Consider the following 91,192-nt stretch of genomic DNA (forward strand, 5'->3'; position numbering starts at 1 on the left):
CTAAAGCATTTAGCGAGTAGCCATTATTGACCGACTTGTAAGCACAGACTTGACTTTTTTTGTTCGTTTTTGTGTCAAGACAAAAATGAACGTAATAAAATAAAGAACTACTAATCCTCTTAATATATCCAATTTCTCTTTAGGCTCTTATCTCGCTGTCATTCTGAGCTTGTCTCAGAATCGCATCCTTTATAAATCCCCCGATATAGACAAGTTTTAAAAAATACATTAATAAATGAAAAAAATTAACACTAATCATTTTATGAAGATCATTTATACTCTTTGTGTTGTCTTCGGGGGATAGAGTGTGAATCTGTTTACTCTTTCATAATTTTACATAGTTTTTTAATTCAACATTAGTTTTAAAATCCACTCCTTTTCCTGTACATCGCGCCAACTTTGTTTTAGGAAAGGGGTTTTTTGTTATGTTTTACGTGATACGCTTAACGTTTTACGTTTTTTTTCTTATTAATATTCAAATCCTTTTTTAACAACGAATTTTAGAGTTGACATACGATTTGCAGACGAGCTTCAATCCATTGAAACAAGCGTAAAAAAGATTAGTGAGCGTATGCGAATCATTTAATCTTTTTAGTGCGTGAGATGAGAATTGAACGTCGAAAATCGCAGTCTTGTAATGCTTTGCATTCATGAATACCTTAAAAATAATAATAAATCATATGAATAACTTTTGATTACTTTTTGATCAAGCAAAAAAGTAATAAATAAAGAACTACTAATTATTCTCTTGTTCACGTAATTATGTTCAAAACATCATCTTTTTGTCTATCTCAACTCATCTCAGAACCTCATCCTTAATCTGAATACATTTTACTTTATACTTTATACATCACAACTACTACATTTTACAATTCTAAAATCTCAATACTAATATCTAAAATCTAATATATACATCTTACAATTCTAACTGAATCGAATAACCATCTGTGCATTTCTATTATAAGAAATACATATTTAGAGAGCGTACTTTACTTGATTTGTAGAGGAATAAAACCAAGCATATTATATGAAGTTCGATGCGATTGTGATGGAAGAAAACGACCAAAAACAAGAAAGGCATGGAACTCATCTTAAAGCATTAGAGGTACTGGTATACCGAGCAACAATAAGAGAGCCCACGCCTAGGTCGTGAGCAAATTTACTTATTTTCTCGTTGCTACAAAAATTACCAGTTTTCAAAAGCGAGATAAAAGTATTTTACTTTATTTTTTAACTATCTGTAAACAAATATAATAAAAATATTTTAATTGCGCATTATCGACCGCAATATTTTTATTTACTACTACTAATTTGCTATCATGGATAGTTCTAATAGACGTATATGTAAATTCATATATAATAACTGGATAACAAAATCTGAATCACAAAGAAAGTTTGCTGACGAACATAATATTGAAGAAAGCGTTGTCAGAAAAATAAAAAAAGCTTCTCAAGATGATAATTATATTGAATATAATATGCCAATATCCACACTTGAAAGAATTTGTGAAGCTAGAGAAATCAAGTTATACGAATTCTTTAAGCTGGTTAATATATAAAAAAGCTCCATTAGGAGCCTTATTTTTTATTCGTTTATATCTTTTATTTTAATGTTTCTACCTGGATTTCCTACAACTGTGGCACCATCCGGAATATCTTTTATAATAACAGCACCTGCACCAATTGTACACCAATTACCTATTTTTATTCCTTGAATAACAGATGCGCCAATCCCAATATGTGTACCTTCACCTACCTCAACATTTCCTGCTAAAGCAGCATTTGGAGATATATGCACATAATCACTAATTATACATTCGTGGTCAATAGAAGCATTGGTATTAATGATACAATGTTTTCCTATATTGACTTCTGAATTCACCGAGACACCTGACATTACAACAGTACCTTCTTCTATTTTTGCTCTTTTTGAAACAGATGTTTTAGGGTGAATTAGTGTAGGATAATTCTCTACTTTTAATTTATCAACTAGTTTTTTCCTAATTTCATTATCTCCAATCGAAATTATTAAATTAGAACTCATTGTAAATTCGTGAATTACCGAATAATTGAAAAGTGATGTAATAGACAAATCATCATCATATACATTTATAATCTTATATTTTATTTCTTCTAATAATTCAACAATAACTTTTGCATGACCTTTCGCTCCATAAATATCTATCTTCATTTTTCAGCAAAAAATAATTTATCAATGAAATTTAATTGGTTTTGCAGGTATCCCAACTGCTGTACAGTTAGCTGGTAATGATTTGGAAACAACTGCTCCTGCTCCTAGAATTGTATTTTCTCCAATTTCTAATAAATTGATAATTTTAGCACCAGTTCCTACATAAACTCCTTTATGAATATGTACTTCTCCTGAAATATTGACCGAAGGCATGAACGCACAATAATCATCAATTATAGTATCATGCCCTACTGTACACATTAAATTTAAAATAACAAAGTCTCCTATGACTATATTACAAGTAATAATATTTCCTTCACAAATAATACAACCTTTTCCTATCTTCACATCATCTTTAGATATTGAAGCATTAGGATGCACAATAGAAGGATAGTGAATATTAGGATTAGTAATTTTATTTAATATAATTTGTTTAATTTTTGGGTCACCAATGGAAATTACCAAACACAACTCTTCATTTACTTCGTTCAACTCTTCAATTCCTCCTAAAACAGGATATCCATTCACAATAGAGTCTTTTTCTTTACCATCATCATAAAACCCTATAAAATCGTATGTATTGGGATTGACAATGTTAATCTTATCAATTATAGTCTTCACTTCTCGACCAAAACCGCCAGCACCAAAAATTGCAATTTTTTTCATATTATTTTTTAATTTTTACCATTAAACGCTTCCGCAGTTGCCTGCCCCACTTGAGATATTCCCTCCGATTTAAACACTTTTTTGAAGGTTGTTAAAAATACCTTTACATCCATCAAGAAAGATAAATTATCGACGTATTCTACATCCAATTCAAATTTCTTTGACCATGAAATCGTATTTCGTCCGTTGACTTGTGCCCAACCGGTGATACCCGGGCGAACATTATGCCTGCGCTTCTGTGTTTCATTGTATAAAGGTAGATATTGCGGTAACAACGGTCGTGGTCCTATCAAACTCATATCTCCTTTCAACACATTAATGAGTTGCGGGATTTCATCTAATGATGTTTTGCGGACAAATGCACCAATCGGCGTTAAGCGTTCCGCATCTGGTAAAAGATTTCCATTAGAATCCTTTTTATCATTCATGGTTTTGAATTTGATGATGTTGAAAATCTTTTCATTCAACCCTGGACGAGCTTGAAAGAAAAATGGTTTTCCCTCATTGGCTAAGTATAAGCCTACCATTACGAATAGAAATATTGGCAAAAGAATAATCAACCCTATCAAAGCAATGATAAAGTCAAAAAGGCGTTTGAAAAAGTGTTTATACATTAATTTAGAGATTAGATATTGGGGATTAGAAATTAGGGACTAGAGTTTTGATTTACGATATTTTATTAATCCATTTAACATTTTACCTATTTCTTCAATTTTTGCTTGTAAAATTATATAATCAGAATCTGATATAAAATTAATATTTTTTGAAATTAATAATTGAGTATCTAATTCCATTAAACTACCTAAGGCTATGTATAAAAAATGAATAAACTCTTTATCAGAATTACGTGCAGCTCCTTCTGCTATATTTGAAGATATAGAAACTGCTGATCTTCTAATTTGATTGGTCAAACCATATATTTCTTCTTTTGGAAAAGATTGTGTTTCTTTATAAATAATCGTAACAAAATCAACCGATTTCTTCCAAACATCTAAGTCCTTATGCGTTTTCATATCTTTTATTTTAGGGACTAGGAACTAGAATTAGAAAGACTAGTTTCTGATCACTGATTTCTAGTTTCTAATATCTAATTCTTGATATCCAGTTTTTTAATCAATATATTATATTCATCTAACAAAGCGTTCCACACTACTTGTTGTTCATAACGTGATTGTATCATTGGGCGAGCATTATTCTTTAAACTTAAGTAATAGTCTTTATCTTCCATCAACTTTTGCATAGCTACTGTAATTGCTTCTGCATTTTTTACAGGAATAATCGTACCATTTTCTCCTTCAACTATAATTTCGTTACACCCATTAATATTGCTTACAATACTTGGTAATTCCATTGCTCCTGCCTGCATTACTACATTCGGGAATCCTTCACGATAACTTGGAAATACTAACGCATTCGAAATTGCGAAATAAGGACGAACATCTTTTTGAAAACCAACCGAAATGATATTTTTATTTAGCTCTATTTCTTTTAACGTTTCCTCCTTTAAAGGATCAAGTTCTGTTTCTAATGGACCTACTAATAAGAGTTTAGGGATTCGGGATTGGGAATTAGAGATTGGAGACTGGAGACTGGAGATTTGGTGTTCGGAACTAATTCCTAATTTCAGATCTCTAATTTCTAGTTTCTGAAACGCTTCAACTAATTCATTGATTCCTTTATCTCCAACCAAACGACCAACGAAAATGAAAATAAAATCACTTTCAGAAATATTGAGTTTTTCTTTTAATTGTACTTGTTTTTCTTCTGAAATATTATTTTTAGAAAAATAGTTCAAATCAATTCCGTTCACATTACCATTTGCAATTACTTTAAGAGGTTTAGACGTAATTTTATAAGAAATTAAATCATTCTTTACGCCGTTACCTTCAGGATAAATATTTGTTGCTGACCAACAAAGCAATTGATCCATTTTAATCAATAGTTGTTGCATCTTACCTGTTTTAGTTGGAAAAATGAGTCCTGTAAAGGTATGCATTCGTATAGGTACACCAGCCATTTTACCTGCTAACATCGTTAACAAGCCTGCTTTGGGTGTAATAGAATGAATAATAGTCGGTTTTTCTTTTCGAAATTGACTATAAAGTTTAAAAAGTGAAATTAAATCTTTAAACGGGCTAATACCACGTTCCATATCGACAGAAATCGTTTTTATCTCTTCTCTTTTACCTACTTCGATTAAATCATTTCCTTGAGATGAAAGTCCAATAATTTCAAATTTTTTTGACAAAAATTTTAATTGTCCTTTTAGTAATATATTTAGTGACAATGGTATGGTAGAAGTACGTACTATTTTTTGCATTCTGATTGGTATAAATCTAATAAACTATTCACCATGTTTGTAACATCATATTCAAGTGATTTTTCATAACATTTATTAGAAATTAATTTATAATGATTAATATCTTCTAAAGAAATAATTTGTCTTTTTAGATCAGTAGAATTTCCTTTTTCAAAGAGTAAACCTCCATTATTAACAACTTGCGCTAAACCTCCAACATTTGAAGCAATTGTTGGTTTACCACAGGCCATTGCCTCTGCTGCAGCTAAACCAAACCCTTCCCAATGTGAACTTAAAATAGCAATATCTGACATTTTTATTAAACGATAAACATCTGTTCTTATTCCTAGAAAATTCACTCTATTTTGCAAATTTAATTCTTGAACAAGTGATTGCAGATTTTCTCTTCTGATCCCATCGCCTACTAATATCAATTTATAATTAGAAGGTAACATAGATAATGATTTTATAACTGTATCTTGATCTTTTTGTTCCCTAAATCCTGCGACCATTATGAGTAATTTCTCACACTCACTATATCCAAAATTAATTCTATTTTCTGGAATAGCATTTGAAATTTCTTGAATATTAATTCCGTTGTTAATCACAAAAAGCTTGTCCTTATTAAGTTTAAGTTTGTTTATTAAAGAATTTTTGACTTCTTGCGTAATACATACTATTTTACTAAATCCTTTATAAATAAATCGTTCTAACGATCTAAATCTTGGATTATCCATTCTTGAATTTCCTGTATTATGTTCTGTAAAAATCAATTTTATTTTAGAAAATGACAATATTTTTGCTATTACTGTATAATATTGAGCAGGGAAAAGATGTACATGAATTATATCGTAATCTCTAAAATATTTAATTATTTTAAAAATATAAATTGGATTGTAATATGATCTACCAAGTGAATAAATTTTACAACAATTTTTGCTTGACAACTCATTATAAAAAGCTGTATGTTCTCCGTTCAATAATAAAACATTCACAGTATTCCCTTTTTTAACCATTAAAGGAATTGTGTCAACTATTAGTTTTTCTGCTCCACCAACATGTAAACTGTCTATAATTTGCAAGATTCTCATTATTTATCTTTCACTAAAAAAATTAAACTTAAAGGGAGTCCTATTAAAGACAATAGTGGATTGGTATTACTCCACTTGTTGTAAAATTTCTTTTCAGAAAACTTTGCAAATCTCCAGTAATTAATATTAGCCTTAACTTTCTGTATAAACGGAATAGGCATTTCCTGAAGTTCCTTGTAAAATAGGATTGTAGAATCCGGAGATTTTTTTCTAATCTTAAAAATATTATCGGTGAGCCCTCCTTCTAAATATTCTCCGATATAAATAATATCCGGTAACCACAAAAATTTATATTTTAATCCAATACGGTTCCATATTAGGCTTTCCGGGCAAAATCGCTCTTCATTTATCTTAGGAAATGGGAATTCTTTTAATACTGATGTTTTAACAACTTCTGCCATATCTCCCTGAATATTGTGTTTATATCTAAATGTAAACACATCAGTTATCATAAAATTTGAAAAGTTATCTGATCCGATAGCCTGATTAATATTGTAACCACGACGGGCGGACAAACCTCCTACTGATGGGGCATCCTTTATTTCCTGGTATTGATTAACAATAAAATCGACTGCATGTTGCAATATATAATCATCGCTATCTACAATAAAAAACAACTCGCCCCGAGCCATCTCTACTCCTTTATTAATGGCAATATGTTTTCCAGAGTTCTTTTGTTTATAATAATTAATCTGTATTTTTTGCTCAGAGATGAACTTTTTCACAACCTCTGAAGTATTATCTATAGAACCATCATCAACTATTACCCATTCAAAATTTTGATTGGTTTGCTTAACAAGACTATCATAAAGTCTAGATAATAATTCAGCCCGGTTATATGTTGGAGTAAAAATAGAAACGAGAATTTTCATTGCAAAATTACACTTGGGTTTTAATTTAATTTTAATTTATAAAATACTATACCGAAAATAAAGCAGACCAGTAATAGTGTAAATTTATTAAACACTTTGGGTTTTATGCTTGAATATTCAAAAAACGGAGCTATAAGCAAAGGGATTAACATCCATGATAATACTCCATAACGATCGCTGTAGCCTGAGTTAAACATTATAAAAAAGAAACCACTCAGATATAAATACATATTATATACTAAGTTATAATCTTTAGATTCTTTGGAACTGTCTTTTAATATATATCTAGTATAGTAATATCCAACAATCGCAAAAAAGAGATTAAAAATAAAAAAATCAATTCTAAACCCAATTTTGTAATCGGAAGCACTTACAGTACTATATAATTGAAATTTATCATTAACAAGTGAGTTTATACCTGGTATTACCGACAGCCACGAATAGATGGGGATATTAGTAATAGATAATATCGTCCCTAAAATAAAACTTATAATAGCATACTTATTTTTGTCAAAAAATTTTGAAATCAAAAATGCTACCAAAGCTATGGCTAATGAAATATGAAAGGTGAATGCAATAACAAAAAGTAGATATTTAATGTAATTCTTTTTAAAAGTAAGACCTACCAGGAAGATGGAACACGCTAATCCTTGTCTGATCGTATTAATTCCCATTGATTTAAAAAAGAATAAGCTTACCCAACAAAAGAAAATCAGGAAAATATTATTAAACTGTTTCCTTTTTAAAAATACATATATAAGGGCAAGGTATATGAATGCAATTGAAAGTATAAAGAATCGGTCTGAAGCACCTAATTTGAACAATAACGTATTATATAAGTTAAACCCCTTCTCATTATATAAATCACTTTTACCTAGGCTGTATACACTTTTATACATCATAGTATCCACCCCCACATCATAATCACGTAATCCAAACATTAAGATAAAAATGACACTAAAGCATATCACTAAAATATTCTGTAAAGTGGTTACTTTATTTTTCTTAAAATAAACCTCTATTATTATTATTCCCGCAAAAAAAGCTAATGATAAATAAATTAGAAAAAACCAATTATTAAAAATAGTTTCAGCAGATTCAATCATCTTTCAAAATTTTATTTAATTTATCATTATATATATCGAAAGTGCACGAAGCTAATACTCTATTTCTTGCATTCGTACCTTGAAGAATAAGGATATTTGGGTTATCTATATACTCCATAAACATTTTTGATAAAGTTAAAAAATCAGTTTGCTCAATCAGCCACCCACCATTACCATGTTCAACAGCATCAGAAATTCCACCTGTTTTGGTTCCAATAGCAGGAATACCACATGACTGTGCTTCTAAAAACACCAGGCCAAATCCTTCAACCTCAGTTGAAGATGGAGATTCTTTGGTACAGAGAACAAAAATGTTGTTCTTATTGTAAAACTCTGTTAGATGCTCATCTTTAATAAATCCTAAAAAATTAACATTTTTTCCGATGTTCAGTCTTTTAATTAATTCTTTAAGTTCAGGTAAATAGGGTCCTGTACCCCCTATATTCCATTCTACTTTATTTTTATATTCTTCAGGCAGACTGGCAATAGCATTTGCAATGGTATCATATCCTTTAAATTCCAAAATACGGGCAAGAGTTGCTATTCTAATTTTATTATCGTTTGTATTGTTTTTCGGTTGAGGATGAAAAAATTGATAGTCAACAGCTAAAGGGAGTACTTTAGTCGGTGCCTTAGAATCAATATTTTTAATCAGACCTTCTGTATAGTGGCTATTGGTAATTATTTTTTTTACTTTCTTCAAAATAAGTTTACAATACGTGTTGATCCAAATATGTTTTCTGAATACACTTTTTGCATATAAAAATTCTGTACCATGCCCTAATACATAAATATTTTTATGGCCTGCCAGTAAAGCTAAGCCTGCTTCGGGATGCCAAACACCACACAAAATATCAACCTCTGAAGAATTATAATTCTTCAGATATTTTATAATTGCCAACTCTAACCGACCTCTTTTTTCAGAAAATCGTTTAATATCAAAATTTTTAGGCTTAAAATCTGTATTAGGGCCAACTATATCTCTTGTTATCACTTCAACTGAAGAATAATAGGAATGCATCCCTGATGCTATTTCACGACATAACCTTGCGATCCCGCCATTACCAGGCGGAAAGTCATAGGTTAATATTATTAATTTTTTTTTATAAGACATAATTATTTCCCAATTAACAATCTGATAACCTTCTTTATTTTTTCTGCTTTCTTTTTATTATAAAACTTCTTCAAAGCCTTTTCTATTTCCTCTTTTGTGAAAAAATCAGAATATTTACTATATAAATATCTGTTCAGTTTATCATTATCTGAAAACATGTGTGCGACTTGGTTTACAACCCAGCTGGCCAATAGTTGCCTATTCACTAAAAGCTTTCCATCTATCTCTGTGGTTAACCATACTATGTATTGTTCTATTGCTGTTAGTTTCTTTTCTATTACATCCTTGTTGGAGTTATCACTGGATATATTTTTACCTGAGTATCTCCAATGAACAAAATCAGGTATAATATCTATCCCATTATTCTTTAATGAGTATTTAATCCATGTGGCATCGTCTGAAGACCAAGCCAAAGGAAAATCAACAAACCGGTTTTCTAAAAAGATTTTTCTATCAAAAATATATTCTACTATATAACTTCTAAACCGGTCGTATCCTAATCTACGATCTAAGAATTGTTGAGGTAAGATGCGGTCCTTCTCATTATTTGTTTTATCAAAATATAATTTAATTTCATTCCCGTTTTCATCAATCATCTTAGTGAAAAACTTAAACAGAGAAGAATCCGGTTTTAATTTTTGATATTTATAAAAAGAATCTACAGCTGTTGGATCCATAATATCATCATCAGAAAAAAGCCAAATAAATTTTTCTTCTGATAATTCAACACAACGCTCCCACTGTTTTGTTAAAGACGTTCCTCCTAAATTATCTTCAAATTTATGATAAACAATATCAATTGAACCATTAAATTTATCTACAATATGCTTCAACTCATACGGGCTCGCATCATCACCAATATAAACTGTAAAATTTTTATTGGTTTGATTATTAATTGAGATCAAAGTCTTTTCTATATAATCCGGTTTATATGCTGGTATGATTATCGCTAATTGCTTCATTATTTTTATTTGTATTTTTTATAAACTTATGTAAGATTACTTTCTTATTTCTTTTAATAAAAAAAATTAATATTTGTCTTTAAGTTTATCTATTTCATTCAAAACATCCTCATTAAGTTCCTGATAAAACAGATTTTGATTATCCTTAATCTTATCTATACTAATTTTTGAAAGCGATATTTTTTTCCTCTTCTCAATTAAAGATTCAGAAATACGCCATTTAATAAATTTTGCTGGATTTCCACCAACAATGCTGTAAGGTTTTACATCTTTTGTAACTATACTTCCCGCTGCAATAATTGCTCCCTGTCCTATTGTTACTCCAGACATAATAATACTATTCTGCCCTATCCATACCTCGTCTTCAACATTTATAGGTCCTTTAGTTCTTGCATCCAAGGGAGAATATTTCTCGAAAAAAAAAGCCTTCAAAGGAAATGTAGTAAAAGCAGACATTTGGTGATTTCCACCTAATATAAAGTAAACATTTGGTGCAATACTAACAAAATTACCTATTATCAGTTTTTCTGCATCATTTTCAAATGATTCAATATTAAGTGTTCCATATGACTTATTTCCTACCTGAACTATTTTAGTATTTTTAACATTTCTGGATAAAGTAGTATAATTATGTGGGTTTTGCATTCTCCAAACCACTTTTTGCATGCTTCTTTTATAAAAAAACAATAGATCAGCACGAAATAAGTTCAATAGTTTTAAATACTTTATCATAGCTTCTGATAAATTGATAATAAATCATTCATGTGTTCGGATGACTTCTTAGTTCCTTTAATATTGTTAACAACTCTATTATAGAAAGAGTATATCTCTTCACTATTTAAAAAGTTTATTACATTTACAAGTTCCTCATCATTATTTGAGAAAAGAATACCATTATCATCATTAATGAAATCTGGCAAACCACCCATTCTAGTTCCTAAAATAGGAATTCCTGAATTTAAAAACTCAAATACGACTTGTGGCGCATTATCTTCCCAAATTGGTAATACTAATCCAATATCAACATTACTTAAAATATTTTTAAGATCACTATGCTGATATTTTCCATGATATGTTACATTAGGTAGTTGTTCAACCAACTCCATTAAATGTGCATCAATTCCTCCATAAATATGGAAATTATGATGACTTTTACTTGCTATTTTAAAAAATAAATCAGAGCCTTTATGGTAATTCAAATTTCCAATAAAGCCAAAATTAAATTTCTCATCTTTATTCTTAAGTTCTCTTTTACCAAAGGATAATCTAAAATCATCTTCTGCTGTATAGTTTCCAATATGATTCACATAAAAATTACTATTTTCGAATCCATTTCTTATATAAATTTCCTTTACTCTATTGGATACTGCAATCAATGCATTAACATTTGAAAACATTTTTTTTCCAAATTCAAATCTCTCTTTATGACCCGAAGAATCTTTTATTTTGTCAATTCCTAATATTTTCCCAGACTTCCTAATGATACTTCCAAGTTTGCTATCAATTGTTTCCTCCCAGGATATACAACTATTACATTTAAGATTACCATTGGAAGATTCGCATAATTTACCTTCGCGATCAAGCAGTATTATTCTATTACAAACATATGAATAATCATGAAGTGAAATAACCACCTTAGCATAGTTCATAAACATCTCTAAAACACCAACTGGTAAATCAATCATCATATGAACATGGATAATATCTGGACGTAATTCTGATACTATCTTTTCAATATTTTCTATATCTGAATTACTAATAACACTACTCAAATGGAAGGGTCTCAGTATAGAATTATAATTTATCAAATTATATTCATATTCTTTAACTTCACCATTATTCTGCGAATAAAGAACATATACTTCATTGCCAAATGAAGATAAAGTTGAAGAAATATTTCTTACATAATTGGTTATTCCTCCATTAAAAGAAATATCATATCCTGTACTTATCTGTAATATTTTCTTTTTTTTATTTTTTTTATTTTTTACGAAATGAGACCAAAATCATTTTTTTCATGTTATGAAATCGAAAATTATTAATGTCGAATGGATGAACACCTTTTCGTCTTAAAGCAAAATACATTAATAATGTTACAAAGCATTCTATAATTAAACAATTCCATGCCGTTCCGATATATCCCCATGTTTTACTCATAAAAATATTAAGAATAATTCCAAACATACTTGCAATGAAGGTTGTTTTGAAAAACAACTTGTCTAATCCCATATTAAGCATTAATTGTATTCCAAAAATATTAGACATCCCAACTATAAATGGTATAAAGGAGATAATCCGTAAGGCTGGTATAGACTGATCAAATTTATGGCCATAAAATAGCTTTATTACAATAGGGGCAAAAATTAATAAACAAACGGAGGCTGCTAGAGTTAAATAAAAAACAATAGGCATAATCCTCTTTATTGTATTAATACCATTTTCTTTAGAAACAGCAAATGATTTTCCTATAAAGGGAAAAAGGGCCATAGATAATGGCATTGCAATAATTGAGTTAACAATATTCAGAAAACTTTGGCTTGTGGTATAATATCCTATTTCTTTATTTTCAGCAAAAAATCCTAACACAATAGTATTGGTGGAAGTATATAAACTAATAACTACCGTAGAAAAAAAAATCATCCTTTCATTAAAGATAATTCTTAATGATTTATGTATTGAAATAAGCTTTACAGATAATTTAAATTTAAAGATAACATAAACAAATAAAAACACATTTATTGAAATAATGAAAAATGTATTCAGTACCGCTAAAAAAATATAATCGTCACTTTTTTTTATCAGAGTAAAAATCAAAATAACATTTAAAACGCCCCTTACAAAATTAAGCTTGGCAAAAATTGAAAGCTCCTGTAATCCCTGAAAAATATACTGAGGTGAAATTACTGTACCCAAACATCCTATGAATAAAACAGATACAGTGAGCACATCTTTTTGAATAGGTTCAAAAAAATATAATGCAATGACAAATAAAGATACGGAAAGAAGAAATAATAATATTCTTGCACTCAATACTTCCGAAATAACATTATTAATGATGTTCTTATTTCCATTTGCTTTAGCTATTTTTCGAGTTCCCGTTAAATCAAATCCATAAGCTATTAAAAGGGTGAAATATCCAATAAAGGCTGTTGAATAATTAAATATGCCATATCCTTCCGGACCTATTATTCGGGAAACATATGGAATAGTGATCAACGGGAAAACAAAATTAACCGCTTGAACGAGGCTAAGGAAAAGTGCGTTTTTTATAAGTTTAGAAGAACTCATTTTAATTAATGTTCAAATTATTTATGTCTTATAAGAATATCAGATATTATATTCCAAAAATATCTCTAGCCTTTTTAAGCGCAGAACCAATTACCTGGTGCATATCATAGTATTTGTATTCAGCCAGTCTGCCACCAAAAATAACGTTCTCTTCTCCGTCTGCTAATTTCTTATATTTTCTATACAATTCATTATTTTCATCATCATTGATAGGATAATAAGGTTCAGTATTGCTGCTTGCTTCTAAGGAATATTCTTTAGTAACAACCGTTTTACTTTGTGTCCCAAATTCAAAATGCTTATGCTCGATAATTCTTGTATAAGGTTCATTTTTGCTTGTGTAGTTTACTACAGCATTCCCTTGGTAATTTTCATGGTCTAATACTTCAGTCTCAAAACGTAAACTTCTATAAGAAAGTTTACCATACTGGAAGCCATAGTATTCATCAATTTTGCCTGTAAAAACAATGTTCTCTGCAAGAGAATCGAAATATTCCCTATTACCGAAATAATCTGTATCTAACTGAACTTCTATTCCCTCTAATAGCCCATCTATTAACTTATTATAGCCTCCAATCGGGATACCTTGGTATTTATCATTAAAGTAATTGTTATCGTAAGTGAATCTAACAGGGAGCCTTTTGATAATAAATGCAGGAAGATCCTTACAGTCTCTTCCCCACTGCTTTTCAGTGTATTCTTTAATCAGTTTATTAAAAATATCTGTTCCAACTAATGATAAAGCCTGTTCTTCCAGATTTGAAGGATTAGAAATATTGAGTTCCTTAATCTGGTTTTTGATATATACCTGAGCTTCTTTTGGCGTAATAACTCCCCAAAGCTTATTAAAAGTATTCATATTGAACGGTAGATTATAAATCTCTCCGTTATAATTGGCAACAGGTGAATTTGTATATCGATTAAACTCAACAAAGCTGTTTACAAAATCCCATATAGATTTATCATTAGTATGAAAAATATGAGCTCCGTATTTGTGTACATTTATTCCCTCAACATTTTCACAGTAAATATTACCTCCTTTATGATCTCTTTTATCAATTACCAAACAACTTTTGCCTGCTAATTTTGCTTTATGCGCAAACACTGCTCCAAATAAGCCCGACCCAACTATTAAATAATCATATTTTTTCATCTTTAAATAACCAGTATTTTTATGTTAATTTTTTATCGGATAAATTTTCATAAATATCCTTCACTTTCTGAGCTTTTTCCTTTTTCAGTATTAAAATTGCATCATCAGTAGCAACTAAAATACTTTTTTTGAATCCTAAAAACTCTGTATGAATATTTGTTCCAATGACCATGTTCCCGTATTCATCTGTGGTATGCCCGTTTTTCTTTAAATAATTATATAAAGACTCAAAAGATCCCATATCAGACCATTTAAATCTACCTATTACTGCTTGTAATTTTTCTGTTTTTTCCATTACTGCATAATCAACAGAAATAGAAGGTATCAATAAACTCTCTTCTAAAGGAAGTATATTATCCTTTGATAATTCAAATGCATTTAATGAGCTTTCATAAACATCAGGCTCATGTATTTTTAACTCATTCAAGAATGTCTTTGCTTGAAAACAAAACATTCCTGAATTCCAATAGAAATCACCTGATTTTAGAAATTCTTGAGCAGTATCTAAATTAGGTTTTTCTCTAAAACCTAAAACATCACCGTTTTTAATTTGAATATATCCATAACCAGTTTCTGGTTTTGTTGGTTGTAATCCAAAAGTTACAATACTCCCTTTTTTTGCAAGTTCAATTGCTTCCTGAATTGCTGAATTATATATATCAAGATCTTCAATTAAATGATCAGAAGGTGAAACCAATAAAATATCCTCAGGTTGAGCCTTGAAAGCTGCAAAAGCAATCGCTGCTGCAGTATTTCTTGGAGTAGCCTCTATTACTTCATGAAATTTTTCAATTTTCAAATCTTCTAGAGCTTTTCTTGATAGATGATAATTATCAACGTTACCTACAACAATAAGCTCATCGCAAATATCTTTGTTTCGAATTATTGTTTGTTGAAATAAAGATTTACCTTCAAATAAGTCAATATATTGCTTCGGTTTATCTTTCCTAGACAATGGCCAAAGTCGACTACCAACACCTCCTGTTAAAATTACATTGATAATTTTCATGCGCGATTGTAGTCGTCTTCAATTCTTACAATATCATCTTCTCCAAAATAAGTTCCATATTGCACTTCTACAAATACAACAGGTTCATTTGTTTTATTCTCAATACGATGATGAGCTCCTTGAGGTATTTGAGCTACCTCTCCAGTTTTATAGTCTTTTATCTCATCATTAATTGTAATTGTCCCGATTCCTGAAACTATTGTCCAAACTTCACCTCTTTTAAAATGATATTGCAAAGACAATCTCCCGCCCGGATTTACTTGAATTCTTTTTACTTTATGCGTATCGCTATCTTCTAATACCCAATATTCTCCCCATGGTCTAATATCATGTTCCATTTTATAGTAATAGTTTATTTGTTGATCTTCATCAAATATTCGCCATACCCACTTTTTTTCAGTGGTTCTGCAATATTCATTAATTCTTCTTTTGTAATGTACCCCATGCGATACGCCACTTCTTCTATGGCACCAATTTTCATTCCTTGACGTTCTTCGATCACTTGAACAAATTGACCAGCTTGCATCAATGAATTGATTGTTCCAGTATCTAACCAAGCTGTACCACGATCGAAAACACCTACTTTCAGTTTTCCTCTTTTCAAATATTCTGCATTAATATCTGTAATTTCTAATTCTCCACGCGGAGAAGGTTTTATATTTTTTGCAATTTCAACCACATCATTATCATAAAAATACAATCCTGGAACGGCATAATTTGATTTTGGTTCTTTAGGTTTTTCTTCAATCGAAACGACTTCATTCTTCTCATTAAACTCAACTACACCATATCTTTCAGGATCGCTCACTTGATACGCAAAAACTACTCCTCCATCTGGATCTGCAGAATCTTGCAATAATTTTGACATTCCTGAAGCATAGAAAATATTGTCACCTAATATCAATGCTACTTTATCATCTCCAATAAATTCCTCTCCTAGAATAAACGCTTGGGCTAAACCATCAGGACTTGGTTGTTCTTTGTACGAAAATTTACATCCAATCTGAGACCCGTCTCCTAATAATTTCTCAAAATGAGGTAAATCATGAGGTGTTGAAATAATTAAAATTTCATTAATCCCTGCCAACATCAACGTTGATAATGGGTAATATATCATTGGTTTATCATATACTGGCATCAATTGCTTACTCACCGCTAATGTTAAAGGGTGTAATCGCGTTCCTGAGCCTCCTGCTAATATTATTCCTTTCATGTTTTTTTTTGTTGTTAAAACGGTTATATGGTTAGATGGTTAAAGGGTGAACTTGTGAACTTGTAAACGTGTGAACTTGTTAGCTTCTTCACTTCTTCACTTGTTAACTTCTTCACTTGTTAACCTCTTCACTTCTTCACTTCTTCACTTCTTCACTTGTTAACTTGTTAACTCTTTCACTTCTTCACTCCTTCACTTGTTCACTTGTTAACTCCTTCACTCCTTCACTTGTTAACTTCTTCACTACTTCACTTGTTCACTTGTTAACCTCTTCACTTGTTAACTCCTTCACTTGTTAACCTCTTCACTTGTTAACCTCTTCACTTGTTAACTCCTTCACTTCTTCACTTCTTCACTTGTTAACTTCTTCACTTGTCAAATTGTGAACTTGTGAACTTGTAAACGTGTGAACTTGTTAGCTTCTTCACTTCTTCACTTGTTAACTTCTTCACTTGTTAATTTCTTCACTTGTTAACTCCTTCACCTCTTCACTTGTTAACTTCTTCACTTGTTAACTCCTTCACTTGTTAACCTCTTCACTTGTTAACTCCTTCACCTCTTCACTTGTTAACTTCTTCACTTGTTAACTCCTTCACTTGTTAACCTCTTCACCTCTTTACTTCTTCACCTCTTTACTTCTTCACTTGTTAACTCCTTCACTTGTTAACTCCTTCACTTGTTAATTTCTTCACTTGTTAACTCCTTCACTTGTTCACTTGTTAACCTTCTTCAATATCCCTTTTCAATGATTCGATTAATTTTAAGAGCATTCTTTTGATGTGTAAAAATTGTGTATCAAAATCATCTAAATTACTTATATAATTTAATCTTTTAGATATTTCTAATTGTGTTTCAATTTCATTCAATGAGCCTAAAGCGATGTACAAAAAATGAATAAATTCTTTTTTACTTTTTCTTCCAGCTCCTTCCGCAATATTAGAAGGGACAGATACTGATGCTCTTCTTAATTGGTTTGTCAAACCAAATTGCTCTTCTTTTGGGAAGCAATCTGTAATAGAATAGATATTTGTGACCAGATCTAATGATTTCTGATATACTAATAAATCCTTATGGCTCTTCATCTATTATATTTTATGTGATTTTGTTAACGTGTGATCATGTAAACTTGTGAACGTGTAAACTTGTTAACTCCTTCACTTGTTCACTTCTTCACTTTTTCACTTGTTTACTTGTTTACTTGTTCACTTGTTCACTTCTTCACTTGTTAACTCTTTCACTTCTTCACTTGTTAACTTCTTCACTTGTTAACCTTAAACTCTCCAAACGATTGTGCTTCTTGATCTTTCTCCGAAATAATCATTTTATCAGAAGGGATTCCCCAGTCAATTCCAATTTCTTCGTCTAACGGATAAACACCATCTTCTGATGTTTTATTGTATCCATTATCACATTTATAAAAGAAAGTCGCTTTATCTGTAATCACCGAAAAGCCGTGTAAAAATCCTCTCGGAATAAACAATTGACGTTTGTTATCTGCTGATAACTCTACCGAAACAGACTGTCCATAGGTTTCAGAACCTGGACGAACATCAACCGCAACATCGATTACAGCACCTTCTACCACACGAACTAACTTTGCTTGCGCATGTTCACCTGCTTGCATATGTAAACCACGAATCACTCCATAAGAAGAATTTGATTGATTATCTTGAACAAAAGTTGGTTTATAACCCAAAATTTCTTCCATTTTATTTTCATTGTATGATTCAAAAAAATAGCCTCTCGAATCTTCAAATACAGTTGGTTCTAAAATAAAACAACCTTTTAATTTCGTTTCTATCGCTTTCATTTAATTGTCAATATTGTTTTATAATGTTAATAAAGTTGATAAAGTTATAAAAGGTTGATAAGGTTAGATAGATATAAAAAGGTTAATCTATTCTCAATGATTTAATTAATTTAGAAAGCATACTTTTTATATAATTTATACTCTTTTGAAATTGTATTAAATTACCAATAAATCCTAATCGAAAAGCTATTTCCAATTGCGTTTCAAGCTCACTTACTGAACCTAGCGCAATATAAAGAAAACGTATAAACTCAGCTTGACTTTGTCGACCTGCTCCTTCTGCAATATTACTTGGGATAGAGACCGCACTCCGTTTCATTTGACTTGTCAATCCGTAAAGTTCTTCTTTAGGGAAAATTTTTACAGTTTCATAAATACAGACGACTAAATCCATAGATTCTTGCCAAACTTTTAATTCTTTATGACTAGCCATATTTTTTAAAGTTTTATATGTGTGGTGGTAAAAAAGGCTTAAGTTGAAATGAGAAAATAGAGAAATGGGGAGAACTAACTTTCTTAACTTTCTTAACTTTCTTAACTTTCTTAACTTTCTTAACTTTCTTAACTTTCTTAACCTTCTTAACTTTCTTAACCTTATTAACTATTAATTATACTGTTTTTCGTAATATTTTTGGTAATCGCCAGAGGTTACATTGTCTAGCCATTCTTTGTTGGATAAAAACCAATCAATTGTTAGACTCAAACCTTGCTCAAACGTCACACTTGGTTTCCAGCCTAATTCTTCGTTGATTTTTGTTGCATCGATGGCATAACGTAAATCGTGTCCTGGTCGATCTTTCACAAATGTGATTAATTGTTCTGAAGTTCCTGCTTCTTTCCCTAATTTTTCGTCCATTTGTTTGCACAATTCTTTTACCAAATCGATGTTTTTCCATTCGTTGAAACCTCCTACATTGTAAGATGCTCCATTTTTTCCTTCATGGAAAACTAAATCAATCGCTTTTGCATGATCGATCACAAATAACCAATCGCGTGTATATTTTCCATCTCCGTAAATTGGAAGTGGATTTCCGTTCAAAATATTATGAATACATAACGGAATCAATTTTTCTGGAAAATGATTTGGTCCATAATTGTTTGAGCAATTTGTCATCACAATTGGTAAACCATAGGTATCATGATAAGCTCTTACAAAATGATCTGAAGATGCTTTGGATGCCGAATAAGGTGAATGTGGATCATACGATGTTTCTTCCGTAAAAAAACCTTCATCACCTAAAGCGCCAAAAACCTCATCTGTCGAAACATGATGGAAACGTTTTCCTTCAAAATTATCTTTCCAAATCGTTTTTGCAGCATTCAATAAGTTTACTGTTCCAATCACATTCGTCATCACAAACTCTAACGGATTGGTAATAGAACGATCAACGTGAGATTCGGCAGCTAAATGGATGACACCATCTGGCTGATGTTTTTCAAAAACCTCTAAAATATGTTTTGCGTCAGTAATATCAGCTTTTACGAATTCGTAATTTGACTTACTTTCGATATCTTTTAAATTCTCTAAATTTCCTGCATATGTCAACGCATCAAGGTTGATAATTTTCGTTTCAGGATATTTTAAGACAAATTCTCTTACAACGTGAGAACCGATAAATCCAGCTCCACCTGTAATTAAAATAGTTTTCATAGTATTTTATAGTCGTTTATCAACTTCTTCTTTAGGCAAAGCCCCTTTTACATCATAAATCACTCCATTTTCTTTTAAATAATCCGTTAACTGAAGATTTAAAAACTCATTGTGTGATACTGTTAGAATAATGGCGTCGAATTGGTGAACTTGTGAATTGGTGAACTGGAAAACTTGATCCAATGTATTACAAAAAGTTATTCCGTATTCATGGTTTACCTCATCTGGGTTAGCCCAAGGGTCTAACGTTGTCACCTCTATTCCATATTCTTCTAAAGCATGAATCACATCAATTGCTTTCGAATTACGAATATCAGGGCAATTTTCTTTAAAGGTAATTCCTAAATTTAGAACTCTTGCTCCTTTTACTTTAATATCGTTACTTATTAACAATTTAACAACCTGAGAAGCTACAAAGGCTCCCATCGAGTCATTCAATCGTCTTGCTGCTAAAATTAATTCAGAATAATATCCAATTTCTTGAGCTTTTTGAGCCAAATAAAATGGATCAACACCGATACAATGTCCTCCAACCAAACCTGGTTTGAATGGTAAAAAATTCCATTTTGTTCCAGCTGCTTCTAAAACGTCATTGGTATCAATATCCATCAATGAAAAAATCTTTGATAATTCGTTAATAAAAGCAATATTGATATCACGTTGCGAATTTTCGATGACTTTCGATGCTTCTGCAACCTTGATTGTCGGTGCTAAATGCGTCCCTGCGACAATTACGGATTGATATAAATCGTCAACAATTTTTCCAATTTCTGGCGTTGAACCTGAAGTTACTTTTAAAATTTTCTCAACCGTGTGTTTTTTATCGCCTGGATTAATTCGCTCTGGAGAATATCCCGCATAAAAATCTTGGTTAAACTTCAATCCCGAAGAATGTTCCAATACTGGAATACATTCTTCTTCTGTAACACCTGGATAAACCGTAGATTCATAAATAACAATATCATTTGGTTTCAACACTTTACCTACCGTTTCCGAAGCTTTTTTCAAAGGAGTCAAGTCTGGTCGATTATTTTTGTCCACTGGCGTAGGAACGGTTACCACATAAATTGTCGCATCTTTAATATCCGTTATATCTGATGAACAAAACAATCCATTTTCTACTTGAATAAAAGGATTTTGTGTTGATAAAACATTTTGTAGAACATTATTTTCAACTTCTAAAGTTGAATCAATTCCATTATTTAATTCAGAAATACGTTTCTGATTGATATCAAACCCAACAACAGGGTATTTTGTTGCAAATAAACGCGCCAAAGGTAAACCTACGTAACCTAAGCCGATAACTGCTATTTTATGTTGTTGATTCATTATTTATTATAATATTTTCTGTACCATTGTACAAAGTTATACACTCCTTTGTTAACAGGATAATTTGGGTTATAGCCAAATTTTTCTTTCAAATCTTGGACATCTGCCCATGTTTGATTAACATCTCCTGCTTGCATCGGATACATTTCTAAAATAGCTTTTTCACCTGTAGAATGCTCAACTTCTTTAATAAAATCCATTAATTGAACAGGTTTACTATTTCCTATATTGTATAATTGGTATTTTTCGTTTGTATTTTTATCTTCAAGAATTTTATCAATTCCTTGAATAATATCGTCAATGTACGTAAAATCTCGTGATAAATCGCCGTGATTAAAGACTTTTAAAGGTTGATGATTTAAGATTGCGTCTGTAAACAAAAACATCGCCATATCTGGTCGTCCCCAAGGTCCGTAAACGGTAAAAAAGCGCAAACCTATCGTTTGGAAATCATACAAATGGCTATATGCATGCGCCATTAGCTCGTTTGCTTTTTTAGTTGCAGCGTATAAACTAATTGGATGATCGACATTTTGGTCTATTGAAAAAGGAACATCAGAAGAGTTTCCGTAAATACTTGAACTACTTGCGTACAATAATTTTTTGACGTTATAATTTCGGCAACTTTCTAAAATATTTAGAAAACCAACCAAATTACTTTGTCCATAGGCATCAGGATTTTCGATACTATAACGAACACCAGCCTGAGCTGCCATATTAACAACCACATCAAAAGAATATTCTTTAAAAAGTTGAGCCAATGACTCTTTATCTTCTAAATTCATTCGATAAAAAATCATCTTTTCTTCGTGTTTAGAAGAAAGAACTTTCTGACCAAAATTTGAAGCAAATTCTTGATTGATTCCTAATTCTTTTAATCGATCATATTTTAACTGAATAGTGTAATAATCGTTAATATTATCAATTCCAACAACTTTGATATTTTTTTCGATTAATTTTTCAGCTAAATGGTAACCTATAAAACCAGCTACACCAGTTATTAATACTGTTTTCATTATTTCTCCTTTTCAGAAGTCGCAACTACTTTTCTTAATCCAGAACTAGAGAAGCGATGTGTACGCTTGTTGTAGTAAATTTGAATATTATTATCTAAACAATATTGTTTTCCTGTAAAGTCGATATTTCGATATTCTTCGCCAATAACTCTAACATTTATTGGTAAAGCACTTAACATATCAAACAAATCTTGTTCGGTTTCGTAGGGAATAATTTCGTCGACATATCGACAACCTTCTAATTGAATATAACGCTCTACGATAGATTGCGTAGGACTATTTTTTGAAGGATCTACACTTGCAGGATCTGTATTAAGCCCTACAATTAAGTAGTCGCATTGTCTTTTGGCTTCTTCGAGCATCATCACATGACCTGCATGAAGAAGGTCAAATATACCGAATGTAATTCCCGTTGTCATTTTATAATAATATTGTTGGAACGACAAATTTAAGGATTTATATTGAATTAATTGTAAGCTTTTATGACATAAAAAAAGCACTCAAATCGAGTGCTAAGTATTTAAATTAATTCAGAATTTCTTTTTTCTAAATGCGTATAAACATTCTTTACTTCCTGAGAATATTCTTTTTGTAGAATTAAATTCGCTGTCAAAGTATTCACAAAAATGGTATTTTGTAAACCAACAAAAGAAGTATAAACATCTGTTCCAATCACCATGTTTCCATTACGATCGACATAATGTCCATTCATCACAAAATAATCATACAAGGATTCGAAAGAACCTAAATCATTCCAAACAAATTTTGCTGGAACTACTTTTATCTTTTTACTACGCTCCATTACTGCATAATCGATACTATTAGAGGGTATATTCATTGAAAGTTCTTCGTTCAATTCTCCGTTGATATTTTCAGACCATGCTATTTTAGACGCTTCGTAAATTTCTTTTTCAAATTTCTTTAGTTCTTTCAATAAAACACGTGCTTTGAAACAAAACATTCCACTGTTCCACAAAAAATTACCTTGCTCGATAAAATCTTGCGCCGTAATATGATTGGGTTTTTCGCGAAACGATAACACAGTGTCTTCTTTGTGTTCGATATAACCATACCCTGTTTCTGGACGAGTTGGATGCACTCCAAATGTGACGATATAATCTTTTTCGGCTAACGCAATCGCTTTTTTCATCGCGTCTTGATAAGCTTCCATATCTTCGATCAAATGATCTGAAGGTGTCACAATTAGAATATCATCATCCTCAACTGCTAAAGCTGCAAATGCAATTGCCGCTGCAGTATTACGTGGAACAGCTTCTACAATTTTTGTGTATTCAACATCAAGTTTATCTAAAGCTTCTTGACTCAAATGATCGTTATCCCTATTTCCTATGACCATCAACTTATCTGCTATAGGACGATTGCGCTGAATCGTTAACTCAAATAATGATTGCTCATTAAACAAAGGTAAATATTGTTTTGGATGACTTTTACGAGAAAGTGGCCATAAACGACTTCCTACTCCTCCAGATAATATCACGTTATAAATACACATAAATTCTTCTAATTCGAACTTGTAAAGTTATTAAAAACTACTATATCATAGCATTCTATTATGATTTTTCTTTTAAATACAAAAAAAGCGTTCAAAATTGAACGCTTTAAAGTATTAGTATTGATTTTATTAAATCATCGAAATACGTAGTGTATTGGTAATTCCTTTCTCAAATGCTGGCATTGCATTCAGATTGATGATATAATCACCATATTCTACATAACCTGCATTTTTCGCCAAGATATTTACTTCAGTTACCGTTTGATCCGTAGATGTATCGCGAGGATCGTAATTGATAGCTTTTACTCCCCATAACAAATTCAACATACGGTTAATACGTTTACTTGGATTGAAAACCAAAATAAATGAATTTGGACGATGAGAAGAAATTTGGAAAGCTGTATAACCAGAATACGTTAAAGTTGCAATTGCTTTCGCTCCTGTATCTTCTGCCATTCTAGCTGCATTATAACAAACCATATCAGTTACGAAACGTTCGTTTTTGATCTTTGGTTTGTGTTCTGGTACATGTACGTGATCATCATCTTCAACAGTTTGAAGAATCTTCGTCATTTTCTCGATAACTTGTACAGGATATTGTCCTACAGAAGTTTCTCCAGATAACATTACTGCATCTGCTCCATCAAAAACTGCATTTGCAACGTCAGAAACTTCCGCACGAGTTGGTGTTAAACTCGAAATCATAGTTTCCATCATTTGTGTTGCAACAATAACTGGTTTACGCGCTAATTTCGCTTTGTCAATTAATTGTTTTTGCGCTTTTGGAACGATTTCAAACGGAACCTCAACTCCTAAATCTCCACGAGCAACCATTAATCCATCCGAAAATTCTAAAATATCATCGATATTTTCTAATGCTTCAGGTTTTTCAATTTTAGAGATAATTGGAATTTTTACTGTTCCATGTTCTTTGATAAATTCTGATAAATCTTTTACATCTTGTCCAGAACGAACGAAAGATAATGCAAACCAATCTACACGATTTTCGATTGCGAATTTTGCATCTTCTTTATCTTTTTCTGTTAAAGCTGGTAAAGAAATATTTGTATTTGGTAAGTTAACTCCTTTTTTAGAACGTAATGGACCACCTTGAATCGTTTCTGCTTTTACAGTATCTGTTCCGTTTGTCTCGATTACTTTGAAGATTAATTTTCCGTCATCAATCAAAATATTTTCTCCCACTTGCACATCTTGCGCAAACTTTTTGTACGTCATAAAAACTTTTTCTTTCGTTCCTACAACATCTTCGTTTGTGAAAGTTAAAATATCTCCTGGATTGATGATAAAATCTTCGTGTTCCATTTTTCCAATACGCAATTTAGGACCTTGTAAATCTGCTAAAATTGCTGTATTGTAGCCATGATCGTTATTTAATTGATGAATTGTTTCAATCTTACGTTTCACATCCGCATAATCTGCGTGCGAAAAGTTGATACGGAACACATCTGTTCCTTTTCTCATCATTTCTAATAAAATCTCTGGACTTTCTGTTGCCGGACCTAGAGTCGCGACAATTTTTGTCTTTTTAAGATATTGTCTATCGTAAATCATAATTTTTCCCTTTTTTTATGCACAATATTTTGTTAGAAAACCAATTGATCTGCATTGCTAATCAAATCGATATCTATTTTTTTGATCGTTTTTATAAAATCTTTTTCTACAAATGGTAGTTGAAGATATTGTAGTTCATCTTCCCAACCAGAGATTTTTACTACATAGTTGCAATCCTTGTAATTTGGCACAAGAATAACGCTCCCTTTGAAAAGATTTGATAAATCTACTTCATTTTTTTTAAAATCAGATTGATTTGGAGTATTTTTAATGATATGATAATCTATTTTATTTGCTTCGTCTAACCATTGATAGGTTTCGAAAAAATAAGTATGCTCATCTAACAGAATATCCAAATCGTGAATACGCTCAAAACGCGTATCAAAAGTAGAGTTGAGATGGAAAATAAATTGTGTAGAAGTGTTAAAACTAGAATTTACGCCTATGAGATGAAAATCTATCCAATCATCATATAACAGTAATTCTGCCATGTTTCTAAACTTTTTCTATTTTCTTTTGTAGCGAATAGTAGGCACGTTTTGCTGCACTTTCTTCCGCTTTCTTTTTAGAAGTTCCTCTCCCTTTCGAGATGACTTTATCATTGAGACGGATAACTGATACAAAAACCTGCAAATCTTCTGCATTTTGCTCCTCAAATGTATTGAATCTTATCGTATTTCTCGTTTTTTGACTCCATTCCAAAATCAACGATTTGTGACTTGTAATCGTGTGTTCCAAACGATCTAAATCCGCATAAGGGTCAATAATTTTGACTTGAATAAATTTTTGTACAGCATCTATGCCTCCATCAACATAAATTGCACCAACCAAAGCTTCCAAGATATCACCATTTACATCTTCACCCAAATTGTTGTGATTGTTCATTGGATCCAAATAATCTAACAAGCCAAGTTGTTTGGAAACGGCATTCAATTGTTTACGCGAAACAATTTTAGAGCGCATTTTTGTCAAATAACCTTCTTGTTGATCGGGCGCTTTGTGGTATAAGTACATTGCTGCAGAAGCACCAAGTAATGCATCTCCTAAAAACTCTAATCTTTCAAAGTTTATACTGTTTCCATTTTCATCTTTTTTCTGTGCAGATCTGTGGGTAAATGCTTCTTTAAAAACCTCAACATTGCGAGGAGTATAACCCAAAATCGACTTCAAAAATTTCAAAAAAGGATCAGATGAATTTGAATCATCACGATGATTTTTAAAAGAAAATAATTTTTTTAAGAAAGACATTACTTATACTTCTTAAATATCACACAAGCATTGTGACCACCGAAACCAAAAGTATTACTCAATGCATAATCTACATTTTTCTCTTTTGCTTTGTTAAATGTATAATCGATTTTCGGATCAAGATTTTCATCATCCGTAAAATGATTAATTGTTGGTGGAACGATACTGTTATTGATTGCTCCAATAGCCGAAATCGCTTCAATAATCCCTGCACCACCTAATAAGTGACCAGTCATAGATTTTGTTGAATTGATTTGAATATTATAAGCATGTTCTCCAAATAATTTTTGAATTGCTTTAGATTCTGCAATATCTCCTAATCCAGTCGATGTACCGTGCATATTAATATGATCTACATCTTCTACACTGATATTGGCATCTAATAAAGCCTCTCTCATCACATTAAGTGCGCCTAATCCTTCTGGATGTGGTGCTGTAATATGGTGAGCATCTGCTGTCATTCCTGTTCCTACTAATTCTGCATAGATTGTAGCTCCACGTGCAATTGCATGTTCGTATTCTTCTAAAATAATACTTCCAGCTCCTTCTCCCATTACAAAACCGTCGCGGTCTTTGTCGAATGGACGAGAAGCAGTTTGTGGATCATCATTTCGTGTAGATAACGCATGTAATGCATTGAAACCTCCAATACTTGCAGCTGTAATTGCAGCTTCTGACCCTCCTGCAACAATTGCATCAGCTTTTCCAAGTCTTAATAACATGTAAGCATCAATAATTGCGTTTGTAGAAGAGGCACATGCCGAAACAGTTGTATAATTAGGTCCCATAAGACCGAATTCCATTGAAATATGACCAGGCGTGATATCTGCAATCATCTTAGGGATAAAGAAAGGATTGAAACGTGGTGTTCCATTTCCTGTCGCGTAATTCGAAACTTCTTCTTCAAAAGTTTTAATTCCACCGATACCAGATCCCCATATAACGCCGATACGCTCTTTGTTTACATTTGTATCTTCTAAGATTCCACTGTGTTTTATTGCCTCTCTAGCTGCAATAATTCCCAATTGGGCACAACGGTCAATTTTTCTTGCCTCTTTACGATCAAAATGATCTTCGATATTGAAGTTTTTGATCTCACAAGCAAATTGTGTCTTAAAAAGAGTTGCGTCAAAAAGCGTAATAGGCGCAGCGCCACTTACACCATTCACTAATCCATTCCAGTATTCTTGGTATGAATTTCCGATTGGTGTTAGCGCGCCTAAACCTGTTACTACTACTCTTTTTAATTCCATAAAATAGGAACTATTACTTGTTTAAGTCTTCGATGTATGTTACAGCTTGACCTACAGTTGAAATTTTTTCTGCTTGATCGTCTGGAATTTGGATATCAAATTCTTTTTCGAATTCCATGATTAATTCTACTGTGTCTAATGAATCAGCTCCTAAATCGTTAGTGAAACTTGCTTCTAGCGTAACTTCGCTTTCGTCAACTCCTAATTTATCTACGATAATCGCTTTCACTCTTGATGTAATGTCAGACATAATTTTCTAATTTTAATTGTTGTAAACTAGTGCAAAAATATAAAACTTATATTAAATACAAGCTTTTTTTTATATGCACGCATAAGAACTTGGAAATATATGGTGAATAAATATGCACGAAAACGTTTAAGTGAATGATATAAGTCAAATTTTTCACGCTTCTTTTTATTGTAACTTTGTGCAAAGTTTTTACCTTTAATATTTTAAAATACTATAAAAATCACAAAAATGAGCATAGAATTGGCATCTTACGGAATAAAAAATTCCAAAATTAACTATCAATTATCTCCTGAAGAGCTTACGGAGAAAATGGTAGAGCTAGGACAAGGAGAAATTACATCTTCTGGAGCAGTAAATATGTTGACCGGAGAATTTACAGGACGTTCTCCTAAAGACCGTTTTATTGTAAAAGATGATATTACAGCAGACAACGTTTGGTGGGATGGAAACATCAATATTCCTTTCGATTCTGATAAATTTGACGCTTTGTATGATAAAGTTGTTGAGCATTTAAGCAACCGCGAAATTTATGTACGTGATGCTTTTGCTTGTGCTGACGATGCATACAAAACAAAAATTAGAGCAATTACAGAAACTCCTGCTGCTAATTTATTTATCTATAACATGTTTATTCGTCCAACGGAAGAAGAATTAAAAAACTTTGGTGATGCTGAATGGACAATTATCAATGCGCCAACTTTTGTTGCAGACGCTAATGAAGATGGAACAAGACAACACAATTTCTCTATCTTAAATTTTAAACGTAAAATCGTTTTAAACGGTGGAACTGGTTATACAGGAGAAATGAAAAAAGGTATTTTTTCTGCCTTGAACTTCATCATGCCCGTATTTAGAAATACTTTACCAATGCACTGTTCTGCTAACTCAGGTGAAAACGGAGATACAGCAATGTTCTTTGGATTATCTGGTACAGGAAAAACAACTTTATCGGCAGACAAAAACAGACGTTTAATTGGTGATGATGAACACGGATGGACAGAAGACAATACAGTTTTCAATTTTGAAGGTGGTTGTTACGCAAAAGTTATCAACTTATCTCCAGAAGGTGAACCAGAAATTTTTGCAGCGATCAAAGACGGAGCTTTATTAGAAAACTGTAAATTAATTCCAGGTACTAACGAGGTTGATTTTACAGATACATCTATCACAGAAAATACACGTGTTTCTTATCCAATTGATTATATCGAAAATATTGCAGTTCCATCTGTAGGAAAAAATCCTAAAAATATTTTCTTCTTATCGTTTGATGCTTACGGAGTTTTCCCTCCAATTGCAAAATTAAACCCAGATCAAGCGGCTTACTTATTTATCTCAGGATATACATCTAAAGTTGCTGGTACAGAAGCTGGTGTTACAGAGCCTCAAACTACATTCTCTACATGTTTTGGTGCGCCATTTATGCCGTTACACCCAACTAAATATGCTGAAATGTTGAGCGATAAAGTTGAAAAAACTGGTGTAAATGTTTGGTTAATCAACACAGGTTGGAATGGTAAAAAAGAACGTATGTCTTTAAAAGATACACGTGCAGTTATCAATGCAGCATTAAATGGAGATTTGGATAACGCAGCGTTTAAAAAGGATCCATACTTCGGATTTGAAGTTCCAGTTGCAATAGATGGTGTTTCATCAGAAAAATTAAATCCTGCAACTTCATTTGCAACAGAAGAAGCGTATGAAGAAAATGCGAAAGTATTGGCAGCTAAATTCAAAGAAAACTTCAAAAAGTTCGAAGAATTTGCGAATGCTGATTTATTAGCTGGAGGACCAACAATTTAAGATTAAAATTAAATCATATAAATTCTGGATTGCAATTGTAATCCAGAATTTTATTTTGGAGCAAACTTTAATGTTATAAACGGAGATAAAATCAACCCTAATTGACTCGTTTTTAAAGCGCTGAAATTAACTAAAGAAACCACTTTTTTCTTAAAGCCTTTTTTATCAACATCGCAATAAAAACCGTTTTCTATCGTACAGCTAAAATTATATTTTTTTGCCAATTGATGGTAATCAGACAATGGTAATATACGTTCCATCCAACTACCAAAATCGGGTTCACAACAATTATATTGATCAACATCAACCTGCATCACAGCTTGGTTTTGTCGGTAATATTCCAAAAAATCAATCAAGTCCACATAACGCAAACCACGAGATTTAGTTGCTAATAATTCTAATTCCTTTTCTGTTAATTCTGGACCTATTTTCTTTAGATATTCCTTTCTCTTTGGACAGTACTCTTCAATTTCATCTTTCTCCATTAATTTTCTTAATCTTTTCGCTTTAATGAAATTTTTAGGATTAGAAGCTGTTGTAAATAACATTTTTATTGAAGAATTAAGCTGACTGAAATAATTAAACATTTCATCCAAATCATGAATATGTTCTATTGTATCTGTCGAAATCAAATAATCTACTTTGATATTTCTATCCTTGATAAATTGTAACAATTCTTGATAAGATCCTTCAATATAATAATCGGGACCAAAACCTATTTTTTGACTTATTTTCTGAATTGTTGAAACAGAACTCGGATTAAAATCGCAATAAATCACTTTAAATCCTTTTTGTTTTAAATACAGACTTAAAAAACCATGACCACCACCAAAGTCAACAATGTATTCACCTTTAATAGGTGCAAAATTGATCAGTTTTTGCAAAGAATAATCAAACATTTGAAAGTAATAAAATAACGTAGGTTGCATATTTTCGATATAATCTATATTATATTCATTAATTCCTAAATCCTTAAAATTAATCTGATTTATTAATTTTACTACTGATTTTATTTCTTCTGAACAAAAAGTATTTTGATATTGTTGATAAGCATTCATATTACATTTTCAAATAAAATTCTTTTGTTAAATTAATGTAATCTTCGGTATATTGATGACGTTCGACTTCGATGATTAACTCATTTTCAAGGCATTTCTTGTCATGAAAACTAAATTCTAATAAAACACGTTTGGTTGCAGTAGTTGCATTTCCTTTTACATAGACTGTTTTTGATCGTTTTAAGTTGTTTTGCGAAGCAATTTTACAAAAAGCACCCATTTGATCGTATGGAATTATAAAACTCGCTAATCCGTCTTTGTGTAGTAATTCAGCAGTTTTTTTGATTAATTCTTCAAAAGTCAATGTTTCTTGCTGCCGTGCTTGTTTACGCGCGTCAAAATCAACCGTATCATTCACCACAAAAAAAGGTGGATTACTGACAATCAAATCATATTTTTTATTGGTTGAATAATCTTGAAGCGATGAATTAAAAATGGTTAATCGATCTGAAAAAGGTGCATTCTCGTAATTTTCTTTTGCTTGTAAAAAAGCATCGTTATCAATTTCTATTGCATCAATCATAGAATGAGGAAAACGTTGCGCTAACATCAACGAAAGTAATCCAGTTCCTGTACCAATATCTAAAATAGTATTTCCACTTTTTAAAGTAGCCCATGCACCAAGTAAAACACCATCTGTGCCTACTTTCATTGCGGTTTTGTCTTGAAAAATTTCGAATTGTTTGAATCGAAAAGGTTTTCTATTCATTGCAAGGAATCAAAATGTAGAATGTTGTACCAACAGAAATTTCAGTTTCGAAACGAATTGTTCCATCATAATCGTCAATAATTTTTTTCACCATTGGCAAACCAATTCCCATTCCACTATTCTTTGTTGTAAACTTTGGAACAAAAATAGAATCTTGTGATTCGACAGGAATTCCATTCCCGTTATCTTGAATGGTTATATGCAAAAAACCATCCACTAAAAACACATCTACTTTAACTTTCGCAATACGAGATTTCGGAATAGATTGAAACGCATTCTTTGTAATATTGGTGATAATTCGATTCAAATATTGTTTATCAAAAGTCATCATGATGATGTTGGGAGAATAATTAAATTCGATAAACTCCAATGGAAAAACATATAGCGCATTTTTTATGACGTCTACCACATCAATTTTTGCATCTTTACGAGAAGGCATTTTAGCAAAATCTGAAAAAGCTTCAGCAATCGCAGAGATGGTATCAATTTGTTGCAATAAAATAGTAGTTGTTCGCATCGTCTTTTCTTCAAGATCTGGATCATTTACATCAAATTTTCGCATATAATTCTGTAGCATTAATCGCATTGGTGTTAATGGATTCTTGACTTCATGCGCAACTTGTTTCGCAAAATCTCGCCATGCTTCTTCACGTTCTTGCTTAGCTAATAAATCTGATTGTTCCCGCAATCGGTACAACATATCATTATAGGAGTCGACCAGAACTTTTATTTCATCGTTACCATCATAGCGAATAGGCATATTGTTCGCAATAACTTCTGTTTCACGAATACGATCTGCAAACGACCAAAGTTTATTCAATGTACGTTTAGTAACAAAATAGACCGCAAATGTTCCGAATAAAAGAATAACACCAAAAGCTAATCCATAACTCCCAATTAAGGTAAACATGTCTTGTTGTAAAAAATCTTGGTTAGATTGATAAGGTAGACAGAGAATAGCAATGTTTTCATTGTAATAATTTTTGATATGACTATAAGACGAATAAAGATTGTTATCATCAGCGGTATCTTTATTCGTTACAATAAAATCATTTGACTTTTGTAGTTTGTCTAATATTTTTTGAGGCAAAACATTATAAGTCGTTGAAACCGGCTGTGTGGTTAAAATTTTATTACCACGTAAATCATAAATTACAATATCGGTTTTATTGATATCACCGATGCGAAGAAAACCATCTTCTAAAATCTCGTGAATATTATCTTTGGTTGCAATTCCAGGATAATTATCCATTTCGTAATCTATCGCAGACTCTACCGCTCTAACTTTTCGTTTGAGAATATCTTCGTGATATTGTTTAGTTTGTTCATTGAAATGATTGGCAGTAATCAGCAAGATAGCACCTGCTGTAAATAACAAAATCGTTACCATATAAATGATAATACGAACGGGTAGCGATAGGTTATTTTTTTTTCTAATCATTTTTATTGTTGGAATAATCTTTTGACGTATTTTCCTAAGATATCAAATTCTAAATTCATTGTATCGCCCACTTTCACTTGATTAAGGTTTGTAAACTCCCAAGTATATGGAATAATTGCAACCGAAAACTGTCCAACTTTACTGTCTACAACTGTTAAACTAATTCCGTTAAGACAAATCGAACCTTTTTCTACTGTAACATTTCCAGACGATACTTCATCATATTCTACAGTAACAAAAAAGCTACCATTTTGGTTTTCTATCGAAACAACTTTTCCGGTTTGATCTACATGTCCTTGCACAATGTGACCATCGATACGACCATTGTATTGCAAACATCGTTCTAAATTAATTAAATCTCCGTTTTTTAATGTGTTAAAATTTGTTTTTCGCAAAGTTTCCTCTATAGCAGTAACTTTATAAAGCCCATCTTTGAAATCAACAACCGTTAAACAAACTCCATTATGTGCAACACTTTGATCAATTTTTAATTCCTCACAAAAATCAGCCTCAATCCATAAATGTAAATTAGATTGATCTTTTTCCGCTTTAATAAGCTTTCCTACTCCCTCTACTATTCCTGTAAACATGATGTTATTTTTTGTGAAATTAATAATTAATTTAAACTTATAAAATGAAAAAGGGATGATTTTAAAACATCATCCCTTAATTATATAAACGCTGTAATAATTTTTTACTCTACAGTAACTGATTTTGCCAAGTTACGAGGCTGATCTACATTCTTACCTAATTTAACGGCAATCCAGTACGATAATAATTGTAATGGAATAGCTGTTAGGATTGGAGAGAATTCTTCTGCTGTTTCTGGAATTACTACGTAATCATCTGCCATAGCAGTTACTTGATCATCACCATCATTCACAATTGCAATTACTTTAGCACTACGTGATTTAATTTCTTGAATATTAGAAACTACTTTTTCGTAATAACCTTTTTTCGTTGCAATAACAATAACTGGCATATTTTCGTCCAATAAGGCAATTGGTCCGTGCTTCATTTCTGCTGCTGGATAACCTTCTGCATGGATATATGAAATTTCTTTCAATTTTAATGCTCCTTCTAAAGCCGAAGGATAGTTGTATCCACGTCCTAAGTAAATTGCATTTCTGTTATCTTTGTATTTTTCTGCAATTTGATCAACAACACCTTCACAGTTGTCTAAAATTTGTTGAACTAAATCTGGAATACGCTCTAATTCACGTGTTAACAATGTAAATTTCTCTGTTGATAATTCACCGTTTTGTTTTCCTAATTTTAAGGCAATCAATGCTAAAATTGTTAACTGAGCCGTAAATGCTTTTGTTGATGCAACACCAATTTCTGGTCCTGCATGCGTATAAGCACCAGCATCTGTAATACGAGCAATAGAAGAACCCACAACATTGTTGATTCCAAAAATGAATGCTCCTTTTTCTTTTGCTAATTTAAGCGCCGCCAATGTATCAGCCGTTTCTCCTGATTGAGAAATTGCAATAACCACATCGTGTTTATTGATGATTGGATTACGGTAACGGAATTCTGATGCATATTCAACTTCTACAGGAATACGAGCGAAATCTTCAATCATGTATTCTGCAACCAAACCTGCGTGATAAGAAGTTCCACAAGCAACAATGATGATACGTTTTGCATTCAAGAATTTTTCTTGATAATCCCAAATACCAGCCATTTTAATAATACCTTCGTCTACTAATAAACGTCCACGCATTGTATCACGAATAGAACGAGGTTGTTCGTTGATTTCTTTTAACATGAAATGCTCATAACCACCTTTTTCAATCGCTTCAATATTTAATTGTAACTCTTGAACATCTAAAGAAACTGCTTCATTGTTATGGATTGTACGTACATCAACTTCTTTATCTAAAGTAATTGTGGCCATGTCACCATCTTCCAAATAAACCGCATCTTTTGTAAACTCGATAAACGGAGAAGCATCAGAAGCAACGAAAAATTCGTTCTCTCCAATACCAATTGCTAATGGAGAACCTAAACGACCTACAACAATTGTATTTGCTTCTTCTTTATCTAAAACAGCTATCGCATAAGCCCCAATCACTTCATTCAAAGCTAAACGAACTGCGTCAGTTAAGTTTAAATTTTGTTCTTCTTGAAACAATTGAATAAAGTTTACTAAAACTTCTGTATCTGTATCACTATGAAAAACGTACCCTTTGTCTTTTAATAATTGTTTGATTGATTCATAATTTTCAATAATTCCGTTATGAACCAATACCAAACGTCCATTATTAGACATATGTGGATGAGAGTTTACATCATTTGGCACACCATGTGTTGCCCAACGTGTATGCCCAATTCCTAAATGAGGTGTTTTATCTAAATTTTCTGATTTATCTTCTAAATCAGAAACTTTTCCTTTTGTTTTTACCAATTCAAAATCGGTACCAGTAGAAAGAACTAATCCTGCACTATCATATCCTCGATACTCTAGTCTTTTTAGTCCATTAATAATAATTGGGTACGCTTCGCGATGTCCAATATATCCTACAATTCCACACATAATATTTTATAGTATTTTAGTTAAATTCGTTAAATATAATACGCCCTATTTTTGAGAGTAATATACCAATAATTTCAATTTTTTATCCGCTACTTCCGAATTATTTCCATGTAAAACAATTCTGTATGGATTATAAGCTCTATTATTTTGATAAGGATTTGTACTATTAATAGTTGTTGCATAACTAACAGATGTTATAAAATTACCCATTGTAATAAACATCGTTTGATCTTTAAACTCATTTCCTTTCTCTAACATGCTTTTTAGATGTTTTGTGATATCAATTGTATAGTAATCCGTATCTCCTTTTACAATAGGATTAAAGTGTACTGATGTCGGATATGCATTATAGAATTCTAAAACGTCTGCATACAATTCATTTACAACTTTATCATCTTTTTTGTAATTATTCCAAGCCACTAAATAAGGAGGTTTTGGAAAACCTGTAGAACCATCAATATAGAATTTTAATTTTGCACCAAGAATCACAATATTACTTTTTGTCATCTCAGATTTTAATTCATCCAATTGAGTTTGATTGAATTTTAATTTTGCATAATTTCCACTCATTCCGCTTAAATACAATCTTGCATCACCATTCACTTCATCAGGTTTGATTGTAGAATAAAGAGAACCTACTGTATTATTCACAATTTGAGAAGCAATAATATTTGCATTATTTGCAGTACCTGAATTCCATTGATTTGTCATATCAAATGCATAAGTTCCACTCAAACGTTCTTTGTAACTTGTGTCTGAATCTGTTTTTGCAGTTGGATTTTTATATGAATAATACATATTTAAGTCAATCTTGTTTGGATTAAAATTGACAATAAATCCATTCGATTCTTCAACAGAAAACTCTAAACCTTTGATATTTTCACGAATAAATGTTGCGTAATCAGAAAGTAATCCTGTTTTAGCATTTTTAATAATTTTTTCGTCAAAATAATCTGGATCTAAAGAAACTTTGTAACCAGGAACAACCTCAGAAATATTAGAAGTTCCAGTTTTTTGTTTAACAACTTTTCCTGTTACTGTTTTTCCGATTGTAGCTTTTCCAATTACTCTCGAATTAACAGAAATTGGCGTCTCAAGTCCACTTAATGTTGAAAAATATTTTGTGTCTTTGTATAAAACCGTATTAATGTCTTTAATTTTCAACGTCATTGTCAAATCCTTATTACCATACAAAGAATCTACTGCATACTTTGTTGTAATTTGGATTGTATCTGTATCTTTTGGTTTCTCTCCTGGTTTAGAAAGATTGATTGTATCTTTAGAAATTGGATCTTTAGTCGTGTTGTAATAAACTGGAATTACCAAATTCACAGAATCTACTTTAGGTTCTGTTCCAAAATCCTGATCACCAATAGACGAAGGTCTAATTTGTGTATAAAACTTAGAGGATGTAGAACCAAAAATTGGTTCGTTGTACACACCAAAAGCTCCATTTTGAAGTACAAATTTATCTGTACGAAGCGTATCAAAATTTGCATTAAAAGCAATAACATCTAAGGATTTTACATTTCCTTCTGCCTCACCTCTAATCACATTGTTATCTAATCCTAATGTTTCATTCTCACACGAAACAATTGCTCCCATTCCAATCATCATTGCAACAGACACAGAAAGGACATTCAAAAATTTTTTCATTAATCTAAACAGATTTTAATTAGAGTTCATTACTTCCTCAAGATAGAAGTTGTTGTAAACTTCTTTTGCTTGCTCTTTAGAACAATAGTCTAATAGAGGAATATTTTGTTGGTTGATATAGTTTTTCACATCTTCTGGAATAATCTCTTCCCCTTTCGCAACTGCATCTGCATATTGTAAAGAAGCTTGAATCATACCCAAATGTGTAGGTTTTTCTAAATATGTTTGTACATCAGCTTCTACCTTATCAAAAGCTAATTTTTTAACTAATTCGTTATCTAATTCTCCTTCAAATCCGTTGTCAAATAAAGAAACAACAACTTTCGCATCTTGAAAGAAAGGATCGTCAGAATAATATTTTTTTAGATACAATGGTACTAAACTAGACATCCAACCCATTACGTGAACAACATCTGGTTTCCAGTTTAATTTTTTTACTGTCTCTAAAACTCCTTTTGCGAAGAAAATAGAACGCTCGTCGTTATCAGAAAATAATCCATTATCTTCTCCATAAACTTCTTTACGTTTGAAATATTCTTCGTTATCAATAAAATACACTTGTAGTCTTTCTCCTGGAACAGAAGCGACTTTAATGATTAATGGTTGATCCAAATCATTAATAATCATGTTCATACCTGAAAGTCGTATTACTTCGTGTAATTGGTGTCTTCTTTCGTTAATTGCTCCAAATCTTGGCATAAAGATTCTTACATCTGCGCCACTACTTTGCATGATTTTTGGCAAATCTAATGCTTGTGAAGACATCGGATTTTCAGGAAAGTAAGGTACCATTTCTGTTGTTACATACAATATGCGCTTTCCTTCCATAATTTCTACTCTCTTTTCCTAATGAATAATAAGGCACAAATTTACAAAAAAATGTTGATATATTATTTGCTTATAGTAGCTTTGCGAGATATTAGTTTTTTTTTAACAAATCAATGTTATGGTTATATTTAACGAAAAGGAAAAATTAACTCCCGCAATCGTCGAGTTAAAAAACCAAAACAAAACCATTGGCTTTATCCCTACAATGGGCGCTTTACACGAAGGTCACATGTCTTTAGTCAAAGCTTCTAAAGCTCAAAACGACTACACAATCGTCAGCATTTTTGTCAATCCGACACAATTTAATAATGCAGAAGATTTAGCAAAATATCCTCGAACTGAGGAAAATGATAAAGAATTGTTAATGAAAAATGGATGTGATTTTGTCTATATGCCTACTGTTGAGGATTTATATGATGCAAATGAAGGTGCAAAACATTACGATTTTGGCACAATAGACCAAGTGATGGAAGGCGCTTCTCGCCCTGGACATTTTGATGGAGTTGCCACAATTGTTTGCAAATTATTCAAAGCAGTTCAACCAACAAGAGCATATTTTGGAGAGAAAGATTTTCAGCAAATTCGTATCATTCAAGAAATGGTAAAACAAGAAAATTTAGATGTCGAAATTGTTCCAATGCCAATTCATAGAGCAGATTCTGGTTTAGCATTTAGTTCAAGAAATGCACGTTTATCAACGCAACAAACTTCGGATGCCCCTCAAATTTATTCAATTTTATCGCAAGCTGTAACGCTAAAAAATGAAGGAAAAGATGTTGCTGAAGTAAAAGCTTTCGTCGAAAATGAATTCAAAAATTCACCCTTCGAATTAGAATATTTTGAAATAACAGATGAAGAAACCTTGTTGTCTATCGAACATTTTTCTGAGGCCTATAATATTCGTGGATTTGTCGTTGCCTATGCAGGTGATGTACGTTTAATCGATAATATTCAGTTTTAATTAAATATAATAAATTTCTCAAATCAATAGAAAAATATTGAAACAGGTTTTGAAATTTATAAGTTCAGTGTAACTTTGCAAGATTATGATGGTAGAAGTTTTTCACTCTAAGATACATAGAGTTAAGGTAACAGACGCAAAATTAAACTACATCGGAAGTATTACAATCGACGAAGATTTGATAGATGCTGCCAATATGGTTGTGGGTCAGAAAGTACAAATCGTGGTACAAGAGAATGGCGAACGATTTGAAACTTATATTATAAAAGGTAAACGTGGAAGTGGCGAAATCTGTCTGAATGGACCTGCAGCGCGTAAAGTACAAGTTGGTGACACAGTTATCATCATTACGTATGCGATGATGGAGTTTGAGGAAGCCAAAACATACGAACCAACAATTGTTTTCCCTAACGAGAACAATCGTTTAGATTAAGAAATTAATTTTCAATAATTTATATGAAGAGTAAGATCAAACAATCGCTCTTCTTAATCACTGCTTCATTGTTAGCCGTATTTTTTGTCGTGGTAACAGTGAAGCAAATTGATTTCGAACGAGTTGCAAAAGTTTTAAAACAAACCAATTATTTTTGGATTTTTGCATCTATGGCAATCAGTATTCTCACGTATTGGATACGCGCCGCTCGTTGGAATCTTCTTCTAAAGCCAATGGGCTACAACACACAAACCTCATCTGGTTTTTGGGCAATTGCATTTGCATATTTTATGAATTTGACCATTCCTCGAAGTGGCGAAGTGGCTCGTGCAACAAGTTTCTATAAAATGGAAAAAGTCCCGTTTGAGAAATCTTTCGGAACAGTAGTTTTAGAGCGTGTAATTGACGTTTTATTTTTGGGATTATTTTTCGGTTTAACACTTATTTTCAATTATGAAACATTCATCAAATTTGTAGAATTAGGAAACAAAGAAAAAGCACATCAACCAACAGCAGAACCTTCTTTCTTAAAATACTACATCACAATTGGAGTTCTTGTTTTAGGAATTGGATTAATCGCTATTTTCTGGAAAAAAATTAGTCAATTAAAGTTTTTTGAAAAAATCAAAACCTTTCTATTTGGACTTTGGGAAGGTATAAAATCAATCTCGAAATTAGAAAAAAGAGGCTTATTCATCTTTTATTCTTTCGCACTTTGGATTTGTTATTTCCTAATGACTTTCCTTGTTTTCTTTGCTTTTCCAGACACCAAAAATTTTGGTATACCAGAAGGTTTATTTCTATTGATTGCAGGATCTTTGGGAATGATTTTGCCTGTTTCGGGAGGTTTGGCTTATCCGTATATTATGTCGATTGCATTTTCGGCCGTTTATTTAGCAAAAGGCGGAGATCAGCACGAAGGACGAGCTATTGGCGATTATTTTGGGTTAATTCTTTATATAGCTCAAATTGTATCGATGATTAGTTTTGGATTGATTGCTATTTACAAAATCGCACGAATTCGACGAGATTCTACACAATAATCACATACCTCCAAAACTACGATTCCAAAGCTTTACCATTTTATTGATTTCCCAAGGATTTATTCTATAACTTATTTTCATAATTAGAAAGAAAATAATATTAACAAACAATACAAAAAGTACTTCCATAGCTAATAAGTTTTATTAAATATACATTTTATTTCTTTATCATTTCCAAATATTTAGGCGCTTGTTCCTCTAAAATTTCTGTGATTTTATCGTATTTATTTTCTTTTACAAGTTTTTCTAATTCAAAATTCGCATAACAATATCGCACATAATCGGTGACTTTATTTTCGGGAATATTCAATGTTTCGATGAAATAATTTATGGTGAAATAATTCTCTAAATCTATGATTTTATCTACCTTTTTGAAATATTCATTTTGTTTTTTATCTTTCTTCTTTTGTCCAGAAATAGTTGCTATCCAATTCGACGGATCCAACAATCCATTATTATTAATTGTAGAAGTCATGTTAGGATTTATCTTTCGGAAACGCAAATTTGGATCAAAACCCAAATTCAAATTATCATACAATTCATCTACTTTTCCGTGTTCTAACTTGATGTTATTCTTAAAATTTATATCTAATGTATTAATTCGCGCTTCAGCTAGTTCAATCGTTTCAATATTCAAATGAATCGTCAGCATTCCTTTTACTAAAATATCCGATGTAATTTTGATTTTTCGTTCGATATAAAAATCATGTGTAATCACCAATTCATCTCCCACAGAAGCTTTAATTGAAAACATTCCGCTCGCATTTGTAAACGTTTTCGCATTCGTCGATTCGTTTGTCACCAAAATATTGTCTACCGCATCTTGCCCAGCAACACCATCATCAATCACTACTTTTCCAGTAATCAAGGTTGTTTGCGCAAATGTAAAAACGCTCAACAAATTCAATAATATAATGTAATTTATTCTACTCATTTTTCTTCATTTTTGCTAAATAAATCGGCGCTTGTTCTTCAATTATAAAAAGAATTTCATCAAAATTATTATCTCGCAACAATTTCGGAAAATCAAAATTTGAATAACAATAATCTAAAAACTCGTTTATTTTTCCTTCTGGAATTTTCAAATCATTCACAAAATAATATGTCGTAAAAAATTTATGCAACGCCGATAATTGATCTTCTTTCACAACTTTTATTGGACCTGGATTTTTCATTCGTTTTTTTGGGTTTTTGAACAAATCAAATACCCCTTTTAGATTAACTCCTCCAACCTGTTTAATCGTTCTATTGACTCTTTCTTCATCATGTTTAAGATTCAGTTCCGCTTTAAATTCTAGAGAAGTAAAACCCGCTTCATCATTCAATTTTTCTTGAAATGATTTTTCTTTTCCCAAATTTTTGAGCGAATTTTTATCTAATTTCGAGATATTCGCTTCTTTCAATTCAATCACTTCAATATTTACATGAATCGTCACAAAACCTTTTGTAATCATAGTTTCCGAAACTTTCAATCTTCTTTCTTCAATTCCCGTATGTTTGATTATCAATTCATCATTCAAGTTCACATTTATCGAAAATAAGCCAACATTATTTGCTTTGGTTCTAACTTTAGTCGTTAAATTTTCAATCGAAGTTCCTTCCAAATCAATAACTTCTTCTGCATCATCCACAATAATTTTTCCTGTAATTAAAGTGCTTTGTGCTTGAAGATAACTTGATGAAATGATTAATAAAAAGAATAAAAATTTACTCATGTTCGATTGTTTTTTGGTTGATAGTAGAAAGATAATTTGGTGCTTGTTCTTCGAAAATTAAAGTGATTTTATCATAATTATTTGCTTTTAAAAGTGGTTCTAACTTAAACTCAACAAAGCAATAATGAATAAAATCAAGAATATTTCCTTTTGGAATTTTCAAATCATGCTCAAAATAATATTCGGTGAAATAATCTTTGAGCTGAATGATTTTATCATATTTATCAAGGTTTTTCTTTTTCAGAAAATGTTTATACGTCTGCACTTCTTTGTCCGAATATTGCTCTATCAAACCCATCACATTTTCATAACGAATGGGAACTCTTAATTTTCGAAGATATTCCGAAGCAAAATAGGCTTTCACCATATCATTTTTAAATTCTTCATTAATACCTAAACTTTTATTGATTTTTTCGCTTTGCGTTTCTTCTTTGCTAATATTTTCTTTCCAATTCTTTTTAAGCGGTTTTATTTTCGTTTCGGATAATTCTATCACTTCAACATTTAGATGAACGTCTATAAAACCTTTTCTAATCATTGATTCAGAAATCTTAAGCTGACGTTCTTCAATTCCAATTTGTTTAAAAAGTAAAACATCGTTTGGCTGAACTCGAATCGAAAAAAGACCTTTTTCATTTGATTTTGTTCGTGCATTTGACGTTAAATTTTCGATTACAAAATCATCAAGATTAACGATTTCATCCGCATTATCTACCATAATTTTCCCCGAAATTAAAGTCGATTGTGCATTGGCAGAAATACAAAAAATATAAAAAAAGCTAAGAAGTAAAGTTCTTTTCATTGGCATTTTAAAACATGATTAAAAATAATCGAGAAAATGATTGAAAATCAATATTTAACTCAACTTTATCTAAAGTTGATAATTTGTTAAAAAAGTAAATTATTATTAATGTTTTTTAGTTGTTGTATTAAAATTTTTCACACTTATAACTCCATATCTTGTCGCGATAAAACATTATTTTTGTCTAAATTTGAAACTATGGCTAAAACAAAAACTACATATTTCTGCCAAAACTGTGGCACGCAAACCGCGCAATGGATGGGACAATGCAAAAGTTGTGGCGAATGGAATACCATTGTTGAAGAAATTGTAGACAAAGGCGACGAAAAAAAATCGTGGAAAGATAAATCGGACAAAAAAGAGAAAACGTTTGCCCTGAATATTCGCGAAATAAATCCATTAGGAGAAATAAGAATTTCAACGAAAAACCAAGAATTAGACCGAGTTTTAGGTGGTGGAATTGTTCCTGGATCAGTGATTTTGGTTGGTGGAGAACCTGGTGTTGGAAAATCGACATTGATGTTGCAAGTTGCCTTAAAGTTAGATACGATTAAAATCTTATATGTATCTGGAGAAGAATCTGTTTCGCAAGTAAAACTTCGTGCCGAACGAATCGGAATTGAATCGGATCAATGTTTTATTTTACCCGAAACTAATACGCAAAAAATATTTGCGCATGCCAAAGAAATTCAACCTCAACTGATTGTTGTCGATTCTGTACAAACGCTTCAAACCACTTATGTAGAATCATCTCCAGGAAGTATTTCGCAAATTCGAGAAACAACTTTTGAGCTGATTCAATACGCAAAAGAAACCAACACACCGATTATTTTAATTGGTCATATTACGAAAGAAGGTGTAATTGCTGGACCAAAAATTTTGGAACATATGGTAGATGTTGTGTTGCAATTTGAAGGCGATCGCAACCATATTTACCGAATTTTACGTGCAAACAAAAACCGTTTTGGCTCGACTGCAGAAATCGGAATTTATGAAATGCAAGGAGCGGGTTTGCGTGAAGTCACAAATCCGTCAGAAGTATTAATTACCAAAAAAGATGAATTACTAAGCGGAAATGCAATTGCAGCAACTTTGGAAGGTGTTCGCCCGATGTTGATTGAAATTCAAGCTTTAGTTTCTACTGCTGTTTATGGAACTCCACAACGTACTGCGACTGGTTTTGATGCCAAGCGATTGAATATGTTGCTGGCTGTTTTAGAAAAACGCGCTGGTTTCCGATTGAATATGAAAGATGTTTTCTTGAATATTACAGGCGGAATTCGAGTGGATGATCCTGCGATTGATTTAGCTGTTATTGCAGCAATTCTTTCATCAAGCGAAGATTCTGCTGTTCCAGACAATTGTTGTTTTGCAGGAGAAGTTGGTTTAAGTGGAGAAATAAGAGCAGTGAATCGTGTTGAACAACGCATTACAGAAGCTGAAAAACTAGGTTTTGATGCAATTTTTGTTTCAAAATACAATAAAATAAAAGATACAGATTTTGGAATTAGAATCGTCAGAATATCAAAAGTAGAAGATTTATATCGAATGTTATTTCAATAGAATATTAAATATTTTATTAAATTTATTTAAACATTTTTTCTATTTTTATTCGAAACTAAAAAAACATTATTATGGATTATTCTAGCCAATCTAATCAAGATTTTAATCAACCACAACAATCTTCTTTTGAAGAAATTAAACCAAAACCAGAAAACAACCTTGTTTTAGCAATCATCGGAACTATTTTAGGTCTTTGTTCTCCTTGTTGTATCGGTACTATTGTGGGTATTATCGCGATTGTTTTTGCAAATCAAGTGAATACAAAACACAATATTGGTGATTCTACAGGAGCTGAACAAGCAGCTAAAAATTCTAAAATATTAGCTTACGTTGCAATTGGCTTAGGTGTAATTGGTGTTATTATAAATGTTGTGATATTAATTACAGGAGGTATGGATGCTTATATGGAGCAATATAAAAGTATTTTAGAAAGCTCTAACGGAAATTAATCATATGATAAAACGGATTTTGGTTTATGGACTATCAACACTTTTACCCATTTTGGTAATTGTCTATTTTTATAGTTATTACAGCAACCAAAGTCCGTTTTCTATCAAATGTATGTTTCATGAAATAACAGGTTTATGGTGTCCTGGCTGTGGCGGTCAACGTGCTTTTTCCTTACTTGTTCACGGACATTTTTTACAATCGTTACGATACAATCTTATTTTGCCTTTTGCACTTTACATTTGTATACAATTGTATTATGCTATTATTGGAAATATTTTTTTAGGCAAACCAATGTCAGGCAAATTACATCTTCCCACAAGTTTTGCAAGAAATTTCTTAATTTTCCTTTTGGTTTATTCTATTTTAAGAAACATTCCTCTTTCACCTTTTATATATTTGGCTCCAGAAAGTTAGAAATATGGGATTAGATACTGTTGAATTAATCATGGAATTTGAAAATCATTTCAAAATTCATTTTAAAGATGAAGATATTCAAAAAGTAAGTCGAGTTGGAGAAGTTTCAAACCTAATTTGTCAAATGATTGATGTTACTTCCGAAAACAAAGAAGAACTTGATTCACTTTACATAACGTTTCAAAATTACTTTGGACATCATATTCAACTAACGGATAAAATATCTAATTACTTACAAGTAAATAACTTCCAAAAGTTAAGTGATTTTTTAAATCTAAAAATTAAAAATTTCACGAATCTATTAAAATATGTTTTCTTAGATTATCATTTTATAAAATGGGAAGAACTTACTGTTGAAGAGTTTATCAATGCAATATTAATTACAAATTGTAAACATCTTTTTGATAACAATTCACCTAAAACTCAATATCAAGTATATTTAATTATAGGAAGTATTATTTTGGACAGAATAGGCTGTCCTGTTTATGATATACAACCATACGCAAGTATTACAAAAGATTTACGTATTGATTAAATAAAAAAATCAGAGAACTATTCCTCTGATTTCTTATTTGTTGTTCGTGGATTTTGGCGCTCCTCGCCTTCTTTCAATTCTCCTCGACGTATTCTATTTTTGTCCGAATCTTTGTCATCATTTGGTAAAGAAACCGGTTGATTTGCCTCTCCTAAAACCCATGTTTCGGTTGCATCCCACATCGCTCTAATTTTGATTGGCTCTGGATACAAATAAATTGGTTCGGGCTGTTTACCTGATAAATAATCGCCTGTATCCCATTTTCCATTTTCGTTTTCATCAACCAATAAACGGAACAAATATTCTCCTGGTTCAATAAAGTTGAATTCGAAATAGTTTTTATTTGCTGGATTATACAACTCTTCCAAAACTGTATAATCTTTATCTGTTTTTAGAAATTGTAAGATAAATGGTTTATTTGGAGTGTTTTGAAGCGTTAATTTTAAATATCCAAAATCACCACGCGTTCCCATTTTTATTGGATAAGCAAGCGTGTCATTCTTCTCTCCTAACACATCTGTCAACGCATTTGGATAAATATTAACTTCAAATTTTTCATCTAAATTTTTATCAAAAGCAAAATTCAAGTTCTGCGCATTCACTGTATCAATCGAAACTTTGAATGGAATTGAAACTGTATCCTTAAACACATAAATTTTAGATAAATCCAATGATTTTATTGGTGCATTTGCCTGAACTTTAAATGGTTTATTTGGCGCTAATTTTTGATCATTTAATGCTTTAAATTCTAATTTTCGTTCTGTATTCGATTTTGAATATAATGCACTTACTTCATCAATTTGATCTTTATGTTGAACCTTGAAATTCAATTTTGCACTTCTTCCTACAATTGTATCCACCTTTGGATTGAACCAAAAATTAATCGAATCTTGTTTTGGAAACTTCTGAATGTAAGCTGTTTTAAATTCTTTCCCAACCGGCGTTATCGTTACATCATCCGTTGATCCTGTCGTTTTAAAAACAATTAAACCTTCTTGTTTAAAACTCGCTTCAGGCTTACGATAAGCTGGTTTTTGATTGAATAAATTCAAATTAATTTGTTGATTCGCATTCAGCTCAATTGGTTCGTTATGAAAAGCCAAACGCTCTTTCCCATAATCGTACATCACATTTTCTACCTTATCCTCGAAAGCAATCAATTTATATTTACCCGAAGCCAAATAATTTAATTGATATTCTCCTTTATCATTGGCTCTTGCAATGTAATAAGGTTTCTTTTGCAGAATAATACTGTCTTTGTATGTACTATCTACTTTATATAGCCCAACCAATATCTTCTCTGGCAATTTGAAATCATAAGACGCATTTACACGACCGGTCACCTTCAACGAATCAATAAAACTACCTGTCGAAAAAACATATTGAAAGTTTGACAACTTATTATTTTCGTTAAAATCTTGAATCGCATCACCAAAGTTGAAACTATATGTCGTATTTGGCAACAATGGTTCTTGAAATTTAATCGAAATATATTTCTTCGCTAAAGCTTGCGGCGTCACAATTGGCGGAATTTGAAACGATGGCGAAACAACAACATTTTTGCTGTACTCTTTTAGAAGAATATACTCATCAAAGTTGATTATTGCCTCTTGCAAATTGACATCTATATTTGTTGCCAACGTATCTGGATCAGCTTTTAGGAAAACTGGAGGAGTTTCATCTTTAGGCCCTCCCGTTGGTGAACCTTGTCTTGCACAAGAAATAACCGTCAAAATGGTTAACATCAAAAGCGAAAAACGTGTCGTCTTATTCATGGGCGCAAGTTAAGAAAAAGCTTGTTATTAAGCACAAGCAATGGTAATTACACTTATCTTAAAATTTTCTGAAAGATTAAACTTTTTTATTGCTGATGCAATCGTTGCGCCAGTTGTTAACACATCATCAATCAAAATATAATGTCCAGACTTAAGATTTGGATTGATTTCAAACGCATCTTTCATATTTTCCAATCGATGTTTTTTGTCTTCATTTACTTGAGATGAATTGTATTTTGTTCGGATTAATCCATCCGAAAAATAATTAATCTGGTTGATTTCTGCCAACGTTCGTGCAAAATCTTCTACTTGATTGTAGCCTCTTGTTTTCAATCGTTTTGGATGCAAAGGAATCGGAATAATTCCGTTATAATCACTCAAATCAAATTTAATCATCTGCGCTAAATCAATTCCAATTTCTGAGCGATTCCTATATTTCATTTCATGCAAAATGGCTTGCGTGGTATTATGATGTTTAAATTCTAACAAAGAAAATGCATTTTCGACCTCGCAATAATTTCTCAATTTATCATAAGCGCGATTATTTTGATCAAAATTAAAATGCGTGAAAACAAGTTTTGTTGAGCACGAAACACACAGAAATTGCGAAGGTTGAATGACGTCTTGACAATCCAAACAACGCATCGGAAAAAATAAATCAACCAAAGAATTTACGATTGTTTTGATTTCCATTACCTTTGCAAATTAAAGTTTAGTACTAAATTTAATGAAAATCATTCGACTTACAAAAGCTTTTACGTTCGAAACTGCACATGCTTTGCATGGTTATGACGGAAAGTGTAAAAATATACATGGACATTCGTACAAATTATTTGTAACTGTGAAAGGAACACCTTCTGAGGACACCAACGATGTGAAACTTGGAATGGTGATGGATTTTGGAGATTTGAAAAAAATTGTGAACAAAGAAATTGTTAATCTTTTTGATCACGCAATTTTATTGAACGAAAATTCGCCTCACAAAACATTAGGAGAAAAATTATTAGCAGAAGGACATAATGTTGTTTTTACAGATTATCAACCGTCTGCTGAAAATATGATTTTATGGATTGTGGATAAAATCAAACCTCTTTTACCAACGAATATTGATTTGGTTGCTTTGAAATTACACGAAACTGAAAATTCTTATGCAGAATGGTTAGCGGAGGACAACCAATAAACATTCAGTTAGAAGCTGGTAAAAAAGCCTATTTTTCTTCGGATCATCATTTTGGTGCTCCGAATGAAAAAGATAGTTTGGTGCGCGAAAAATTGTTTGTAAAATGGCTTGACGAAATAAAAGACGATTGTGGTGTTTTATTTTTGATTGGCGATTTATTCGATTTTTGGTTCGAATATAAACACGTTGTTCCGAAAGGATTTGTGCGTGTTTTAGGAAAATTAGCCGAAATTTCTGATCGTGGAATTCCAATTTATTTCTTTGTTGGAAACCATGATTTATGGATGAAAGATTATTTGGAAGAACAAATCAATGCGATTGTTTTCCGAGATAAGCAGGATTTTATCATCAATGGAAAAGAATTTTTTATTGTACATGGAGATGGAAAAGGACCTGGTGATAAAGGCTACAAACGCATGAAAATGGTTTTTACAAACAAAGTTTGTCAATTCCTTTTTTATCTACTTCATCCCGATTTGGCAATGTGGTTGGGAATTACAGCTTCGCGAAAAAATAAAATGATTTCAGGAGACGAAGATGTTAATTTTTTGGGCGTTGACAACGAATGGTTAATCATGTATAGCCGTAAACAATTGCATCGAAAATACTACGATTATCTAGTTTACGGACATCGACATTTACCAATGGAAATTGCTATAGGCAAAGCACGTCACATCAATCTTGGCGATTGGATTAACTACTTTACTTATGGTGTTTTTGATGGAAAAGAATTCGAATTAAAAACTTACCTCCGTAATCAAGGAGAAGAATCTCGGGATTCTATCATAAAAATTATAAATTAGCAAGCAAATCATAAAAACCCAAAGAAATGCCTCTTTTAGCCATTCTATTTTGGGTTTGCTTTCGCTAAAGTATCTTGTCAACATCAACATAATGCTAAAACCTAAAAAAGCAAGATAAGCATCGTTATTTCCTCCGTAAAGAATATACGTAATCAGCATTGTTCCAAACATAAAATGCATCAACAAAAAGATACGTTTCTTTTGTGCTGTCAATTTATTCACATTCTTGAAATGATTGATAATTGAATAAATTAGAATAATTGCAATTGGAACTAAAAACAATTGTTTCCATTCGAAATGTACCATTGTAAACATTAATTGTTCTTTATAAAAATCGAACATAAAGTAATAATCGAGCAGAAAACTAACTTGAGCAACGATTAATATTGGAAGAATAAATCCTAGAAAACCAAGAATAGGAATTTTTGGTTCTACAACTCTTAAAGTTAAGAAATAAGTGAAAACTACAATTCCTAAGAAAATAAGTGGCGGACTTAATAGTATTGCAAAACTCATGAAAACGCCTATATCAAAAGCATTGTACGTATCGTTTTTTTCGGACTCAAAATAGAGTAATTGCACTGTTACATAAGTCACAAGCAACAAACTTCCAGCAATTCTATAATCTGATAAACCTGCAATAAAAGGCATTATCCACAAAATGTAAGTAAAAGTTGGGTAGGAAGAAGTCGAAATTAAATCATTTGTATTGTCGATATACCCTACAAAAGCAATCGTCAAAATCGTCAGGACTACGCCTAATTTTTCTAAATTACTCAGATCAATACTGTTAAAATTCGTTGCTCCAAGCAATGTAAACAGCACAATGATAAAAATCTGTATAAAAAAATTCCTTTTGTCAAGTAGATTAACCAACATTTTATTAACTTTGATGCAAATTAAGCAATAAACTAGAATATGGGAGTTATAACTGATTTATTTTTTGCGATTGGTGATATTTTCAAATGGACTTTTGAAAACTTATTATCTCCAATTGGTGTTATCTTTGGATGGTTATTTACATTCATCGGATGCGCATTGATGGGATGGTGGTTATATAAAATCGCTAGCTTTGGAACCGAAAATGAAAAAAGATACGAAAGATAATTTATCTTATATTGTATAAAATATATTTTCGAAGTAATTCGAAAAACCTCTTATAAGTTTATAAGAGGTTTTTTTATAATTATTATTGTAAAAATGAAATAAAAAATCAATATTTTCGTTGTCATCTAAAAAAAGATGTAAAATCTAAATTCTTTTTATAAAACTAACTCATGAATTCACAATCTTCAGAAATTGAAATTGGAGCTTTATTTAAAAATTTCCTACAAAAATTTAGAACTTTTTTACAAAAAAACTTTCTATTTATTATCTTATTAGCTGCTTTAGGTTTAATAGTTGCTTATTTTATAAACCCAATATTAAAAAACTATGAAAGTAAAGTAATTGTAACTCCAAATTATGGTAGTGTAGATTATTTATACAATGAGATTGAATTAATCAATTCTAAAATTTCTGATAAAGACACTGTCTTTCTTAATAAAATTGGTATTACCCCTAATATCAATAAAATAGAGATAAAACCTATTACTAATATCTATCAGTTTGCTGGCGAGAGCGAAAGTAATTTTGATTTACTTAAACTTTTTGCTGAAGATGGCGATATTAATAAAGTAGCTGATGACGAAAAAACAAGTAAAAATTATAAAACACATCAAATTATTCTAACGACAAAAAAATCATCCATACAAACATCAAATATTGATAAATTATTAAAATTTCTTAATAAAAATGAATATTATAATCAAGTTCGTTTAATAAGAATAGAAAATGAAAAACAACGTTTAGGAATAAATGATGGTACTATTAAACAAATAGATGCTGTTTTTTCAAAAGTTGAAAACTCAACAAAATCAGAAGCAAGTAAAAATTTGGTTTATGTCAATGATAATAATCAACTTAATGATTTATTAATAACAAAAAGAGAACTTATAAAAGAAAACGAATATATTAAATTAAACGAATTGTTGTCTACAAATATCATAAAGAAAATCAGTGAATCTCTCAATGTACAAGCAGAAACAAAGGGAAATTTATTGAAGATAATTTTACCAATTCTATTTATAGGTATATTTTTATTCATTAGATTAATATTTACTAAACAAAAATAATTTTATTCATGAAAAATTTAACTTTATTATTATTCTGTTCCTTTATTATTTTCCAAAGTTGTGGAGAGGATAAAAAGCCAAGAACTAAAGATGGTCAAACTATTTCAAATGTATCAAACGATAAAGATAGAATAACTAATTCTAATACAGGGTTAGTTCTTACAATAAACGCTGACTTCAATAAAAGTGATGAGCTAATCGTTTTTTGGAAAGATAAAAGTATAGGCTGGTTTACAGAAGAGAAAACAATTTATGCAGGTTCTTCTGATGTTGAAGGTCACCAAAATATAGAATTTAAATTTCCTGAAAATGTAATTCCTACTGACTTACGTTTAGATATTAGTAGTAATAAAGATCAAAAAGAAATTAAAATAAATTTTATTAAAATTGCTGATCAAGGTCGAGAATTTTACATTTTTGGCGATGAGTTAACAAAGTATTTTCAACCAAATGAATTTATTAATTACAACGATTCAAATAATAAATTAAGTTTAAGTTCGAAGGGGGAAAATTATGATCCTTTTTTAACAACAACTCACAATTTTATCCTTGAATTACAAAAAGTTTTAAATACCGCTTTCTAATTGCGTAATTAAAAAAATGATTAAGTTTAATTATTTTAAAAATTTATTAAAAACACACTCATCTCTATTAATAATTATTTTAGGAGCTGGGTGTTTCTTTATTTCTAATATCATATTTAAAACAGTATTAAATGATATTAACTATGGAATATATTCATTAATAGTAACATATTTTTCCTTAATATATGTCTATGGTATACTAGGTTTCGAGCAAGTTTTTTTAAGATATTCATTTGTAACAAAAAAAGGAATAATACAGACACCTAGAATCAATTTAATAATAATTATTTTAGTCTCATTATTAACTAGCATATTATACTACACAGTATTCAACTCATTTTATCTAAAATCTTATTCTAATATTTTACTCTATTTTGCATCCTATTGTTTAATTATTAGCATGCCTATTTTTAGTATTCTAAGGTTAAAAGGACTATTTGAAATTGCTCAATTAATAGCAAATTATTGGAAATTTATACTTTTAATAATTAGTATTTATTTTTTGTTTTTTAAAATAGACTCTATAGTATCATTAATTAATATATTATGTTTTTTAATAATAGGATGTACTGCTATTATTATTTTAAATACTATAAAGCAATTTAAATTTTGTTATACTTCATCTATTAATAAAAAAACTATACTTAAATCGTTTTTATTTTTCTTTATTTCTATTACATCCTTTTCTATAATAACTTTTGGAGACAGATTTATAATTGAACAAAAAAATGGATTAGAAGCTGTTGGAATATATTTCTTCTTAAGCAATTTTTTAATTGCTCCTTATGGAATTTTACAAAATTATATAGGTTTTAAACAATTAGTCAAATATAAGGAAGGCATCGAGTTGAATACTCTTTTCAAAAATGTTTATTTATCCCTGTTGCTAGGTGTTATACTCGGTTCTTTTTTATTGATGATAATATTTTTCATTGAAGAGTTTAATATTTTGACATTTAAGTTTTTCAAATACAAATATGAAATGTTTCTTTTAATTATTTTAGGAATAACAAGATTATACTCAGCGGTTATAAGTCCTGCATTTGAAGTTTCTACAAATTTAAAGATGTTAAAATACTTCAATATAATATTGATTATTAGCACAATATTGATCATTACAACTTTAATTTTCTTAAATAGTGTATCAATCAACATTGTTTTATTATCATTAATATTCTTATGGTTTATACGAACATTTGCCCAACATTTACTTATTTTAAAAAACAAAGCATTTTACAATGAATAATTTGGAGAGATTATATTTAGTGATATTTTCTATAGGATTGTTCCTATTTTCTTTTAATCAAATAGAAATATTTCCTTTTCTTGGAGAATATACAAGAGAAATTGGTGCTCATTTTTTTATTTTAGGAGGTTTTCTAATGTTATTAGAAGTAATAAAAACAGGAAAATTAAATATTCCTGTCAATAGTACCTTTTATAGGTTATTAATATTATTTTTTTTTATAGCAATTATTTGCTCATTAATTAATATCGATAATATTTATAATAGTTATTTCAAAAAAACAAGTGGCCTGAATAGATTAATAAGACAATTATTTGCTTTATCAATACCTTTCTTTATTTTCATTCCTTTTTTTTGGAGAGTTATTTCAAATTGGTCTGTAAAAAAAGTTTTTATAACCATCCGTAGAATTTTTTTCTGTTCGTTATTATTTTCTTCTTTATATGGTTTCTTTGAAATTCTATATTCATATTTTGGTATATATCCTGCAAGATTAATAACTGACTTTATAGGTTATGTTATCCCTTTTATTAAACCAGTTTATCATAGCGGGGGTAGAATATCAACTTTTGCTTATGAACCTCCTTTTTATGCTATATATTTAATTACTATATCTGGCTGGATGTTCAGCTATGTATTAACGGAAAATAATTTAATAAAAAAAATTTCCCCTTCTATTTTAGTATTAATTCTTACATTCTTTTCGGGATCAAGAACAGGCCTTCTTGTTGTATTTTCTATATTTATTTTATTTATTTTATATCTGTATAAAAATAACATCTATCGTAAACAACTAAGTATTTTATTTTTTAGTTCATTAATAACTGTTTTATCTCTTTTGACATTTAATGCCGAAAAAATAATTTATTCCATTAATGAAAAAATAGAACGTCTAGATTTCGTTAGTAACCTCAAAACTGATGTTTCCAATAAAACAAGATTTGGAATGCAATATGCATCTTTACAAGTATTTAAGGAAAATCCTATTTTTGGAGTAGGTTTTGGGCAACAAGCTTACTATTCAAGATTTCATTATCCTAGATGGTCTACAGTTAACAATTGGGAATTTAAAGAACTATACAATAATAAAAAAGAACCTTCATTCCCTCCTGGATATAATATTTATACAAGAATTTTAGCAGAAATGGGTATTTTAGGCTTTATTTGTTGGTTATCAATAATTATTTATAGTTTGCATTTATGCTACAGATTTTTGAAGTCAAATAATTTTCATACCCGAGTTTTATCTATTTCTATTTCTATTTCTCTAATAGGCTTATATATTAATTGGTTACAAATTGATACTTTTAGAGTTTATGGTGTTTGGTTAAATTTTGTAATACTAATATACTTACAACAAAAAATTAATTATCAAAAGAATGAATAAAAATTTATTAATCATTCCACATTATAATAATCCTCAAGGGTTAATTAATTCAATCAAATCGATAGGTCAAAATGAAAAATTAGATGTCTTGATTATCGATGATGGTAGTAATCAGCAGAATATACAAGAAACTAAAGTTTTAAATTCTAAAAAATTCAAAGGTGATATACATTTTCAATATTGTATAAGAAACAGAGGCATTGAATATGTTCTAAATGATGCAATAGACTATGCTCTAGAAAAAAAATATAAATATATTTCTAGACTAGATTGTGGTGATTTATGTGTTGAAAACCGTTTTAAAATACAAGAAGAATTTCTTAATAAGAATAACGATTATGCTTTAGTAGGTAGTTATGTAAAAGCAGTCGATGAAAATAAAAATTTTCTTTTTAACATTAAACCTGCTATAATTGATAAAGAAATTAGAAAAGAAATGAAATCTAAATGTTCTTTCATTCATCCAAGTGTAATGTTCAAAGCTGATATTATAAAAGAAGTAGGAAAGTATCCTACAGATTATAAGGCTGCAGAAGATTTTGCTTTTTTTACTAATATTTTAAAGAAATACAAGGGGAAAAACATTGATCAAGTTTTAGTAATTATTGAAATTAATACTAAAGGAATTTCTATACAAAATAGAAATAGACAAATAAAAAGTAAAGTTAGAATTCTTAAAGAGAATTTTACTTTTTCATATGTTTCCATATTAGGTTTATTAAAAAGCTATATTCTTTTATATACTCCAAATCGTTTTGTGATTTTTTTAAAAAAAATAATTTTAAAATGATAAAAACTATAAAAATTTTTAATTCATATTCATTAGTATGTTTAGTGCTCATTCTTCCATTTTCATCAGCATTAAGTAACCTTCTTTTTGCTATTTTTTGTGCTACTTCAATAATCGAATATTTTTTAAATAATGAATCTTACAAATCAAATAATATTCTTTATATTTTTATTTTTTTTCTATTTTACATCTCAATAATAGGTTTATTTCAAGGATCATATGACGCAAATAAAAGTTTATGGAAATTTTTACCAATTCTATTAATCGGAAGTCTATTAATCTATACAAAGAAGGATCTTCCTATCAATAGAATTGAAAAAATATCTATAATAAGTTGTGCCTTTTATGTATTGATCTGTGTAATAAGAACATCTTTATTTTATTATAAAAATAGTTTTATTCCTTTTGCAAATGAAGGAGAAATGGTGCATATTCTGAAAATTCATCGACCTTACTTAGGTTTTTATGTACTTTTAAATATTCTATTATGTTTTAAATTTACTCTGAATTCTTTTCAAAAAAGATTAAAAATAATTTATAGTATTATTATACTCTTCATGTTTGCTTTTTTAGTTTTAATTTCTGCAAGATTATCTATTATTAGCTTTATAATTATTACCCTTATCTACATTATCTTTTATTTAAATTTAAATTTTGTAAATAAGTCTATAATAGGAGCTTTAGCTACATTAGGTTTAACTTTTCTCGTGCTCTCTAATCCGAATGTAAAAGAAAGACTTAATTATGATAATTTAGAAATCTTAATTGATCAAGAACCTCGATTTGTAATTTGGAAAAGTGTATATAATATTAAAAATAATCAAGACTTTAACAATATTATTGGATATGGAAATTATCAATTAATAGAAGATTATTTAGTCATTAATTATGAGCAAATAATTAATAAAAAAGAAAAAAAAGATTACTTTATAAATGAAAAATTTAATACTCACTCTCAATTTTATGATTATTTATTATTTGGAGGATATATAGCCCTCTTTATTTTCACAACTTTTTGTATAATGTCTCTATTAATAACTAAAGGTAACTTTATTTCATTCAGTATAATTGTTTCTTTTATTTTATTTTTTTCGGTTGAAAATGTATTTCATAGACAACTAGGTTGTTATTTATTTATAATTTACTATATCATATCCTTAAAGAGAATAAATACACTTAGTATCAACAATATTTAATAACTATACGAGTTTATTACTACTTATATTATTTATAAAATCAAATTATTAGAATTAATTCACTTTACAATTATGGATATTAAAATATCTTGGAAACACTTTTTATTACTTTTATTTATAATACTTCCTATAACTTTAATTAACATTAATAAAGATCCTATTTTTCTTTGGGATGAAGGAAGAAATTCTTTAAATGCATTAGAAATGTATTACAACAATAATTTTATTGTAACACACTATAACGGAGAACCTGATATGTGGAATACTAAGCCTCCATTATTAATATGGTTACAAACTTTCTTTATGTATTTAGTTGGAGTTAATGAACTCGCAATTCGTATTCCTACAATAATAAGTGCTTTATTAACTTGCATCCTATTATATGTATTTTCAAAAAAAATTTTAAATAATGAATGGATATCTATCTTTGTTAGTACTGTATTAATTACTACCAATGGTTATATAGCTATACATGGAGCTCGAACAGGAGATTATGATACTTTATTAACTCTTTTCGTAACAATATCTTCGTTAAGTATTTTTCTATTTACTGAAACAAAACAAAATAAATGGTTATACATTTTTTTTGTTTCTTTAAGTTTATCTGTTCTAACAAAAGGTATTGCTGGACTTTTGTTTACTCCTGCTTATTTAATATTAATAATATTTACAAAGCAATTATTCAAATTATTAAAGAACAAGCATTTTTATTACGCAATTTTTATTTTCTTATTTATAGTCATATCATATTATTCAATAAGAGAGATTCTTAATCCTGGATATATAAAAGCTGTATATGAAAATGAACTTGGAGGAAGGTTAAACACTACACTTGATGGTTTAGAAGAAAAAAACACTTTTTATTATTTTGAGAATTTATTTAATGATGTAGATCGCTTTAAAAATTGGATTTATTTTTTGCCTATTTGTTTTATTATATCATTATTTAATCCCAATAAAAAAATTTTAAAACTCTCTCTATATATAGCTTCATTAATTATAATACACTATCTAGTTTTAACAAAAGCTTCTACAAAGTATGAATGGTATGATACACCTTGGTTTCCATTATTTTCATTAATTATTGGTTTAGGAGTATATACAATATATGTGTATTTAAACAACAAGAGGTTTGAAAAAATATTGATGTATTCATTAGTGTTATCTTGTTTTACAATTAGTTCTTTTTCATATTATAATATATATAATAAAATTACATCTAATCAAGATGAGTATCAACGAAATATGAATCTTTTATCTCTTTTTTTTCAAGAAGTTAGATATGGGGAAAGAATTATTGATAATAATTTATTTTATTGTGCAGATATTCCTCAATACAATGCTATGTTTTATATCAATCAATTAAACAAAGATTATAATTTCAATATAAAACTTAAGGATTGGAACTCTTTAATTCCTGGAGATATTGTTGTTGTTGGACAATCTGGAGAAATCAAAAGCAATATTGAAAATAAATATTCTACTGAAATCTTAGAAGACAATCAAACAGATTGGCAACATTGGGGAATAAAAATATACAAAATAATAAATATAAAATAAATGAAACTATCAATAATTGTTCCTATTTATAACGAAGAAAAGATAATACCTGAATTACACAGAAGGATAATCAAATCAGCCGAAGTAATAACAGATGATTATGAAATTATTTTTGTGAATGATGGAAGTAAGGATAATTCAATCTTTCAGTTACAATCAATAGCTAGTAGTCATAAAAAATCTTTTTATATTAATTTTAGTAGAAACTTTGGACATCAGATTGCAGTAAGTGCAGGATTAGATAATTGTAAAGGTGATGCTGTAGTAATTATTGATGGAGACCTACAAGATCCTCCCGAATTAATTCCAGAGCTTTATAAAAAACATAAAGAAGGTTTCGAGGTAGTTTACGCTAAGAGAGAAAATAGAGAAGGTGAAAGTTTATTTAAAAAAATATCAGCGAAATTTTTTTATCGTACATTAAGCTCGTTAACTTCTATAGATATTCCTTTAGATACAGGTGACTTTAGACTTATTGATAAAAAAATTGTCGAATGTTTAAAACAAATGCCTGAAAAAAATAAATTCTTAAGAGGACAAATATCTTGGATTGGATTTAATCAAACTGCTGTATATTTTAACCGAGATAAAAGAAAATATGGAAAATCAGGATATCCATTAAGTAAAATGTTAAGTTTTGCTATAGATGGTATTACTAGTTTTTCAGATAAACCTTTAACATTTGTTACTAGAACTGGAATTTTTTTATCTTTTTTTTCTTTACTTATTATCTTATATGCAATTTTTTCTCATTTTATTCTAAAAGAAACAATTACAGGATGGACATCATTAATTATTAGCTCTATGTTTATAGGAAGTGTTCAATTAGTTTCTGTCGGAATTATTGGTGAATATATCAGTAGAATAAATAATAATGTATTAGATAGACCCCTATATATTATAAAAGAAACGAATATATTATAATATATTCGTTTCTTTTATTTCGATTAATCAAAATCTTTAGGAGCTATACTTTTCCAATGTCTTAAAGACTCTTTAAGTCCGTAATTGAATTTAAATCCTTTATCTATCAAATAATTTGGTTTTATATTAGTAGGAAATGCAGCTTTTTTTACTCTTACAGGATGTATATCTGATTTTTTTCCAATCATCTTAAATCCAATTTGTAGTATTCCCGCAACAATAACTAAAAAACTAACAGGGATACTAAACGTTGGTTTCTTATAACCTAATTCTTTTTTTATTATCTCTATCATCTCTTTTAAATTATGAATAGGATTTTCAGCATAATTATAAATAATTAATCTCTCATTTTGATTCATAGTAAACAAAATACTTTCAATTAAACCAAATACATAACCGTATGCTTTAATAATATTACCTCCATTTGGAAGCATAAATGCACCTTTCTTAAGGGCCTTTATTGTTCTATATATATTTCCTGGATCATGAGGTCCATAAATAACACTCGGTCTTACTATAATTAATCTCCTATCAATAGATTTTGCTAACCAAATTTGATGAATTTTTTCAGCTAAACCTTTAGAAATTCCGTAAGGAGTTTCAGCATAAATCATCGACTCTTCTGTACAAACATTTTTAGATTTTCCATAAGGTGCAATACTACTTGTAAAAAATATATTCTTAACATTCAATCTTTCTGCAAACTCATTTATATTTTCAGCACCATTAATATTAGTATCAAAATATTCTTTCCTATCATGGCCTGGTTCTCTGTGTATTGCTGCAAAATTATAAATCCATGATTCTTCTGTATTTATGTTGAAATCTATTAAATACTCTATCTTATTTCTAACATCACAATATATATATTCAACACTATTATGTAAAGTTGAATTAAAATATAGAGGTTTTTTTATATCAAATAAAATAATTTTATCAAACTTATGTTCTTCAATTAATTTATTAATTAAAAAAAAGGCTATATAGCCTGATCCTCCAAAAACGAAAGCTGTTTTCATTTATTAAGTTTATTGTCAAAATTACTATATTTGCGCTATGGAAAAAATTAAATTATTACATATTTCAGAAACATTTGTAAGTGGAGTATATACATATATCAAACAAATATGTAATTATTTAGAAAATGATGAACGTTTTGAAATTCATATTATATATAGTGGAGATAGAGGAGAAACTAAATTTGATCAAATTTCAAGTGATTTTTCGTCTAAAATTTTTTTTCATCAAATTTCCATGAAACGTGAAATTTCTCCAAAAGAAGATTTAAAATCAATCTTTAATATAAGAAAAAAAATAAAAGAAATAGCTCCAGATTTAATTCATATACATTCATCCAAAGCAGGAGTTTTAGGGAGACTAGCTGCTTTTCGTTTAAAAAACAAAGTTTTTTATACTCCTCATGGATACTCTTTTTTAAGAGAGGATATATCTGAATTTAAACAAAAACTTTTCTACCAAATAGAAAAATTCTCTCAATTTTTTTTCCCTGTACAAATAATTGCTTGTGGGGATCATGAATTTAGAATTGCTTCTAAAATTGATAATAATCGTGCTTGTCTGATTTTAAATGGTGTTAACCTTTCTTATTTTGATAATAAGAGTTTTAATTCTAATAAAAGCTCTAAGATTAGAATAGGTAATTCTGGACGAATTTCTATTCAAAAGAATCCAAGATTATTTAATTTAATAGCAAAAGAATTCCCTAATTATGAGTTCTTTTGGATTGGAGATGGTGATTTAAAACATGAACTAAATTCTCCTAATATTTCTATTACTGGATGGAAAAAATATGATGAATGTATAGATATTCTTAATTCCTTTGATATATTCCTATCTACTTCCTTATGGGAAGGACTTCCTTTCAATATTCTTGAAGCAATGGCTTTAAAAAAGCCTATAATAACAAATAATATTGAAAGTAACTTAATTACAGTTAAAGAAGGTGTAAATGGGTATATTTGTTCCACAATTGATCAATTTAATAACTCTATCAAAAAAACAATATTATCAAAAGAAGAAATGGGGGAAGCTTCTTACAAAAGAGTAAAAGATTTATTTAATCAAGAAAAAAATTTAGATAAATTAATTAAGTATTATATTGATTCCTTAAAAGATTAAATTGCGTTATCATCTCCTTTAATCATTAATAAACCTGTTTGCACAATAATTTTTATATCAAGATATAAAGTCCAATTTCTAACGTAGAATGCATCTGCTGAGATTCTTTTTTCCATATCTTCATCAGAATCAATTGCACCTCTATAACCTCTAATTTGTGCTAATCCAGTAATACCTGGTTTTACATAATGTCTTAAATAATATTTTTCAATAACTTCTTTATAGTATGTATCTTGAACAATCATATGTGGTCTAGGTCCTACCACAGACATGTCTCCTTTTAAAACATTTATAAATTGAGGAATTTCATCCAAGCTTGTTCTTCTTAGAAATTTACCCATTTTAGTTACTCTATTATCATTTCTTTTTGTTTCTATTATAGAGTTTGTTCCTGTTGTCCTCATTGTTCTAAATTTATAACAATCAAACTCTTTTCCATTTAATCCATTTCTTTTTTGTTTAAAAATAACTGACCCTTTAGAGTCTAATAAAATTAAGATACTTATCAAAGGAAATAACCAACTTAGAAATACAATACAGAAAAGTAGTGAAAATGTTTTATCTAGTATATTCTTAATTAATTGATTATAGGATAAATCTAAAGGAAACATTCTTACTTTTAGCACAGGTAGTGTATCAAGGTATTTTATTTCTAATCTTGTTACATTTCCATATTTAGAGTTAGGAATTAAAAAAAAACTAAGATGATTCTTTTGACAATATAAAATAAGTTGATCAATCATTGTATCCCCTAAATCTGACATTTGCGATAAATAAATTGTATCAATACTATTTATTTTTATAAAATCATCAAAATCAATTGAATCTATTTCAAATGATGGATACAAAATATTTGTATATTTTTTTCTAGAAATCAACCCTTTAAAATTTTGACCTAACTTAGAGTTTATAGTCTCCATAAAAACCTCAGTATTATTATTAATTCCTAGTATACAGACATTAGATACATAATATCCATTTTTTAAAAGATAATTATAAACAGAAATAATGAAAAATCGAAAAATAAATGAAAAAATAAAAAAATATAACAAAAAATCTAAAGTCATTCTATTCGAAAATAAAGGTTCTTCTTTTATTCCTGAAATAGCATAAACTATAATTGAAAATATACTTACCTGATTTAAATACCTTTTATATTTACCAAAATTTTTTGAAGATATTTCTTTATAAAATTTTGTTTTACTAGCTAACCACCCCCAAGCTAATAAGATTAAAATAAAAACTTTGAAATGAGTTATTAATAAATCTTCTATTGTCCATGATTCAATTTTCAAAGTAACATTATTAATATATTTATATTTCAATCTTAAAAAATAAAAGAACAAGAAACTTAATAATCCATAGTCAAAAAAGACTAATAATGTATAAATTTTTTTTAATAATTTGGTTTTCATTAGTATAAGTTAAATAAGCTATCTGTGATAAATAGCTAAATAATATAAAAGGTAAAAATATTAATTTTTATAAACTTTTGAATACAAATTAAATAATATAATGTTACATAACTTATGTTTTCTCATTTTCCTTTAAAATAATCTTCATATATTTTTTTACTCAACTCATCTAATTTATTCCGTAAATTTGTTCTCACATTTTAATCTAAATTATTTGAACTATGTTCCTCGAAAATACCTTTAATCATAACAAAAAAAGTGGATGGATAGAAGTCATCTGTGGCTCAATGTTTTCTGGTAAAACCGAAGAACTTATACGCCGTCTAAAACGTGCCGAATTTGCCAAACAACGTGTCGAAATCTTCAAACCTACGATAGATACGCGTTATGCGGACCGCGAAGTCGTTTCACACAATCAAAATTCTATTACATCAACACCTGTTGAGTATTCTTCAGCAATTTTATTATTGGCTGATGATTGCGATGTGGTAGGAATTGATGAAGCACAATTTTTTGATGACGGAATTGTAGACGTAGCCAATCAATTGGCCAATGAAGGTAAACGCGTTATTGTTGCTGGTTTGGATATGGATTTTAAAGGTCGTCCTTTTGGTCCAATGCCCAATTTAATGGCGACTGCCGAGTATGTAACAAAAGTGCATGCAATCTGCGTTCGTACAGGAAATTTAGCCAATTATTCGCACCGAAAAATTGACAGTGATCGCCTTGTAGAGCTTGGCGAAGTATTAGAATACGAACCATTAAGCCGAGTTGCTTTCTGGGAAGAACATAACAAACATAAAGTTGAAAACTTATAATCTAAATCAAATTGCAAGTATCATCAACGGTACTTTGATTGGAAATGGAGACGAAATCATCAGTCAAATTTTCTTTGATTCGCGCATGATTGTCAATCCAATTCACGGAATTTTCTTTGCTTTTCACGGAAACCAAAAAGACGGACATTTGTTTTTGCAAGATGCTTATCAAAGAGGAATTCGAAATTTTGTCGTAGAAAAAGCGTTGACAAATTTGCCTCATACAAATTTTATCGAGGTTGAAAATCCGCTACTTGCTTTGCAAAATTGGGCAAAAATTCATCGCAAACAATTTCATTTTCCTGTGATCGGAATTACCGGTTCCAATGGAAAAACGATTGTCAAAGAGTGGTTGAATCAATTGTTATGGAAAAAATTCTCGATTGTTCGTAGTCCAAAAAGTTACAATTCTCAATTCGGAGCAGCACTTTCTGTTTTGCAAATGGAAGAGAAAAACGATTTGGGTATTTTCGAAGCTGGAATTTCGATGCCAAATGAAATGCAAAATCTCGAAGAAATTATTCAACCTACAATTGGTGTGTTGACAAAAATCGGAGAAGCGCATTTAGAGAATTTCAAAAATCAAGATGAATTGATTCAGGAAAAACTGAAACTATTTTCTCATGTTGATAAATTAGTTTTCAATATTGAAAATGAAAAAGTGCATCAAGCTATTCTTGAAAACGCTCATTTAGCAAAAATAGATAAATACACTTATGGTTACTCAAATTCTGCCACTGTACAAATCAAGCAAATACAAAGTAATCAGACTAATACACAAATTTCTATTTTACATAATCAAGAAGAATTCACCTATTCGATTCCTTTTATCGATGATGCTTCGATTAAAAATAGTTTAATTTGCTTAACGACTTTAATTAGTTTAAATATTGATTATAAACAACTTAAAAACGAATTTAATCAACTTCTACCAATCGAAATGCGTTTGGAAATTAAAGAAGCGATTAATCATTCAATTTTAATTAATGATACTTTCAATTCTGATCTAAATTCATTAAAAATTGGTCTAAATGTGTTAAATCAACAACCACGCGACAAAAAATCGTTGGTATTGACGGATATTTTACAAAGTAACTTATCTGATCAAGATTTATATCAACAAGCGGCAGATTTAGTCAACCCTTATCATTTTGATGAGATAGTTTTGATTGGAGAAAAAATTTCTCAGTTCAAACATTTATTCAAATCTTATGTTCGTTCATTCAATTCGACTGAAGAATTCTTAGAACAATTCCGTCATCAAAATGTCGACAACGAAGCTATTTTATTAAAAGGTGCTCGTCCGTTTAAATTAGAAAAAATTTCGAATGAATTAGAAACACGTTCCAACGATTCTGTTCTTGAAATTAATTTGCAACACCTGATCGAAAATATAAATGTGTACCGCTCATTGCTAAAATCTACCACAAAATTGATGTGCATGGTAAAAGCGAATAGTTATGGAACAGGAAGTTTTGAGGTAGCAAATACCTTACAAAATAACGGTGTCGATTTCTTAGGCGTGGCGATTGCAGATGAAGGAAAAGAATTGCGCGAGGCTGGAATTACCATTCCAATTATCGTCATGAACCCGGAACAAAGTAGTTATTCTACGGTTATCGATTATCAATTGGAGCCAGAGATCTATAGTTTGCGCGTCTTGAAATTATTCATTCAGAAACTACAAGAAAAACAGATTTCTTCGCCTTATCCAATTCACCTAAAAATGGAAACGGGTATGAATCGTCTTGGCTTTCACGAAGATGATTTCGAAGAGCTAATTGCTATTCTAAAAGATAATTCGCATGTCTATGTTCGCTCTATTTTCACGCATTTAGCAACTGCTGATATGCCTGAGGAGGAAGATTATGCGAGATACCAATTGAATCGTTTTGACAATAGTTATGCGGCAATTACAACTGCGTTAAACATAAAACCAATCAAACATGCGTTAAATTCTCCTGGAATCGTGGCGTATGGAGAGCATCAATATGACATGGTTCGTTTAGGAATCGGAATGTATGGCTACTCTGAATATACCGATTTTATGGAGAAATATTTGAAACCTGTTGTGCGTTTCAAAACGGTAATTTCTCAGATTTCAGAGATAGAAAAAGGCGAAACTGTAAGTTACGGTCGTCGTTTTACAGCCGAGCGTCATACCAAAATTGCAACTTTACCTGTTGGTTATGCAGACGGAATTCGTCGTTCAATAGGTTACGGAAAAGGAAAAGTAGGTATCAATGGACATTTGGCTACAATTACCGGAACTATTTGTATGGATATGATGATGGTTAATGTAACAGATATTCCGTGTAAAGAAGGTGATGAAGTAACTATTTTTGGAAACTCGCCAACTTTGGCCGACGTTACCGAATGGTTAGGGACAATTCCTTATGAAGTCCTAACTTCGGTTTCCCAACGTATAAAACGCGTTTATTACAAAGAATAATATACTGAAAAAGGGCTACTGAAAAGTAGCTCTTTTTTTGTATTTTTAAAAAAAATAAATGGATAAAATAATTAGATTAATTGAAGAGTATAATAATTCTGATGATTCATTACACAATGAATTTGAATTAGAGATATCTACTGAACAAATTTTAACCCATTTAGATAATTTCATCTTATATGACGACGATTATCCAACAGAAATATATGATTCATATCCACTTTCTACTTCACAAATAGAAAAATTAAAGCCTTTTCTAAAAGTAAATAAAGCTTTTTTTCCCGACTTTTCGAAATTTTCATATTATTTAAGTTGTTATGAAAATAATGTTGAATAGTTAAAGTATCAATTCTACAACTTAGATTCAAAATTGCTATCTTTATTCCTCAATTTAGATCAATTTATGCGCAGTCTTTTTACTTTCATTTTCATTATTTCTACCATGGCCTTTGCACAAGAAACAAAGAACGATTCAACGCGTCTAAAAGTTGGTGTTGTATTGAGTGGTGGCGGTGCAAAAGGTTATGCACACGTTGGCGCTTTAAAGAAGATTGAAGAAGCAGGAATCAAAATTGATTACATTGGAGGTACAAGTATGGGCGCAATTATAGGCGGATTATATGCGGCTGGTTATACGCCTGACGATCTTGAGAAAATTATGCATCAATTAGATATTTCTTCGCTGATTACGCAAAATAAGGATCGTGCAGAAATTCCTTTTTTCGAGAAAGCATACAAAGAAAAATATATCTTAGAATTACCTTTTGATAAGTTCAAATTAACGATTCCTAATGCCATTTCAAAAGGTCAAGGTCCACTTGATTTATTGACTTATTTATTGCGTCCAGTTCATGATATTGATGATTTCAATAAACTTCCAACACCTTTTGTTTGTATCGGAACTGATCTCGAAACTGGAGAAGAAAAAGTCTTTCGTTCGGGATTTTTACCTCGTGTTATTTTGGCTTCAGGCGCATATCCTACCATGTTAGATCCTGTCACAATTGATGGTAAAATATATGTTGATGGTGGCGTTGTCAACAACTTCCCCGTGAAAGAAGTGAAAGAAATGGGGGCTGATATTATTATCGGTGTCGAATTGGGTGATGGTTTACAAAAACGTGATGATCTAAATTCTGCTATTGATATTTTGAGTCAAATTATGACGATGAGCATCGTTAAAAAAACAAATGAACAAAAGAAATTAGTCGATTTATTGATTAAACCAGAGTTAAAAGAATATGCTGTCACGAGTTTTGACGAAGTAGATTCTATTTACAATCGTGGACTTATTGCTTCGGAAAAAGTATATGATCAACTGAAAGAAATTGCAAAAAAACAGCATGCTTCAAACAAAACTCGAAACGAAATTAAACTTGATGATTATGTTTTGGTGAAAGAAATTGAAGTAGAAGGATTGAAAAACTTCAACACAAATTACATCGAAGGTAAGTTAGGGATTCGTACTCCTGAAATTATAAAATATGATGATTTAAAAGCTGGAATTTCGAAACTATATGCTTCAGGAAACTTCAATAATATCACGTATAAAATCTCAGAAATTAACGATGAAGAGAATTTATTAACGTTAAAAGTTCAAGAAAATAAGACCAAACAATCTATCCGTTTTGGATTACATTACGATGATTTATTTAAAACAGGATTACTTTTAAACTTCACTTCAAAGAATTTATTTGTCAAAAACTCGGTGCTATCTGCTGATGTTGTGGTTGGAGATTATGCGCGATATAACATCAATTTTTTCATTGATAATGGTTATTTACCAAGTATTGGTTTCAACTCTTTTTCGCATTATTTTGACAAAGAAATTGATTTAAGAAACTTCTTTGGTCAAGATAATATCTACAAAAAAGTAAATTATAACTTTAGAGAATACATCAATCAACTCTATATTCAATCCACGATTAAAGAAAAATTTGCGATTGGCGTTGGATTAGAGCATCAATACACAAAAGTTTTCACAAATAATTTTATTGCTTCTAATGAAGAATTTCCAGCAAAATCCGAAGGTTATTATTGGAAAGCGTATGGATATATTAAAGCAGATAATCGAAATAATGCAAATTTTACGCGTAGTGGTTTAAAATTTGATGGAAGCTTTAAGTATTTGTTTGATTCTAATGTAACTGGATTCGAAAATAACTATTTGTTAGAATCGAGTTTAGAGGCAAATTTTCCGTTAAATAATTTCCTAAGTTACAGATTTACTGCTAACTTTGGAACCTTTTTCAACGATAATGTAACAATGCCTCAGAAGTTTTATCTCGGAGGTTATGTTGAACAAGATTTTTTCAATTATACAAAGTTTTATGGGCTTCCTTTTGGCTCTGCGATTGGCGACAATCAATTGCTTTTTGGCTCTCATATCCAAGCTCGAATTTTGAAAAATCATTACACAAGTCTATTTATGAATATAGCAAATATCACAGATAGATTTGAGCAATTGAGTTTAACAAATTACAAATATCTTGGGTATGGCGTTACCTATGGCTACGATAGTCCATTAGGACCTTTAAATTTTATTTGGAGTTATTCGCCTTACACAAAAAAAGGATTATTTAATTTAAGTTTAGGTTACTGGTTTTAGAACAATGATAGAATTATTTTACGAAACAGATTTTGAGCTAAAAGATGCTCAAACTTGGATAGATTGGATCGTAGAGAGTATGAAGAATGAAGGGAAAACAATAGAAGATTTAAACTATATTTTCTGTGATGATGAATACTTACTTCAAATTAATCGACAATATTTAGACCACGATTATTACACAGATGTTATCGGTTTCGATAATTCTATTGAAGACGAATTGATGGGTGATATTTTTATTAGCGTTGAACGAATCAAAGATAATGCAGAGCAAAATGGTGTTTCTTTTGAGAACGAATTGGCTCGTGTTGTTATCCACGGAATATTACATTTTGCTGGTTATATGGACAAAGAACCAGATGACAAAGAATTGATGACTGCTAAAGAAAATCAATATTTAGAAACATTTAGTAGCTATCTAAATCAATAATGTTCCACGTGGAACATTTATTATTTTAACAAGAAAAATAAGTTTACAAATCAAATGATATTTCAATCAGAATATGATGTAATTGTAGTTGGTGGTGGTCACGCTGGTGCAGAAGCAACAGCCGCAGCAGCCAATTTAGGAGCAAAAACGCTCCTTGTTACAATGAACTTACAAACAATCGGACAAATGTCTTGTAATCCTGCTATGGGTGGAATTGCAAAAGGACAAATTGTTCGCGAGATTGACGCTTTAGGTGGATACTCTGGTATTATTACCGACAAAACTGCGATTCAGTTCAAGATGCTGAATCAATCTAAAGGTCCAGCGATGTGGTCACCACGTGCGCAATCAGATCGTATGCGTTTTGCAGAAGAATGGCGTTTATCTTTAGAGAGAACAGAGAATGTTGACTTCTTCCAAGATATGGTTAAAAATTTAATCATTGAAAATGGTAAAGTTTGTGGAGTAATTACAGCGATGGGAATGAAAATTCGGTCTAAATCTGTTGTCCTTACAAATGGTACTTTCTTGAATGGTTTGATTCATATTGGTGAAAAACAATTTGGAGGTGGACGTATGGGTGAATCTGCTGCTTTCGGAATTACAGAACAATTAGTTGATTTAGGTTTCGAAGCTGGTCGAATGAAAACAGGTACTCCTCCACGTGTAGATGGTCGTTCTATCGATTATACGAAAATGGTGGAGCAACCAGGTGATGAAAATCCTTCAAAATTCTCATATACAAATACACAAAAATTAACAAAACAACGTTCTTGTTGGATTACTTATACAAATCAAGAAGTTCATGATTTTTTGCGTGAAGGCTTTGATCGTTCTCCAATGTTTAACGGAACAATTAAATCGACAGGACCAAGATATTGTCCATCTATCGAAGATAAAATTAATCGTTTTGCAGACAAAGATCGTCATCAGATTTTTGCTGAACCGGAAGGTTGGCACACGATGGAATTCTACATAAATGGATTCTCAACATCTTTGCCAGATGATATTCAAGCAAGAGCTTTACGTTCTGTTTCTGGTTTTGAAAATGCAAAAATTTTACGTCCAGGTTACGCCATCGAATACGATTATTTTCCACCCACACAGTTAAAACATACGCTAGAAACGAAGTTAATTGATAACTTATATTGCGCTGGTCAAATTAACGGAACAACAGGTTATGAAGAAGCTGCTTCTCAAGGTTTGATGGCGGGTATAAATGCTGTGTTAAAAATTCAAGGAAAAGATCCATTTATCTTAAATCGTAATGAAGCGTATATAGGAGTTTTAATCGACGATTTAATTACAAAAGGTACAGAAGAACCGTATCGTATGTTTACGTCTCGTGCAGAATATCGAATCTTATTGAGACAAGATAATGCGGATGAACGTTTGACAAGAAAAAGTTTTGAGCTTGGTTTAGCTTCAGAAGATCGCTTGAGAAGGATGGAAGAAAAATTTGATAAAGCTGAAAAGCTTGTTAATTATTTCGAAGAAAATTCTATCAAGCCACAAGAGATAAATGATGTAATTGAAGAGCGCGAAGGAACACCTTTGAAACAACCAAACAAAATGATTTCGGTTATTTCTCGTCCTGAATTAAAGCTTTCTGACTTCACAAAATTGAATCGTGTGAAAGAGTTTATTGAAACGAATGAATACGATCAAGAAGAATTAGAGCAAACAGAAATTCAGATCAAATACAAAGGTTATATCAAGAAAGAACAACAGAATGCAGATAAATTGCATCGTCTGGAAAATCTAAAAATTCCAGCTGATATAGATTATCATGTTTTTGGATCGATGTCGATAGAAGCTCGTCAAAAATTAACAAAAATAAAACCTGCAACGGTAGCACAAGCATCAAGAATTAGTGGTGTATCGCCAGCAGATATAAGTGTATTATTAATTTACATGGGAAGATAATATGGAAAATGTTCCACGTGAAACATCTCAAGAAAATCCTTCAAAAGAAGGATTTTCTGGTATTAAGAAATTAGATTTAAAAGATTATTTTTTAACAGGAGAAAAATTTGAGATTTACGAAGATTCAGAAACCGAAGTTTTGTACACTCTCCCCCAGCCTATCGAAAATTTAGGAAAGTATTACGAAAGTAAAAATTACATTTCCCATACCGATGGAAAGAAATCAATTTTCGAACGTTTTTATCAAATGGCAAAATCAATCAATCTAAATAATAAATTAGAATTGATTAATAAAGTTGGAAATGGTAAAAAGATTCTAGATTATGGTTGCGGCGTTGGAGATTTTTTAGAACATCTACAAAAAAATGGGTATGATGTTTTGGGAATGGAACCAAATGATTCGGCACGAAAAATTGCACAATCTAAAATTGGAAACGAAAAAGTTACTTCTACAGAATTAGAACATAATGATCAAAAATTTGATATCATCACGTTGTGGCATGTTTTGGAACATATCCCTAATTTAAATGAGATTATTGGAGAATTAAAAAATCATTTAACGGATAATGGAGTATTAATAATTGCCGTTCCCAATCATCAATCATATGATGCTAAATATTATGGTAAATATTGGGCAGCTTATGATGTACCAAGACATCTTTGGCACTTCTCTGATAAAAGTATGAGTAATTTACTTAGTAACTTTGGTATGAAAATTGATAAGATTAGTCCAATGAAACTTGACGCATTTTATGTGAGTTTACTTTCAGAGAAATACAAGGGAAATAAATTTGGTTACTTTAATGCAATAAAAGTTGCTTTAAAGTCAAATTATTTAGCTAAAAATAATGGACAGTATTCATCTTTAATCTATATTATTAAAGCTGAAAATTAAAATAAGCGTTTTTAAAGAATGATTATCTAATCAGATGTATTAGAAGTCGTTTTTTTTCTAAAACTTTATTAAATCTAATTTATAGAAGCCGTTTTTTAAGATTAATAATAGATAAAATAAATAGCTATGAAAAAAAGTATTTTATTATTTGGGATATGCGCTTCAGCATTTTTAACTTCTTGTGCATCTACAACCGTTGCAAAACAAGAAATACAAACAGGTAAAGAAGTGAGAGGTGCATGGACTTTGACAAATGTAGACTACCAAGGTTTAACAACCAACGAGGTACAAGGTAATGTAAAAGTTACTGTTGCAGTTGCGAAAGTTTTTGACACAGCAAACCCAGAATGTTATGAAGGTTCTACATGGAACTTAGTTCAAAACAACAAAAAAGGAACATATACATTTAATAACGCTGGCGGAGATTGCCCTTCAGGAACAGCAAATATTATTTGGGATTTACAACAAGATGGTTCTACAACTTACTTTATCTTCAAAGATGTTACAGGAATCAAAGCGAAACAAAATACAGCAGGATATAAAATGCGTGTAGATTATGTTGATGCAAATTCGATGAAATTGGTACAAGATATCAATGCAAATGGAAAAATTGCACAAGTGATTTATAACTTCGTACGTTAATCAACAATTTAAAAAACTTAGAAATTATGAAAAAAATAAATACTAAAGTAGCAGCTATAGTTTTAGGAGGATCTTTTATGTTTTCTTCATGTACAGCTGTACAAAATGCTAATAACACACAAAAAGGTGCAGGAATTGGAGTTGTTGCCGGTGGAGTTTTAGGAGGGCTTATTGGTAAAGGTGCTGGAGGTGCGTTAATTGGTGCTGCTGTTGGTGGAGCTGCTGGTGGTGTTATTGGTAACAACATGGATAAACAAGCGCAAAAAATTGAGCAAGTTTTACCAGGTGCAGAAGTTGTAAGAACTGAAGAAGGAATTAATTTAATTTTAGATGAAAACTCTAAAGTTACTTTTGATTACAATAAATCTTCATTAACAAGTACTGCAAAAGCAAACTTAGATAAATTAATTGAAGTTTTTAAAGAATATCCTGATACAGATCTTTTAGTTATTGGGTATACAGATAATGTAGGTTCTCAATCTTATAATAAACCACTTTCTGAACAAAGAGCACAATCTGTAAAAGATTATTTAATTTCGAAAGGAATTGCATCTTCTCGTCTAACATCTACTGGAAAAGGTATAGAAGATCCAATTGCAGATAATAGTACTGCTGAAGGTCGTGCTAAAAATAGACGTGTAGAAGTTACTATTACAGCTAACGAAAAAATGAAAGCGGACGCTGCTAAAGAAGCTAACGGACAATAATTCATTTCAATATAAAACAAGAAAAGCGTTCAGAATCTGAACGCTTTTTTTATGTTTAATAAGTTTGAGAATTATTTAAAATTAACCACAAACCATTTATTATTGATCTTTTCTAAAGTCACTTGATACGTCTTAGATGATTGATCTTTTAAGTTCGCTTGCACTTCTACCAAAGCTACTTTTTCATCCGCATCCAAAACTTTTGCATCATTAATTGTTGCTTGTTCTAAATTCTTCACCACATCATCAGAAGAAAATTTTTGGAACGTGTTCCACTCTCCACTTCTTGTCAATGCAAAAGCGCCAGAGTAATTTTTCTTTGATAAATTCGTCATAAAACGATTAGAAAGAGATTTTACCATTCCTGCTTCTTTACTCACATGTGCAGGCGTACTTTCAACCGCGGCAGAATCTACAACTTCAGAAGCTCCAACTAAATTCAACGGAACTTTTACTGCTTTACGATTCGTTAAATAACGTTCAGAATTCGGAATTCGAACCAAAATGTCCAAACGATCATTCTTCAATTTTGATGGATCTAAAGATGAATATTTAATATTAATGGCATTCTTTCTGTACAAATCATCCATCGAATTTGGATCGATTGTAGAACGAAATGTATACACAATATTACCTGAATTAAACACTTCTATCGTTGCCGTTACAGCTTTATCCAACTGAATTTCCTCTCCTTGCGCATTGTAGAAAAAAGGAGAAATTGAGATTCCACTATCATCTTGTTTTAAACTAAAATCGAAACGTTGTACATTAGAAGTCGGTTCAGCAGGCGTTTCTACAGTTTCAATTGCACCTGATTTTGGAATTCCATTCACCAAAGGAACTTGATTTCTATTCCATGTAAATTTATTTTGTAATGCAACTTTTTCTGCAATATCAAAAACCTCATCTACCGTTTTTCCATCTAACAACGTACGCACAATTCCCCAACGCGCTTCATTATCCATTGATTGACTTGTGTTGTACTCGAAAATAATTTGCAAAGCTTCCTTAAATTTATCTTGTTGCATAACAGGCAAAGCCTTCGAAATTTTGTCTACCGTTTCACTAAAAGTTTGCGCAGATGTAGAATCAATTTCAATGTTATCATTTTTACAACTGATAATCATTAAAGCAAAAGAGGCAATGATGAATAAACGTTTCATATAGTATAGATTAAGTACGTTTTGAGTTAAAGTTTTATAAGAAGTAAATATACTAAATACTTGTGTTGATAATGATATTTTTTTAACAAAAAAAAAGCAAATTTCATTTCTGAAATCTGCTCTATATATAAAACAACTAAAACTTGAAAAAATTTCTAAATATCCATAGGAACTTCGATTAACATCAAGCGAGAATCTTTCGTTACATTAAACGAAAACTCATTTGTATCTTTAATCTCGATGACATCTCTTCTTCCTAATTTGTTTCCATCAAATTCAACTTCTCCTTCCACAACCATAAAGAAAACACCATTTCCTTCTTTTTGTACTTTGTATGTTTCTTGTTTATCTTCTGTATAATTTCCTAAGAAAATCCACGCATCTTGATGAATCCAAACTCCTTGATCCTCTGCATTTGGAGAAAGAACTTGGTATAATTCATTTTCTTTTGCAACTTCACGAACAGAAATTTGTTGATAACGAGGCTCAACATTCATTTTATTTGGAATAATCCAAATCTGAAAAAAATGTCCTTCTTGGTTTTCATAAGCATTCATTTCACTATGAAAAACTCCTGTACCAGCGCTCATTACTTGTACATCCCCAGACTCAATTACAGAACCAGTTCCCATTGAATCTTCGTGAGAAATTCCTCCTTTTGTAGGAATTGTAATAATCTCCATATTATCATGAGGATGTTTTCCAAATCCCATTCCTCCAGTAATTATATCATCATTTACGACACGCAAAGCTCCAAAATGAATACGGGCTGGATCGTAATAATTTGCAAAACTGTAAGAATGTTTAGAGTTTAACCATCCGTGATTTCCTCCACCTCTTGATTCTGATTTAAATATTTGGTAATTCATAGTAATTTATTTTTATACAAATTTAGGGTGCGAAAAAAACTTATCTATTGATATGTGATAAGTTATCAATTAACACACCTAGAAGATGAATAAAATTTTTTTTAAATTATTAACGAAATGTTAAAAAAAATTTATATTTTAGCATTCAGTTAACACATGAGACATATATATGCTATCAATTTCAGGCGAATCGACATTTAATGTTATACTTTGGATTCTACTCCAAATCGTTCTTGTTATTATAGTAGCAGTTATTTTGTATAAAGTTTACAAAAAACTTACAAAATGAAAAAAGGTTCCGAAGTTTCGGAACCTTTTTAGTTTATATCAATTAATCATTACTGATTATTCTTCCAATCAATTATTTTATCACGAATAAACTCTGCTAATTTCACTTTACTTTGATGCGTCCAACCTGCAATATGTGGCGCCAAAACAACATTATCCGCTTGGATTAAATACTGAAATTCTTCTGGTAAATCAGATGCAACTAATTTCTCAAAACTCGATTTTTCAAATTCTAAAACATCTAAAGCTACTCCTAAAATTTTTCCTGTTTTCATTGCTTCAACCAAATCTTTTGTCACAACAGATTTACCACGCGCTGTATTCACAAAATAAAATGTTTTTTTAAAGTTAGAAATAAATTCTGCATTAATCATTTGCATCGTTTCTGGTGTTTGCGGCGTATGTAAACTTACAACATCAGCTTGTTCAAAAATTTCTTCTAACGAAACTTGTTTCGCAAATTCATTTCCTTTGTTTGGCAAAATATCATAGCAAATCACATTGACTTCAAAGCCTTGTAAGCGTCTCGCAAAAGCATTTCCCATGTTTCCGTAACCAATAATTCCAACCGTTTTTCCTTTCAATTCATCTCCACGATTTTCTTCGCGTTTCCAAATTCCATTACGAACTTCGTTATCAGCTCTACGCAAATGATGCATCAACATCAACAACATACCAATCGCATGTTCACCAACAGAATCACGGTTTCCTTCGGGAGAATTAAATAAAACAATGTTATTTTCGGCAGCAAACTCTTCGTCAATATTCTCCAAGCCTGCCCCTACTCTACCAATAAACTTTAAATTCGTTGCTTTTGCCAAAAAATCTTTATCAATTGGAAATCTACTCCTTACAATCATTCCATCATATTCATTGATCTTTTGTTCGATGATTTCTTTGGGCGAAGTATAATCTTCATCAACAATAAAACCTACTTCGCGAAGTCCATTATTCAGACATTCATGATTAGAATCGATTGCTAAAATTTTATAAGGCGTATTCATTGCAAAAATTTTAATCAAAGTTACAACGAATGCGAAGATTAATAAATAAATTGATGATGAAATTGGTTACAAACAAATCGTTTATAACTACGTTAATAACATTTTAATTGATTGAAAATGTACAATTTATATTGTTAATTAAATAGATAATTAAGGTTTAAAAAATGATTTTTAAAGCATTTGGTAATACCTTAACTTTTACTTGAAGTGAATCGGTTTTATGAATCTCTCCATCAAGCTGATACGTAATCGGATTATGATCTAAACTTTCAATCTTAAATTTCTTAACTTTTCGATACTTTGCTTTGTTCAAAAAATCAATCTTTTTGGCTAAAACCAATACCGAAAAATAAAACTGCTCGAAAACATCTAAATCTTCTATCATCAATAAATCCAATTCACCATCAGACAAATCAGCTTTGGGTGTAAAAGAGATCCCATAACCAGCAATGTTAGAATTAGAACAGAAAAGATAATAAAAACTCTTCTCGATAATTACATCATCTATATAAAGACGAAACAATTTCGATTTATAATTCAACAACGTTTTCACAGAAGCGTCAACATAACCAGTAATCGTGCGCTTTTGATTTTCTTCATACGTTTTGATAACTTCTGCATCAATCCCAAAACCTAAATTACTAAAAAAATACTTGTCCTCTACTCTACCAACATCAATTTTGTGAATAGCATTTGATTTGATAATTTCAATCGCTTTGTTAGGATCTTTCGGAATATTAAGATTTGTTGCCAAACCATTTCCAGATCCGGCAGGAATTATTCCCAACGGAATATTTTTTTTCACCAAAGCACTCGCCACTTCATTGATTGTCCCATCACCACCACATGCTACAATCACATCCGAATTTTCTGCAATCGCCTCCTTCACCAATTCTTTTGCATGAAATTGATAAGCAGTTTCTTTCAAAACGATTTCATCTGAAGAGTCAAATTTTGATTGTAAAAAATCGAGCGAAATATCGTGTTTTGCGTTTCCAGAATTTGGATTAACAATGAAAGTGTACTTCATTTTTTGGGAATTGAAATTTATCAAAACACAAAAATAAGAAATCTAAAAGAATCGAGCTATTTAACGTCTTTTTTTGAGGAAAAACTATCAAAAACTTTCTAACTTTGTAGTATGAAAATTAAAGAAATTCAAAACGAAATAGTTGACGAATTCTCATTTTTTGAAGATTGGGAACAACGCTACGAATATTTAATCGAGTTAGGAAAAAGTTTAAATACTTTACCAGAAGAAGCAAAAACAGATGATAAAATCATCAAAGGTTGTCAATCTTCTGTTTGGTTAGATGCAGAATTAGACGGCGATACTATCGAATTTAAAGCTGATTCTAATGCTATTTTACCAAAAGGAATTGCGGCATTATTGGTGAGAATGTACAATCATCAAACGCCAAAAGATATTTTAGAATCGGATACAGATTTTATCAACGAAATTGGTTTATCAGAATTTTTATCACCAACTCGTGCAAACGGATTATTAGCGATGATAAAACAATTCAAATTTTATGCGATTGCATTTCAATCAAAACAAAATAATAGTTAGACACATCATCTAATCAACCTTATAAAATAATGAACGACTTTTTAGGCCAAGCATTTATTTTTCTATTTTCCGCTGTAATCTGCGTTCCTATTTCCAAAAAATTAGGAATGGGTTCGGTTTTGGGATATTTAATTGCCGGAGTTTTAATTGGACCTTATGTGCTAAAATTTGTTGGCAATGACGGAACAGACATTATGCACGCCACAGAATTTGGTGTAGTTATGATGCTTTTTTTGGTCGGATTAGAACTTGATCCAAAGGAATTCTGGAAAATGAAAAATAAAATCATCAACCTTGGTGGAATGCAAGTTTTGGGAACAATAATTATTGCAACTTTAGTCGGAATATTTGCCTTGAAAATGGATTTTTCTTTGGCTGTTTCTATAGCTTTTGCAATAACCATGTCTTCAACAGCCATTATTATGCAAACACTTAGCGAAAAAGGGTTGACCAAAACAAACATAGGTAAATCAACTTTTTCAGTTTTATTGTTTCAAGATATTATGGTGATTCCAATCTTAGCAATTATTCCACTTTTAGTTGGAGATTCTTTGATTCAGTCCATTGGAGATGATTCTAAAAGTTTGTTAGTTGGTGGACCAGCGTTCATGAAAACCTTGGTTATTGTTGGTGCAATTACATTTATTTATGTGATTGCAAAATACATTATTACACCTTATTTTAAGTATGTTGGACAATTACAAGTTCGAGAAATTTACACCGCTTCTGCCCTACTTTTAGTGATTGGAGTTTCAATTTTGATGCAAAAAGTTGGAATTTCTCCTGCTTTAGGAGCATTTATCGCAGGTGTTGTTTTGGCAAATAACGAATATAAACATCAATTAGAAAGTGATATAGAGCCGTTCAAATCATTATTATTAGGAATCTTTTTTATTGCAGTTGGATCGACGATTAACTTCAAATTAATTGCAGATAAACCTTTTATGATTCTTGGATTAACATTTGGAATAATGTTAATAAAATCATTGGTTTTATGGTTAATCGGAATCAAACATAAATTCGATTTTGATCAAAAATGGTTGTTCATTTTACTTTTATCACAAGTCGGAGAATTTGCTTTTGTTATCTTATCATTGACTCGAAATTTAGATATTCTAAACAAAGAATGGTACGATTTGATGTTAGCAACAACAGCAATTACAATGGTGATTACGCCTTTACTTTTAGTCTTAAATGAGAAATTAATTCTAAAATATTTTGGTGTAAAAACAAAAGTAAAAACAATCATTGAAAACGATAAAATAAATCCAAATTCAGCTGATGGACAAATTATCATCGCAGGTTTTGGAGATTTTGGAAATACAATTAGCCGTGTATTGAAAAGCACTGGAATAAAATCGATTGTTTTGGATAATGATAGCGAGCGTGTAGAGAAAATGCGCAAGCAGGGTTTTAATGTATTTTATGGTGATGCAACAAATGTTAACTTACTAAAATCAGCTGGTGCGGAACATGCAAAATATTTTGTAGCTGCTTTGGATCCTCCAGAAATTAATCAAAAATTAGTTTATATTGTTCGTAAAAACTTTCCGAATTTAGAAATTATTGTTCGTGCAAAAAATCGTAGTTATGCGTATAATTATTTGAAAGATGGTATAGACGAAGTTTATCGAGAAAACTTTTTCTCATCTGTTTACGTTGGTAGACAAATCTTAATAAAATACGGTTTTTCTCATGAAGAAGCATCTAAAATTGGTGAAATTTTCATAAAAAGTGACCGAAAGTCGTTGCGTAAAATTGCAAAACATGCCGAAAATTCTGATCAATATTTTGAAGCATCTAAGCAAGAATTTGAAAAGCAAATGAAAATGGTTGCAAAAGAAATTAACAATAGGAATAATGGAGAAAACGAATCATAAAAAACTATTAGTTTTACGTTTTTCTGCTTTGGGCGATGTCACAATGATTGCTCCTGTTTTACAAGAGTTTATTGAACAAAATCCTAATGTCGAAGTTTATGTTGCTTCGCGTCCTTTTATGGGAAATATTTTCAAGCAATTTCCTCAAATCAAATTTATTTCGGTTGATTTGAACAAAGACTACAAAAGCTTTTTTAGTTTGTTCAAATTATACAAAGAATTAAAACAATATAATTTTGATTATGTTGCTGATTTTCATAATGTAATCCGATCAAAAGTAATTACAACTTTATTCGAACTTAAAGGAACAAAAACGGCTACTTTAGATAAAGGTCGTGCAGAGAAAAGAGTTTTAGTCGATCAAAAAAATCGCGTTTTTAAGCAATTAAAATTAACAACTGAACGCTATGCTGATGTTTTACGTCAACTTGGTTTTAACGTCAATTTAAAGCATAAAATCGAACCAAAATCGATTAAGGAACCAAAATCAATTGGAATTGCACCTTTTGCAGCCTTTACAAGTAAAATGTATCCCATCGAAAAGATGAAAATCGTGACGAAGAAATTAGCTGAAAATGGGTACAAAATTTATTTATTTGGCGGTGGAAAAGCTGAAATTGATGAATTAAAAACATGGGAAAATTTCAATCCAAACATCCATTCTTTAGCTGGAACAATCTCTTTTGAAGAAGAATTACAAGCAATTGCTAAATTAGAAGTAATGATTTCTATGGATAGCGCAAATATGCATTTAGCTTCGTTGATGGGAACACGCACAATTTCTATTTGGGGTGGAACGCATCCATTTGCTGGATTTTTAGGTTATGGACAATCTATGAATGATGTGATACAAGACGAAACGATGAAAATTCGTCCAACTTCTATCTTTGGAAAAGATCCAAAAAAGTTTCAAAATTATGATTATTTTCAAAATTTGAGTGCCGAAGATGTTTATCAACAAATCGTCAATAAATTAGAAAAATAATACTTTTAAAAGCATCATATCGATGCTTTTCCTATTTTTATAAGAAATTATAATCACATGAAGTATACATTTCTTATTCTTGCCTTATTCTCAAATTTTTTATTTGCTCAAGAACCGAAAGTTATTTTGGTTACGCTGGATGGTGTTCGTTGGAAAGAAGTTTTCCGAGGAGTTGAAAAATCAATTTTAAATGATAAAAAATACAACTCACTTATTGTTCAAACTAATGAAAAATATTGGACAGAAGATTCTATAAAACGTCGCGAATTATTGATGCCATTTACGTGGAAAACGATTAAAGACAAAGGAGTTATTTTAGGAAATCGTGATGAACAAAACTTTGTTAATTTGACCAACAAAAGATTATGGTCTTATCCTGGATACAACGAAATTATTACAGGAAAAGCTGATGATGAGCGAATTAAAAATAACAAAGATATTCCGAATCCTAATGTTTCAGTTTTTGAAATTGCAAATCAGCAAAAGAATTTAAACAATAAAGTAATGGCTTTTGGAAGCTGGAGAATGTATACAAATATTTTCAATCAAGAACGTTCTAAATTGTTTGTAAATGCTGGATATCAAGATAGTTTTAATCAAAACAAATCTGAACGAGAATTGCTTATCGAACGTTTTCAATTAGAAACACCAAAACAATGGTGGGCAACAAGATTTGATATTTTTACGCACGAATTTGTCTTAGAAGCCATGAAAAATCAGAAACCTAAATTACTTTTTATAGGTTATGGAGAAGCGGATGATTACGGGCATGATGAAGATTACGATCAATATATTACTTCAATAAACCGCAATGATAGAATGATTGAGGAATTATGGAATTATGTACAAAGCGATCCATTCTATAAAGATCAAACAACTATTATTGTAACAACTGATCACGGACGTGGAAATGGAAGACAATGGACAGAACATTATGATGAAATTCCTGGATCGGACGAAGGATTTATTTTGCTGATTGGAAACAGAATTAATCCTAAAAATTTCAAACAAAACCAAACTTATCTCAATCAAATTGCCTCTACTATTGCTGATTTGATGAAAGTAAAAACATGGAATTATAAAGATTCTGGAAAATCTCTTTTGAAGTAAATTTGGCAGATTTGGATATACTCTTCTAACAACAAAATGCGACTTACAGAGCATTTTAAAACTCGATTTTACTTATTCAAAACGGCACTATTTCAAACACAATAATTTAACCTAAAAAAATATATGAACAATCTTTACACAAGATCAGGAGGACTTATAATAGGTTCTATTAGAATCTCAAGTTTACTTGCTCAAATAAATATTTATGAAGACAGGTTAATAATAAATTATTTGTTTTTCTTTAAAATAATCCTTTTAAAAAAAGATATTATAGATATAATTGCATCTAACGATTTTTTTGAAAAAGGAATTAAAATTCTTCATAAAAGCCCTAAATATGATTCAAAAATAATTTTCAGAGTTTCTAATCCTAATAAATTAATAGAAGAAATAAAAAAAACAGGTTTTATGAATTAATGATAAAATATTTATTTTTATTTCTCTACTATTGAGGATTATACAAATAAAAATATTATAAACAAAAAAAGCTCATTCATTGAATGAGCTTTTTATATTTTTAACTTGTTTGTTCTTGATTAATGAGCTGATTCTCTATCTTTTGATCAATTTCTTTAAAGAATCCGAAACCTTTTAAGATAATGATTAATCCAAAGACTAAAAGACAAATACCAACTCCTTTTCGCACCATAAATACTTTTTGATCGGTAAAACGTTTTTGAAGTTTTCCTGCCAAAAATATTTTACCCAAATCTATTACAAAATAGGTCGTCAAAACAACGCCCATATACAGCATAAAATCGCTTGGATTTGGATATTGAATCATAATTGAAGAGACAATTACAAACCAAAAAACAATGACACCGATATTCAACAAATTCATAATAAATCCATTGATAAACGTTCTCAAATAATTGTTGCTTACAAATCCCGCTTCGCCTTCTATATGTAGCTTTGGTTTAGAGAAATACATGAAAATTCCGTAAATCAATACAAAGAAACCTGCAATGATATAAATGCGGTAAAACTTTGGATGATTGGTCACATAATCTGTAAAATCTTTACTTCCGTAATAGGCTGCTGCAATACACAAAATATCAGCTGCAATAACTCCTAAATCTAGGACTACAGCGGTTTTCCAACTTCTACGCAAACTGGTTTCAATAAGTAAGAAAAATACAGGTCCAATAAGAATTGTACTTAACAAAAAACCTATTAGTATGGCCGAAAATATTATTTCCATAACATAATTAAGGTCTGCAAGATAAGTCTAAAATATGAAACTTAAGCATCAACTAATTCAAAATCTAATTGCTTCTTGATTAAATCAGCATTTAAAACTTTGATTCTAACCGGACTTCCTAACTGATATTTAACACGTGTGCGTTTACCTATTAAAGCATGATTTTTTTCGTCAAAAACAAAATGATCACCTTTCATAGCACGAGAACGAATCAAACCTTCGCAACGCGTTTCTGGGATTTCAACAAAGATTCCATAATCTTGTACACCTGTAATAAAAGCATCAAAAGTTTCGCCAACAAATTGCTCCATGTATTTTACTTGCATATATTTTATTGACTCTCTTTCTGCTTCTGCAGCAATTTTTTCGCGAGAAGAACAATGTTTTGCTTTATCTTCGTAAACAGCTGCTGCAGGAGATTTTTTATCATCTAAATAATCTTGCAACAATCGGTGCGCCATCATATCTGGATAACGACGAATTGGCGATGTAAAATGCGTGTAATAATCGAACGCTAAACCGTAATGTCCTATATTCTCTGTTGTATATTTTGCTTTCGCCATTGTTCGCATTGCCAAAGTTTCAACCATATTTTCTTCTGGTTTTCCTTTCACTTCTGCTAACAACTTATTCATAGAATTGATAGTTGTTTTACGATCTCCAATCTCTAATTCATACCCAAATTGACGAATAAAATTTTTTAAGTCTAATAGTTTATCTGGATTTGGATCATCGTGAACTCGATAAATATAAGTGTTCGCATTCTCTTTTCCATGTTTATCTAAACTAATGAATTCTGAAACTTTTTTGTTACATAATAACATGAATTCTTCAATCAATTTATTCGAATCTTTCGAAATTTTGAAGAAAATTCCTTGTGGATTATGCGCTTGATCTAAATCGAATTTTACTTCAACTTTATCAAAATTAACCGCTCCATATTTCATACGTTTTTGGCGCATTGTTTTGGCTAAACGATCTAAAGTCAAGATTTCATCTTTAAAATCGCCATCTTTTCCTTCGATAATTTCTTGTGCTTCTTCATATGTAAAACGTCTATCCGAATGTGTAACAGTACGACCAAACCATGTTTTTACAATCTTCGCATTATCATCCATTTCGAAAACTCCCGAAAACGTATATTTATCTTCGTTTGGACGCAAAGAACACGCAACATTCGACAACACTTCTGGCAACATTGGCACTACTCTATCCACCAAATAAACAGAAGTTGCACGCTTGTATGCTTCTTGCTCGATCAACGAACCTGGACGAACATAATGTGTAACATCGGCAATGTGAACACCAATTTCCCAGTTTCCATTCTCTAATTTTCGTATTGATAAAGCATCATCAAAATCTTTTGCATCTTTCGGGTCGATTGTAAATGTCGTTACATTTCGCATATCTCTACGACGAGCAGCTTCAGCTTCATCTATCGAAGTATCCAACTGATTTGCTTCTTCTTCAACTTCCTCTGGAAATTGTGCTGGCAAATCGTATTCTAACAAAATTGCATGAATTTCTACATCCGTATCGTCTGGACTACCCAAAACTTGCGTGATTTCACCAAATGGTGAATTAGATCCTTCTGGCCAATTTGTTAATCGAACCACAACTTTTTCTCCTGGTTGAGCATTTTTAATTTTCTCTTTCGGAATAAAGAAATCGTGGTTACCATTTTGCATCGTTACAAAACCAAAATTTCCGTTCTTTCCTAACTCGAAAATACCTGTAAATTCAGTTTTATTACGCTCGATAATTTCTACAATTTCTCCTTCTGCTCTCGATTGATTGGCATGTTTTTTTGGATAAACATATACGCGAACTGTATCGCCCATTAAGGCATTTCGCGTTTTTCCTTTTTGTACAAAGACATCTTGTTCAAGACCATCAATCATAATATAAGCACTCCCTGAAGAAGTCAAATCCGCAATTCCAACCATATAATCATTGGTCGCATTGATTTTGTATTTTCCTCTTTCTACTTCAGAAATCTTTTTGTCAGCTAATAAAACATTCAAATTCTTAATCAATAATTCTGTATCAATTCGATTTGTTAGGTTTAAAGCTGCTGCAATTTGTTTATAATTTAAAGGTTTATTCGGATTTTGAAATAAAACTTCGATGATAGACTTCGTAAACTTTGTTATGTTTTTGTCTTTTTTCGCCTTTGTATTTTTAAAATTTCTTCTTGGCATAATTTGTTTTCTGTCAAATCTCTTCTTGTTTTTTCGAGATTTATTTTAAAATAGTTAATAAATAAACACCTTAATTATTTGATTATCAAATTATTTTTAATAACTATTGATAAGATGTTAATAAACAACATAACCACTGCAAAGGTAATATATCCTTTTTCTAAAATAACAATTTACAGCCAATTCTATGTTACGGAAAGGATAAGATTACTTGTAACGTTTTGATTTATTGCGAAAATTGAGCCAAAAAAACTATTTTTGCATTGATAATTAATTGAATGAAAACTAAACCATTATACCAAACCTACTTGATTAACCTTGATCGAGCTACGGATCGACTTGAATTGATGCAAAAAGAATTCGAAAAATGTGAGATTACTTACGAAAGAATTTCTGCTGTAGATGCCAAAACTTTGGATTCGTCAACCTATAAAGTAAAAAATAAATATGACCGCGATTTAGTTCCTGGAGAAATTGGTTGTTATTTGAGTCATGTGAAAACGCTAGAAACTTTTTTGGCTTCTGAAAATGATTTTGCTTTGATTATAGAAGATGATGCAATTTTGGTTGATGATTTTAAATCTGCTGTAGAACATGCTCTTTCTAATTATGAAGAACTTTCTAACAAGCATAAATGGGATGTTTTGAAGCTATTTAACGGAAAAAGAAAACATATAAAAATTGCTGATGTGAATAATAAATACATTATTGGTGCTTGTGGAACGAGTATTCCAATCACAACAATTGCAGCCATTTGGACAAGAAAGGCCGCAGAAAAATTTTTGAATAAAATTAAAACGCCACTACCTATGATTCAACGTCCAATTGATTGTGATTTGCAGCATGCTTGGGAATTTGATTTAAGAATTTACAACCTTCTTCCATCGCTTGTTAAACCAGCTCCAGTAGAAACGCAAATTCAGATTAATCGCAGTTTAAGAAAGTCTAAATTTCCAAAACAAATTCAATACGAATTGAATCGATTATTTCCTAAATATTTCTATTTGATTAATCATCATGGTTTCAAAAAATTCTATGATAGTTTTATTGTGAAGAAAAATGAAAGAATTTCTTAATCAACAATTATTACACTTATTAAGTTACTGAATTAAAATAAATTAACAACCTTTATCAACAGTTATAAACATTGTTAATTTCGATATAAAATACAAAAAAAGCAGTTTCAAAAATTTTGAAACTGCTTTTTCATTTATAATAATTCGATGCTTTCTTCTTTTAATTTTTCTTTTACTTTTCCGTCCCAAATACTCGCTTGTACTTCGCCAATATGTCGAGATTTCAACATAAACATACACATACGAGATTGTCCAATTCCACCTCCAATTGATTCTGTTAACTGATCATCTAACAACATCGAGTGAAATAATAAATTTTTACGATCCGAAAAATCTCTAATTTCTAATTGTTTGGTCAAAGCTTCTTTATCTACACGAATTCCCATCGAGGATAACTCGAAAGCAGATTCTAAAACAGGGTTCCAAACTAAAATATCACCATTAAGACCTCTAAAACCAGCACTGTTTTCTGTACTCCAATCGTCATAATCAGCGGCACGTGCATCGTGTAATTCTCCATTACTCAATTCTCCTCCAATTCCGTAAATAAAAACAGCTCCAAATTCTTTACAAATTGCATTTTCACGTTGTTTCGGCGTAAATGTTGGATACTTTTGTAGTAAATCTTCAGAAGAAATAAATGTAATTTGTTCTGGTAAAACAGCTTTCAATTGTGGATATTTCGCCTCTACATTTTGCTCCGTTTTTTTAATAACTTTATAAATCGATTTTACTGTCGAAAAAAGATAATCCAATTGACGATCTTGTGGAACAATTACTTTTTCCCAATCCCATTGATCCACATAAATAGAGTGAATTGGCGAATAATCTTCGTCTGGACGCAAAGCGCGCATATCTGTTATAATTCCTTCGCCTGGCTCAATTTCTAATTCTTTCAAACGAATACGTTTCCATTTTGCCAAAGAATGTACAACTACCGCATTTTTATCATTCAAAGATTTTATAGGGAATTTTACAGGTCTTTCGATACTATTCAAATCATCATTAATACCTGTTCCATCCAAAACTACCAATGGTCCAGAAACTGGAATAATGTTTAATTCTTTTTGTAATCCTTTCGAAAATTCTTCTTTTACAAAAGAGATTGCTTGTTCTCTACGTAATAATGCTCTGCTCATCTTTTTAATCTTTAAATGATTTGTTTTTTTAACTGATGTAAAAGTAGAACAGCTAAAATCAATAAATATACTATTGACTTAAATTGGTTTAAAAATATTTAATTTTAAATATAAAATATTGTTTATACTTAACTATTTAAACTTTATAATAGTTTTAAATTTAATTTTTAAAATAAAAATCGGTAAACTCTAACGAATTGACCGATTTTATATCTTATAATAGATGTATAAAATTATCCGTTGTATGAACAAGCAATTTTATCTACGCGTCCTTGGTGACGACCACCTTCAAATTCTGTTGCTAAAAATGTATTCACAATTTCTTCTGCATATTCATACGCAATAAAGCGTGCAGGTAAAGTTAACACATTTGCATTATTGTGTTGACGAGCTAACTTGGCAATATCCATCATCCAACATAATGCAGCACGAATTCCTTGGTGTTTATTTGCAGTCATTGTAACGCCTTGCGCACTACCACAAATCAAAATTCCGAAATCTGCTTTTCCATCTTCCACAGCTTGTGCCGTTGGGTGTGCAAAATCAGGGTAATCAACACTCGCTGTTGAGAACGTTCCAAAATCCTCAACCTCATATCCTTGACTTGTTAAAAAGGGAACTAATTTCTCCTTATAATCGAACCCAGCATGGTCCGCTCCGATTGCAATTTTCATTTAATTAACAGGTGTTTTTGTTGTTTTTGTTTAAATAATTGTAAATCAAATGTTAAGTAAAAGTAACAACTTGTTAAAAGATGATTGAATAAAACTAATAACTTTTCGAGAGAAAAATTTGGAAATCTGATTCAAAAAATCAATTAGAAATAAATCAATATAAGTCAAGTAAAAGTTTTCATTTTGGCATAAAAGATTTACACACCGTTATGAATAGTTTTCACAAAACTTCTTTTTAACAAAAGTTGTTTATCAACCAAAATGATAAATTGTTGATAGAATATCTAACTCTTTCATTACAAAACAAAATTACAAATAATAGCTTGTTAATTGCTATTAAATAAAATTTATCTCGCTTTAGTTATCCACATATTAACACTGCTAATAATAGTAACATATTTTTTTTTAAAAAATTTAAAAATTAATTAAACTATATATATTATTATGAATTGTTAATAGTTGAAAATTGTGTTAAATGATTTTAAGTATCAAAATGAAAGTTTGATTACTTTTGTGTAGTTCAAAATTTCAAATCAAAATATGAAAACAATCAACGACTACAATTTCGAAAACAAAAAAGCATTGATTCGTGTTGACTTCAATGTTCCGCAAGACGAAAACTTAAATGTGACAGATGATACACGTATTAGAGCTGCAAAACCAACGATCGACAAAATATTGAAAGATGGTGGCGCTGTTGTATTAATGAGCCATTTGGGACGTCCTAAAGGCGAATTCAATGATAAATATTCATTAAAACATATTGCATCAAAAGTTTCAGAAATTCTTGGCGTTGATGTGATCGTTGCGAATGATGTTATTGGCGATGATGCGAAACAAAAAGTAAGTAATCTAAAACCAGGCCAAGTTTTATTATTGGAGAATGTTCGTTTCCACAATGAGGAAGAAGCTGGAGATAAAGATTTTGCTAAAGCATTGGCTCAATTTGGAGATATTTATGTGAATGACGCTTTCGGAACAGCACACCGCGCACATGCTTCGACTGCAATTATTGCCGAATTTTTTCCAGAAAATAAATGTTTTGGTTTGTTAATGGAACAAGAATTAACAGCTATTAACAAAGTGTTATCAGACGGAGAAAAACCTGTAACAGCGGTACTTGGAGGTGCTAAAGTATCTTCTAAAATTACGATTATCAACAATATTTTACCAGTTATTGATAACTTGATTATTGGTGGTGGAATGACGTATACATTTGTAAAAGCAAATGGCGGAAAAATCGGAAATTCGTTGGTAGAAGATGATAAATTAGATTTAGCGAAAGAAATTTTGGCTGAATGTGAAAAACATAATGTAAAAGTTTATTTACCAGTTGACAATGTAATCGCTGATAATTTCAGTAACGATGCAAATACTCAAACAGTTCCTTCAGATGAAATTCCTGATGGATGGATGGGAATGGATGTTGGTGTAGAATCGTCAAAAGTTTTTGCAGATGTAATTAACAATTCGAAAACAATTCTTTGGAATGGTCCTTTAGGAGTTTTTGAAATGTCAAATTTTGCAAAAGGAACTATAGCTTTGGGTGATGCAATTGCAGAAGCTACTGCAAACGGCGCTTTTTCACTTGTTGGTGGTGGAGATTCTGTTGCTTTCGTAAAACAATTTGGTTACGACGATAAAGTAAGCTACGTTTCTACAGGAGGTGGCGCAATGTTAGAATCGTTGGAAGGTAAAGAATTACCAGGAGTTGCAGCGATTTTAAAATAAGAAAGTGAAAAAAATACTTAAAATAGTAGAAAAATTAAGCCGAGCATTTGCTCGGCTTTTTTTGTGACTTTTAAAGTCATTCTGATTTCTATGA

89 protein-coding genes are annotated in these 91,192 nt (G+C 30.6%); 36 read left to right on the forward strand and 53 right to left on the reverse strand.

The window, feature by feature from the left end; genetic code table 11:
• Positions 1-1,585: 1,585 nt before the first annotated feature.
• From B3J26_RS02730 to B3J26_RS02875, 30 genes are all read right to left on the reverse strand, one after another.
• Positions 1,586-2,185 (reverse strand): acetyltransferase, encoded by a 600-nt coding sequence (locus B3J26_RS02730; RefSeq protein ID WP_291073208.1) that lies wholly within the window; start codon positions 2,183-2,185, stop codon positions 1,586-1,588.
• Positions 2,186-2,212: 27 nt separating this feature from the next.
• Positions 2,213-2,857 (reverse strand): acetyltransferase, encoded by a 645-nt coding sequence (locus B3J26_RS02735; protein ID WP_280049484.1) that lies wholly within the window; start codon positions 2,855-2,857, stop codon positions 2,213-2,215.
• Positions 2,858-2,865: 8 nt separating this feature from the next.
• On the reverse strand, positions 2,866-3,471 hold the full coding sequence (locus tag B3J26_RS02740; RefSeq protein ID WP_291073118.1) for a sugar transferase: 606 nt from the start codon (positions 3,469-3,471) through the stop codon (positions 2,866-2,868).
• A 39-nt stretch (positions 3,472-3,510) separates the two neighbouring features.
• A complete protein-coding gene (locus B3J26_RS02745; RefSeq protein WP_291073120.1) occupies positions 3,511-3,870 on the reverse strand; it encodes a four helix bundle protein in 360 nt (119 codons plus the stop codon).
• A 74-nt stretch (positions 3,871-3,944) separates the two neighbouring features.
• Positions 3,945-5,177 carry a glycosyltransferase family 4 protein gene (locus B3J26_RS02750; RefSeq protein ID WP_291073121.1) on the reverse strand — a complete coding sequence of 411 codons (1,233 nt, stop codon included), beginning with the start codon at positions 5,175-5,177 and terminating at the stop codon, positions 3,945-3,947.
• Positions 5,165-6,238 (reverse strand): glycosyltransferase, encoded by a 1,074-nt coding sequence (locus tag B3J26_RS02755; RefSeq protein WP_291073122.1) that lies wholly within the window; start codon positions 6,236-6,238, stop codon positions 5,165-5,167. Before B3J26_RS02755 ends, B3J26_RS02750 begins: the two co-directional genes overlap by 13 nt.
• Before the next feature lie 8 nt (positions 6,239-6,246).
• Positions 6,247-7,119 (reverse strand): glycosyltransferase family 2 protein, encoded by an 873-nt coding sequence (locus B3J26_RS02760; RefSeq protein WP_291073123.1) that lies wholly within the window; start codon positions 7,117-7,119, stop codon positions 6,247-6,249.
• Positions 7,120-7,139: 20 nt separating this feature from the next.
• Positions 7,140-8,225 (reverse strand): EpsG family protein, encoded by a 1,086-nt coding sequence (locus B3J26_RS02765; RefSeq protein WP_291073124.1) that lies wholly within the window; start codon positions 8,223-8,225, stop codon positions 7,140-7,142.
• On the reverse strand, positions 8,218-9,339 hold the full coding sequence (locus B3J26_RS02770; RefSeq protein ID WP_291073125.1) for a glycosyltransferase family 4 protein: 1,122 nt from the start codon (positions 9,337-9,339) through the stop codon (positions 8,218-8,220). Before B3J26_RS02770 ends, B3J26_RS02765 begins: the two co-directional genes overlap by 8 nt.
• 2 nt (positions 9,340-9,341) lie before the next feature.
• Positions 9,342-10,301 (reverse strand): glycosyltransferase family A protein, encoded by a 960-nt coding sequence (locus B3J26_RS02775; RefSeq protein ID WP_291073126.1) that lies wholly within the window; start codon positions 10,299-10,301, stop codon positions 9,342-9,344.
• Positions 10,302-10,367: 66 nt separating this feature from the next.
• Entirely contained in the window at positions 10,368-10,946 is a 579-nt protein-coding gene (locus tag B3J26_RS02780; protein WP_291073129.1) for a CatB-related O-acetyltransferase, read from the reverse strand.
• A gap of 83 nt (positions 10,947-11,029) precedes the next feature.
• Positions 11,030-12,262: a glycosyltransferase gene (locus B3J26_RS02785; RefSeq protein WP_349679505.1), complete on the reverse strand. Its 1,233-nt coding sequence runs from the start codon at positions 12,260-12,262 to the stop codon at positions 11,030-11,032.
• A 19-nt stretch (positions 12,263-12,281) separates the two neighbouring features.
• Entirely contained in the window at positions 12,282-13,589 is a 1,308-nt protein-coding gene (locus B3J26_RS02790; RefSeq protein WP_291073131.1) for a flippase, read from the reverse strand.
• A 46-nt stretch (positions 13,590-13,635) separates the two neighbouring features.
• On the reverse strand, positions 13,636-14,742 hold the full coding sequence (glf, locus tag B3J26_RS02795) for a UDP-galactopyranose mutase (RefSeq protein ID WP_291073132.1): 1,107 nt from the start codon (positions 14,740-14,742) through the stop codon (positions 13,636-13,638).
• Between the two features lie 19 nt (positions 14,743-14,761).
• The gene (locus B3J26_RS02800) at positions 14,762-15,751 is read right to left on the reverse strand and encodes a mannose-1-phosphate guanylyltransferase (protein WP_291073133.1); all 990 of its coding nucleotides are present in this window, start codon (positions 15,749-15,751) and stop codon (positions 14,762-14,764) included.
• The gene (locus tag B3J26_RS02805) at positions 15,748-16,089 is read right to left on the reverse strand and encodes a phosphomannose isomerase type II C-terminal cupin domain (protein WP_291073135.1); all 342 of its coding nucleotides are present in this window, start codon (positions 16,087-16,089) and stop codon (positions 15,748-15,750) included. The genes B3J26_RS02800 and B3J26_RS02805 overlap by 4 nt, the downstream gene beginning before the upstream one ends.
• 14 nt (positions 16,090-16,103) lie before the next feature.
• On the reverse strand, positions 16,104-16,964 hold the full coding sequence (gene rfbA / locus B3J26_RS02810) for a glucose-1-phosphate thymidylyltransferase RfbA (protein WP_291073137.1): 861 nt from the start codon (positions 16,962-16,964) through the stop codon (positions 16,104-16,106).
• Positions 16,965-17,683: 719 nt separating this feature from the next.
• Positions 17,684-18,046 (reverse strand): four helix bundle protein, encoded by a 363-nt coding sequence (locus tag B3J26_RS02815; protein ID WP_038335987.1) that lies wholly within the window; start codon positions 18,044-18,046, stop codon positions 17,684-17,686.
• A gap of 176 nt (positions 18,047-18,222) precedes the next feature.
• On the reverse strand, positions 18,223-18,774 hold the full coding sequence (rfbC, locus tag B3J26_RS02820; RefSeq protein WP_291073139.1) for a dTDP-4-dehydrorhamnose 3,5-epimerase: 552 nt from the start codon (positions 18,772-18,774) through the stop codon (positions 18,223-18,225).
• An 82-nt stretch (positions 18,775-18,856) separates the two neighbouring features.
• Positions 18,857-19,207: a four helix bundle protein gene (locus B3J26_RS02825; protein WP_114998499.1), complete on the reverse strand. Its 351-nt coding sequence runs from the start codon at positions 19,205-19,207 to the stop codon at positions 18,857-18,859.
• Between the two features lie 171 nt (positions 19,208-19,378).
• Positions 19,379-20,425: a dTDP-glucose 4,6-dehydratase gene (rfbB, locus tag B3J26_RS02830; RefSeq protein WP_291073141.1), complete on the reverse strand. Its 1,047-nt coding sequence runs from the start codon at positions 20,423-20,425 to the stop codon at positions 19,379-19,381.
• Between the two features lie 6 nt (positions 20,426-20,431).
• Positions 20,432-21,754, reverse strand: coding sequence for a nucleotide sugar dehydrogenase (locus B3J26_RS02835; protein WP_291073143.1), 1,323 nt, complete (start codon positions 21,752-21,754; stop codon positions 20,432-20,434).
• The gene (locus B3J26_RS02840; protein WP_291073145.1) at positions 21,754-22,770 is read right to left on the reverse strand and encodes an NAD-dependent epimerase/dehydratase family protein; all 1,017 of its coding nucleotides are present in this window, start codon (positions 22,768-22,770) and stop codon (positions 21,754-21,756) included. The genes B3J26_RS02835 and B3J26_RS02840 overlap by 1 nt, the downstream gene beginning before the upstream one ends.
• Positions 22,770-23,189: an adenylyltransferase/cytidyltransferase family protein gene (locus tag B3J26_RS02845; RefSeq protein ID WP_114998507.1), complete on the reverse strand. Its 420-nt coding sequence runs from the start codon at positions 23,187-23,189 to the stop codon at positions 22,770-22,772. The genes B3J26_RS02840 and B3J26_RS02845 overlap by 1 nt, the downstream gene beginning before the upstream one ends.
• Positions 23,190-23,290: 101 nt before the next feature.
• Positions 23,291-24,283 (reverse strand): mannose-1-phosphate guanylyltransferase, encoded by a 993-nt coding sequence (locus B3J26_RS02850; protein WP_291073147.1) that lies wholly within the window; start codon positions 24,281-24,283, stop codon positions 23,291-23,293.
• A gap of 129 nt (positions 24,284-24,412) precedes the next feature.
• On the reverse strand, positions 24,413-25,855 hold the full coding sequence (pyk, locus tag B3J26_RS02855) for a pyruvate kinase (protein ID WP_291073148.1): 1,443 nt from the start codon (positions 25,853-25,855) through the stop codon (positions 24,413-24,415).
• A gap of 32 nt (positions 25,856-25,887) precedes the next feature.
• A complete protein-coding gene (locus tag B3J26_RS02860; RefSeq protein WP_291073149.1) occupies positions 25,888-26,346 on the reverse strand; it encodes an IPExxxVDY family protein in 459 nt (152 codons plus the stop codon).
• A gap of 4 nt (positions 26,347-26,350) precedes the next feature.
• A complete protein-coding gene (gene rnc / locus B3J26_RS02865; RefSeq protein WP_291073150.1) occupies positions 26,351-27,103 on the reverse strand; it encodes a ribonuclease III in 753 nt (250 codons plus the stop codon).
• Positions 27,103-28,356, reverse strand: a complete 1,254-nt coding sequence (gene fabF, locus B3J26_RS02870; protein WP_291073151.1) for a beta-ketoacyl-ACP synthase II — start codon at positions 28,354-28,356, stop codon at positions 27,103-27,105. Before fabF ends, rnc begins: the two co-directional genes overlap by 1 nt.
• 13 nt (positions 28,357-28,369) lie before the next feature.
• Positions 28,370-28,606: an acyl carrier protein gene (locus B3J26_RS02875; RefSeq protein ID WP_038336002.1), complete on the reverse strand. Its 237-nt coding sequence runs from the start codon at positions 28,604-28,606 to the stop codon at positions 28,370-28,372.
• A gap of 228 nt (positions 28,607-28,834) precedes the next feature.
• Between B3J26_RS02875 and pckA the strand changes: the two genes are divergently transcribed.
• Entirely contained in the window at positions 28,835-30,406 is a 1,572-nt protein-coding gene (pckA, locus tag B3J26_RS02880) for a phosphoenolpyruvate carboxykinase (ATP) (protein WP_291073152.1), read from the forward strand.
• Positions 30,407-30,456: 50 nt separating this feature from the next.
• On the opposite strand, the gene B3J26_RS02885 is transcribed toward pckA, so the two are convergent.
• The 7 genes from B3J26_RS02885 to B3J26_RS02915 form a co-directional block, all read right to left on the reverse strand.
• Positions 30,457-31,464 (reverse strand): class I SAM-dependent methyltransferase, encoded by a 1,008-nt coding sequence (locus B3J26_RS02885; RefSeq protein ID WP_188319451.1) that lies wholly within the window; start codon positions 31,462-31,464, stop codon positions 30,457-30,459.
• A 1-nt stretch (position 31,465) separates the two neighbouring features.
• Entirely contained in the window at positions 31,466-32,173 is a 708-nt protein-coding gene (locus B3J26_RS02890) for a tRNA1(Val) (adenine(37)-N6)-methyltransferase (RefSeq protein WP_291073153.1), read from the reverse strand.
• Positions 32,166-33,614 (reverse strand): sensor histidine kinase, encoded by a 1,449-nt coding sequence (locus B3J26_RS02895; RefSeq protein WP_291073154.1) that lies wholly within the window; start codon positions 33,612-33,614, stop codon positions 32,166-32,168. The genes B3J26_RS02890 and B3J26_RS02895 overlap by 8 nt, the downstream gene beginning before the upstream one ends.
• A gap of 2 nt (positions 33,615-33,616) precedes the next feature.
• On the reverse strand, positions 33,617-34,204 hold the full coding sequence (locus tag B3J26_RS02900; RefSeq protein ID WP_280049457.1) for a riboflavin synthase: 588 nt from the start codon (positions 34,202-34,204) through the stop codon (positions 33,617-33,619).
• A gap of 104 nt (positions 34,205-34,308) precedes the next feature.
• Complete coding sequence (gene glmS / locus B3J26_RS02905; protein WP_291073156.1) at positions 34,309-36,156, reverse strand: glutamine--fructose-6-phosphate transaminase (isomerizing); 1,848 nt, start codon at positions 36,154-36,156, stop codon at positions 34,309-34,311.
• 45 nt (positions 36,157-36,201) lie between these two features.
• A complete protein-coding gene (locus tag B3J26_RS02910) occupies positions 36,202-37,812 on the reverse strand; it encodes a DUF4270 family protein (RefSeq protein WP_291073158.1) in 1,611 nt (536 codons plus the stop codon).
• A gap of 15 nt (positions 37,813-37,827) precedes the next feature.
• Entirely contained in the window at positions 37,828-38,640 is an 813-nt protein-coding gene (locus B3J26_RS02915) for a glycogen/starch synthase (RefSeq protein WP_291066182.1), read from the reverse strand.
• A gap of 118 nt (positions 38,641-38,758) precedes the next feature.
• Here B3J26_RS02915 and panC point away from each other — a divergent pair, with 118 nt between their 5' ends.
• From panC to B3J26_RS02930, 3 genes are all read left to right on the forward strand, one after another.
• A complete protein-coding gene (gene panC, locus B3J26_RS02920; protein WP_291073161.1) occupies positions 38,759-39,601 on the forward strand; it encodes a pantoate--beta-alanine ligase in 843 nt (280 codons plus the stop codon).
• Between the two features lie 85 nt (positions 39,602-39,686).
• Positions 39,687-40,034: an aspartate 1-decarboxylase gene (panD, locus tag B3J26_RS02925; protein WP_038336011.1), complete on the forward strand. Its 348-nt coding sequence runs from the start codon at positions 39,687-39,689 to the stop codon at positions 40,032-40,034.
• A gap of 23 nt (positions 40,035-40,057) precedes the next feature.
• On the forward strand, positions 40,058-41,077 hold the full coding sequence (locus B3J26_RS02930; protein WP_280045926.1) for a lysylphosphatidylglycerol synthase transmembrane domain-containing protein: 1,020 nt from the start codon (positions 40,058-40,060) through the stop codon (positions 41,075-41,077).
• A gap of 157 nt (positions 41,078-41,234) precedes the next feature.
• Here the strand turns inward: B3J26_RS02930 and B3J26_RS02935 are convergent, their stop codons facing one another.
• From B3J26_RS02935 to B3J26_RS02945, 3 genes are read right to left on the reverse strand one after another with little or no spacing between them, the layout of a single operon-like run.
• Entirely contained in the window at positions 41,235-42,011 is a 777-nt protein-coding gene (locus B3J26_RS02935; RefSeq protein ID WP_291073163.1) for a hypothetical protein, read from the reverse strand.
• Complete coding sequence (locus B3J26_RS02940; RefSeq protein ID WP_291073165.1) at positions 42,004-42,792, reverse strand: hypothetical protein; 789 nt, start codon at positions 42,790-42,792, stop codon at positions 42,004-42,006. The genes B3J26_RS02935 and B3J26_RS02940 overlap by 8 nt, the downstream gene beginning before the upstream one ends.
• Positions 42,785-43,594 carry a hypothetical protein gene (locus B3J26_RS02945; RefSeq protein ID WP_291073167.1) on the reverse strand — a complete coding sequence of 270 codons (810 nt, stop codon included), beginning with the start codon at positions 43,592-43,594 and terminating at the stop codon, positions 42,785-42,787. The genes B3J26_RS02940 and B3J26_RS02945 overlap by 8 nt, the downstream gene beginning before the upstream one ends.
• Before the next feature lie 198 nt (positions 43,595-43,792).
• Here B3J26_RS02945 and radA point away from each other — a divergent pair, with 198 nt between their 5' ends.
• From radA to B3J26_RS02965, 4 genes are all read left to right on the forward strand, one after another.
• Positions 43,793-45,157 (forward strand): DNA repair protein RadA, encoded by a 1,365-nt coding sequence (gene radA / locus B3J26_RS02950; RefSeq protein WP_125349136.1) that lies wholly within the window; start codon positions 43,793-43,795, stop codon positions 45,155-45,157.
• A 71-nt stretch (positions 45,158-45,228) separates the two neighbouring features.
• The gene (locus tag B3J26_RS02955) at positions 45,229-45,606 is read left to right on the forward strand and encodes a CD225/dispanin family protein (RefSeq protein ID WP_125349135.1); all 378 of its coding nucleotides are present in this window, start codon (positions 45,229-45,231) and stop codon (positions 45,604-45,606) included.
• A gap of 4 nt (positions 45,607-45,610) precedes the next feature.
• Positions 45,611-46,021 carry a DUF2752 domain-containing protein gene (locus B3J26_RS02960; protein ID WP_291073169.1) on the forward strand — a complete coding sequence of 137 codons (411 nt, stop codon included), beginning with the start codon at positions 45,611-45,613 and terminating at the stop codon, positions 46,019-46,021.
• Positions 46,022-46,025: 4 nt separating this feature from the next.
• Positions 46,026-46,556 carry a hypothetical protein gene (locus B3J26_RS02965; protein WP_291073171.1) on the forward strand — a complete coding sequence of 177 codons (531 nt, stop codon included), beginning with the start codon at positions 46,026-46,028 and terminating at the stop codon, positions 46,554-46,556.
• A gap of 17 nt (positions 46,557-46,573) precedes the next feature.
• Here the strand turns inward: B3J26_RS02965 and B3J26_RS02970 are convergent, their stop codons facing one another.
• Together B3J26_RS02970 and B3J26_RS02975 are read right to left on the reverse strand one after the other, a co-directional pair.
• Positions 46,574-48,331 carry an Ig-like domain-containing protein gene (locus B3J26_RS02970; protein WP_291073173.1) on the reverse strand — a complete coding sequence of 586 codons (1,758 nt, stop codon included), beginning with the start codon at positions 48,329-48,331 and terminating at the stop codon, positions 46,574-46,576.
• A gap of 27 nt (positions 48,332-48,358) precedes the next feature.
• Positions 48,359-49,024 carry a ComF family protein gene (locus B3J26_RS02975; RefSeq protein WP_291073175.1) on the reverse strand — a complete coding sequence of 222 codons (666 nt, stop codon included), beginning with the start codon at positions 49,022-49,024 and terminating at the stop codon, positions 48,359-48,361.
• Positions 49,025-49,058: 34 nt separating this feature from the next.
• Between B3J26_RS02975 and queD the strand changes: the two genes are divergently transcribed.
• Together queD and B3J26_RS02985 are read left to right on the forward strand one after the other, a co-directional pair.
• On the forward strand, positions 49,059-49,511 hold the full coding sequence (gene queD / locus B3J26_RS02980; RefSeq protein ID WP_180905560.1) for a 6-carboxytetrahydropterin synthase QueD: 453 nt from the start codon (positions 49,059-49,061) through the stop codon (positions 49,509-49,511).
• On the forward strand, positions 49,487-50,314 hold the full coding sequence (locus B3J26_RS02985; protein WP_291073177.1) for a UDP-2,3-diacylglucosamine diphosphatase: 828 nt from the start codon (positions 49,487-49,489) through the stop codon (positions 50,312-50,314). The genes queD and B3J26_RS02985 overlap by 25 nt, the downstream gene beginning before the upstream one ends.
• Here B3J26_RS02985 and B3J26_RS02990 read toward each other — a convergent pair.
• The gene (locus tag B3J26_RS02990) at positions 50,249-51,139 is read right to left on the reverse strand and encodes a DUF6427 family protein (protein WP_291073179.1); all 891 of its coding nucleotides are present in this window, start codon (positions 51,137-51,139) and stop codon (positions 50,249-50,251) included. The genes B3J26_RS02985 and B3J26_RS02990 overlap by 66 nt on opposite strands.
• 93 nt (positions 51,140-51,232) lie before the next feature.
• Here B3J26_RS02990 and B3J26_RS02995 point away from each other — a divergent pair, with 93 nt between their 5' ends.
• From B3J26_RS02995 to B3J26_RS03035, 9 genes are all read left to right on the forward strand, one after another.
• Positions 51,233-51,421 carry a hypothetical protein gene (locus tag B3J26_RS02995; protein WP_125349128.1) on the forward strand — a complete coding sequence of 63 codons (189 nt, stop codon included), beginning with the start codon at positions 51,233-51,235 and terminating at the stop codon, positions 51,419-51,421.
• Positions 51,422-51,591: 170 nt separating this feature from the next.
• Entirely contained in the window at positions 51,592-52,488 is an 897-nt protein-coding gene (locus B3J26_RS03000) for a hypothetical protein (RefSeq protein ID WP_280049446.1), read from the forward strand.
• 8 nt (positions 52,489-52,496) lie between these two features.
• On the forward strand, positions 52,497-53,072 hold the full coding sequence (locus tag B3J26_RS03005; protein ID WP_280049445.1) for a hypothetical protein: 576 nt from the start codon (positions 52,497-52,499) through the stop codon (positions 53,070-53,072).
• Between the two features lie 16 nt (positions 53,073-53,088).
• Positions 53,089-54,318: a hypothetical protein gene (locus B3J26_RS03010; protein ID WP_280049444.1), complete on the forward strand. Its 1,230-nt coding sequence runs from the start codon at positions 53,089-53,091 to the stop codon at positions 54,316-54,318.
• Positions 54,311-55,705 carry an O-antigen ligase family protein gene (locus tag B3J26_RS03015; protein WP_280049443.1) on the forward strand — a complete coding sequence of 465 codons (1,395 nt, stop codon included), beginning with the start codon at positions 54,311-54,313 and terminating at the stop codon, positions 55,703-55,705. The genes B3J26_RS03010 and B3J26_RS03015 overlap by 8 nt, the downstream gene beginning before the upstream one ends.
• Positions 55,698-56,495 carry a glycosyltransferase gene (locus B3J26_RS03020; RefSeq protein ID WP_280049442.1) on the forward strand — a complete coding sequence of 266 codons (798 nt, stop codon included), beginning with the start codon at positions 55,698-55,700 and terminating at the stop codon, positions 56,493-56,495. Before B3J26_RS03015 ends, B3J26_RS03020 begins: the two co-directional genes overlap by 8 nt.
• On the forward strand, positions 56,492-57,691 hold the full coding sequence (locus B3J26_RS03025; protein WP_280049440.1) for an O-antigen ligase family protein: 1,200 nt from the start codon (positions 56,492-56,494) through the stop codon (positions 57,689-57,691). Before B3J26_RS03020 ends, B3J26_RS03025 begins: the two co-directional genes overlap by 4 nt.
• A gap of 72 nt (positions 57,692-57,763) precedes the next feature.
• On the forward strand, positions 57,764-59,251 hold the full coding sequence (locus tag B3J26_RS03030; RefSeq protein WP_280049439.1) for an ArnT family glycosyltransferase: 1,488 nt from the start codon (positions 57,764-57,766) through the stop codon (positions 59,249-59,251).
• On the forward strand, positions 59,252-60,175 hold the full coding sequence (locus tag B3J26_RS03035; RefSeq protein WP_291073181.1) for a glycosyltransferase family 2 protein: 924 nt from the start codon (positions 59,252-59,254) through the stop codon (positions 60,173-60,175).
• A gap of 23 nt (positions 60,176-60,198) precedes the next feature.
• Here B3J26_RS03035 and B3J26_RS03040 read toward each other — a convergent pair whose 3' ends face one another.
• A complete protein-coding gene (locus B3J26_RS03040; protein WP_280050427.1) occupies positions 60,199-61,194 on the reverse strand; it encodes an NAD-dependent epimerase/dehydratase family protein in 996 nt (331 codons plus the stop codon).
• Positions 61,195-61,231: 37 nt separating this feature from the next.
• Between B3J26_RS03040 and B3J26_RS03045 the strand changes: the two genes are divergently transcribed.
• Positions 61,232-62,314 carry a glycosyltransferase gene (locus B3J26_RS03045; RefSeq protein WP_280050426.1) on the forward strand — a complete coding sequence of 361 codons (1,083 nt, stop codon included), beginning with the start codon at positions 61,232-61,234 and terminating at the stop codon, positions 62,312-62,314.
• Here the strand turns inward: B3J26_RS03045 and B3J26_RS03050 are convergent.
• Positions 62,311-63,729, reverse strand: coding sequence for an exopolysaccharide biosynthesis polyprenyl glycosylphosphotransferase (locus B3J26_RS03050; protein WP_280050425.1), 1,419 nt, complete (start codon positions 63,727-63,729; stop codon positions 62,311-62,313). The two genes, B3J26_RS03045 and B3J26_RS03050, sit on opposite strands and share 4 nt — an antisense overlap.
• 221 nt (positions 63,730-63,950) lie before the next feature.
• On the opposite strand from B3J26_RS03050, the gene B3J26_RS03055 reads away from it, so the two are divergent.
• The 9 genes from B3J26_RS03055 (at position 63,951) to B3J26_RS03095 (ending at position 74,207) form a co-directional block, all read left to right on the forward strand.
• On the forward strand, positions 63,951-64,547 hold the full coding sequence (locus B3J26_RS03055; protein WP_291073183.1) for a thymidine kinase: 597 nt from the start codon (positions 63,951-63,953) through the stop codon (positions 64,545-64,547).
• On the forward strand, positions 64,534-66,999 hold the full coding sequence (locus tag B3J26_RS03060) for a bifunctional UDP-N-acetylmuramoyl-tripeptide:D-alanyl-D-alanine ligase/alanine racemase (protein WP_291073185.1): 2,466 nt from the start codon (positions 64,534-64,536) through the stop codon (positions 66,997-66,999). The genes B3J26_RS03055 and B3J26_RS03060 overlap by 14 nt, the downstream gene beginning before the upstream one ends.
• A 58-nt stretch (positions 67,000-67,057) precedes the next feature.
• Positions 67,058-67,336, forward strand: a complete 279-nt coding sequence (locus tag B3J26_RS03065) for a DUF7683 domain-containing protein (protein WP_291064114.1) — start codon at positions 67,058-67,060, stop codon at positions 67,334-67,336.
• 105 nt (positions 67,337-67,441) lie between these two features.
• Positions 67,442-69,607 carry a patatin-like phospholipase family protein gene (locus B3J26_RS03070; protein WP_291073187.1) on the forward strand — a complete coding sequence of 722 codons (2,166 nt, stop codon included), beginning with the start codon at positions 67,442-67,444 and terminating at the stop codon, positions 69,605-69,607.
• 4 nt (positions 69,608-69,611) lie between these two features.
• Complete coding sequence (gene ybeY / locus B3J26_RS03075) at positions 69,612-70,037, forward strand: rRNA maturation RNase YbeY (protein WP_221854019.1); 426 nt, start codon at positions 69,612-69,614, stop codon at positions 70,035-70,037.
• A 54-nt stretch (positions 70,038-70,091) separates the two neighbouring features.
• The gene (mnmG, locus tag B3J26_RS03080; RefSeq protein WP_291073189.1) at positions 70,092-71,963 is read left to right on the forward strand and encodes a tRNA uridine-5-carboxymethylaminomethyl(34) synthesis enzyme MnmG; all 1,872 of its coding nucleotides are present in this window, start codon (positions 70,092-70,094) and stop codon (positions 71,961-71,963) included.
• Position 71,964: 1 nt separating this feature from the next.
• Entirely contained in the window at positions 71,965-72,858 is an 894-nt protein-coding gene (locus B3J26_RS03085; RefSeq protein WP_280035013.1) for a class I SAM-dependent methyltransferase, read from the forward strand.
• Between the two features lie 126 nt (positions 72,859-72,984).
• Positions 72,985-73,500: a lipocalin family protein gene (locus B3J26_RS03090; protein WP_291073191.1), complete on the forward strand. Its 516-nt coding sequence runs from the start codon at positions 72,985-72,987 to the stop codon at positions 73,498-73,500.
• A gap of 26 nt (positions 73,501-73,526) precedes the next feature.
• Entirely contained in the window at positions 73,527-74,207 is a 681-nt protein-coding gene (locus B3J26_RS03095; RefSeq protein WP_125349117.1) for an OmpA family protein, read from the forward strand.
• Positions 74,208-74,278: 71 nt separating this feature from the next.
• On the opposite strand, the gene B3J26_RS03100 is transcribed toward B3J26_RS03095, so the two are convergent.
• The 4 genes from B3J26_RS03100 to B3J26_RS03115 all read right to left on the reverse strand — a co-directional run bounded on the left by B3J26_RS03100 (position 74,279) and on the right by B3J26_RS03115 (position 78,561).
• Positions 74,279-75,370 (reverse strand): hypothetical protein, encoded by a 1,092-nt coding sequence (locus B3J26_RS03100; protein WP_291073193.1) that lies wholly within the window; start codon positions 75,368-75,370, stop codon positions 74,279-74,281.
• A 155-nt stretch (positions 75,371-75,525) separates the two neighbouring features.
• Positions 75,526-76,239, reverse strand: a complete 714-nt coding sequence (locus tag B3J26_RS03105; protein ID WP_291073195.1) for a pirin family protein — start codon at positions 76,237-76,239, stop codon at positions 75,526-75,528.
• Between the two features lie 338 nt (positions 76,240-76,577).
• On the reverse strand, positions 76,578-77,531 hold the full coding sequence (locus B3J26_RS03110) for a 2-hydroxyacid dehydrogenase (RefSeq protein ID WP_280035007.1): 954 nt from the start codon (positions 77,529-77,531) through the stop codon (positions 76,578-76,580).
• A gap of 157 nt (positions 77,532-77,688) precedes the next feature.
• Positions 77,689-78,561 (reverse strand): diacylglycerol/lipid kinase family protein, encoded by an 873-nt coding sequence (locus tag B3J26_RS03115; RefSeq protein ID WP_286502012.1) that lies wholly within the window; start codon positions 78,559-78,561, stop codon positions 77,689-77,691.
• Positions 78,562-78,672: 111 nt separating this feature from the next.
• Here B3J26_RS03115 and B3J26_RS03120 point away from each other — a divergent pair, with 111 nt between their 5' ends.
• From B3J26_RS03120 to B3J26_RS03140, 5 genes are all read left to right on the forward strand, one after another.
• A complete protein-coding gene (locus tag B3J26_RS03120) occupies positions 78,673-79,101 on the forward strand; it encodes a SufE family protein (RefSeq protein WP_038336207.1) in 429 nt (142 codons plus the stop codon).
• Positions 79,102-79,130: 29 nt separating this feature from the next.
• On the forward strand, positions 79,131-80,981 hold the full coding sequence (locus B3J26_RS03125) for a monovalent cation:proton antiporter-2 (CPA2) family protein (protein ID WP_291073198.1): 1,851 nt from the start codon (positions 79,131-79,133) through the stop codon (positions 80,979-80,981).
• Complete coding sequence (locus B3J26_RS03130; protein WP_291073199.1) at positions 80,962-81,966, forward strand: glycosyltransferase family 9 protein; 1,005 nt, start codon at positions 80,962-80,964, stop codon at positions 81,964-81,966. Before B3J26_RS03125 ends, B3J26_RS03130 begins: the two co-directional genes overlap by 20 nt.
• A gap of 57 nt (positions 81,967-82,023) precedes the next feature.
• Positions 82,024-83,076 carry an alkaline phosphatase family protein gene (locus B3J26_RS03135; protein WP_291073201.1) on the forward strand — a complete coding sequence of 351 codons (1,053 nt, stop codon included), beginning with the start codon at positions 82,024-82,026 and terminating at the stop codon, positions 83,074-83,076.
• Between the two features lie 123 nt (positions 83,077-83,199).
• Positions 83,200-83,493, forward strand: a complete 294-nt coding sequence (locus tag B3J26_RS03140; protein WP_280050809.1) for a hypothetical protein — start codon at positions 83,200-83,202, stop codon at positions 83,491-83,493.
• A gap of 100 nt (positions 83,494-83,593) precedes the next feature.
• Here B3J26_RS03140 and B3J26_RS03145 read toward each other — a convergent pair whose 3' ends face one another.
• Positions 83,594-84,277, reverse strand: a complete 684-nt coding sequence (locus B3J26_RS03145) for a LysE family translocator (RefSeq protein ID WP_125349109.1) — start codon at positions 84,275-84,277, stop codon at positions 83,594-83,596.
• Positions 84,278-84,318: 41 nt separating this feature from the next.
• Complete coding sequence (gene rnr, locus B3J26_RS03150; RefSeq protein WP_286495668.1) at positions 84,319-86,478, reverse strand: ribonuclease R; 2,160 nt, start codon at positions 86,476-86,478, stop codon at positions 84,319-84,321.
• 278 nt (positions 86,479-86,756) lie between these two features.
• On the opposite strand from rnr, the gene B3J26_RS03155 reads away from it, so the two are divergent.
• On the forward strand, positions 86,757-87,554 hold the full coding sequence (locus B3J26_RS03155; RefSeq protein WP_291073203.1) for a glycosyltransferase family 25 protein: 798 nt from the start codon (positions 86,757-86,759) through the stop codon (positions 87,552-87,554).
• Positions 87,555-87,688: 134 nt separating this feature from the next.
• Here the strand turns inward: B3J26_RS03155 and asnA are convergent, their stop codons facing one another.
• Together asnA and rpiB are read right to left on the reverse strand one after the other, a co-directional pair.
• A complete protein-coding gene (gene asnA, locus B3J26_RS03160; RefSeq protein ID WP_286495665.1) occupies positions 87,689-88,693 on the reverse strand; it encodes an aspartate--ammonia ligase in 1,005 nt (334 codons plus the stop codon).
• A gap of 233 nt (positions 88,694-88,926) precedes the next feature.
• Positions 88,927-89,367: a ribose 5-phosphate isomerase B gene (gene rpiB / locus B3J26_RS03165; protein ID WP_291047401.1), complete on the reverse strand. Its 441-nt coding sequence runs from the start codon at positions 89,365-89,367 to the stop codon at positions 88,927-88,929.
• 540 nt (positions 89,368-89,907) lie between these two features.
• On the opposite strand from rpiB, the gene B3J26_RS03170 reads away from it, so the two are divergent.
• The gene (locus B3J26_RS03170; RefSeq protein ID WP_291073205.1) at positions 89,908-91,098 is read left to right on the forward strand and encodes a phosphoglycerate kinase; all 1,191 of its coding nucleotides are present in this window, start codon (positions 89,908-89,910) and stop codon (positions 91,096-91,098) included.
• The last annotated feature ends 94 nt before the right edge of the window (positions 91,099-91,192 follow it).

This window comes from Empedobacter sp. UBA5987 (assembly GCF_002429865.1).
Lineage (GTDB): Bacteria > Bacteroidota > Bacteroidia > Flavobacteriales > Weeksellaceae > Empedobacter > Empedobacter falsenii_B.

Excerpts from the sequence above, each read along its gene's own strand:
- glf (WP_291073132.1), bottom strand. The coding sequence starts at position 14,742 with ATGAAAAAATATGATTATTTAATAGTTGGGTCGGGCTTATTTGGAGCA.
- B3J26_RS03015 (WP_280049443.1), top strand. The coding sequence starts at position 54,311 with ATGAATAATTTGGAGAGATTATATTTAGTGATATTTTCTATAGGATTG.
- B3J26_RS02945 (WP_291073167.1), bottom strand. The coding sequence starts at position 43,594 with ATGAAAAGAACTTTACTTCTTAGCTTTTTTTATATTTTTTGTATTTCT.
- B3J26_RS03025 (WP_280049440.1), top strand. The coding sequence starts at position 56,492 with ATGATAAAAACTATAAAAATTTTTAATTCATATTCATTAGTATGTTTA.
- glmS (WP_291073156.1), bottom strand. The coding sequence starts at position 36,156 with ATGTGTGGAATTGTAGGATATATTGGACATCGCGAAGCGTACCCAATT.
- ybeY (WP_221854019.1), top strand. The coding sequence starts at position 69,612 with ATGATAGAATTATTTTACGAAACAGATTTTGAGCTAAAAGATGCTCAA.
- B3J26_RS02860 (WP_291073149.1), bottom strand. The coding sequence starts at position 26,346 with ATGGCAGAATTACTGTTATATGATGATTGGATAGATTTTCATCTCATA.
- B3J26_RS03100 (WP_291073193.1), bottom strand. The coding sequence starts at position 75,370 with ATGAAACGTTTATTCATCATTGCCTCTTTTGCTTTAATGATTATCAGT.
- B3J26_RS02900 (WP_280049457.1), bottom strand. The coding sequence starts at position 34,204 with ATGTTTACAGGAATAGTAGAGGGAGTAGGAAAGCTTATTAAAGCGGAA.
- B3J26_RS02750 (WP_291073121.1), bottom strand. The coding sequence starts at position 5,177 with ATGCAAAAAATAGTACGTACTTCTACCATACCATTGTCACTAAATATA.
- B3J26_RS03005 (WP_280049445.1), top strand. The coding sequence starts at position 52,497 with ATGAAAAATTTAACTTTATTATTATTCTGTTCCTTTATTATTTTCCAA.
- B3J26_RS02825 (WP_114998499.1), bottom strand. The coding sequence starts at position 19,207 with ATGGCTAGTCATAAAGAATTAAAAGTTTGGCAAGAATCTATGGATTTA.
- B3J26_RS02995 (WP_125349128.1), top strand. The coding sequence starts at position 51,233 with ATGGGAGTTATAACTGATTTATTTTTTGCGATTGGTGATATTTTCAAA.
- B3J26_RS03090 (WP_291073191.1), top strand. The coding sequence starts at position 72,985 with ATGAAAAAAAGTATTTTATTATTTGGGATATGCGCTTCAGCATTTTTA.
- rnr (WP_286495668.1), bottom strand. The coding sequence starts at position 86,478 with ATGCCAAGAAGAAATTTTAAAAATACAAAGGCGAAAAAAGACAAAAAC.
- B3J26_RS02915 (WP_291066182.1), bottom strand. The coding sequence starts at position 38,640 with ATGGAAGGAAAGCGCATATTGTATGTAACAACAGAAATGGTACCTTAC.
- B3J26_RS02840 (WP_291073145.1), bottom strand. The coding sequence starts at position 22,770 with ATGAAAACAGTATTAATAACTGGTGTAGCTGGTTTTATAGGTTACCAT.
- mnmG (WP_291073189.1), top strand. The coding sequence starts at position 70,092 with ATGATATTTCAATCAGAATATGATGTAATTGTAGTTGGTGGTGGTCAC.
- B3J26_RS03085 (WP_280035013.1), top strand. The coding sequence starts at position 71,965 with ATGGAAAATGTTCCACGTGAAACATCTCAAGAAAATCCTTCAAAAGAA.
- B3J26_RS03050 (WP_280050425.1), bottom strand. The coding sequence starts at position 63,729 with ATGAAAACCAAATTATTAAAAAAAATTTATACATTATTAGTCTTTTTT.
- B3J26_RS02885 (WP_188319451.1), bottom strand. The coding sequence starts at position 31,464 with ATGAATGCTTATCAACAATATCAAAATACTTTTTGTTCAGAAGAAATA.
- B3J26_RS02745 (WP_291073120.1), bottom strand. The coding sequence starts at position 3,870 with ATGAAAACGCATAAGGACTTAGATGTTTGGAAGAAATCGGTTGATTTT.
- B3J26_RS02930 (WP_280045926.1), top strand. The coding sequence starts at position 40,058 with ATGAAGAGTAAGATCAAACAATCGCTCTTCTTAATCACTGCTTCATTG.
- B3J26_RS03105 (WP_291073195.1), bottom strand. The coding sequence starts at position 76,239 with ATGAATTACCAAATATTTAAATCAGAATCAAGAGGTGGAGGAAATCAC.
- B3J26_RS02910 (WP_291073158.1), bottom strand. The coding sequence starts at position 37,812 with ATGAAAAAATTTTTGAATGTCCTTTCTGTGTCTGTTGCAATGATGATT.
- B3J26_RS03115 (WP_286502012.1), bottom strand. The coding sequence starts at position 78,561 with ATGAAGTACACTTTCATTGTTAATCCAAATTCTGGAAACGCAAAACAC.
- B3J26_RS03110 (WP_280035007.1), bottom strand. The coding sequence starts at position 77,531 with ATGAATACGCCTTATAAAATTTTAGCAATCGATTCTAATCATGAATGT.
- B3J26_RS03140 (WP_280050809.1), top strand. The coding sequence starts at position 83,200 with ATGAACAATCTTTACACAAGATCAGGAGGACTTATAATAGGTTCTATT.
- B3J26_RS02970 (WP_291073173.1), bottom strand. The coding sequence starts at position 48,331 with ATGAATAAGACGACACGTTTTTCGCTTTTGATGTTAACCATTTTGACG.
- B3J26_RS03095 (WP_125349117.1), top strand. The coding sequence starts at position 73,527 with ATGAAAAAAATAAATACTAAAGTAGCAGCTATAGTTTTAGGAGGATCT.
- B3J26_RS03155 (WP_291073203.1), top strand. The coding sequence starts at position 86,757 with ATGAAAACTAAACCATTATACCAAACCTACTTGATTAACCTTGATCGA.
- B3J26_RS02760 (WP_291073123.1), bottom strand. The coding sequence starts at position 7,119 with ATGAAAATTCTCGTTTCTATTTTTACTCCAACATATAACCGGGCTGAA.
- B3J26_RS02985 (WP_291073177.1), top strand. The coding sequence starts at position 49,487 with ATGGTTAGCGGAGGACAACCAATAAACATTCAGTTAGAAGCTGGTAAA.
- B3J26_RS03135 (WP_291073201.1), top strand. The coding sequence starts at position 82,024 with ATGAAGTATACATTTCTTATTCTTGCCTTATTCTCAAATTTTTTATTT.
- B3J26_RS03035 (WP_291073181.1), top strand. The coding sequence starts at position 59,252 with ATGAAACTATCAATAATTGTTCCTATTTATAACGAAGAAAAGATAATA.
- panC (WP_291073161.1), top strand. The coding sequence starts at position 38,759 with ATGGTTATATTTAACGAAAAGGAAAAATTAACTCCCGCAATCGTCGAG.
- B3J26_RS02765 (WP_291073124.1), bottom strand. The coding sequence starts at position 8,225 with ATGATTGAATCTGCTGAAACTATTTTTAATAATTGGTTTTTTCTAATT.
- B3J26_RS02775 (WP_291073126.1), bottom strand. The coding sequence starts at position 10,301 with ATGAAGCAATTAGCGATAATCATACCAGCATATAAACCGGATTATATA.
- B3J26_RS02845 (WP_114998507.1), bottom strand. The coding sequence starts at position 23,189 with ATGACAACGGGAATTACATTCGGTATATTTGACCTTCTTCATGCAGGT.
- fabF (WP_291073151.1), bottom strand. The coding sequence starts at position 28,356 with ATGGAATTAAAAAGAGTAGTAGTAACAGGTTTAGGCGCGCTAACACCA.
- B3J26_RS02965 (WP_291073171.1), top strand. The coding sequence starts at position 46,026 with ATGGGATTAGATACTGTTGAATTAATCATGGAATTTGAAAATCATTTC.
- pckA (WP_291073152.1), top strand. The coding sequence starts at position 28,835 with ATGAGCATAGAATTGGCATCTTACGGAATAAAAAATTCCAAAATTAAC.
- rfbA (WP_291073137.1), bottom strand. The coding sequence starts at position 16,964 with ATGAAAGGAATAATATTAGCAGGAGGCTCAGGAACGCGATTACACCCT.
- B3J26_RS02780 (WP_291073129.1), bottom strand. The coding sequence starts at position 10,946 with ATGCAAAACCCACATAATTATACTACTTTATCCAGAAATGTTAAAAAT.
- rnc (WP_291073150.1), bottom strand. The coding sequence starts at position 27,103 with ATGTCTTTCTTAAAAAAATTATTTTCTTTTAAAAATCATCGTGATGAT.
- B3J26_RS03000 (WP_280049446.1), top strand. The coding sequence starts at position 51,592 with ATGAATTCACAATCTTCAGAAATTGAAATTGGAGCTTTATTTAAAAAT.
- panD (WP_038336011.1), top strand. The coding sequence starts at position 39,687 with ATGATGGTAGAAGTTTTTCACTCTAAGATACATAGAGTTAAGGTAACA.
- pyk (WP_291073148.1), bottom strand. The coding sequence starts at position 25,855 with ATGATTTACGATAGACAATATCTTAAAAAGACAAAAATTGTCGCGACT.
- B3J26_RS03070 (WP_291073187.1), top strand. The coding sequence starts at position 67,442 with ATGGCCTTTGCACAAGAAACAAAGAACGATTCAACGCGTCTAAAAGTT.
- B3J26_RS02740 (WP_291073118.1), bottom strand. The coding sequence starts at position 3,471 with ATGTATAAACACTTTTTCAAACGCCTTTTTGACTTTATCATTGCTTTG.
- B3J26_RS03020 (WP_280049442.1), top strand. The coding sequence starts at position 55,698 with ATGAATAAAAATTTATTAATCATTCCACATTATAATAATCCTCAAGGG.
- B3J26_RS03030 (WP_280049439.1), top strand. The coding sequence starts at position 57,764 with ATGGATATTAAAATATCTTGGAAACACTTTTTATTACTTTTATTTATA.
- B3J26_RS02975 (WP_291073175.1), bottom strand. The coding sequence starts at position 49,024 with ATGGAAATCAAAACAATCGTAAATTCTTTGGTTGATTTATTTTTTCCG.
- B3J26_RS03055 (WP_291073183.1), top strand. The coding sequence starts at position 63,951 with ATGTTCCTCGAAAATACCTTTAATCATAACAAAAAAAGTGGATGGATA.
- rfbC (WP_291073139.1), bottom strand. The coding sequence starts at position 18,774 with ATGAAAGCGATAGAAACGAAATTAAAAGGTTGTTTTATTTTAGAACCA.
- B3J26_RS03065 (WP_291064114.1), top strand. The coding sequence starts at position 67,058 with ATGGATAAAATAATTAGATTAATTGAAGAGTATAATAATTCTGATGAT.
- B3J26_RS02790 (WP_291073131.1), bottom strand. The coding sequence starts at position 13,589 with ATGAGTTCTTCTAAACTTATAAAAAACGCACTTTTCCTTAGCCTCGTT.
- B3J26_RS03145 (WP_125349109.1), bottom strand. The coding sequence starts at position 84,277 with ATGGAAATAATATTTTCGGCCATACTAATAGGTTTTTTGTTAAGTACA.
- B3J26_RS03045 (WP_280050426.1), top strand. The coding sequence starts at position 61,232 with ATGGAAAAAATTAAATTATTACATATTTCAGAAACATTTGTAAGTGGA.
- queD (WP_180905560.1), top strand. The coding sequence starts at position 49,059 with ATGAAAATCATTCGACTTACAAAAGCTTTTACGTTCGAAACTGCACAT.
- B3J26_RS02955 (WP_125349135.1), top strand. The coding sequence starts at position 45,229 with ATGGATTATTCTAGCCAATCTAATCAAGATTTTAATCAACCACAACAA.
- B3J26_RS03130 (WP_291073199.1), top strand. The coding sequence starts at position 80,962 with ATGGAGAAAACGAATCATAAAAAACTATTAGTTTTACGTTTTTCTGCT.
- B3J26_RS02850 (WP_291073147.1), bottom strand. The coding sequence starts at position 24,283 with ATGTGTATTTATAACGTGATATTATCTGGAGGAGTAGGAAGTCGTTTA.
- rfbB (WP_291073141.1), bottom strand. The coding sequence starts at position 20,425 with ATGAAAACTATTTTAATTACAGGTGGAGCTGGATTTATCGGTTCTCAC.
- B3J26_RS02935 (WP_291073163.1), bottom strand. The coding sequence starts at position 42,011 with ATGAGTAGAATAAATTACATTATATTATTGAATTTGTTGAGCGTTTTT.
- rpiB (WP_291047401.1), bottom strand. The coding sequence starts at position 89,367 with ATGAAAATTGCAATCGGAGCGGACCATGCTGGGTTCGATTATAAGGAG.
- B3J26_RS03170 (WP_291073205.1), top strand. The coding sequence starts at position 89,908 with ATGAAAACAATCAACGACTACAATTTCGAAAACAAAAAAGCATTGATT.
- B3J26_RS02815 (WP_038335987.1), bottom strand. The coding sequence starts at position 18,046 with ATGAAGAGCCATAAGGATTTATTAGTATATCAGAAATCATTAGATCTG.
- B3J26_RS03040 (WP_280050427.1), bottom strand. The coding sequence starts at position 61,194 with ATGAAAACAGCTTTCGTTTTTGGAGGATCAGGCTATATAGCCTTTTTT.
- asnA (WP_286495665.1), bottom strand. The coding sequence starts at position 88,693 with ATGAGCAGAGCATTATTACGTAGAGAACAAGCAATCTCTTTTGTAAAA.
- B3J26_RS02800 (WP_291073133.1), bottom strand. The coding sequence starts at position 15,751 with ATGAAAATTATCAATGTAATTTTAACAGGAGGTGTTGGTAGTCGACTT.
- B3J26_RS02805 (WP_291073135.1), bottom strand. The coding sequence starts at position 16,089 with ATGGAACATGATATTAGACCATGGGGAGAATATTGGGTATTAGAAGAT.
- B3J26_RS02875 (WP_038336002.1), bottom strand. The coding sequence starts at position 28,606 with ATGTCTGACATTACATCAAGAGTGAAAGCGATTATCGTAGATAAATTA.
- B3J26_RS03125 (WP_291073198.1), top strand. The coding sequence starts at position 79,131 with ATGAACGACTTTTTAGGCCAAGCATTTATTTTTCTATTTTCCGCTGTA.
- B3J26_RS02940 (WP_291073165.1), bottom strand. The coding sequence starts at position 42,792 with ATGAGTAAATTTTTATTCTTTTTATTAATCATTTCATCAAGTTATCTT.
- B3J26_RS03120 (WP_038336207.1), top strand. The coding sequence starts at position 78,673 with ATGAAAATTAAAGAAATTCAAAACGAAATAGTTGACGAATTCTCATTT.
- B3J26_RS02835 (WP_291073143.1), bottom strand. The coding sequence starts at position 21,754 with ATGAATCAACAACATAAAATAGCAGTTATCGGCTTAGGTTACGTAGGT.
- B3J26_RS03010 (WP_280049444.1), top strand. The coding sequence starts at position 53,089 with ATGATTAAGTTTAATTATTTTAAAAATTTATTAAAAACACACTCATCT.
- B3J26_RS02960 (WP_291073169.1), top strand. The coding sequence starts at position 45,611 with ATGATAAAACGGATTTTGGTTTATGGACTATCAACACTTTTACCCATT.
- B3J26_RS02890 (WP_291073153.1), bottom strand. The coding sequence starts at position 32,173 with ATGAATAGAAAACCTTTTCGATTCAAACAATTCGAAATTTTTCAAGAC.
- B3J26_RS02770 (WP_291073125.1), bottom strand. The coding sequence starts at position 9,339 with ATGTCTTATAAAAAAAAATTAATAATATTAACCTATGACTTTCCGCCT.
- B3J26_RS02735 (WP_280049484.1), bottom strand. The coding sequence starts at position 2,857 with ATGAAAAAAATTGCAATTTTTGGTGCTGGCGGTTTTGGTCGAGAAGTG.
- radA (WP_125349136.1), top strand. The coding sequence starts at position 43,793 with ATGGCTAAAACAAAAACTACATATTTCTGCCAAAACTGTGGCACGCAA.
- B3J26_RS02895 (WP_291073154.1), bottom strand. The coding sequence starts at position 33,614 with ATGATTAGAAAAAAAAATAACCTATCGCTACCCGTTCGTATTATCATT.